Source organism: Clostridium arbusti SL206 (assembly GCF_000246895.1).
Classification (GTDB): domain Bacteria; phylum Bacillota; class Clostridia; order Clostridiales; family Clostridiaceae; genus Clostridium_I; species Clostridium_I arbusti.
In genome coordinates this window covers 1-115,343 of sequence record NZ_BAEV01000001.1, presented here as the reverse complement: position 1 = coordinate 115,343, position 115,343 = coordinate 1, and the positions used below count along the sequence as shown (strand labels likewise).

The 115,343-nt window shown below is 30.2% G+C and carries 109 protein-coding genes, 1 pseudogene, 1 riboswitch and 1 other annotated feature (1 of these 112 running past the window's edge); of the genes and pseudogenes, 80 read left to right on the top strand and 30 right to left on the bottom strand.

Annotated features, from left to right (window positions below; genetic code table 11):
• Positions 1–647: the 5' portion of an ATP-binding protein gene (locus RH99_RS00545; RefSeq protein ID WP_010232965.1), read on the bottom strand. It extends 337 nt beyond the left edge of the window; only the first 647 of its 984 coding nucleotides appear in the window; the start codon lies at positions 645–647; its stop codon lies beyond the left edge, outside the window.
• The gene (locus RH99_RS00540) at positions 640–1,620 is read right to left on the bottom strand and encodes a DnaD domain-containing protein (RefSeq protein ID WP_010232964.1); all 981 of its coding nucleotides are present in this window, start codon (positions 1,618–1,620) and stop codon (positions 640–642) included. Before RH99_RS00540 ends, RH99_RS00545 begins: the two co-directional genes overlap by 8 nt.
• Positions 1,621–1,917: 297 nt before the next feature.
• On the opposite strand from RH99_RS00540, the gene RH99_RS00535 reads away from it, so the two are divergent.
• A complete protein-coding gene (locus RH99_RS00535; protein ID WP_010232963.1) occupies positions 1,918–2,796 on the top strand; it encodes a M23 family metallopeptidase in 879 nt (292 codons plus the stop codon).
• Between the two features lie 332 nt (positions 2,797–3,128).
• A complete protein-coding gene (locus RH99_RS00530) occupies positions 3,129–4,376 on the top strand; it encodes a competence/damage-inducible protein A (RefSeq protein ID WP_010232962.1) in 1,248 nt (415 codons plus the stop codon).
• A 132-nt stretch (positions 4,377–4,508) separates the two neighbouring features.
• On the opposite strand, the gene metF is transcribed toward RH99_RS00530, so the two are convergent.
• Positions 4,509–5,393, bottom strand: coding sequence for a methylenetetrahydrofolate reductase [NAD(P)H] (gene metF, locus RH99_RS00525; RefSeq protein WP_010232961.1), 885 nt, complete (start codon positions 5,391–5,393; stop codon positions 4,509–4,511).
• 161 nt (positions 5,394–5,554) lie between these two features.
• Positions 5,555–5,662, bottom strand: a riboswitch (SAM riboswitch).
• Between the two features lie 309 nt (positions 5,663–5,971).
• Between metF and RH99_RS00520 the strand changes: the two genes are divergently transcribed.
• Both RH99_RS00520 and RH99_RS00515 read left to right on the top strand, forming a co-directional pair.
• Complete coding sequence (locus tag RH99_RS00520; protein WP_010232960.1) at positions 5,972–6,178, top strand: hypothetical protein; 207 nt, start codon at positions 5,972–5,974, stop codon at positions 6,176–6,178.
• Between the two features lie 104 nt (positions 6,179–6,282).
• Positions 6,283–6,573 carry a DUF4190 domain-containing protein gene (locus RH99_RS00515; protein WP_010232959.1) on the top strand — a complete coding sequence of 97 codons (291 nt, stop codon included), beginning with the start codon at positions 6,283–6,285 and terminating at the stop codon, positions 6,571–6,573.
• Positions 6,574–6,839: 266 nt separating this feature from the next.
• On the opposite strand, the gene RH99_RS00510 is transcribed toward RH99_RS00515, so the two are convergent.
• The 3 genes from RH99_RS00510 to RH99_RS00500 all read right to left on the bottom strand — a co-directional run bounded on the left by RH99_RS00510 (position 6,840) and on the right by RH99_RS00500 (position 10,257).
• Positions 6,840–8,033, bottom strand: coding sequence for an ABC transporter permease (locus tag RH99_RS00510; protein WP_010232958.1), 1,194 nt, complete (start codon positions 8,031–8,033; stop codon positions 6,840–6,842).
• Complete coding sequence (locus tag RH99_RS00505; RefSeq protein ID WP_010232956.1) at positions 8,030–8,713, bottom strand: ABC transporter ATP-binding protein; 684 nt, start codon at positions 8,711–8,713, stop codon at positions 8,030–8,032. The genes RH99_RS00510 and RH99_RS00505 overlap by 4 nt, the downstream gene beginning before the upstream one ends.
• A gap of 161 nt (positions 8,714–8,874) precedes the next feature.
• Positions 8,875–10,257, bottom strand: a complete 1,383-nt coding sequence (locus RH99_RS00500) for an efflux RND transporter periplasmic adaptor subunit (protein WP_010232955.1) — start codon at positions 10,255–10,257, stop codon at positions 8,875–8,877.
• 209 nt (positions 10,258–10,466) lie between these two features.
• Between RH99_RS00500 and RH99_RS00495 the strand changes: the two genes are divergently transcribed.
• From RH99_RS00495 to RH99_RS00410, 18 genes are all read left to right on the top strand, one after another.
• A complete protein-coding gene (locus RH99_RS00495; protein WP_010232953.1) occupies positions 10,467–10,937 on the top strand; it encodes a methylated-DNA--[protein]-cysteine S-methyltransferase in 471 nt (156 codons plus the stop codon).
• A gap of 116 nt (positions 10,938–11,053) precedes the next feature.
• The gene (locus RH99_RS00490; RefSeq protein WP_010232951.1) at positions 11,054–12,130 is read left to right on the top strand and encodes an NAD(P)H-dependent flavin oxidoreductase; all 1,077 of its coding nucleotides are present in this window, start codon (positions 11,054–11,056) and stop codon (positions 12,128–12,130) included.
• An 80-nt stretch (positions 12,131–12,210) separates the two neighbouring features.
• The gene (locus RH99_RS00485; RefSeq protein ID WP_010232949.1) at positions 12,211–12,678 is read left to right on the top strand and encodes a MarR family winged helix-turn-helix transcriptional regulator; all 468 of its coding nucleotides are present in this window, start codon (positions 12,211–12,213) and stop codon (positions 12,676–12,678) included.
• A 4-nt stretch (positions 12,679–12,682) separates the two neighbouring features.
• Entirely contained in the window at positions 12,683–13,669 is a 987-nt protein-coding gene (locus RH99_RS00480; protein WP_010232948.1) for a beta-ketoacyl-ACP synthase III, read from the top strand.
• Between the two features lie 138 nt (positions 13,670–13,807).
• Positions 13,808–14,746 (top strand): enoyl-[acyl-carrier-protein] reductase FabK, encoded by a 939-nt coding sequence (gene fabK, locus RH99_RS00475; protein ID WP_010232947.1) that lies wholly within the window; start codon positions 13,808–13,810, stop codon positions 14,744–14,746.
• 30 nt (positions 14,747–14,776) lie between these two features.
• Complete coding sequence (fabD, locus tag RH99_RS00470; protein ID WP_010232946.1) at positions 14,777–15,712, top strand: ACP S-malonyltransferase; 936 nt, start codon at positions 14,777–14,779, stop codon at positions 15,710–15,712.
• Between the two features lie 13 nt (positions 15,713–15,725).
• Positions 15,726–16,481: a 3-oxoacyl-[acyl-carrier-protein] reductase gene (gene fabG, locus RH99_RS00465; RefSeq protein ID WP_010232945.1), complete on the top strand. Its 756-nt coding sequence runs from the start codon at positions 15,726–15,728 to the stop codon at positions 16,479–16,481.
• A 46-nt stretch (positions 16,482–16,527) separates the two neighbouring features.
• Positions 16,528–17,769, top strand: a complete 1,242-nt coding sequence (fabF, locus tag RH99_RS00460; protein WP_010232944.1) for a beta-ketoacyl-ACP synthase II — start codon at positions 16,528–16,530, stop codon at positions 17,767–17,769.
• 5 nt (positions 17,770–17,774) lie between these two features.
• On the top strand, positions 17,775–18,269 hold the full coding sequence (gene accB / locus RH99_RS00455; protein ID WP_010232943.1) for an acetyl-CoA carboxylase biotin carboxyl carrier protein: 495 nt from the start codon (positions 17,775–17,777) through the stop codon (positions 18,267–18,269).
• A gap of 102 nt (positions 18,270–18,371) precedes the next feature.
• Complete coding sequence (gene fabZ, locus RH99_RS00450; RefSeq protein WP_010232942.1) at positions 18,372–18,797, top strand: 3-hydroxyacyl-ACP dehydratase FabZ; 426 nt, start codon at positions 18,372–18,374, stop codon at positions 18,795–18,797.
• Positions 18,798–18,926: 129 nt separating this feature from the next.
• On the top strand, positions 18,927–20,270 hold the full coding sequence (locus RH99_RS00445; RefSeq protein ID WP_010232941.1) for an acetyl-CoA carboxylase biotin carboxylase subunit: 1,344 nt from the start codon (positions 18,927–18,929) through the stop codon (positions 20,268–20,270).
• A 110-nt stretch (positions 20,271–20,380) separates the two neighbouring features.
• Complete coding sequence (gene accD / locus RH99_RS18820; RefSeq protein ID WP_010232940.1) at positions 20,381–21,241, top strand: acetyl-CoA carboxylase, carboxyltransferase subunit beta; 861 nt, start codon at positions 20,381–20,383, stop codon at positions 21,239–21,241.
• Positions 21,242–21,259: 18 nt separating this feature from the next.
• On the top strand, positions 21,260–22,078 hold the full coding sequence (locus tag RH99_RS18815; RefSeq protein WP_010232937.1) for an acetyl-CoA carboxylase carboxyltransferase subunit alpha: 819 nt from the start codon (positions 21,260–21,262) through the stop codon (positions 22,076–22,078).
• Between the two features lie 132 nt (positions 22,079–22,210).
• Positions 22,211–24,370 (top strand): type IA DNA topoisomerase, encoded by a 2,160-nt coding sequence (locus RH99_RS00430; protein ID WP_010232935.1) that lies wholly within the window; start codon positions 22,211–22,213, stop codon positions 24,368–24,370.
• Between the two features lie 379 nt (positions 24,371–24,749).
• Positions 24,750–25,595 (top strand): ModD protein, encoded by an 846-nt coding sequence (gene modD, locus RH99_RS00425; protein ID WP_010232933.1) that lies wholly within the window; start codon positions 24,750–24,752, stop codon positions 25,593–25,595.
• A gap of 151 nt (positions 25,596–25,746) precedes the next feature.
• Complete coding sequence (locus tag RH99_RS00420) at positions 25,747–26,754, top strand: ABC transporter substrate-binding protein (protein WP_010232931.1); 1,008 nt, start codon at positions 25,747–25,749, stop codon at positions 26,752–26,754.
• A 254-nt stretch (positions 26,755–27,008) separates the two neighbouring features.
• Entirely contained in the window at positions 27,009–27,692 is a 684-nt protein-coding gene (locus RH99_RS00415) for a GTP-binding protein (protein WP_010232929.1), read from the top strand.
• 12 nt (positions 27,693–27,704) lie between these two features.
• Positions 27,705–28,736: an ATP-binding cassette domain-containing protein gene (locus RH99_RS00410; protein WP_010232928.1), complete on the top strand. Its 1,032-nt coding sequence runs from the start codon at positions 27,705–27,707 to the stop codon at positions 28,734–28,736.
• Between the two features lie 273 nt (positions 28,737–29,009).
• Here RH99_RS00410 and RH99_RS00405 read toward each other — a convergent pair whose 3' ends face one another.
• Together RH99_RS00405 and RH99_RS00400 are read right to left on the bottom strand one after the other, a co-directional pair.
• On the bottom strand, positions 29,010–29,699 hold the full coding sequence (locus RH99_RS00405; RefSeq protein ID WP_010232927.1) for an SIMPL domain-containing protein: 690 nt from the start codon (positions 29,697–29,699) through the stop codon (positions 29,010–29,012).
• Between the two features lie 118 nt (positions 29,700–29,817).
• Positions 29,818–30,738, bottom strand: coding sequence for a metal ABC transporter substrate-binding protein (locus tag RH99_RS00400; RefSeq protein ID WP_010232926.1), 921 nt, complete (start codon positions 30,736–30,738; stop codon positions 29,818–29,820).
• 261 nt (positions 30,739–30,999) lie between these two features.
• Here RH99_RS00400 and RH99_RS00395 point away from each other — a divergent pair, with 261 nt between their 5' ends.
• The 6 genes from RH99_RS00395 (at position 31,000) to RH99_RS00370 (ending at position 37,693) form a co-directional block, all read left to right on the top strand.
• Entirely contained in the window at positions 31,000–32,748 is a 1,749-nt protein-coding gene (locus RH99_RS00395; protein WP_010232925.1) for a MutS-related protein, read from the top strand.
• Between the two features lie 350 nt (positions 32,749–33,098).
• Positions 33,099–33,824: an amino acid ABC transporter ATP-binding protein gene (locus tag RH99_RS00390; RefSeq protein WP_010232924.1), complete on the top strand. Its 726-nt coding sequence runs from the start codon at positions 33,099–33,101 to the stop codon at positions 33,822–33,824.
• A 36-nt stretch (positions 33,825–33,860) separates the two neighbouring features.
• Complete coding sequence (locus tag RH99_RS00385) at positions 33,861–34,670, top strand: transporter substrate-binding domain-containing protein (protein ID WP_010232922.1); 810 nt, start codon at positions 33,861–33,863, stop codon at positions 34,668–34,670.
• Positions 34,670–35,341, top strand: a complete 672-nt coding sequence (locus RH99_RS00380) for an amino acid ABC transporter permease (protein WP_010232921.1) — start codon at positions 34,670–34,672, stop codon at positions 35,339–35,341. Before RH99_RS00385 ends, RH99_RS00380 begins: the two co-directional genes overlap by 1 nt.
• Positions 35,338–35,982: an amino acid ABC transporter permease gene (locus tag RH99_RS00375; RefSeq protein WP_010232919.1), complete on the top strand. Its 645-nt coding sequence runs from the start codon at positions 35,338–35,340 to the stop codon at positions 35,980–35,982. Before RH99_RS00380 ends, RH99_RS00375 begins: the two co-directional genes overlap by 4 nt.
• 127 nt (positions 35,983–36,109) lie before the next feature.
• The gene (locus tag RH99_RS00370; protein WP_010232918.1) at positions 36,110–37,693 is read left to right on the top strand and encodes a 5'-nucleotidase C-terminal domain-containing protein; all 1,584 of its coding nucleotides are present in this window, start codon (positions 36,110–36,112) and stop codon (positions 37,691–37,693) included.
• Positions 37,694–38,000: 307 nt separating this feature from the next.
• Here the strand turns inward: RH99_RS00370 and RH99_RS00365 are convergent, their stop codons facing one another.
• The gene (locus tag RH99_RS00365) at positions 38,001–38,513 is read right to left on the bottom strand and encodes a ferritin (RefSeq protein WP_010232917.1); all 513 of its coding nucleotides are present in this window, start codon (positions 38,511–38,513) and stop codon (positions 38,001–38,003) included.
• 237 nt (positions 38,514–38,750) lie between these two features.
• Between RH99_RS00365 and RH99_RS00360 the strand changes: the two genes are divergently transcribed.
• The gene (locus RH99_RS00360; RefSeq protein WP_010232916.1) at positions 38,751–39,659 is read left to right on the top strand and encodes a ribonuclease Z; all 909 of its coding nucleotides are present in this window, start codon (positions 38,751–38,753) and stop codon (positions 39,657–39,659) included.
• A 239-nt stretch (positions 39,660–39,898) separates the two neighbouring features.
• Here RH99_RS00360 and RH99_RS00355 read toward each other — a convergent pair whose 3' ends face one another.
• The 6 genes from RH99_RS00355 to RH99_RS00330 form a co-directional block, all read right to left on the bottom strand.
• A complete protein-coding gene (locus tag RH99_RS00355; protein WP_010232915.1) occupies positions 39,899–41,098 on the bottom strand; it encodes a S8 family serine peptidase in 1,200 nt (399 codons plus the stop codon).
• 81 nt (positions 41,099–41,179) lie between these two features.
• The gene (locus RH99_RS00350; RefSeq protein ID WP_010232914.1) at positions 41,180–41,611 is read right to left on the bottom strand and encodes a DMT family transporter; all 432 of its coding nucleotides are present in this window, start codon (positions 41,609–41,611) and stop codon (positions 41,180–41,182) included.
• 346 nt (positions 41,612–41,957) lie between these two features.
• Complete coding sequence (locus RH99_RS00345) at positions 41,958–42,443, bottom strand: dUTP diphosphatase (RefSeq protein WP_010232913.1); 486 nt, start codon at positions 42,441–42,443, stop codon at positions 41,958–41,960.
• 239 nt (positions 42,444–42,682) lie between these two features.
• Positions 42,683–43,975, bottom strand: a complete 1,293-nt coding sequence (locus RH99_RS00340; protein WP_010232912.1) for a lactate racemase domain-containing protein — start codon at positions 43,973–43,975, stop codon at positions 42,683–42,685.
• A 39-nt stretch (positions 43,976–44,014) separates the two neighbouring features.
• The gene (locus RH99_RS00335; protein ID WP_010232911.1) at positions 44,015–44,929 is read right to left on the bottom strand and encodes a branched-chain amino acid transaminase; all 915 of its coding nucleotides are present in this window, start codon (positions 44,927–44,929) and stop codon (positions 44,015–44,017) included.
• Positions 44,930–44,991: 62 nt separating this feature from the next.
• Positions 44,992–45,185 (bottom strand) — a binding site (T-box leader).
• Positions 45,186–45,317: 132 nt separating this feature from the next.
• Complete coding sequence (locus RH99_RS00330; RefSeq protein WP_010232910.1) at positions 45,318–45,866, bottom strand: 2'-5' RNA ligase family protein; 549 nt, start codon at positions 45,864–45,866, stop codon at positions 45,318–45,320.
• 296 nt (positions 45,867–46,162) lie between these two features.
• Here RH99_RS00330 and murA point away from each other — a divergent pair, with 296 nt between their 5' ends.
• From murA to rlmH, 7 genes are all read left to right on the top strand, one after another.
• A complete protein-coding gene (murA, locus tag RH99_RS00325; protein WP_010232909.1) occupies positions 46,163–47,422 on the top strand; it encodes a UDP-N-acetylglucosamine 1-carboxyvinyltransferase in 1,260 nt (419 codons plus the stop codon).
• A gap of 33 nt (positions 47,423–47,455) precedes the next feature.
• Positions 47,456–48,241, top strand: a complete 786-nt coding sequence (locus RH99_RS00320) for an MBL fold metallo-hydrolase (RefSeq protein ID WP_010232908.1) — start codon at positions 47,456–47,458, stop codon at positions 48,239–48,241.
• 22 nt (positions 48,242–48,263) lie between these two features.
• Positions 48,264–48,830: a GerMN domain-containing protein gene (locus tag RH99_RS00315; RefSeq protein WP_010232906.1), complete on the top strand. Its 567-nt coding sequence runs from the start codon at positions 48,264–48,266 to the stop codon at positions 48,828–48,830.
• A complete protein-coding gene (locus RH99_RS18395) occupies positions 48,811–48,969 on the top strand; it encodes a CxxH/CxxC protein (protein WP_010232903.1) in 159 nt (52 codons plus the stop codon). Before RH99_RS00315 ends, RH99_RS18395 begins: the two co-directional genes overlap by 20 nt.
• A 14-nt stretch (positions 48,970–48,983) precedes the next feature.
• Positions 48,984–49,484, top strand: a complete 501-nt coding sequence (locus tag RH99_RS00310) for an SEC-C metal-binding domain-containing protein (protein ID WP_010232901.1) — start codon at positions 48,984–48,986, stop codon at positions 49,482–49,484.
• A gap of 334 nt (positions 49,485–49,818) precedes the next feature.
• Positions 49,819–50,991, top strand: coding sequence for a pyridoxal phosphate-dependent aminotransferase (locus RH99_RS00305; protein WP_010232900.1), 1,173 nt, complete (start codon positions 49,819–49,821; stop codon positions 50,989–50,991).
• Positions 50,992–51,193: 202 nt separating this feature from the next.
• On the top strand, positions 51,194–51,673 hold the full coding sequence (gene rlmH / locus RH99_RS00300; RefSeq protein WP_010232899.1) for a 23S rRNA (pseudouridine(1915)-N(3))-methyltransferase RlmH: 480 nt from the start codon (positions 51,194–51,196) through the stop codon (positions 51,671–51,673).
• Between the two features lie 398 nt (positions 51,674–52,071).
• On the opposite strand, the gene RH99_RS00295 is transcribed toward rlmH, so the two are convergent.
• The gene (locus tag RH99_RS00295) at positions 52,072–53,175 is read right to left on the bottom strand and encodes a UvrB/UvrC motif-containing protein (RefSeq protein WP_010232897.1); all 1,104 of its coding nucleotides are present in this window, start codon (positions 53,173–53,175) and stop codon (positions 52,072–52,074) included.
• Positions 53,176–53,529: 354 nt separating this feature from the next.
• Here RH99_RS00295 and RH99_RS00290 point away from each other — a divergent pair, with 354 nt between their 5' ends.
• A complete protein-coding gene (locus RH99_RS00290) occupies positions 53,530–54,720 on the top strand; it encodes an MFS transporter (protein ID WP_010232896.1) in 1,191 nt (396 codons plus the stop codon).
• A gap of 105 nt (positions 54,721–54,825) precedes the next feature.
• Here RH99_RS00290 and RH99_RS00285 read toward each other — a convergent pair whose 3' ends face one another.
• Complete coding sequence (locus tag RH99_RS00285; RefSeq protein WP_050993300.1) at positions 54,826–55,500, bottom strand: HNH endonuclease; 675 nt, start codon at positions 55,498–55,500, stop codon at positions 54,826–54,828.
• Between the two features lie 134 nt (positions 55,501–55,634).
• On the opposite strand from RH99_RS00285, the gene RH99_RS00280 reads away from it, so the two are divergent.
• The 8 genes from RH99_RS00280 to RH99_RS00245 all read left to right on the top strand — a co-directional run bounded on the left by RH99_RS00280 (position 55,635) and on the right by RH99_RS00245 (position 63,144).
• Positions 55,635–56,579: a hydroxyacid dehydrogenase gene (locus RH99_RS00280; RefSeq protein ID WP_010232894.1), complete on the top strand. Its 945-nt coding sequence runs from the start codon at positions 55,635–55,637 to the stop codon at positions 56,577–56,579.
• Positions 56,580–56,852: 273 nt separating this feature from the next.
• Positions 56,853–57,140: a putative quinol monooxygenase gene (locus RH99_RS00275; RefSeq protein WP_010232893.1), complete on the top strand. Its 288-nt coding sequence runs from the start codon at positions 56,853–56,855 to the stop codon at positions 57,138–57,140.
• A 588-nt stretch (positions 57,141–57,728) separates the two neighbouring features.
• The gene (tpx, locus tag RH99_RS00270) at positions 57,729–58,223 is read left to right on the top strand and encodes a thiol peroxidase (RefSeq protein WP_010232891.1); all 495 of its coding nucleotides are present in this window, start codon (positions 57,729–57,731) and stop codon (positions 58,221–58,223) included.
• Positions 58,224–58,357: 134 nt separating this feature from the next.
• On the top strand, positions 58,358–59,089 hold the full coding sequence (locus RH99_RS00265) for a glycerophosphodiester phosphodiesterase (protein ID WP_010232888.1): 732 nt from the start codon (positions 58,358–58,360) through the stop codon (positions 59,087–59,089).
• 32 nt (positions 59,090–59,121) lie between these two features.
• Complete coding sequence (locus tag RH99_RS00260) at positions 59,122–59,598, top strand: hypothetical protein (RefSeq protein WP_026038349.1); 477 nt, start codon at positions 59,122–59,124, stop codon at positions 59,596–59,598.
• 24 nt (positions 59,599–59,622) lie between these two features.
• The gene (locus RH99_RS00255) at positions 59,623–59,925 is read left to right on the top strand and encodes an MTH1187 family thiamine-binding protein (RefSeq protein WP_010232885.1); all 303 of its coding nucleotides are present in this window, start codon (positions 59,623–59,625) and stop codon (positions 59,923–59,925) included.
• Between the two features lie 437 nt (positions 59,926–60,362).
• Positions 60,363–61,844 (top strand): nitrogenase component 1, encoded by a 1,482-nt coding sequence (locus RH99_RS00250; RefSeq protein WP_010232884.1) that lies wholly within the window; start codon positions 60,363–60,365, stop codon positions 61,842–61,844.
• Positions 61,828–63,144: a nitrogenase component 1 gene (locus tag RH99_RS00245; protein WP_010232883.1), complete on the top strand. Its 1,317-nt coding sequence runs from the start codon at positions 61,828–61,830 to the stop codon at positions 63,142–63,144. The genes RH99_RS00250 and RH99_RS00245 overlap by 17 nt, the downstream gene beginning before the upstream one ends.
• A gap of 253 nt (positions 63,145–63,397) precedes the next feature.
• Here the strand turns inward: RH99_RS00245 and RH99_RS00240 are convergent, their stop codons facing one another.
• Positions 63,398–64,222 carry an ABC transporter permease gene (locus RH99_RS00240; protein WP_010232882.1) on the bottom strand — a complete coding sequence of 275 codons (825 nt, stop codon included), beginning with the start codon at positions 64,220–64,222 and terminating at the stop codon, positions 63,398–63,400.
• A 2-nt stretch (positions 64,223–64,224) separates the two neighbouring features.
• Positions 64,225–65,136 carry a daunorubicin resistance protein DrrA family ABC transporter ATP-binding protein gene (locus tag RH99_RS00235; protein WP_010232881.1) on the bottom strand — a complete coding sequence of 304 codons (912 nt, stop codon included), beginning with the start codon at positions 65,134–65,136 and terminating at the stop codon, positions 64,225–64,227.
• 305 nt (positions 65,137–65,441) lie between these two features.
• Here RH99_RS00235 and RH99_RS00230 point away from each other — a divergent pair, with 305 nt between their 5' ends.
• From RH99_RS00230 to RH99_RS00220, 3 genes are all read left to right on the top strand, one after another.
• Positions 65,442–66,638, top strand: coding sequence for a sensor histidine kinase (locus RH99_RS00230; protein WP_010232880.1), 1,197 nt, complete (start codon positions 65,442–65,444; stop codon positions 66,636–66,638).
• A 153-nt stretch (positions 66,639–66,791) separates the two neighbouring features.
• Entirely contained in the window at positions 66,792–67,478 is a 687-nt protein-coding gene (locus tag RH99_RS00225; RefSeq protein WP_010232879.1) for a response regulator transcription factor, read from the top strand.
• 143 nt (positions 67,479–67,621) lie between these two features.
• A complete protein-coding gene (locus tag RH99_RS00220) occupies positions 67,622–68,842 on the top strand; it encodes a multidrug effflux MFS transporter (RefSeq protein WP_010232878.1) in 1,221 nt (406 codons plus the stop codon).
• Positions 68,843–69,132: 290 nt separating this feature from the next.
• Here the strand turns inward: RH99_RS00220 and RH99_RS00215 are convergent, their stop codons facing one another.
• The gene (locus tag RH99_RS00215; RefSeq protein ID WP_010232877.1) at positions 69,133–69,339 is read right to left on the bottom strand and encodes a TOBE domain-containing protein; all 207 of its coding nucleotides are present in this window, start codon (positions 69,337–69,339) and stop codon (positions 69,133–69,135) included.
• Between the two features lie 629 nt (positions 69,340–69,968).
• Here RH99_RS00215 and RH99_RS00210 point away from each other — a divergent pair.
• On the top strand, positions 69,969–70,412 hold the full coding sequence (locus tag RH99_RS00210) for an Lrp/AsnC family transcriptional regulator (protein WP_010232876.1): 444 nt from the start codon (positions 69,969–69,971) through the stop codon (positions 70,410–70,412).
• A gap of 208 nt (positions 70,413–70,620) precedes the next feature.
• Positions 70,621–71,079, top strand: a complete 459-nt coding sequence (locus RH99_RS00205) for a DUF441 domain-containing protein (protein WP_010232874.1) — start codon at positions 70,621–70,623, stop codon at positions 71,077–71,079.
• Between the two features lie 110 nt (positions 71,080–71,189).
• On the opposite strand, the pseudogene RH99_RS00200 reads toward RH99_RS00205, so the two are convergent.
• Together RH99_RS00200 and infC are read right to left on the bottom strand one after the other, a co-directional pair.
• Positions 71,190–71,680, bottom strand: a pseudogene (locus RH99_RS00200) (hypothetical protein).
• A gap of 250 nt (positions 71,681–71,930) precedes the next feature.
• Positions 71,931–72,452, bottom strand: coding sequence for a translation initiation factor IF-3 (gene infC, locus RH99_RS00195; RefSeq protein WP_010232872.1), 522 nt, complete (start codon positions 72,450–72,452; stop codon positions 71,931–71,933).
• Positions 72,453–72,981: 529 nt separating this feature from the next.
• Here infC and sigI point away from each other — a divergent pair.
• The 24 genes from sigI to RH99_RS00075 all read left to right on the top strand — a co-directional run bounded on the left by sigI (position 72,982) and on the right by RH99_RS00075 (position 100,841).
• Positions 72,982–73,683 (top strand): RNA polymerase sigma-I factor, encoded by a 702-nt coding sequence (sigI, locus tag RH99_RS00190; RefSeq protein WP_010232871.1) that lies wholly within the window; start codon positions 72,982–72,984, stop codon positions 73,681–73,683.
• A 216-nt stretch (positions 73,684–73,899) separates the two neighbouring features.
• On the top strand, positions 73,900–74,874 hold the full coding sequence (locus RH99_RS00185; protein ID WP_010232870.1) for a 2-hydroxyacid dehydrogenase: 975 nt from the start codon (positions 73,900–73,902) through the stop codon (positions 74,872–74,874).
• A 402-nt stretch (positions 74,875–75,276) separates the two neighbouring features.
• Complete coding sequence (sufC, locus tag RH99_RS00180; RefSeq protein WP_010232869.1) at positions 75,277–76,032, top strand: Fe-S cluster assembly ATPase SufC; 756 nt, start codon at positions 75,277–75,279, stop codon at positions 76,030–76,032.
• Positions 76,033–76,060: 28 nt separating this feature from the next.
• Entirely contained in the window at positions 76,061–77,467 is a 1,407-nt protein-coding gene (sufB, locus tag RH99_RS00175) for a Fe-S cluster assembly protein SufB (protein WP_010232867.1), read from the top strand.
• A gap of 12 nt (positions 77,468–77,479) precedes the next feature.
• On the top strand, positions 77,480–78,586 hold the full coding sequence (gene sufD, locus RH99_RS00170) for a Fe-S cluster assembly protein SufD (RefSeq protein ID WP_010232866.1): 1,107 nt from the start codon (positions 77,480–77,482) through the stop codon (positions 78,584–78,586).
• Complete coding sequence (locus RH99_RS00165; RefSeq protein WP_010232865.1) at positions 78,579–79,805, top strand: cysteine desulfurase; 1,227 nt, start codon at positions 78,579–78,581, stop codon at positions 79,803–79,805. The genes sufD and RH99_RS00165 overlap by 8 nt, the downstream gene beginning before the upstream one ends.
• Positions 79,795–80,229 (top strand): Fe-S cluster assembly sulfur transfer protein SufU, encoded by a 435-nt coding sequence (sufU, locus tag RH99_RS00160; RefSeq protein WP_010232864.1) that lies wholly within the window; start codon positions 79,795–79,797, stop codon positions 80,227–80,229. Before RH99_RS00165 ends, sufU begins: the two co-directional genes overlap by 11 nt.
• 299 nt (positions 80,230–80,528) lie before the next feature.
• Complete coding sequence (locus RH99_RS00155) at positions 80,529–81,620, top strand: glycerol dehydrogenase (RefSeq protein ID WP_026038346.1); 1,092 nt, start codon at positions 80,529–80,531, stop codon at positions 81,618–81,620.
• A 740-nt stretch (positions 81,621–82,360) separates the two neighbouring features.
• Positions 82,361–83,392, top strand: coding sequence for a 3-deoxy-7-phosphoheptulonate synthase (gene aroF / locus RH99_RS00150; RefSeq protein ID WP_010232859.1), 1,032 nt, complete (start codon positions 82,361–82,363; stop codon positions 83,390–83,392).
• Positions 83,373–84,233 carry a prephenate dehydrogenase gene (locus RH99_RS00145; protein WP_010232857.1) on the top strand — a complete coding sequence of 287 codons (861 nt, stop codon included), beginning with the start codon at positions 83,373–83,375 and terminating at the stop codon, positions 84,231–84,233. Before aroF ends, RH99_RS00145 begins: the two co-directional genes overlap by 20 nt.
• Positions 84,226–85,287, top strand: coding sequence for a 3-dehydroquinate synthase (gene aroB, locus RH99_RS00140; protein ID WP_010232856.1), 1,062 nt, complete (start codon positions 84,226–84,228; stop codon positions 85,285–85,287). The genes RH99_RS00145 and aroB overlap by 8 nt, the downstream gene beginning before the upstream one ends.
• A gap of 17 nt (positions 85,288–85,304) precedes the next feature.
• Entirely contained in the window at positions 85,305–86,597 is a 1,293-nt protein-coding gene (gene aroA / locus RH99_RS00135; RefSeq protein ID WP_010232855.1) for a 3-phosphoshikimate 1-carboxyvinyltransferase, read from the top strand.
• Positions 86,578–87,660, top strand: a complete 1,083-nt coding sequence (aroC, locus tag RH99_RS00130; protein ID WP_010232854.1) for a chorismate synthase — start codon at positions 86,578–86,580, stop codon at positions 87,658–87,660. Before aroA ends, aroC begins: the two co-directional genes overlap by 20 nt.
• Before the next feature lie 100 nt (positions 87,661–87,760).
• Positions 87,761–88,960 carry a prephenate dehydratase gene (pheA, locus tag RH99_RS00125; protein WP_010232853.1) on the top strand — a complete coding sequence of 400 codons (1,200 nt, stop codon included), beginning with the start codon at positions 87,761–87,763 and terminating at the stop codon, positions 88,958–88,960.
• Position 88,961: 1 nt separating this feature from the next.
• Positions 88,962–89,777, top strand: a complete 816-nt coding sequence (aroE, locus tag RH99_RS00120; RefSeq protein ID WP_010232852.1) for a shikimate dehydrogenase — start codon at positions 88,962–88,964, stop codon at positions 89,775–89,777.
• Between the two features lie 29 nt (positions 89,778–89,806).
• The gene (locus RH99_RS00115; RefSeq protein ID WP_010232851.1) at positions 89,807–90,319 is read left to right on the top strand and encodes a shikimate kinase; all 513 of its coding nucleotides are present in this window, start codon (positions 89,807–89,809) and stop codon (positions 90,317–90,319) included.
• A 111-nt stretch (positions 90,320–90,430) separates the two neighbouring features.
• Entirely contained in the window at positions 90,431–90,865 is a 435-nt protein-coding gene (gene aroQ, locus RH99_RS00110) for a type II 3-dehydroquinate dehydratase (protein ID WP_010232850.1), read from the top strand.
• The gene (locus tag RH99_RS00105; RefSeq protein WP_010232849.1) at positions 90,866–91,492 is read left to right on the top strand and encodes a GntR family transcriptional regulator; all 627 of its coding nucleotides are present in this window, start codon (positions 90,866–90,868) and stop codon (positions 91,490–91,492) included.
• Positions 91,493–91,714: 222 nt separating this feature from the next.
• Positions 91,715–92,842 (top strand): betaine/proline/choline family ABC transporter ATP-binding protein, encoded by a 1,128-nt coding sequence (locus tag RH99_RS00100; protein WP_010232848.1) that lies wholly within the window; start codon positions 91,715–91,717, stop codon positions 92,840–92,842.
• On the top strand, positions 92,842–94,419 hold the full coding sequence (locus RH99_RS00095; RefSeq protein WP_010232846.1) for an ABC transporter permease/substrate-binding protein: 1,578 nt from the start codon (positions 92,842–92,844) through the stop codon (positions 94,417–94,419). The genes RH99_RS00100 and RH99_RS00095 overlap by 1 nt, the downstream gene beginning before the upstream one ends.
• Before the next feature lie 300 nt (positions 94,420–94,719).
• The gene (locus tag RH99_RS00090) at positions 94,720–96,477 is read left to right on the top strand and encodes a helicase-related protein (protein WP_010232844.1); all 1,758 of its coding nucleotides are present in this window, start codon (positions 94,720–94,722) and stop codon (positions 96,475–96,477) included.
• 164 nt (positions 96,478–96,641) lie between these two features.
• Positions 96,642–97,091, top strand: coding sequence for a MarR family winged helix-turn-helix transcriptional regulator (locus tag RH99_RS00085; protein WP_010232841.1), 450 nt, complete (start codon positions 96,642–96,644; stop codon positions 97,089–97,091).
• A gap of 34 nt (positions 97,092–97,125) precedes the next feature.
• Entirely contained in the window at positions 97,126–98,856 is a 1,731-nt protein-coding gene (locus RH99_RS00080) for an ABC transporter ATP-binding protein (protein ID WP_010232839.1), read from the top strand.
• Positions 98,853–100,841, top strand: coding sequence for an ABC transporter ATP-binding protein (locus RH99_RS00075; protein WP_010232837.1), 1,989 nt, complete (start codon positions 98,853–98,855; stop codon positions 100,839–100,841). Before RH99_RS00080 ends, RH99_RS00075 begins: the two co-directional genes overlap by 4 nt.
• Before the next feature lie 211 nt (positions 100,842–101,052).
• Here the strand turns inward: RH99_RS00075 and RH99_RS00070 are convergent, their stop codons facing one another.
• Genes RH99_RS00070 through RH99_RS00060 form a run of 3 tightly spaced genes read right to left on the bottom strand, consistent with a single transcriptional unit; the run spans position 101,053 to position 102,265 of the window.
• Positions 101,053–101,625: a manganese catalase family protein gene (locus RH99_RS00070; RefSeq protein ID WP_010232834.1), complete on the bottom strand. Its 573-nt coding sequence runs from the start codon at positions 101,623–101,625 to the stop codon at positions 101,053–101,055.
• Positions 101,626–101,649: 24 nt separating this feature from the next.
• A complete protein-coding gene (locus tag RH99_RS00065; protein ID WP_010232832.1) occupies positions 101,650–101,922 on the bottom strand; it encodes a spore coat protein CotJB in 273 nt (90 codons plus the stop codon).
• 16 nt (positions 101,923–101,938) lie between these two features.
• Positions 101,939–102,265 carry a spore coat associated protein CotJA gene (locus tag RH99_RS00060; protein ID WP_010232831.1) on the bottom strand — a complete coding sequence of 109 codons (327 nt, stop codon included), beginning with the start codon at positions 102,263–102,265 and terminating at the stop codon, positions 101,939–101,941.
• Between the two features lie 458 nt (positions 102,266–102,723).
• Between RH99_RS00060 and trxB the strand changes: the two genes are divergently transcribed.
• The 4 genes from trxB to rd all read left to right on the top strand — a co-directional run bounded on the left by trxB (position 102,724) and on the right by rd (position 104,830).
• The gene (gene trxB / locus RH99_RS00055) at positions 102,724–103,650 is read left to right on the top strand and encodes a thioredoxin-disulfide reductase (RefSeq protein ID WP_010232829.1); all 927 of its coding nucleotides are present in this window, start codon (positions 102,724–102,726) and stop codon (positions 103,648–103,650) included.
• A gap of 1 nt (position 103,651) precedes the next feature.
• A complete protein-coding gene (locus tag RH99_RS00050; protein ID WP_010232827.1) occupies positions 103,652–103,891 on the top strand; it encodes a glutaredoxin domain-containing protein in 240 nt (79 codons plus the stop codon).
• 45 nt (positions 103,892–103,936) lie between these two features.
• Entirely contained in the window at positions 103,937–104,473 is a 537-nt protein-coding gene (locus RH99_RS00045; protein ID WP_010232826.1) for a peroxiredoxin, read from the top strand.
• A 192-nt stretch (positions 104,474–104,665) separates the two neighbouring features.
• Positions 104,666–104,830: a rubredoxin gene (rd, locus tag RH99_RS00040; RefSeq protein WP_010232825.1), complete on the top strand. Its 165-nt coding sequence runs from the start codon at positions 104,666–104,668 to the stop codon at positions 104,828–104,830.
• Between the two features lie 40 nt (positions 104,831–104,870).
• Here the strand turns inward: rd and asnB are convergent, their stop codons facing one another.
• Positions 104,871–106,712, bottom strand: coding sequence for an asparagine synthase (glutamine-hydrolyzing) (gene asnB / locus RH99_RS00035; protein WP_010232824.1), 1,842 nt, complete (start codon positions 106,710–106,712; stop codon positions 104,871–104,873).
• Positions 106,713–107,422: 710 nt separating this feature from the next.
• Between asnB and asnS the strand changes: the two genes are divergently transcribed.
• Complete coding sequence (gene asnS / locus RH99_RS00030; RefSeq protein WP_010232823.1) at positions 107,423–108,814, top strand: asparagine--tRNA ligase; 1,392 nt, start codon at positions 107,423–107,425, stop codon at positions 108,812–108,814.
• A 168-nt stretch (positions 108,815–108,982) separates the two neighbouring features.
• On the opposite strand, the gene RH99_RS00025 is transcribed toward asnS, so the two are convergent.
• Together RH99_RS00025 and proB are read right to left on the bottom strand one after the other, a co-directional pair.
• Positions 108,983–110,239 carry a glutamate-5-semialdehyde dehydrogenase gene (locus tag RH99_RS00025; protein ID WP_010232822.1) on the bottom strand — a complete coding sequence of 419 codons (1,257 nt, stop codon included), beginning with the start codon at positions 110,237–110,239 and terminating at the stop codon, positions 108,983–108,985.
• 17 nt (positions 110,240–110,256) lie between these two features.
• Positions 110,257–111,066: a glutamate 5-kinase gene (gene proB / locus RH99_RS00020; RefSeq protein ID WP_010232821.1), complete on the bottom strand. Its 810-nt coding sequence runs from the start codon at positions 111,064–111,066 to the stop codon at positions 110,257–110,259.
• A 204-nt stretch (positions 111,067–111,270) separates the two neighbouring features.
• Between proB and proC the strand changes: the two genes are divergently transcribed.
• Positions 111,271–112,077 carry a pyrroline-5-carboxylate reductase gene (gene proC / locus RH99_RS00015; protein ID WP_010232819.1) on the top strand — a complete coding sequence of 269 codons (807 nt, stop codon included), beginning with the start codon at positions 111,271–111,273 and terminating at the stop codon, positions 112,075–112,077.
• A gap of 93 nt (positions 112,078–112,170) precedes the next feature.
• Here the strand turns inward: proC and RH99_RS00010 are convergent, their stop codons facing one another.
• Together RH99_RS00010 and RH99_RS00005 are read right to left on the bottom strand one after the other, a co-directional pair.
• Positions 112,171–113,049, bottom strand: coding sequence for an HD-GYP domain-containing protein (locus tag RH99_RS00010; RefSeq protein WP_010232817.1), 879 nt, complete (start codon positions 113,047–113,049; stop codon positions 112,171–112,173).
• A 144-nt stretch (positions 113,050–113,193) separates the two neighbouring features.
• Entirely contained in the window at positions 113,194–115,281 is a 2,088-nt protein-coding gene (locus tag RH99_RS00005; protein WP_010232814.1) for a glutamine synthetase III family protein, read from the bottom strand.
• Between the last annotated feature and the right edge of the window lie 62 nt (positions 115,282–115,343).

Here is a 115,343-nt window from a genome sequence, read left to right as displayed (position 1 = left end):
ATTACTAGAAATCCTTTATCCAATAAATCTTTAGCAATACAATTTGATAAAAATGTTTTCCCAGTACCAGAGTTACCATAGAATAATAGATTTGTATTTACAGATGAAAAGTTTTTTATATAATCCATAACATCTGGGATTATTTTCTCTTCTATATTCCTTCTAGGACTCTTTGGTTCTTCTCCAGTTCTGCTAGATGAATAGTAATTTATGTTAAAGTGCTCAAAATTATTATTCTTTAATATAATATCTAAATGAGAATTTTTATAGTATAACTTAACAAGTTTTTGTCTATAACAAGTACATTGTTTAGATCCTATATAGCCTGTATCTTTACATTTAGTACATTTATAATTACGAGAAACATAATCTATAGGATATCCATTACTTACAAGAAGTTCGGATTTTTTTACTCTAAGATCTGTAATTTTTTCTCTTAAATCTTTTAAATATTGTTCTCTATTATCTACATCTTTAAAGGATAGAACAGAAAGATCTATACAAAATTTAGCTATCTTTCTTTCTATATTTGAAACTTCTGGAATTTTTTCCGAAATCTCTAGTTTTCTTTTTTTTAGTGCTGAATCTTCATATTCTCTTATACGAGAATATATTTTAGATATTTCTTCCTTGTATCCCTTAATCATTTTTATCCCATCCTAATAATTTCTTTTCAAGTTCATCATAATCATATGATCTTTGTTCATAATTGTTAAAATTAGTTTTAGGGCCTGAGTTTGAAGATGATTTTTTAAATTTAGTCTTCTTGAAATCCTTAGTATCTATATCTTGAATAGTCTTTATACCACCTTTAAACCAATTAGTTAAAATGGCATCCATATATTTAAAATCTGCTTTATTTATTCTAGAAAAGGTAATATCACAAGCTCTATATATAATATCTAAAGGGAAATTATAGGAATTTATCCACTTTTCTAACATTTGTTGCTGAGGTTTCATAATATCAGCATCTTTAATACCTAAATAAGATAAAATTTTTCTTATTTTTATCCATTTATCCTCATGCTTTTTTATATAGGTTTGAGCATTCTCTATGCTATTAATTTTATCATCATGCCAAGATATAGCAATTCTCTCTATATATCTATAATCGGTTTTACCTTTGGATGTACAGTATTCAATTAACAACAGAATTAATTCAGGAGGAAAATTAAAGTCATTTATCCAACTAATATACATTTTCATTTCTTTAGTTGAAAGGGGTCTGCCAACAAGATTTTCAATGTCCTGAAGCATATCCTTAGTTGAGTTGTTATTTAGTTCTTTTAATAAATCTATATTTTCATTTTTATCTGAAGCAGGTTCATCTAAATCTAAGAAATCTATATTAAAATTCCCTAAATTATCTATAGGTATAAGTTTTATTGCACCTTCATCATTCCAGTAATTCCATGCATTCATTAAATCTGTTTCAAGAAGATGGAGAGTTGAAGCAAACATGGCAGAACTTACACCCGGTTCTCCAGATATACAATATTTTATTCCTAAAAGATATACTTTTACATACTCACCTCTTGCTCTAGGCATGTACTTATCTATAAACACATTGCTTATAGGCGTATAGTTATTTACTTTGTTTTTGAACATAAAAGTACTCACAATACCATCGCCTTTCAAAATTAATTATACAATATATAGTAACATTTATATTTATTATAACAAAATATTGAATTAAATTTAATATTTATAAGATAAAAATTATGTTAACAAACCAATCATATTATAATATTTGATTAAAAGCAATAATAAAGTTTTTAATAATTATAGCCATTATTGATTAAAAATCAGGAAATTATACAAGTATCCATTCTTTTAAACTTTAAAGAAAATATGTTTATTTATTATATTTTGTAGAGAATATGTCAATAATATCATAATGCGAGAGGAGCGATAAATTTGAATTTAATAAATAAGCATAGAACTACAAAGGGATTAATAATTATAATCTCAACTGTTAGCTTTTGTATATTTAGTTATTGTAGGGTTATGGCTATGGAAAATACTACCGATATTTTCGGAAATCAAGTAAGCAAAGTAACTAATATTTTGTATGGAAAAAATATTAGTATGAAGAAAATAAGGTATGAAAATAAAACTTCTAATAAAAAAGAAGAAGATTCTAAATCAATCAATAATAAATCAAAGGATAGTAGTAAAGCGGGAATGAGCACCAAAGTAACTAAAATTTCAGTTAAAAGCAAAAGTATGATACCAAGGGAAGCTAAGGAAAATACAGTATATAAGAATAATAATATAGATAATAACAAAAAGAATGAAGTATCATATGCTAAAGGAAATAATGTTAGTAAGGGTGAAGTAGCTGCCAATTCCAATAATACTGTTGCTACTAATAATGAACAAGCAGCACTTCTTACATTACCGGCTAATGGTAGAATAAGTTCTTTTTTCGGATACAGGAAGGTAACTCTTAATAATGGAACGATTGAGGCAGGAATGCATAAAGGATTAGATATAGCTGTTCCTATGGGGACTAAAATAGCAGCTGCTATGAGCGGTGAAGTGGAGTTTGTAGGAGTACAAGAAGGTTATGGAAATGTGATAATACTAAAGCATCCTAATGGTCTAGAAACACTATATGGTCACTGTAGCAAGATTGAAGTAAATAAGGGCGAAAAAGTTAATACTGGAAATGAAATAGGAAAGGTAGGAAGTACTGGTAGAAGCACAGGACCACATATACATTTTGAGGTTAGATTAAATGGAACTGCTGTAGACCCATTGAAATATTTAAATACTAAGATTGTACAGAAATAAATATAGGTTTACTAAGAGAAATCTAGATTATATAGAAGAGTAACTCAGTTGATTTATATATAATATATTAAACAAAGTCTTTAGGCATATTCAAATAAATAACTAGTCAGTATGCTAGTCTATTTTGAATCCTACTACGTCAGCAGAACCATCAGATAGCTCACTATCCTCAGAACCTGTTTCCGTGTAGACTTGAAAATATCCGTCGCATCTTTGACTTACTATTTATTTTCATATGCCTTATATAGAATATTGTATATACATTTATGATATAATTATATATAAACTTTTGAATATTAAAAGGTATAGCTTAAAAGATGGGGTGAAAGATAATGAAAGCTGAAATTCTATCAGTTGGAACTGAAATACTTTTAGGAGATATAGTTAATACAAATGCTCAATATATTTCTAGAGAGTTAGCTAATTTAGGCATCAATGTTTATTATGAAACAGTAGTTGGTGATAATCCAGAAAGATTAAAGGCGGCATATAATTTTGCTCTTAGTAGAGCAGATATTGTAATAACAACTGGAGGACTTGGACCAACAAAAGATGATTTAACAAAGGAAATAGCAGCAGAATACTTTAATAAAAAATTAATTTTAGATAATAAGTCTTTGGAAGAAATTATAAAATTCTTTAAGAAGATAAATAGAGAGCTAAGTGAGAATAATAAAAAACAGGCATACTTCCCAGAAGGATGCATTATTATGGAAAATCATAATGGTACTGCTCCAGGATGTATTATTGAAGAAAATAATAAAATAGCAGTACTATTACCAGGACCACCTAAAGAGATGATACCAATGCTGAATGAAGGTGTAATCCCATATTTAAAGAAATTCCAAGAGGGAACACTTATATCTAAAGTTTTAAGGATAACGGGCATAGGTGAAAGTAGTGTTGATAATATAATAGGTTATATAATAGATAGACAATTGAATCCTACAGTTGCACCTTATGCAAAGGATAACGAGGTTATATTGAGACTTACTGCCAAGGCTAATGATGAAGAGACAGCCTATAAATTAATTGAGCCAGTTGAAAAAGAAATAAGAGATAAATTAGGAGATATAAATGTATATGGAATAGAGAATCAAACTATAGAAGAAGTGGTTGCAAAATTACTTATAGATAATAAGCTTACCATATCTATGGCAGAATCTTGTACAGGGGGACTTTTATCAGGACAATTGATTAATTACCCAGGAATATCTTCTGTATTTATTGAAGGAGCCGTAACCTATAGTAATGCTGCAAAAATGGCAAGACTAAAAGTTAAAGAAGATACCTTGAATAAGTTTGGTGCTGTTAGTAGGCAGTGTGCAGCTGAAATGGCAGAGGGAATGGCAAAAGCTGCAGGTACTAATATAGGAGTTTCTACTACTGGAATAGCAGGTCCTGATGGAGGTACTGTTGAAAAACCAGTTGGACTTGTTTATGTTGGACTTTACATAAATGGAGTGATAAAGACTAAAAAATTAAATCTAGCAGGTAATAGACAGAAGGTTAGAGATAGAGCTGTTGCATCTACGTTAGATTGGCTTAGAAGAGAACTAATAGAGTATTTGAGTAGATAATAATATCTTACAGTAACTTCTCGTTCAAGAAGATTTCAAGCCTGTATAGAGTAGGGTACTGTAGGAAACTTTGGAAGCAAACTACTGGAACTCATAGAAGTTCCAGTAGTTTGCTTCCAGGAAATATATATTCTAAGATATTTTATTTGTATTTCTTATATAGGATATGTTTGATAGTATTTTTTGGGCTATTTCTGGTTTATTCATAGTATATAAATGGATTCCATCAGTGCCATAAGAAATAAGATCTATTATTTGCTCTGTTGCATAGGCAATACCGGCTTCTTTTAAAGCTTCTGGATTATTTTCATATTTATTTATCATCCTTTTAAACTTGTCGGGTAAAGTAGTGCCACATAGTGATGTTATTCTTAAGACCTGGTTTTTATTAATTACAGGCATTATGCCTATAGATACAGGAACGGTTATTTTAAGTTCCTGTAAATTTTCCTTAAACTTATAGAAGTATTCATTATCAAAGAATAATTGAGTAATTAAAAATTCAGCACCAACATTTACTTTATGTCTAAGATTTAGTAAATCTGTATGGAGACTTTTACAGTCTATGTGACCTTCGGGATAACATGCTGCACCAATAGAAAAATCTTGGTTGTTTTTAATATGAGCTATAAGATCACTGGCATATCCATATTCAAGTTTATTTGATTTAGAAAAGTTAGAAGGAAGGTCTCCTCTAAGAGCCAGAATATTATTTATATTATTTTTTTTAAAAGTATTTAAAGTGTTCTCTATATCATCTTTAGTTGAAGTAATACAAGTTAAGTGAGCAAGTGCTTCTATATTATATTTATTTTTAATAATTGAAGCAATTTTTGTAGTTTTACTGCTATCATTGGAGCCACCAGCTCCATAGGTTACACTTATAAAATCAGGATTTAATCCAGATAATACATCTATTGTATTATAAATGCTCTCTATATTAGTCTCTTTTTTAGGTGGAAAAATTTCAAAAGAAATTAAGGGCGTTTCTTTATTATACATATTTTTTATTTTCATAAAAAGCACTGCCTTTCTAAAACATATTATCTTATCAGTAGTTCTACAAAATTAATATATTACTAATATAATCTTATTAATTAAAATTTAATTTTCATAATAAAAGACTGCTTTTCTTTTAGAAAAACAGTCTTTTTAAACTTTAAAAGTTATATACTATTTTCCTATCTTTCAGAACAGAATGACTCTGCAGGAATTAACACCGCTACATCAAAAATGTCGGTTGTTGGGTTTCATAGGGCCAGTCCCTCCACCTCTCTTGATAAGAATACTCAATATTTGATTATGATAAGATAATATTAATATAAGTACTAATTTATGTCAATGGGCGTTAGTAAGCAGTAATTATAACAGACACTTTATAAATAAAAGAAATATATTTAAGGGATAATTTTTTATTTTAATACCTTAACTTAATCTATTAATAATGTTATAAACACAATTTAAAACATTAAAATAAAGCAAAGAGTAAGAAACAATAAAGAAAATCTAAAGATTTAGTTTTACAAATTCAGAATAAATATTGAGATTAAACTCATATAATTGTAGGGATAAGTTTTTGTTTGGGGGAATTACTTATGTCTTGTCCTAATTTGGAGGTGTGTCCATTTATTAATAATTCAGATGAGAGACTTAAGGATGATATTACTAAATATAAGAATAGATTTTGTAATGCAAATTATGAAAAATGTGCTAGATTTATTCTTGGTAATAGTATAGGAGAGGTACCTGATGATCTAGCACCAGATGAGATAAAGCGTGCGGAGAAACTAATGAAAAAATAAATAAAATACTTAAACATAATAAAAAAACCTTGTTTTAAGTGTGAAAGATATAATAGTAGAATATATGTCATTATAATAATATTTTTAGAGGAGTGAGAATCGCTTTGGTTAAAAATGATAATTTTTCTGTGGCAAGTATGATTCTAGGTATAATAAGTGTGGTTTTTGATTTTATTCCGGGAATTAATTTTTTGGGAATAATATTGGCGGTGTTAGCAATTGTTTTTGCCGTTATAGGTAAAAATAAAATTAAAAATTCTAATGGTGAGCTTAATGGTACCGGTATGGCTACTGCAGGGTTAGTGCTTGGAATTATATCGGTTGCTTTGTTCGTATTATTTTTAGCGGCTTGTGGAGCTTTAATTGGAGCAGCTGCATCTAGTACAAATTACTGATGAATATAATGTCTGATAATAAAAGCTTAGAATACTGCGACAAAGTATAATTTATTTGAAAGATTTACTAATAAGATTTACTAATTAAAAGTTAATGATCTGTCTCATAATGCATATCTATGTATTGTGAGACAGATCATTAACCATTTTACTACTAAAAATATGATTTATAGTAATTAAATGAAGCTATTCTTAAATTAAATGAGTATTCATTATTTTTGAGACCGCTCTTTATTCTTATTTGTATAGGATATACTTATTTTAATCTACTCATAACTTAGTGCATCTATTGGATTTAATTTTGATGCTTTGTTTGCAGGGTATAGACCAAATACAACACCTACAGTTACTGAAAATGCGAAAGCTGCTAATATAACGGATGCTGATAATTGTATTGCAGTATGGTTATAAGTTTGTAACAATTCACTACCGCCAATACCAATTAGTACTCCTATTATACCGCCTATACCACTTACAAATACTGCTTCAATAAGAAATTGTAAAAGTATTGCTTTCCTTTTAGCTCCAAGTGCTTTCCTTATACCAATCTCTCGTGTACGTTCCATAACTGATACAAGCATTATATTCATTATGCCAATACCACCAACGACTAGCGAAATAGCTGCTATACCAGAAAGCATATTAGTCATGCTTTGTTGCGTTGAAGTAGCAGTTTGAAGTAAGCTAGTTTCATTCATTACCCTAAAATACTTATTCGTATCTGAGGTAGTTGAACTTATTGGTAAATTATATTTTTTATCTAAGAAAATCTGTAGATAAGACATGGCAGTATCTACAGTACTAGAATTTGATGCTTGAACGTAGAAGGTTTTTACTTGTGTTGTCTTCAAAAGTCTTTGAGCTGTTGTAAGAGGAATCAATACTGTATCATCTGATGAGCCCATAGAGGTTGTTCCCATAGATGCTAAAACACCTACTATAGTAAAGTTTACACCATTTATACTTAGTGATTCACCTACAACATTTGTGCTGTTGAAGAGCTCAGTAGCAACATCTGTTCCAACTACAACAGAATAATATCTATTATCTAAATCCGATTGATTTATAAATCTTCCATCCTGAATCGACATATTTCGAATTTTTTCAAAATTACTTTCTACAGCCTGAGCAGAGGTGCTTGCAGTTTTGCCGTTACCTTCAATATTCACATTTTGGGTTAGTGTTGGAGAAATATCTGTTATACCAGGTTTAGTTTTCAGTTGTTCCAATTCTTTGGTTGTAATATTTTCATTTCTATTTCCTACAATGTTGACAGTTATAAGATTAGTACCCATACTTTGTATTGAGTCTTGGACTTGTTTAGTAGTTCCTTGACCCATAGCAACTAGAATAATAACAGAGGCTATACCAATAATTATTCCAAGCATTGTAAGAAGAGATCTTATCTTGTTACCGATGATGGATTTTATGGACATCTTAAACAGTTGATATATTTTCATTTAATATTCCCCCTATCATCAGAAATTATAATGCCATCTTTTATTTGTACTCTTCTTTCTGCCTTTTCAGCAATGGACAGGTCATGAGTTATTAGTACAATTGTTCTACCTGTTTTGTGAAGTTCCTGCAATAAGATAAGGACTTCTTTACCAGTTTTACTATCTAATGCTCCAGTAGGTTCATCTGCCATTATTACTGAGGGGTTAGTGGCTAGAGCTCGAGCTATAGATACCCTTTGCTGTTGTCCGCCGGAAAGTTCAGATGGCTTGTGATGAATACGATTGGATAGACCTACTTGATCTAATGCATCCAATATTCTTTTCTTTCTTTCAGCTCCATTTAATCCTAAGTAAATTAATGGTATTTCTACATTTTCATAAACATTTAATTTCGTTAGAAGATTATATTTTTGAAATATAAACCCTATTTTTTCATTTCTTATTTCAGCAAGTTGGTCATCATTTAAACTTTCAACTGGTTTTCCATCTAATATATAGCTTCCTTCAGAAGGTACATCAAGACATCCCAAAATATTCATTAAAGTAGATTTACCAGAGCCTGATGGACCCACAATAGCAGCAAATTCTCCATCATTTATATTTAAAGAAACATTATCTAATGCATAGACTTTCTCTTTACCCATTTTATAGATTTTACTAAGATTTTTTACTTCTATCATTTATAGTTTCCTCCATAATTAATTTTTATCTAATAACTAACCACTGTAATACTTCAGTAGAAAGAAGATAACAGTGAAAGGTCTATAGATAATGACTTCTAGGTTTCAGATGGAGTAAAGACTTTATCTGAATCGAAGAATTTTGTTTATGATGTAAGTTTTTAATTTCCACTACGGCCACCGCCACTAAAACCGCTAGCACCGCCAAATCCGCTGCCACCACCGTTACGGCCACTAGAGCCAGATCTGCCTTGTGAACCAGTAGAAGAAATATTTGGCAGTTGAACTAAAACTTTTTGTCCCTCTTGGAGTCCATTTGTAATTTCTACATAATTTTGATTTTCAAGACCTGTTTGAACTTCTACAAGTTTTCCTCCGGCTGCTGATGCTCTGCCGTTATTACTGTAGCCACTATTTTGTCCACTTCTAGAATTACTTTGTGAGTTGCTATCATTACCACCGTATTTATTTTTTCTGGTAGTATTGCTTGAACTATTTTCACCATTTGTAGAGCTTACAGATCCCTCCATCACATATTTTTTACCATTTCTACTTTGTATAGCTTCCGTAGGAAGCATTACCACATTATCTTTATTTTGAACATGTATATTTATATTGGCATTCATACCAAGTTTTATACCATCTGGATTATCTATAGTAACCACTACATTATAAGTAGTTACATTATTTGTTGTTTGTCCTGTGTAAGCAATATTAGCAACTGAGCCTGTGAAGTTCTTATCCTTTATATCATTAAAAGTAATATCAGCTTTCTGACCAACTTGTACTTTATTTATATCCAATTCATCTATAGGTACATTTAATTGTAGATGGCTAGTATCAACAATTGTAGCTATAGTTTTTCCACTTTGTACTGTGTCTCCATTTTGGTTATTAGCTGCTACTACAGTACCACTTATAGGAACTGATAAATTTAGAGCGTTTTTATTAGTAATGTCGTTATTTAAAGTATTTTGTAATTGTTGAATAGTCAAATTCTGATTATTTATATTTTGTGTTTTAGTAGTATTGTCATTATTTAGCGTATTCTGTAATTGTTGAATAGTTATATTTTCATTATCAATATCTGATTGCTTGCTCATTTGGGAAACTTGTGTTTGCGCTTGATTTAGTTTCATTTGATCAGTTTGTTGCTGATAATTTGCTTGATTAGTTATTTGAGTTAACTGCTGTTTTGCTTGCTGAAGCTTTAATTGATCTGATTGTATTTGATTACTTATGGTAGTGTCATTTATGTAACCTAAAGAATCTCCTTGTTTAACTACACTTCCAGCTTGTATTGGAAAGTTAGTTAGAACACCATTGCCAGTAGCTAATATATCTTTTGGTGATGAAGCAGCTACGGTACCTGTTCCTGGTACATCCACTGAAATGGAACCTTTTGTGGCAGTCATTGATATAAATCTGCTTTGACTGGTAGTTTTAGTTTTAGAATATTTACTATAAGCATAGTAAGAACCACCAGAAATTATAGCTACTATTACTATTGGTATAATTAATTTTTTTAATGAAGCTCTATTCATTTTAATCCCCCCAAATATATATTTTTATATAATCTTGTAAAATAAATTTAAATTAATTAAGATTTTAATTACATAATAAAGATTTATTGTTACAGGTTTATGGCAAGATTATTAATAGATTATTATTGTTAGCAATTGTTTTGGGTTATGATACAATATAATAGCTATAAAAGTATGTAACTTTATAATAAGTAGAGGTGGGATTTATCATGTGCTATGCATACTATTCATCACCTATAGGGTTGATTAAAATTAAAGGTTCAAAGAATGGAATAGAAATATTGGAATTCGTAGATAATGGAAAACAAGAAGAAATGTGTAAACAAGAAAAAATAGATGAGAACACTTCGCTAGCCTTAAAGGAGCTAGATGAGTATTTTAATAATAAGAGAACAACCTTTACAGTTAAAATCAATATTCAGGGAACTGAATTTCAAAAAAAGGTATGGAAGGAACTTATAAATATACCCTATGGTAAGACTTATTCTTATAAACAAATAGCAGAGGCTATAGGCAATCCAAAAGCAGCAAGGGCAGTGGGAAATGCCAATAATAAAAATAAAATAGCCATAATAATTCCATGTCATAGGGTAATAGGTAAAGATGGTAAGCTTGTAGGATATGCAGGGGGAATTAATAGAAAAAAGTACTTGCTTGAATTGGAAAATATATCATTATAAAAACAAATTTTAACAATTGTTCTTGACGAAATAGGACTTTTTATATATACTTTGATTATCAAAATATATAATTATGAATATAAGTATTTAACTATATAGAAAAGGAAGAGATAATTATGAAATTACCTCCTTTAGTGATAGGAGATTTAAAAGCGGATATTCCAATAGTTCAAGGAGGAATGGGCGTTGGTATATCACGTTCTAAATTAGCGGGTGCTGTTGCAAAGTGTGGTGCTGTTGGAGTAATTTCATCAGTACAAATTGGTTTTGATGAACCTGATTTTGAAACTAATACTTTGGAGGCAAATGCAAGAGCTTTAAGAAAACATATTAGAAGGGCAAAGGAAATTAGCCCAAAAGGAATAATAGCAATAAATCATATGGTTGCTGTAAACAATTATGATGTATTGGCAAAGGTAGCAGTAGAGGAAGGAATAGACCTTATAATATCAGGGGCAGGGATTCCGATGTCACTACCAGCAGTTGTGGAAGGTTCAAATACTAAGATTGCACCAATAGTTTCATCTGCAAAAGCGGCAAAGGTTATTTGTAAGATGTGGGATAAGAAACACGATAGAATACCTGATTTAGTTGTAGTAGAAGGACCGAATGCAGGTGGACATCTTGGTTTTTCAATAGAACAACTTACAGGTGAAAATAATATAGATTTAGGTGAAATAGTACAGTCCGTAATAGAAGCAGTAAAACCTTTTGAGGATAAATATAAAAGAAAGATACCTGTTATTTGTGCTGGCGGAATATACACAGGAGAAGATATTGCAAAGTATATAAAATTAGGAGCAGCAGGTGTGCAAATTGCTACTAGATTTATAGCTACAGAAGAGTGTGATGCACATATAAAATATAAACAAGCTTTTATTGATTGTAAGAAAGAGGATATAGAAATTGTAGTTAGCCCAGTAGGGATGCCAGGAAGAGCTATAAGGAATCCCTTTATCGAAAAAATAAAAAAAGAAAAAGAACCTATAACAAAATGTTATAACTGCTTGAAACCATGTAATCCTAAAAATACTCCATATTGTATATCAAATGCTCTTATAAATGCTGTAGAGGGTGATATTGATAATGGATTATTATTTACAGGTAGTAATGCGTACAAAATAGATAAAATTGTTACAGTGAAAGAACTTTTGGATGAACTTGTATCCGAATGCGAAGCACATCTAGAATAGTTGACAAGTCAAGCTTATTACATTATACTTTGACTGTCAAAATATTTGATATTCAAAATATTTAAAAAGTGGTGATATAGTTGGATAAGACGTTAACTGTAATGAATGAATTAATGGTAGACATATTTAACGGTATACTGACTATAGAACAAACGGCACTGAAAGAAGGTTCATTTAAAGATATATCAGTTACTGAAATGCACACCATTGAAGCTATAGGTATGTATGTTCCAAAAACTATGTCTAAGGTGGCTTTAGATCTTGGAATTACAGTAGGAACTCTTACCACGGCTATAAGTAACTTAGTAAAAAAAGGTTATGTTGAGAGGAAAAGATCTGAGGAAGATAGAAGAGTAGTTAAGATTGCTTTAACTAGAAAAGGTAAGCTTGCTTACAGAATACATGCAAAATTTCATAGAGATATGATTAGGGAGACTTTAAAAGGAATGAGTAGTAAGGAAGAAGAAGTTTTAATAAACGCTTTGGAGAAAATTAATTATTTTTTCAGGAATAAATATAAAATAGAGGTAAGGACTAACGAGGAGTGATTTTGTGAATAATGTTAAAATAATAGGGACTGGAAGTTATGCGCCTGATAGAATAGTAACAAATTCCGATCTCTCAGAAATAGTTGATACTAATGATGAATGGATTTCCAGCAGGACTGGAATAAAAGAAAGAAGAATAACTACAGGAGAAGACACATCGGTATTGTCTACAAAAGCGGCATTAGAGGCTATAAAGAATGCGAATATAGATCCTTTAGAAATAGATTTAGTAGTTGTAGGGACTGCTTCTCCAGATAAGTTTATACCTTCAACAGCTTGTATCGTTCAGGCAGAAATAGGTGCAGAAAATGCAACGTGCTTTGACATAGCAGCTGCCTGTTCTGGATTTGTTTATGCTCTAAACATAGGGACTCAATTTATAAAAACTGGTCAATGTAAAACTGTTCTAGTAATTGGGGCAGAAGTACTATCTAAGATTATAGATTGGTCAGATAGAAGTACTTGTGTTTTATTTGGTGATGGAGCAGGTGCTGCAATACTCCAAAGATCACAGGATGAAAATGGAATACTGTCAATATATACAGGTTCTGATGGAAGAAATGGAGCAGAATTTTTAGCTTGTTCAGCAGTGCCGGTTAGAAATCCGTTTATCACGGCAGTAGAAAAAAATGATAATATAGTTACCATGAGCGGAAAAGATATATTCAGATTTGGTACTAAAATTATCCCTAAATGTATAGATCAGGTTTTGGAAAATCAGGATTGCACTATAGAAGATATTAAATATATTGTGCCCCATCAAGCTAATATGAGGATAATAGATTCTGCAGCTAAGAGATTAGAAATTCATAGCGATAAATTCTATATGAATTTAGATAAATATGGAAATACATCAGCAGCTAGTATACCACTTGCTCTTGATGAGATGGCAAGAAAAGGACTTCTTCACAGAGGAGATAAAATTATTTTAGTTGGTTTTGGTGGTGGTCTAACCTTTGGAGCAGTACTTATAGAGTGGATGATTGATTAAAGGTAAGAACTTATTAAGGTCAGATAAGGAGATTATATATTTATTGAGAACAATCAATTTAAATTTAGATCTTTCTATCTGACCTATTAACATAACAGCTACAAAGATGAAAATATTAGATAATACAAGGAGGATATCATGATTAAATCCATATTTTGTGAAATGGCAGGAATAGAGTATCCCATTATACAAGGTGCTATGGCATGGATTGCAGATAGCTCATTAGCGGCAGCAGTATCAAATGCTGGTGGACTTGGAATTATTGCAGGGGCTAATGCACCAGTAGATTATATAAGAGATGAAATTAGAAAAACAAAACAACTTACAGATAAACCTTTTGGAGTTAATATAATGCTTTTAAGTGATAATGCTGAGGAAATTGCAAAAATGGTTTGTGAAGAAGGTGTAAAAGTTGTTACCACTGGAGCTGGAAATCCAGGTAAATACGTTGAAATGTGGAAATCTCATGGTATAAAAGTTATACCTGTAGTAGCATCTGTTGCACTTGCTAAAAGGATGGAAAGAAGTGGAGTAGATGCAGTTATAGCTGAGGGATGTGAATCAGGTGGTCATGTGGGGGAACTTACTACTATGACTTTGGTTCCACAGGTGGTAGATGCAGTTAGTATTCCTGTAATTGCTGCCGGTGGTGTTGGTGATGGAAGAGGGATTGCAGCTGCATTTATGCTTGGTGCTGTAGGCGTACAGGTCGGAACTAGATTTTTAGTGGCTGATGAATGTACTGTACATGAAAACTATAAAGAAAAAGTTATAAAAGCAAAGGATATAGATTCAGTGGTTACAGGAAGACCTACAGGTCATCCTGTAAGAGTTTTGCGTAATAAACTTACTAGACAATTTCAAATCCTTGAAAAAGAAGGAGCAGAGGTTGACAAATATGAGGAATTAGGAAGAGGGGCATTACCAAAGGCTGTAAAGGATGGAGACATAAATATGGGATCTATTATGGCTGGGCAGATAGCTGGACTTGTATGCAAAAAGCAAAACTGTAAAGATATGATAAAAGAAATGTTTACACAAGCGGACAAGACATTGGAAAAAGTTAATAGTTTATAATCGAATATCTTAGAGAAATGGAGAGGTATTATGGAAAAAATAGCATTTTTATTTTCAGGTCAAGGTGCACAATATGTAGGCATGGGCAAGGAACTTTATGATAGCTTTGAGGATAGTAAGAATATATTTGAGCAAGCAGATAAGTCATTGAATTTTAAAATAAGTGACATTTGTTTTCAAGGTAGTAAAGAAGAGCTAGATAAGACAGAAAATACTCAACCGGCAATTTTGACAACAAGTATAGCGGCTCTTAAAGCTTTAGAAAGTAAAGGAATTAAGGCGGATATGGCAGCTGGGTTAAGCCTAGGTGAATATTCTGCCCTTGTATATAGTGGAGCTTTTGACTTTCAGGAGGCTGTAAAGCTTGTTAAAAAGAGAGGCAAATATATGCAAGAAGCTGTACCGCAAGGTAAAGGGGCTATGGCGGCAGTTTTGGGACTTGATGGTGATACGGTAAGAAAAGTGTGCATAGCGGCAAGTGATAAGGGAATAGTAGAACCTACTAATTTTAATTGTCCTGGACAGATTGCAATTGCTGGAGAAGTAGCAGCAGTAGAAGTGGCAGCAGAACTCGCTAAAGAAGCAGGAGCAAGAAAAGTGGTTATGCTTCAAGTTAGTGGGCCATTTCATACATCTATGCTAAAACCAGCATCGGATAAATTAGCAATAGAGCTTGAAAATGTAACTGTAAATAAGATGAGATTACCTGTAATAACTAATGTTACAGGAGATTATATAAAAACAGAACAAGAAATTAAGGAATTGCTTAGAAAACAGGTTATGAGTTCTGTTCTTTGGGAAGATACTATAAATAGGATGATAGATGATGGTGTAGATACATTTATTGAAATTGGTCCAGGAAAAGTATTAAGTGGATTTGTAAGAAAAATAAATAGAAAGCTTAAAATGTTTAATGTAGAAGATATAGAAAGTTTAAATAAGTGTGTAGAAAATATTATGGGATAGGAGGAATATTTAAATGCAATGTTGTAGTCTAAAAGATAGAACCGCAATAGTAACTGGTGCCAGTAGAGGTATTGGAAGAGCTATAGCACTTAGGCTCGCAGATATGGGCGCTAACGTAGTTGTAAATTACAGAAGCAGTGCTAAGGATACAGAAGAACTTTTACAAGAAATAGAGGCTAAAGGTGTAAAAGCTATAGCTGTTCAGGCTGATATAAGTGATTTTGAAGAGGCAAAAAATCTTATAAAGTCTGCTGTTGATACTTTTGATAGTATTGATATATTAGTTAATAATGCAGGAATAACTAAAGATGGACTTCTACTTAGAATGAAAGAAGAAGACTTTGATAGCGTTATTAATGTAAATTTAAAGGGAGCATTTAACACTATAAAGCATGTAAGTGGTATAATGTTAAAGCAGAGGTCTGGAAAGATAATAAATATTTCTTCTGTAGTAGGAATTACAGGAAATGCTGGTCAGCTAAATTATTCAGCTGCGAAGGCTGGCATTTTGGGGATAACAAAATCAGCGGCTAGAGAACTTGGAAGTAGAGGAATTACAGTTAATGCAGTAGCTCCAGGTTTTATTGAGACAGATATGACAGAGGTACTTTCAGATAAAGTTAAGGAAAATATAAAGACTACTATTCCATTGAAAAGCCTAGGGAAACCAGAAGATGTAGCAAATTTAGTAGGCTTTTTAGCTTCTGATATGGCTTCATACATAACTGGTCAAGTTATAAATGTAGATGGTGGTATGGTAATGCAATAACCTTTTAGGGTTATAACTTAAAAAAATATAAAGGTAGGAGAAGCGTATGAGTAGAAGAGTAGTTATTACTGGTATGGGAGCAATTACTCCTGTAGGCAATGATGTAGAAACATTTTGGAATTCAATTAAAAACGGAAAATGTGGAATTGATAAAATAACATTATTTGATACTACTGACTTCAAAGCTAAACTAGCAGCTGAAGTTAAAGAGTTTAATCCAGAAGATTATGTTGATAAAAAAGAAGCAAGAAGAATGGATAGATTCTGCCATTTCGCTATGGCTGCTTCAAAGGAAGCTGTAGAGGACTCTGGCTTGAAATTCGATGAACTTAATGCGGAAAGAGTTGGAGTTATACTAGGAAGTGGAATTGGAGGAATAGGTACTATTGAAGAACAGGTAAAGAAACTTAATGAAAAAGGACCTAACAGAGTTTCACCTATGCTTATACCAATGATAATAAGCAATATGGCTTCAGGACATGTAGCAATTAAATATGGTGCTAAGGGTATATGCACTACCATTGTTACAGCTTGTGCATCATCTAATAATGCTATTGGAGAATCATTTCATAAAATAAGAAATAACGAAGTTGATATAATAATTTCAGGAGGATCAGAAGCTGCCATTACTCCTATTTCTATTGCGGGATTTGCATCAATGACAGCTCTTAGTAAGAGTACTGATCCAGAGAGAGCATCTATACCTTTTGATGCTGAAAGAAATGGATTTATAATGGGTGAAGGATCAGGAATACTTATATTGGAAGAACTTGAACATGCAAAAAAGAGAAATGCTAAAATATATGCAGAAGTTGTAGGTTATGGTTCAACCTGCGATGCTTATCATATTACTTCACCATCACCAGATGGGGCAGATGGAGCTAGAGCTATGAAGATGGCTATAGATGAAGCTAATATTGAACCTAAAGATGTATCTTATATAAATGTTCATGGAACAAGTACTCCAGTGGGTGATAAATCAGAGACAGAAGCTATAAAAAATGTATTTGAAGATTACGCATATAAAATACCTGTTAGTTCAACAAAATCAATGACAGGACATTTGCTTGGAGCTGCAGGAGCTGTTGAAGCGGTTATATCCATTAAAGCTTTACAGGATGGATGTGTGCCACCTACTGTAGGCTTAAAAGTTAAAGATCCTGAATGTGATTTAGATTATGTTACAGACTTAGGTAGAAAAGCAGATTTAAACTATGCATTATCTAACGGATTAGGTTTTGGTGGACACAATGCAACTATTCTATTTAAGAAATGGACCGGGAGGTAATTTAAGTGGATTATAAATCAATACAACAGCTTATTAAGACAGCTGGAGAAGAAGGACTTACATTTCTAGAGATTGAAACTGAAGGTATTCATATAACTATGAAAAAGGGATTAGAGGATGATACACCTGAAAATTCAATAAGTGTAACTAGTAGTTCAGAAATCTTAGAAGATGAAAAAGAAGAGAGATCACAAAGTGAAGAGAAAGTTATAGAAGAAGATAAGACTTTAGCTAGTAAACCAATTATAGATGAAAAGAACGTTAAGGCTGTAAATTCTCCTATAGTAGGTACTTTCTATTCATCAGGAGATCCAAAAGAACCTAATTTTGTAGAAGTTGGAAGCAAGGTTAAAAAAGGAGATACTCTTTGTATTATAGAAGCTATGAAGCTCATGAATGAGATACAATCAGAATTCGATGGTGAAGTGGTTGAAGTATTAGTAGAAAATGAGCAGATGGTTGAGTATGGTCAGAAATTGTTTAAGATAAAGGTTAAATAGATAAAATTCTATAGTAGAGTTATCCGGAAGATATGTAAATATAGTATATGTTCAGTTTATATATAAATTAAAGAGTTTTATGATCAAAGTGGAGGAAAAATTATGAGTTTAGATATAAAACAAATAATGGAGATAATACCACATAGATATCCTATGCTTTTAGTTGACAGGGTTGAGGAAATTGAACCAGGTAAGAAAGCTGTAGGTTATAAGAATGTTACAGCTAATGAACAATTTTTTCAAGGACACTTTCCAGGAAATCCTGTAATGCCAGGTGTTTTAATAATAGAAGCATTAGCACAGTTAGGTGCAGTAGCAATTCTAAGTATGGATGCTTACAAGGGAAAAACACCGTATTTTGGTGGTATAAAAATGGCTAAGTTTAGAAAGATGGTTGTTCCAGGAGACGTATTAAAGCTTGAAGTAGAGATAGTTAAAATAAAGGGACCCGCTGGAATTGGTAAAGCTATTGCTACTGTAGATGGCAAAAAGGCCGCAGAAGCTGAACTTACATTTATGATAGGTTAAGTATGAAGTTTGTTTGATAAATTTGTAACACATATATAACTATGTCTAAAATTCAGTAAGAGTAGAATTTACTCTGAGTTTTAAGATTTGATTTATAAGCACTAAACTTTAGAAATGGAGAGTATAGATATGCTTAAAAAGATATTAATTGCTAATCGAGGAGAAATTGCAGTTAGAATAATAAGAGCTTGCCAGGAAATGAATATAGCTACTGTTGCTGTTTATTCAGAAGTTGATAAGGATGCAATGCATACTCAAATAGCAGATGAAGCAGTTTGTATTGGACCTGCAAAGTCCAAGGATAGCTATTTAAATATGCAAAATATAATAAGTGCTACTGTTCTTACTGGAGCACAAGCTATTCATCCTGGTTTTGGATTTTTATCTGAAAATAGTAAATTTGCAAAGATGTGTGAAGAATGTAACATCACATTTATAGGACCAGATGCAGAAACTATTGATAATATGGGTAATAAATCAAAGGCAAGAGAAATTATGATTAAAGCTGGAGTACCTGTTATTCCAGGAACAGAAGGTGCCGTTGATGGTTTAGAAAATGCTCTTAAAGAAGCAAAGAGAATAGGCTTCCCGGTAATGATTAAAGCTTCTGCTGGGGGCGGTGGAAGAGGAATAAGAATAGTTAAGGAAGAGAATGAATTTAAAAAGGCATTTGAAACCGCAAGAGCAGAAGCAGAGGCATCTTTTGGAGACGATACTATGTATATAGAGAAGTTTGTAGAGGAACCTAGACATGTTGAGTTTCAAATACTAGGAGATAATTTTGAAAATGTAGTTTATCTTGGTGAAAGAGATTGTTCTATTCAAAGAAGAAATCAAAAGGTATTGGAAGAAGCTCCATCACCAGTTATGACAGAGGAATTAAGAAAAGAAATGGGAGAAGTAGCTGTTAAAGCTGCCAAAGCCGTTAATTATAAAAATGCAGGGACAATAGAATTCTTATTGGATAAGCATGGTGACTATTATTTTATGGAAATGAATACTCGTATTCAAGTGGAGCATCCTATTACTGAAATGGTTACTGGAGTTGATTTATTAAAAGAACAAATCAAAATCGCATCTGGAGAACCCTTATCCTTTAAACAAGAGGATATTAAAATTACAGGGCATGCTATAGAATGTCGTATAAATGCGGAAAATCCAGATAAGGGATTTATGCCTTCGCCAGGAGAAATAAAATATCTTTATACTCCAGGGGGAATAGGTGTTAGACTTGATAGCGCTGCTTATCAGGGTTACATAATTCCACCTACATATGACTCTATGATAGGTAAACTTATTGTATATGGCAGAGATAGAAGTGAAGCTATAAGTAGAATGAAGAGGGCACTTGGAGAATTTATTATAGAAGGTGTAGATACGAATATAGATTTTCAATATAGAATAATAAATAATGCAACATTTAGAGAAGGTAATTATAATACAAGTTTTATAAATAAAGAGTTTAATTTATAAACCAGGATTTGAATTTTGGAATTATACGATAACATTAATATAATAGTAGTCATTTTCCATATTATTTTTAAACACATGATAAAACATGTGGTAAAGGTTAGGTGAAATTTATGGGGTTATTCAGAAAAAGAAAATATATTACTGTTAGTAATACTGAGATAAAAAATGAAAACATAGATATATCAGAAGAAGAGTTGCCCATAATACCAGATGGTATGTGGGTTAAATGTCCAAAGTGTGGAAGAATACTGTATAAAAATGACCTAAATGAAAACTTAAAGGTATGTGTAAATTGTAATGCACACCTTAGGTTAAATGCAAGAGAGAGAGTAAAGACTATAATAGATGAAGATACTTTTATAGAATTTGATTTAAACATTAAACCATCAAATCCTTTGAATTTTCCAGATTACGATGAAAAAACTAGGGAGGCGGCTGAAAAAACTGGACTTAATGATGCCGTGGTTACAGGAATGGGAAATGTAAATGGTAAAAATACAGTAATAGCTGTTATGGATAGTAATTTTATGATGGCTAGTATGGGATCAGTTGTTGGAGAAAAGATAACAAGAGCAATTGAAACAGCTACAGATAAGAAGTTACCAATAATAATATTTACTGCATCTGGAGGAGCCAGAATGCAAGAGGGTATATTTTCATTAATGCAAATGGCAAAAACAAGTAGTGCTCTTGCAAGACACGATGAAGCAGGACTTTTATATATTACAGTGCTTACAGATCCAACTACAGGTGGAGTTACTGCAAGTTTTGCTATGCTTGGAGATATAATAATTTCAGAGCCTGGTGCACTTATAGGTTTTGCTGGAAGAAGAGTTATAGAACAAACTATAAAACAAAAATTGCCCAGTGAATTTCAAAGTGCAGAATTCTTACTTAAACATGGGTTTATCGATAAAATTGTTGAAAGAGTTAAACTTAAAGATACTCTTGGAAAACTTTTATCAATATAAGAATTGAGGTGATATTCATTGGATAATGAAAATATAAAAACTCTATCTGCTTGGGAAAGACTTACTATTGCAAGAAAGGTAGAGAGACCAACAGCACTTGATTATGTAGAGAAGTTATTTGACTCCTTTATAGAACTACACGGAGATAGATTATTTGGAGATGATTCTGCTATCGTTGGAGGGCTTGCTACCATCAATGGTATATCTGTAACTGTAATAGGTCAGCAAAAGGGAAGAGATACTAAAGAAAATATAGAGAGAAATTTTGGTATGCCCAATCCAGAAGGTTATAGAAAAGCTCTTAGGCTTATGAAACAAGCAGAAAAATTTCAAAGGCCAGTTCTTTGTTTTGTGGATACTCCAGGAGCTTATTGTGGTATAGGGGCAGAAGAAAGAGGTCAAGGTGAAGCAATAGCTAGAAATCTTATGGAAATGTCTTCTCTAAAAACTCCTATAATATCTATATTTATTGGAGAAGGTGGAAGTGGTGGTGCACTTGCTTTAGCAGTAGCGGATCAGGTGTGGATGCTAGAAAATTCAGTTTATTCAATACTTTCTCCAGAAGGTTTTGCATCTATTCTATGGAAGGATGCAAAGAGGGCTAAAGAGGCTGCTGAGGTTATGAAAATAACTGCACAGGATTTAAAGAAATACGAGATTATAGAAAAAGTTATAAGTGAACCAGATGGTGGCGCACATACAGATCTAAATTTTGTGTGTAATAATTTGAAAAAAGTATTAATTGAGGAACTTCCAAAGCTTATAGACAAGGAAATGGATGTTCTTTTAAAAGAAAGATATGATAGATTTAGAAAAATGGGTAAGGTTATAGAATAAAGTAGTTTGATATTTTTCCTATAGTGGTATCTATAACAAAACAGACTGCAATCTAGCAGTCTGTTTTTGATTCTTTTATTCAATGAATTCTAGCTAAAGAATATTTGTTAGAAAAAAAGGAGGGAGATGTGAATGAAAAAAGTTATAATTGCTGAAAAGCCCTCGGTTGCAAAAAATATTGCTGATGCTTTTGGAATTAAAAAAAGAAAAGATGGATACTTTGAGGGTGATGAATATCTAGTTACATGGGCATTTGGTCATCTATTACAACTATATGATGCTAAAGATTATGATGAAGTTATGAGGGCATGGAGAATGGAGAAGTTTCCATTCATTCCAGAGAAGTTTGAGTATAAAGTTAAATGTGACAATTTAAATAGAACATCTGTAGATAAGGGTGCTGAAAAACAACTTAATACAATAAAAGGTTTAATAGATAGAAACGATGTAGATGGAATTATATCAGCAACAGATTTTGATAGAGAGGGTCAGGTTATTGGAGATGAAATATTTTTATATTTAAATGAAAGAAAACCTGTATTTAGAATACTATTGAATGAATGGACAGCAGCAGAAGTAAAAAAAGGAATGGAAAATTTAAAGAATAATGAGGAAATGCAATCACTTCAAGATGCAGGCATTGGTAGGCAATGGGCAGATTGGATAATAGGAATAAATTTAACTTCGGTAGCTACCTTAAGATATAATCCTAATGACAAGAAGATATTAAATATAGGAAGAGTCTTGTTACCAACATTAAAAATTATTTATGATAGAGATAAAGAAATAGAAAATTTTAAGTCATCAACTTATTATAAATTGATAGCTACTTTTAAGACAAAAGGTAATGATGAATTTGAAGGTATTTATTATGAAAAAGATAATGAAAAATTTGATGATAAAGAGGTTCCAGAAAATATAATTAAACTTTTAAAAGATAAGAATGCAGAAATTGTAGAAAAGCAAGTTGAGAAGAAGAAAGATTATGCACCACTTTTATTCAATCTATCAAATTTGCAAGGTTATATTACAAGTAAATATAAAGGATGGACTTCAGATAAAGTATTAAAGGTTGCCCAATCTCTTTATGAAAAGAAATTTACAACATATCCAAGGACAGGAAGCGTTGCATTAGAGGAAAGCTTAAAAGAAAGAACTAAAAAAGTGTTAGACATAATTAAAAAAGGATTAAAATATGAAAGCCAAATTAAGTTTATTGATAATAAAAGAATATTTAACAATTCAAAAGTAGAAAGCCATAGTGCAATAGTTCCAACTTATATGAAACCCAGTGGATTAAATAAGGATGAAGAGATTGTATATAATACAATTAAAAATAGATTTATAATGCAATTTTTACCGATAGCACAGTATGAAGAAACTAGGCTTGTCTCAAAAGTTAACGACGATACAATTAAAGGTATATTTGTATCAAAAGGAAAGGTTCAGATAGTTGAAGGATGGCATGTTGTTGAAAAAATGGAAAGTAAGGATACAGTTTTACCAATGGTATCAGAAAAAGAAACTATAGATATAATTGATAGTAAGGTAAATGCTGTTACTAAAAAACCACCCAAACTTCACACTGAGAAAACACTTTTGAGAGTTATGGAGACCTGTGGAAAGAGCTTTAAAGATGAAGAAGATACAGAAGAAATGATGGCTTCAATATTAAGTGGATTTAGTATAGGAACTCCAGCTACTAGGGCTGAAACAATAAAGAAACTAAAGGATGCATCATATATTAAATCAAAGGGAAAAAGTCTTACATGCACAGAGCTCGGTAAAACTTTAGTGGAAATATTTCCAGCAAAGGAACTTATGGATTTAGAATATACGGGTAGAATTGAAAAGACATTATCAGACATAGAAAAAGGAAAATTTAAAAAAGATGATTTTATAAATATGATTAAAGAATTTACTATAAATGCAGTAGATGCTATAAAAAAAGATACATCAATGTTAAAGAACTTTAAAGCAGATATACCAGAAGGGGCAGAGGTTATAGGTATATGTCCTATTTGTCAGAATCCTATATTAGAAAATGATAAAGGATTTGGATGCAGTAATTGGAAAAATGGGTGCGATTTTACAATATGGAAAAATGATAGATTTATTGCGTCACTAGGGAAAAAGGTTAGTAGACAAATGGTTGAAATATTACTTAAAAACGGTAAGGTTGGCTTTAGAAATATAAAAAGCAAAAAGGGAACAATGTATTCAGCATATTTAAAATATATTAAAGATGAAAAAAGTGGATATTATAAATGGGAAATGGAATTTATAAATTAAGTAGATAAATACATATAAATCTAAAATTATGGCAATAAATAAGGCTCCAAGAAATTGATTTTTGAAACCTTATTTAATTAATATTTTAATAATTAAATATATGATAAAATAATAAGATGATATATTAAACTTGATTTTTATGATAAAATGGTTATAATTTATAGTAACATAACTAAGTAAAATACAACTAAAGATAAGTTTTAATTTATTTATGATACGACATAATTAGTTGTATATCTATTAACTCCTTTTTCTTATATAATTCTAATAAAAATAAAGATTATTTTCTAGAAACTTCGTTAAAATATTGACAAAAGTAAAAAATTTAATAAGTTACAATATAACGGTGTAAATATATTTTTAAAAATGAGGGATGAAAGTGGTATATATTTCAGATGAAACTATAGATAAATTTATTAAGGAAGATATTCCATATATAGATTTAACTACATTAATTTTAGGTATAGGAAAAGAAAAAGGTAGTATAAAGTTCGTTACTAGAGAAGATGCAGTAATCACTGGTACAGAAGAAGTTATTAAAATATTTGAAAAGCTTAATATTAAAATTAAAAATTATGTATCAAGTGGGACTTTGGTCATACCAGGACAGGTGATTTTAGAAGGAGAAGGATATGCAGAAGCAGCACACATGGCATGGAAACTTTCTTCAAATATACTTGAGTATTGTTCTGGAATATCTACAAGGACTAGAAAATTAGTTGATGCAGCTAAAGCTATCAATCCTAAAATTGAACTTTTTACTACAAGAAAGGTATTCCCGGGAACTAAAGAACTATCAATAAAGTCAGCTATTGCAGGAGGAGCTTATCCTCATAGGCTTGGTTTATCTGAAACTATACTAATATTTAAGCAGCATATGAATTTTCTAGATGGTGTAGATGGATTGATTTCAAAGTTTGATGAAATCAAAACAAAAGCTTCTGAAAAAAAGATAATTGTTGAAGTTGATTCCCTTGAAGATGCTGTTAAATTTGCAAGAGTAGGTGTAGATGGGTTACAATTTGATAAAATTCCTCCAAAGGAATTAAAGGATATGGTTAAACAAATAAGAAGTATTAATAGAAATATAACTCTTATAGGCACAGGTGGCATTAATTCTAATAATATAGAAGAATATGCAAAGACAGGGGTAGATGCTATTTCAACTACTTGGGTATATTTTGGGAAGCCTATTGATATAGGAACTACCATAACGAAATTTTAATAATAATTAAATACTACTAATGAAATTTAAATTTCATTAGTAGTATTTATTAAAAATATAAAAAATAATATGTATTTCAGACATGCTGTATTGCGTATAATGATGTGTATAAGTTAGGCAAAGGAAATTTTAAAATTTAGGAGGTATCATTATGGAATTAATAGAAGAAAGTGTTTTATTAGATGATGATTGTAATTTAAATGACTTAAATTTTTTAGGTATAATAGCATGTAGTGTGAGGCAGACATTTAAAGAAGAACTTGAAAAAGCAGTAATAGATCATAAGAAGAAAAAAGGAATAGATTTAAAGTGCTATGTTCCATCTGGGTGCAGTTGTAAAGCTGACCTTAGTAATGTATGGGAAGCAAAAGATATAAAGGATTTTCCAGATGTTGTGGCCGCTAATGGATTTAAAGATGAATTTAAACAAGGATTTATGAAAAATCTTGTAAATAAGGAAAACTTTAAAGCGGTTAGAGGTGAAAATATAAATAAAGAGTTTTTAGAGGCAGGTTGTGTTGATCCAAGGGGATTATATACTATGTATGCTGCAGCTCCTAGTGTAATACTTGTAGATAAAAAGAAATTAGGAGAGTTACCAATTCCTAAGAGTTGGGGAGATTTACTAAACCCTATTTATAAGGATAACATAATTGTAGGGGGAACACCAGAGGAGTTAAGTGACTCGTCAGTATTATATATATATAAAGAATATGGAGAAGATGGAGTAAAGAAATTAGTAAAAAATACTAAGAATCTTTGGCATCCATCTAAAATGTCAAAGGTTGCAGGTACATTAAATACAGAGGGAGCAGCAATATATATTATGTCTTGGTTTTTTGCAAAAACGTGCCCTAATACAGAAAAAACAGCTATAGTGTGGCCTGAAGATGGAGCACTTATTAATCCTATGTGTATGTTAGCAAAGGAATCAAAACTTCAAGAGATGGATACAGTTATAAATTTTGTTACAGGCGAAGAACTTGGAAGTAAACTTGCAGAGAGTTATTTCCCATCATTAAATTTAAAAGTAGATAATAAATTGCCAGATGGTGCAAAATTTAAATGGCTAGGATGGGAATATTTAAGAGAAAATGATATGGAGCAAATAAGAAATATAACAAACACCATGTTTATAAGTGAATGGAAAAGTAAATAAGAAGTGTAGTTAGATTAAATACTTATTCAGGTAAATGTTAATTTTAATAATAAGGCATATGAAAATAAATAACAAGTCAAAGATACGACGTATATTATGAATCATACAAGGAAACAGGTTCTGATGATAGTGGTGCTATCAGAGGGTTCTGTTAACGTAGTATGATTCATAATAGACTAGTATACTGACTAGTTATTTATTTGAACATGCCTTACCTGAAATACAAATAAAATAAATTAGAGAGTGTGATTGGTATGAAATTAATTACCGTATCAGGTCCTCCATCTTCTGGGAAAACTTCAGTGATTTTAAAAACTATTGAGCTTATGAAGGAATCAGGAACTAAAATAGGTGTTATTAAGTTTGATTGTCTGTCATCTTATGACAACGTGTTGTATGAAAAGATTAATGTTCCTGTAAAGGTTGGTTTATCAGGAAATTTATGTCCAGACCATTTTTTCGTAAGTAATATTGAAGAATGTGTGGATTGGGGAATAAAAGAAGGGCTAGATATACTTATAAGTGAAAGTGCAGGGCTTTGCAATAGATGCTCACCACATATAAGGGAGATACCTGCTGTGTGTGTTATTGATAATTTATCAGGTATAAATACTCCTAAAAAAATAGGACCTATGCTTAAATTTGCAGATATAGTTGTAGTTACTAAGGGAGATATAGTCTCTCAGGCAGAGAGAGAAGTATTTGCCTTCGAAATAAAAAAGGCTAATCCCAAAGCTAAAATAGTTTTTGTAAATGGAATAACGGGTCAAGGAGCTTATGAATTAAGTAAAAACTTAAAGGATGGTAGTGTTATAAGTGAGATTACTAACAAGAGATTAAGATTTCCGATGCCAGCCGCTGTTTGTTCATATTGTCTTGGTCAAACTAAAATAGGTAAAGAATATCAAAATGGAAATATTAAAAAAATGAATCTTTAGGGTGGGATGCTTATGGAAAATACTATAAATAATGAACTGCTATCTATACCAATAGTTGATGTAATTGATAGATATTCTTATGTAGAGAACTTTTTTGATTTTGTTGGGTTAAAAGAATTTGACAAGAAGCAAACTATGAAAGAGTTAGTAGCTAGTTTTTCCGATGAAAATTTAGATGATCTAGGTATTGGAAGAGAGCAGATAATAGATAATTTTATTGCCTTTATGGAAAAGATGAGTGAATCAATTGAAGAGGAAAGTAATAGTGTAAACTCAGTGACTATAATTGGTGGATACAATAAATTTAATGAAAAAGAAGATATAAGCATAACTCTAAAAAAAGGAGAAATAATTTCAATAGTAGGACCTACGGGTTCTGGAAAAAGTAGACTGTTAGAAGATATTGAATGCTTGGCGCAACGGGATACCCCTACAAAAAGACAAATACTTGTTAATGATAAAGTACCAGAGGAAGATAAACGTTTTTCTATAGAGAACAAGCTAATTGCTCAATTATCTCAAAATATGAACTTTATCATGGATGTAACTACTTCAGAATTTATTACTAGGCATGCAGAAAGTCGTAGAATTAAAAATATTGATGAAATAGTAGAAGCCATAATAAAGTGTGCAAATGATTTGGCTGGAGAAAAATTTTCTCCAGATGTTCCAGTTACGCAGCTTAGTGGTGGTCAATCAAGAGCACTTATGATAGCAGACACAGCGCTACTTAGTAAATCTCCTATTGTTCTTATAGATGAGATTGAAAATGCGGGAGTGGATAGGAAAAAGGCACTAGAACTTTTAGTGAAAAGAGAAAAAATAGTTTTGATGTCTACCCATGATCCACTTTTAGCACTCATGGGTAATAAGAGAATTGTAATAAAAAATGGTGGTATTAGTAAGGTGATAGAAACTAGTGAAGTTGAAAAAGACAATCTTGAAATTCTAAGTAAATTTGATTATAAAGTATTAAAATTAAGAAACTTGCTTAGAACAGGAAAAGAAATTGATTTTAATATAAAAGATTATTTAAATATTTAAAAAATTAAATTAAACAGTTTAGGCATGTGAAAATAAATAACAAGTAAAAGATGCGACGAATATTTTGAATTATACAAGGAAACAGGTTCTGATGATAGTGGTGCTATCAGAAGGTTCTGTTAACGTAGTATAATTCAAAATAGACTAGTATACTGACTTGTTATTTATTTGAAGATGCCTTATATAGGATATAAGGAATCATCATGTCAATAAATTTTGATATAATGATCCCTTATTTTTTTAGAGTAAAAATAAACTATAACTAGGTATTTTTTATTCATAATTGAAAGTTGCATTTATTCTGGCAGTTATATCAATTTGTCCTGGCATTATAGGAGTACTGGCTGTGGCAGTTAGAGTTTTTCTCTCAACGCTAGGAGTAATATTATAATTTTCTTCTATGACATTTATAGGTATTTCATCTAATATAACACCTAGGTTATTGCTTATGGTTCTAGCTTTCATTAGGGCATCTTCTAATGCTAGATTTAATGCTTTTCTATAATAGGGAGTTGTATCTGACAATGAGAAAGTTATACTATTTACTATGTTTGCTCCATTAGCAGTGGCAGTATCCACAATCTGGCCTACATTGTTAATAGCTTTTGTTATAATTCTTATACTGTTTATAACTTTATAGGATCTAAAAATTTGTTTTCCATCTACATAATCGTATTGTGGTTCAATTGAATAGCTATCTGTATTTATATTTTTTTCACTAATGCCTATAGATGTTAGAGCATTAATTACTTTTGTAGTAATAATGGCATTTTCATTTTGGGCAATTTTTAAATCAGTATTTTCAGTTTGGACACCGAGTATAACATTAGCCATATCGGGAGAGGCCTTTACACTATCGTTACCGACCACCTTTAAGCTTCTAGCATTAATACTTCTTTTTCTAGAAGAACTATGACGCATATAAGGATTTAAATAATAGGGATCAGAAAGCTTATAATACATAATACTCCATTCCTTCCTAATTTACACATTGATTCATTTTTATTATATGAATCTATGTGTAATTTTGTTAAAAAATAAAGGAGTTAGAAAAATTTAATCTAACTCCTTTAGCGCTCTCTTATTTTAAGCTATTATATATCTCTTGAAGGTTCTGCTTCATGCTTTGTATATAGTCTAGATTGTCTTCTTTACTTTCAACAGTATAAATTTTTTCTACTTTAGCGTTTACTTCTTTGGCTAGGGTGTTTGAAACTTTTGGACTAACCATATCCTCAACAAATATAGTTTTTATGTTATTTGTTTTACAATAACTTATAAGTTCTTCTAATCTTTTACTGCTTGGTTCGCCTTCAGCAAATACATCTTCTACACTATTTTGTTTTAAACCGAAGTCTCTGCAAAGATAGGCAAAGGCAGCATGACCAGTCACAAAATTTTTATTTGGTAAATTAGATAGTTTTGATTTGTAGTCATTATATATTCCGTCCAATTGACTCTTAAAGTCAGTATAATTTTTTTCATAAAAATCTTTGTTTTTAGGATCAGCCTTTACTAAGGCATCTTTTATATTATTTGATTCAAATTCAGCTCCTTTTAGACTAATCCAAAGATGTGGATCGTATTCACCATGCTCTTTGATTTCATCAGGGTCAGAATTTTTTATTGCATCAGCACCTTTAGAAGCGTCAACGGCTATTAAATCTTTGTTATCAACGGATTGCACAGCTTTATCTGCCCATTTTTCCATACCTAATCCGTTATAAACAAATACTTTTGCTGTAGAGAGGGTTTGTAAATCTTTAATTTTGGGGTCAAATTCATGGGGCTCTGTACCATTAGGGACTATGGTAGTTATATCCACCTTATCTTTACCTATAGCACTTACAAATTCCCTCATAGCATTAAAAGATACAGCTACTTTAATTTTAGAAGTTTTATTTTCATTAGAAGAATTAGTTTGAGAAGAATTGCCTTTACAGGAAGATAGAGTTAAGATCATAGATAACAATACAATAAATACAATAGTTTTTTTTAACAAATTCAATCACCTCTTTATATATGTAAATGCAATTTAATTGCATTTACATATATCTTACACTTTTTTATAAATTATGTCAATTGTCGTATGTTATACATTAAGGCACATTAAAATAAATAACTAGTCAGTAATAACATTACTAATTATGAATAAATATGCTTTATGTAGACATTTAAATTTTAATAAAGTAAACTAGTAATAGTAAAAGAATACGATTTTAATGTTTTATTCTTAATTGTATTTAAAGGGAGGAAGAGGCTTATGGATGAACAAGGAGCTAATTTTATATCTAACATATTTGTGCTTATAGCAATATTTATAGCAGCAGTATTAATAAATCAATCAATGCGTGTAAATCATTTATATCTTATTGGGCTAATACCTTTGTTGTTTCTAATATTCATTGTTTTTTATATGAGAAAGAAGATAGTACTAGACGGATTATATAGAACCTTTATTAAAGAATGGGGCGAAAAGGTAGATAGAAAGAGAAGTTTTAGAAGAATAAGAAATGTTTTTGATTACATAAGTTATGAAAATAAAGATGATTTTTGTTTAGATGATCAGACTTGGTCAGATCTGACTATGGATGAGATATATAGTCAAATAGACAGGACATTAACATCTCCTGGTGAAGAGATGCTATACAATATACTTAGAACTCCGTTATTTAAAGAAGATAAATTAAGGAAAAGGGATAAGATTACAAAACTATTTGAAAATGATAAAAAGTTTAGAGAAGAGTTAGGTATGTATCTTTTAAAGCTTAATAAGAAGAAAATAAACGACGTGCCTGACTTGTTATGGAATGATATTGATGCAGATACAAGATTAAGACCACTTTGTATATTAATGGCTATAATACCTATACTGTCATTAATATTCTTTTTAGTTACTAAAAACTTTGGTGGACTTTTTATTATAGTAATTTCCTTGGGAATAAATTATATATTACACAATAGAATTAAAGCTAAAATAACCAGCTATGTTTCCTGTATAGGATACTTAAATAGCATTATAGTTACTGCTAGTGATATTTCAAAACTTAACTCAGAAAAATTTAAGGAATATAGAGAGATACTTAACTCATTAAGCAAAAAGGTATATGGAATAGCTAAAAGATCTGCGGGGGTAGGAAGAATTGAAGGTATGGATCAAACAGGTATTGGAGAACTTTTATATGTGGTACTATTATTTGAAGAAAACCAATTCTTTTCATGTATAAATCTTATAAAGAAATATCAAGAAGATTTAAAAATGCTATATGTTACTATTGGAGAGATAGATGCACTGCTTTCTATAGCAGCTTATAGGAAAAGTCTAAAGAGCTATTCACATCCAAACTTTACAAATCAAAATGGTTACCTAGAGGCTAAGGATTTGGTACATCCACTTATAGACGGGGCGGTATCAAACTCAGTTACCATAAAGAATAAGGGAATAATATTAACAGGTTCTAATATGTCAGGAAAATCTACTTTTTTAAGAACTCTTGGTGTAAATGCAATTTTAGCACAAACTATATATATAACTACAGCTTCATATTATAAAGGAAGCTTTTTTAAAATAATGACATCTATAAGCCCAGAAGATAATATAATGGGTGGTAAAAGTTATTATTTTAGAGAAGCAGAGGCATTACTTAGAATAATTAGAGAAGGGGGAGAAGATTATCCACTTCTTTGTATAATAGATGAGATATTTAGAGGGACAAATCCTGTAGAAAGAATTAATGCATCTATAGAAATATTGAGTTATCTTGAAATGCATAATGCACTTGCAGTAGTTGCTACACATGATATAGAGCTTACGGATATGCTAAAAGATAAATATAATCTTTTCTACTTTACTGAGGATATAGATAAGGAGGGAATGGTTTTTGATTATAAATTAAAAAATGGAGTATGTAGGACGCGTAATGCCGTAAAACTGTTAAAGTTTTTAAACTATCCAAAAGATATAATTGAAAACACAAACAGACGTATTGAAGAAAGCGTTATGAAATTATAGTGGAAAATTTTAAATGGAATTTTAAAAATTTTTAATATACATAATTGCATAAAGTAGGAGCTAATACATAAACTAAATCAAGTTTTATGTATTAGCTCCTACTTTATATAGTTTAGTAAAAAATTATGAAATTAATCCGTCATCAAATTACTGCTATGGGAAAAAACTTTTCAAATAATAAATATAAGGAATAAATTTATTGACAATTTGATGTTTATATTGCATAATAGTTAATAAATTGGTAAATATTTAATACGTTATTAATAATATATTAAATTATTGTAAAGGTTAATTGATTTCAGAGATATTATAAATTGATTTTTGATAAATATTACAACGAGGTGGTAAAAGTGATTAAGCTAGAAGGTGTCCATAAAAGATATGGAGAGGCTCATGTATTAAAAGGAATAGATTTAACGGTTTCAAATGGCGAAAAATTAGTTATAATTGGCCCAAGTGGTTCTGGAAAGAGTACACTTATAAGAAGTATGAATTTATTAGAGAAACCTTCAGAGGGTAAAGTTATAATTGATGGAGTTGATATTACAGAATCTAAGGCACCTATTAATAAAATAAGACAATCGGTTGCTATGGTTTTTCAACAATTTAATTTATATCCTCACAAGACGGTTCTTGAAAACTTAACTTTAGCACCAATATTACTTAAGGGAGTTTCAAAGAAAGAAGCAGAGAAATCTGGGCTTATGTATTTAGAACGTGTTGGGTTGAAAGATAAAGCAAATGCATATCCATCTCAGCTTTCAGGAGGACAACAGCAGCGTGTAGCGATTGCAAGAGCTTTAAATATGAAACCAAAGACTATACTTTTCGATGAACCTACATCTGCATTGGATCCAGAAATGATTCAAGAAGTATTAGATGTTATTGCTAGTCTTGCAGAAGAAGGAATTACAATGGTAATTGTAACTCATGAAATGGGATTTGCTAGAAAGGTTGCAGATAGAGTTATATTTGTAGATGGTGGACAAATTTTAGAGGAAGGAAAACCAGAACATTTCTTTACTAAGCCAACTCATGATAGAACTAAGCAATTCTTAAGTCGTATAATGCATTAAAAATATATATTTATAATAAAATTGGAGGGATATATTATGAAAAAATTAAGAGGTATTATAGGTTTATTATTAGTAGCAACTATAATTACATTAACAGGATGTGGCTCATCTTCACAGAAGTCAGATTCAAGTTCAGCACAATCAGATATTAAAGCAATAAAAGACAGGGGAAAGTTAAAAGTTGGAGTTAAGGTTGATGTACCTAAGTTTGGATACAAAAATCCTAAGACTTCAAAGATAGAAGGATTTGAAATAGATCTTTCTAAAGCGATAGCTAAAAAGATTCTAGGGGATGAGAATAAAGTTGAGTTCGAAGCAGTAACCGCAAAGACAAGAGGTCCGCTTTTAGATAGTGGGGATGTAGATATGATTGCAGCTACATTTACAATAACTGATGAACGTAAGAAAAGTTATAACTTCTCTGATCCATATTTTACGGATAGTGTAGGCTTAATGGTTAAGAAAGCTTCTGGGATTAAAGATTTAAAAGGATTAAATGGTAAGACAATAGGTGTTGCTCAAAGTGCTACAAGTAAACAGGCAATACAAGATTCAGCTAAAAAAGTGGGAAGTACAGTTAAATTCTTAGAGTTTGGAAGTTATCCTGAAATTAAAGCAGCTTTAGACTCTGGACGTATTGATTGTTTCTCTGTAGATGGTTCTATTCTTTTTGGATATTTAGATAGTTCTACTGAAATTTTAAAGGAACGTTTTACTCCACAGGAATATGGTATAGCTTCTAAAAAGGGAAATGATGCACTAGCTAAAACTATAAATGAAACTATAAATGATATGAAAAAATCAGGAGAAATTGATAAGCTTATTAAGAAATGGGGGATAAAATAGTGTCTAATCCTTTTGCATTATTTAAATGGGAGGCTCTTTTTAAGGATTGGTCTATTTTTGGTCTTGGGTTTTTAAATACAATTGAGTTGTCTATATTGGCATTAGTTTTATCATTAGTACTTGGGGTGATTTTTGGGGTTTTTGGTGCATTGCACTATAAAATCCCTAAAAAGATAAATAAGATTTATGTAGCTGTAATACAAAATACTCCACTTGTAATACAAATTTTCTTCTTATATAATTTATTACCTCATTTAGGTATAAAATTATCAGTATTTGTAGTAGGAGTTTTAGGAATCGGAATATATCATGGTGCTTATATAGCAGAAGTAGTGAGAGGTGGAATTGAGGCAGTAGCTAAAGGTCAAACAGAGGCCGCTATTGCACAAGGTTTCACTTATATTCAAACTATGAGATATATAATTTTACCTCAGGCAACAAAACTTATATTTCCACCACTTACTAATCAAGTCGTAAGTCTTATTAAAAATACCTCTGTAATGGCTATGGTGGCTGGGGGAGATTTAATGTATACTGCGGACTCATGGTCAAGTAACAATCTTTACTATGGACCAGCGTATATAATGACGGCACTATTATATTTAATATTATGCCTACCTATCGCTAGGATTGCAACAAGATTAGAACAAAAGATGGGGGTGGCAATGTGATAACAGAACTTTTTAAGCCTGAAATATTTACATTTTTACTTAAAGGGCTAGGAACTACTTTATATATAGCTATTATGACTATTATATTTAGTAGTATCATAGGAATGATTTTAGGTATTGCACGTTTTTCTAAGCATAAAATCTTCGGCCTTTTATCCACAATATATATTGAATTTGTTCGTAATACCCCATTGTTATTGTTCATATTATCTATACGGTTTATGACTAAACTAAAGCCAATAAATTCAGGTATCTTGGCCATGACTATATTTACTAGTGCTATTATTGCAGAAATTATTCGTGCTGGATTGAACTCCATTAATAAGGGCCAATGGGAAGCTGCGCAATCCCAAGGTTTTGGTTACTCTAAAATATTGATCTATATTATTTTACCGCAGGCCTTAAGAAATATGATTCCACCATTAGTTTCCACTTTTATTACTGTAATAAAGGATACATCCTTTGTATGGGTAGTAGGAATTGAAGAGTTAACAGGTAAAGGAATGATTATAATGGGTCAATATAGTACCACAGCTCAAGTATTTGGTATCTTTGGTATGCTAGCATTGATATATTTTGTAATCAATTATATACTAGGATTTATAGCACATAGACAGCAGTTAAAAACAGCTTATCGATAATTTAAAATAAAACATATCATTTATAGATATAAGAGTGTATTCTAAAATAATATTTTAGAATACACTCTTTTGTTATGATATAATGAGTTATAAATTGATTTATGCTGTGGAATGGAGTTGTGCAATTATGGCTGTAGAAGAAATGAAATTAGTTATATTAGAAACCAGTGATATACATGGAAATATGATTCCTATAAATTATGCTAATAATGAGAAGACGAAAAATGGAATATCTAAAATTGCTAGTATAATTAAAGAAGAGAGAAGTTCAAATAAAAATATAATTTTAATAGATAATGGTGACATGCTTCAGGGAACCCCGCTTACGTATTATTATGCTAAAGTAGACAAAAGAGATAAAAATCCCATTATAGATGTATTGAACTTTTTAAAATATGATGCAGCTGTCATAGGAAATCATGAATTTAACTATGGAATGGACATTTTGAACAGTTCAATAAAACAATCAAACTTTCCTTGGATATCAGCAAACATTCTTAATGAGGATACTTCTAAACCTATTTTTGGCAAGCCTTATATAATAAAGAAATTTCAAAATGGATTAAGAGTAGGTGTATTGGGACTCACGACAAAGTATATACCAAACTGGGAGAATTCAGATATAATCAAAGGAATAAGTTTTGAGGATGTAGTGAAAACTGCAGAAAAGTGGATTGGTATTTTGAAAGAAAAAGAAAAAGTAGATTTGGTAGTAGTTTCTTATCATGGAGGATTTGAAAGGGACCTGGATACAGGAAAACCAACAGAAAGCCTTACAGGAGAAAATCAAGCCTATGAACTTTGTATAAAGGTAAAAGGTATAGATGTTTTATTGACGGGTCATCAACATAGGTTCATAGAAAATAAATACGTTAATGGAGTTCTAGTACTTCAACCAGGAAATGCAGCTAATGCCATAGGTAGAGTTGAAGTTAACTTAAAAATGCATAATAATGTATGGAAAGTAATAGATAAGAAATCTAAGTTAGTTTATTGTGAGAAAAGGGAATCTCAAGTGGAAATTGAAAATATAGTTAAAGATATTGAAAAGGATACTCAGAATTGGTTAGATAAGTGCATGGGAAATATAAATGGAGATATGACTGTTAAGGACTATATGAATATAAGAACTAAAGACAATGCTCTAATTGAATTTATCAATAAAGTGCAGATGGATAGTGCATCAGTAGATATTTCAAATACAGCTTTATTTGATAATAAATCTACAGGATTTCCAAGCAAAGTTACTATGAGAGATATTGTTTCAAACTATGTATATCCTAACACATTAAAGGTAATTAGAATCAAAGGCAATGATATTAAAGAAGCTTTAGAAAAATCAGCATCTTATTTTGCTAATTATGATGGGAAAAGTATTAAAGTAAATCCTAGATTTACAACTCCTAAACCACAACACTATAATTATGATATGTGGGAAGGTATTGATTATGAAATAAATATATCAAAGCCTGCTGGGAAGCGTATAACCAAGTTAGATTATAAAGGTAGTCCACTAGATATGAAAAAGGAATATGATGTGGTAATGAATAATTATCGTGCGGGTGGTGGTGGAAACTATAGTATGTTTAAGGGTAAACCTGTAATAAAGGATATTCCAATAGATATGTCTGAACTTATAGCTAATTATATATTATCAAGAGGTACCATAAATGCTGATGTAGATGGGAATTGGAAGGTTGTCCATGATTGATAGGAATATTTAAAAAAAGTTATTGTAGATTTCTACTATAAAGTTAATTTTTAAATAAATATTTTTTGGTTACTATTTGTATTTTATATATATTGTCTAAAATACAAATAGTAAACTTTAAATAGGGAATAGGCATATTTAAATAAATAACTAGTCAGTATGCTAGCCTATTTTGAATCCTACTGCGTCAGCAGAACCCTCAGATAGCCCACTATCCTCGGAACCTGCTTCCTTGCTCAATTCAAAATATTCGTCGCATCTTTGACTTACTATTTATTTTCACATGCCTTATTAAAATATAAAGCTATTAAGCAATTGTTGTTGGCGCTGTAAAGACTCTCTGACTTAATTCAGCATCTAGCATATATAATGCAGCCTTATCATCATCTATTCTTTCTAATCTCTTTAATATAGTAGAAACAGTTTTTTCTTCTTCTGTTTGTTCATCAATAAACCATTTTAAGAAACTTATAGTTGCATGTTCTTTTTCATTTGTAGCAATGTCCATAAGGTTATAAATTTTTTCAGTTACAATTTTTTCATGATGTAATGTTGCTTTAAAGGCATCAAGTATTGAACCAAACTCGTTGTTTGGGTTATCCATACCTTTAATTTCTACAGTGCCATCCATATCAACTATGTAATTAAAAAATTTATTGGCATGAAATCTTTCTTCCTCAATTTGTACTTTAAAAAAGTTTTCAAAACCAGGTAGGTCTTGAGAAGCACAGTATGATTGCATTGCTAAATAAATATGTGCTGAATAAAATTCATAATTTACCTGATCGTTTAAAGCAGAAAATAATTTTTCACTTATCATAATAATCATCCTTTCGAAATAGTATTAATAGCTATAATTATAATAATACTTACTAATAAATAGCCTTTATATATATTTTAAAGCAATAAACGGTAAAATACAAATTAACTTTAATAATATAAAAGCAAAATAAATTATGTATTAATATAAATTGATTACTAGGATATTAATTATAATTCTACTTATAATATTAATTAACTTACTAAATTTCAAATTGAAAGTAAAGAAGGGATAGTTTTGTTAGATATATGTTTACTTGGATGCGGTGGTAGCATGCCAGTGCCAAATAGGTCTCTTACTTCTATGCTAGTAAGTATTAATGGAAGTAAATTGTTAATTGATTGTGGAGAAGGAACACAAGTTTCCATGAAAATATTAGGCTGTGGATTTAAAACTATAGATACTATTTGCTTTACTCATTATCATGCAGATCATATAGCTGGATTACCAGGAATGCTTTTGACTATAGGAAACTCAGGGAGAACTGAACTACTTACTATAATTGGTCCTACAGGACTAAAAAATGTCATTAATGGCATTACAGTTATATCACCAATGTTGCCTTATGAATTGAGGCTAATAGAAGTAGAAGATAATTACTATTCAATTGAATTAAATAATATGATAATTCATACTATAAACTGTGAACATACAATGGAATGTTTAGGTTATAGTATAGAAGTAAAAAGAAGAAAGAAGTTTGATAAAGAAAAAGCTCAATTAAATGATGTTCCTATTAAACTCTGGAGTACCCTTCAAAGAGGTGAAAGTATTAATTTTAATGGAAAGTTCTTTTTACCAAATATGGTTTTAGGGGATGAAAGAAAGGGAATAAAGATTTGCTACATAACGGATACAAGACCTATAGAGGAACTTATAAATTTTATAAAAAAAGCCGAACTTTTTATATGTGAAGGTATGTATGGTGATGATAAAAGTTTAGAAAAAGCTATTAAGAATAAACATATGATTTTTAAAGAGGCAGCTACTTTAGCTAAATTAGGTAATGTAAAGGAACTTTGGCTAACTCATTTTAGCCCTGCACTCATGGTCCCAGAGGATTATTTAGAACAAACAAAGAATGTATTTTACAATACTATAATAGGTAAAGATAGGCTTTCTAAAAGTATAAATTTTGAGAAGTAGAATATAAAGTGTAATTTATAATACCTTTAAACAAGATTAGCTATAAGGCTAAATTTTATATTTAAGTAAATAGAAAATAAAAACCTCTGAGAATTTAAACTCAGAGGCTAATATTATTACAAACATACAAAGCATAAAAGGCTAAGAATGTTTGATAGCGAAATTATATTTAATTAATTTCGTTACAAGATAATTAAAAATTATTTTGTAATTATAGTTATGTGTAAAAAAATTGATTTTTATTCATTATTAAAAAGCTTTTTTATATCTATTAGTCCTTCTCCTTGTTGCCACTTAGGAAAGTTCAATAAATTACAAGAAGCTTTAATAAGGGATATAACATCCTTATAATTTAAAGTGCTATTACTTTCTAATAATAAAGCACAAATTCCACTTATATAGGCAGCAGCACAAGATGTTCCTGTAAAAGTAGTATAGTATTGCTTCATTTTGTGTGGATAAAGTTTCACACCATCTCTTTCTGAAACATAGTTAATATCAGATCTTAAAGAATATATATCCACACATGCAGCGGAAAGATCTGGTTTCATAAGTTTACCACAAGGTCCACTCGCGGAATAAAAATAGGGTTTAGTTATGGAAGTGGTATCTACGCCGCCAATAGTTAGGCAATTACTTAGTGCAGCAATACCACGTATGGAACTTTTTATATTTTCATTATTACCACTAGGAATTATTACGACAATGTCATTTTCTTTTGCTTTTTCAAAAATTTTATAAAATAAAGAAAGTATAAAATCATCTTCTGTAGATATTTCAAAAGGTAAACAGAGTATTCTTATGTTAAATTTCTTACAATCAAGAAGAAATTTATCTATAGCTAAAAGTATGTTTGAGATATAGCCTTTTCCTAAAGCATTAAAAGCCTTTATGCAATATATACTGCTATTTGGAGCGATACCTTTATACATTCCCTTCGAATTAATTCCGCTTCCAGATAGTATACCACTGATGAAGGTACCATGACCATTATCATCATAAGGATAATTAAGACCATTTATAAGATCAGTAAATTTTTTTATTTTTTTAAAAGGACTTAACAAATCTGGATGTGGATATACGCCACTATCTATTAAACCTATACATACATCTTTACCTGTAAATTTCAAACTTTTACCTAAATTTACGCTATTTGCAGCAGATACACTATTAGCACAGAGATAAGCAAAATCATCAAGCGTAATAAAATTTACTTCTGGGTATTCTATTAAACGGTGAATAGATAAAGCTGACATATTGGCACATACACAATTAATTGAAGGTATTATGCATATCAATTCACCTCTAAATGATTTTATTTTCGATTGAAATTTATCTAGTAATGCAGTACAGTGAATAATTATTCTATAATTTTTAAATCTATCTTTTTCTATGGCAATTCTTAAATTGTTATCAAGTTTTTTCTTTATTGAAAACATCAATTTTCCTCCGCAAGATGACTTCCATTATTATTATATTTTAAAACTTGATATTTGCTATTAATAATTAAGAAAATATTTTTAGCACTTCCATTTAAATAAAATTATACCTGATATCATAATAATCACACCTAATATTTCATGTATGCCAAAGGCTACTTTTTGTGTACCAAAAAGACCGAGGGCATCAATGAGAGCTGCGGCTAAAAGCTGGGCTACTAGTATTGTGGAAATTGCACAGGTAGTTCCAACTGAAGATATGCCCTTTACAACTGTATATATGATTATAACCCCTAATAAGCCTCCTAAAAGATATAATTTATTTACATCTTTAATATTTTTTAAATTACCCTTATGTGCAAAAATTAAAACTATTGCAGTAAATACTAAAGCAGTTCCCTGAACAATAACATTGGTCTCCCAAAGTCCTATTTTCTCACTTAATCTTGTATTGAAAACACCTTGAAGACTCATACATATTCCTGATAAAATTGATAGAAATATACCAAGCATAAAATCACCATCCTGAACTTTAGTGTAACCAGATTTGTAGATATATATGAATAAGGCATATTCAAATAAATAACTAGTCAGTATGCTAGTCTATTTTGAATCCTACTACGTCAACAGAACCTTCTGATAGCACCACTATCATCAGAACCTATTTCCTTGTATAATTCAAAATACACCTCGCATCTTTGACTTGTTATTTATTTTCACATGCCTAAATGGTATTTTCTATAATTATATTTTTTTATTCAACTACATATAAATTACTTTCTATAAAATAAAAAAAACACTGTAGCATTTCATTTATTTAATAAAATTCTACAGTGTACATATTTTATTTAAATTAATTCTAATAACCAGTATTTTGTCTTTCATGATTAATAAGATTTTTTTTTAAATAGGCTTCTTCTATTTGAGATTCTGTAAATCCTAAGTTTAAACCAAGACTTAAAAAATCTTCAAAAAGAGTTATATAATGATCAATTGAAGAGCATATTAAAAAATCGTTAATGTCAATAAAAAGGTCTAAAAATTGTTCGGTTATTTTATCTCCGTAATTAGCAGCTGTTAGTTCTATATGTGCAAAATTTTTATCTAGACCTATACTTAATATAAAGTGTAGACAATCTACAAATTCTTCTAGAATATTTTCATCTGGAGATGAACCTTTGTTACTCCAATATTTAAAACATCTAGTTTCATTGGCTAACTCTCCTACTTCTACTTGAAGTGCAAGGGCTTTTTGAGAAAACAATATTTCATTATCTAAATTGTGTTCTTTCAGTATTCTACTATCTAGCTCCTTTTGTAGATTGAATAATTTCTCCAAATTCATTAATAAAGCCGCCTTTCTATAACTTTCGTATAGTTTATATTTTATATTAAAGTCATAAATAATGAAAGGTTTCATAAACGATTACATAAAAAAATTGATTAAATTCATAATATTTTAATATTAAAGTAAGGCACAATTACAAATTAATTAAAAATCAACTACAATATAAACCTAATAATGTTTATATTGTAATTGATAAATTTTCTATTAATATAATATGGTAATTACAATTCCATAGACTATTCCTCTAAAATGGGTAGAGTATTAGCTCCTTTAGGCATTAATATAGTTTCTAAATTTTTTCCTCTTTTTTCATAAACTATATTAAGAGCTTCATCAATAGTACTTACTACTTTAATATGTGCATTTTTTACTAAAGCCTGATCTATATCGGATACCATTATAAAATCATACTTGTCTGCGATTTCGCAAGCATAGTATCCTATAAACTTTGATATACTATATCTTTCTCTAAGAGATTTTTCTCTATCCAATATATTATCATAATTTAATATTATATCTTTAATGTCATCGTCTCCACCTAGACCTTCTCTGCATTGAGAAAGAAGAATTAGGGTGGCACCATCCTTAGCAGCCTCATTCATGTTAATCATTGTTTTGCTGGATTGATATAAGTTTATATCTTTTGGGTATCCACCAGCACTGGCAATAACTAAATCAGCTTTTTTATGGATCTTAACACCATCTATTTTATTTACTAATTCTCTTCCAGCACTATGGGCTTCCACGTAATCACCTGAAACAGCAGCAGCAATATTACCGTCAGGCCCCATAATTACATTGAACATAAAACTTGGTTTCACAAAGCCAGTAGCTTCTAACATATCTTTGTGAACAGGGTTATTTGCAATGCTCCCAGATTTGACCAATGGATTGCTACCATCACCTATATTTTCACCAAGTGAAAGAGCATGATTGGCCATAATAGTCTCATAACTAGATATTCCAGGAAGAATAGATTTTTTACCACCTGCCCATCCTGCAAGAAGATGATAAACTATACCGCCAGTTATTACTATGTGATCACAGTCCATAGCCAATTTATTTATTCGTACAGGTGTTCCATAACTTGTTTTACCTAAGTAAACTAAATTATCATTATCAAGGCAATCGTGATCAATGATTTTAAATCTCTTATATAATTCAGATCCTAATAGAGATTTATGTTCTTCTTCTGTTTGTTTTCTATGAGTACCTGTAGCACTTATAAAAATAATATCTTTGTCTAATATACCACCATTATTAAGTTCTTCCACAATTCTATATAAAAACTTATAAGTTTTTTGCCAAGCTCTAGTAGCATCAGGGATTACAATACAGACAGTATTTCCTGGTTTAACTATATTTTTTAACCTTGGAGTACCTATAGGATTCGCAAGAGAATTTAAAATTATTTCATCTTCTGTCATACCTAGATTAAAAGGATTACTCTTAACTATTTGTAGAAGATTATTTTCATTAATGGAGAAATCAAGTGTAGTATCTCCATAGTGCATATTAAATGTTTGCATATAACATATGCCTCCAAACTTTAACTTTAGTATATTAAATTAGTACACAGGAGTACAATACTTGGAGTATTTAGGATTTTTGCTTGAAGTTATTTCGAAGAATAATTCTTTTACTTTTTTAGAAATTTCTCCGGACTTACCATTACCGATTACTCTATTATCAACTTCAATTACTGGAGTAACCTCCATAGCTGTTCCACTGAAGAATACTTCGTCAGAAGCATATAATTCAGTTCTTGTTATACTTCTTTCTACAACTTCAAGGTTTAATTCATTTTTTGCAAGTTCAATAACTGTATCTCTTGTTATTCCTTCAAGTATATTGTCACTTGGAGGAGGCGTTATAAGCTTTCCCTTTTTAAATATGAATAGATTTTCACCAGGACCCTCACATATGTTTCCATTGCTAGTTAAGAATATAGCTTCATCATATCCGTTTTGCTTTACTTCAAGGGAAGCAAGTGCAGAGTTAAGATATGCTGCTGTAGCTTTAGTTCTTGGTGGAAGCATATTGTCTTCAAGTCTTTTCCATGAGGTTATAGCTACTTTAAGTTCTTCCTTACCAGTATAACTACCTAAAGGCTGACAGTATATTACTAGTCTATCATCTTCATCCATTAGAGTAGGTCCAATATCTTCTCCACCTTTATATGCTATAGGTCTTATATAAGTTGTAGATTTAAAGTTGTTTTTCTTTAAGAGGTCTACAGTTAATGAGCATAATTCATCTACTGAATAAGGTAACTTAATATTAAGAGTTTTACAAGATTGTAAAAATCTTTGATAATGTTCTTTAAGTCTAAATGCATAGAGCTGCTTATCTTCTTCTATCCAATAAGCTCTTATTCCTTCAAAACAACCTAAACCATAATTAAATGCTTTGCATCTAATGCTGATATTGACCTCGCTTTCAGGAACTATGTTACCATTGTATACTACATAAGAATTGTTCACAAAAAAACCCCCTTATAAAAATTATTAATATTTTTATCAAAAAAAAGAGCACACAATGTCCCTGCTGGGGCGAAGTCTGCTCGCGGTACCACCCAAATACTTACTTGAAAATTATAACGGCATGCCGGCTTAGCCTACTAAAATTCAGCTTGCAACTCAAGGGTGATTTTCAGTAATGTTAGTTTGTAGGTTTTCACCTAATCCTACTCTCTTTAAAACATACATATTACTTACTCTTCCCTATCATAGTTTTTATATGTAGATAAAATTAAATTGTAATTCACTTTACGCTTAAATATACTATTCATAAAAAGCTATGTCAATACTTAATTGAGAAATATGCTTAATTCATAATTTTCGAACTAAAAAGGTATAAATAATTAACAATTTAATATTCTTTTAATAGAAAACTTTTAACAGTCATAGTCTTTTTATTATTAATTGGTTTCCAAAGCTCAAGTCGATCTATCCTTGCTACTTTTTGAGGATTACTGTCTCTAGTGTTTTCACAGGCTATTTTATATTCACTTGTAGACCATTTTCTAGAGGCGTAGTTTGTATTTGCTAAAGAAACATGCAAGTCCCAGTTATCTATGTTTTCCCTTGCTTTAAGATGATTAATTCTTAGCTTTTCATTTATTTGCCTTATTAATCTAGTAATGTATCCTTTATTTTCCACTTTTAAATTAACTGATTTGTATGGAGGGTCAAAACAAATAACCCCGTTTAGTTCAACTCTGAATCTCTTATAAGGTTTTAGTATATCTGATACTATTTTATCAAGCTTATCAACATCAGGATCATCAATGACCTCAAGAGTAATATGTAGTACAGGGAGTTTTCTATATAATTTATATTTTTTGCAGATATTTTTCTGTATATTTTCAACGAATAAATAGGAATCCTTATCAAATAATGCCACTAAATAATATTTCATTATATTCCTCCATATGCCATACATAAAATATTTTAATAAAATAATTATAACACATAAAGACTATGAAAGAAAATGATAACTGGTTTTTAGGTTTTAAAATCAGTATGAACTTAATCTAAATATTAGACTAAGTTAAATTTATTTTTTAATTTATATTAATGGAATAAAGTGGGGTGGTATTATTTTAAAATTCATTACAAAAAGAATATAATTATGCTATAATATAATTCGTAGTTATCTTAAAATAAGAATTTATGTAAAATTTATATATATGTATAGTGAGGATGGATACGGGAATGGACAAATTGATTATAAAAGGCGGTAAAGAGCTTTTTGGAAGTGTTGATATAGGCGGGGCTAAAAATGCAGCGGTAGCAATTCTTCCAGCAGCTATTATGGCTAGTAAAGATATATGTGTAATAGATAATATACCAGAAATAGAAGATATTCAATGTGAAGAAAGAATTATTGAAAGTCTTGGATGCAAAATTACTAGAGTCAAAAACTCAGTTACTATAGATAGTACTATATTAAAGAATGTAAATGCGAATACTGAAGATGTGAGAAAAATGAGAGCTTCTTACTATCTAATTGGAGCCTTACTTGGCAGATTCGGTAAGGCGGCGGTGGAACTACCTGGTGGATGTCCAATAGGTGTTAGACCTATTGATCAACATATAAAGGGGTTTGAAGCACTTGGTGCACATGTTAATATTGAACACGGTACAATAACAGTAGAAGCAGATAAACTTATAGGAACAAATATATATTTTGATGTTGTAAGTGTAGGTGCAACTATAAATGTTATGCTTGCAGCAACTTTAGCAGAAGGAACAACAGTACTTGAGAATGCGGCTAAAGAACCACATGTAGTTGATGTGGCTAATTTCTTAAATACTATGGGAGCTAATATAAAAGGTGCAGGTACAGATGTTATAAGAATAGTAGGTGTGGAGGAACTTGTAGGATGCAGCTATAGTGTTATACCAGACCAAATTGAAGCAGGTACATATATGGCAGCAGCAGCAGCATGCGGAGGATCCGTTACTATAAATAATGTTATACCAAAGCACTTAGAATCTATATCTGCAAAGCTAGTGGAAATGGGAGCAGAAGTTATTGAACTTGATGACTCTGTTACTGTTAAATCTAAAGGTGGATTAAAGGGAGTAAATATAAAGACTCTTCCTTATCCAGGGTTTCCTACAGATGTGCAGCAACCTATGAGTGCAATTTTATGCGTTGCTGATGGAAGAAGTATAATAAATGAAAGTATATTTGAATGTAGATTTAAACATATAGATGAACTTAAAAAAATGGGTGCTGTTATAAAGGTTGAAGGTAGAATAGCTATAATTGACGGGGTTAAAAAGCTTACAGGAGCTATAGTTAAAGCTAGTGACTTAAGAGCAGGTGCAGCTATGGTTATCGCTGGCTTAATTGCTGAAGGAACTACAGAAGTTACTTGTATTGAACATATTGATAGAGGATATCCTCATATTGAAAATAAATTTAAATCTTTAGGTGCTGACATAATAAGAGTATCTATGGATTAGTTGTCTATGGTTTGTAGGGTATAGGAGAAGATTATGAAATTTTGTTCGCTTTATAGTGGGAGTAGTGGAAATAGTATATTTGTAGCATCAGAAAATGCAAAAATATTAATAGATGTAGGTCTTCCGGGGAAACATATAGAAAAGGCTCTAACTGAAATAGGAGAGAATCCAAAGGAAATAGATGGTATATTTGTTACTCATGAGCACATAGATCATGTAAAAGGTGTAGGCGTACTATCTAGGAAATATGATATACCTGTTTATGCCAATGAACCTACATGGAATAGTATGCTTAAAAGTGTTGGTAAGATAAAAGAACATAACATTAAAATTATGGATAAAAACAGTATATGTATTAAGGATTTAGATGTAGTAAGTTATGATATACCACATGATGCAGTAAAACCAACGGGCTATTCTGTAATTTGTAAGAGTAAAAAAGTATGTGTTGCTACAGATTTGGGATATTTTTCTGAAGAAGTAAAGGGGCAACTGGTAGATGCGGATGTAATACTTTTAGAAAGCAATCATGATGTAGAAATGCTTAAGTTTGGACCATATCCTTATAACTTAAAAAGAAGAATATTAAGCAATATAGGACATTTATCAAATGAAGATTGTGGTAAGGCTATTATGGATATAATGAGTTATAAGAAAAAAAATATCATTCTAGGACATTTAAGTAAAACTAACAATTATCCAGAGCTGGCATTTAAAACAGTTGTAAATGTATTAAATGATGGTGGAATACAGATGGAAAAGGATATATCTGTAACTATGGCTAGAAGAGACAGTCCAAGTGGTTATATTGAATTTTAAAATATACAAGAGGAGAATTTTAATGAGAAAAATAATAAGCTCTAGTATTTGTGTAGCATTAGCATGTTCTAGCTTGATGTTGACTTCTTGCTCAGTAAAAGATAAGTCCAGTATAAATTCAAATAGTAAAGTGGAAAATATAAAGCTTTACAAGGAGAAAGGTCAGGCTGTTGATTTAAATTTATATTTTGATGCATCTCAAAATGAGAACAAGGCTGAAATTGGTCAGGAAGAAAGGTTAATCCAAAAAGAAGAGCTTATAGGTGAATTGATTGTTAATGAACTTATAAAAGGACCGGGACTTGAAAGTAAATTAAAACCTATTCTACCTAAGAACACCAAGTTATTAAGTTTTTCAATAAATAATGGAACTGCATATATAAGCTTAAGCAATGATGCTAAGGTACCTATGACCCCTGTTAAGGAAGAAGCAACACTGAAAAGTTTAACAACTTCTTTAGACCAACTACAGTCTATTAAAAATGTAAAATTACAAATTGATAACAAAGATACGGATACTCTTGGTGGCAACTATGATATATCAAAGCCTTTTGGAAAGGATGATATAGATGGAAGAAGAAAAAAATAAGTATTTTTGTGAAGAACACTTGGATTGGGCATTTGATGATTATCTTATAGAGAATGAAGAATTTCCTAATGTTTTTGAAGTGGAAGGTCACCAGTGTGACTATTGCGGAAAACAGGCTAAGTATAAATTAGAGAGATAAAAGGAGAAGTACATATGAGTTTATATAAGAATTGGACCGATATGGTAGTTGAGTATGTAAAAACTAGAGGGGAAGCAGCCTTTTGGAAAGAATATGGTGCTATAGAGACAAAGGTATACACAAAGGTATTAGCTAATCATAGTAAGCACATAGAAGGTAAAATTAAAGATTTAGCAAAAAAATTTGAGGTTGATGATATATTTTTCATGGGATTCTTAGATGGAGTAAATGACAGTTTAACTGAGCAACTGGATTTAGAAAAACTTAACGAAGAAGATGATGTAAACATCAATGTAGATTTTGAAAAATTATACTTTAATATGCTTGAAGCAAAAGCTGATTACCTCTATGAGCTTCCTCAATGGGAAGGAATTTTCTCAAGGGAAAAGAGAAAAGAAATACATAATAGTTGGAAAAATTCAAAGACTATAGTTAATAATAATAAAGTAGGAAGAAATGAACCATGTCCTTGTGGTAGTGGTAAAAAGTATAAACAGTGTTGCGGTAAGAATTAGCATTTTCCATGATGAGGTGGATATTAAAATAAGGTTCAAAGTTAGTATGATATATGGCTTTCAGTCATTTTTCGCTTAATGCAGAAAATCTAAACCTGCATTCTGTTTAGAGTCCTATGACTTTTAAACTCGGCAAAGCCTCAGATAGTAAAAGTTACTTAACGGGCTCTAAAATCGTGAAGGTAACATTTTTACATATTAGCTTAATATGTCTAAAATTCATATATCATATTTGATGAACTTATTTTAAAATTCTTTCATGTGAAAGTTTAAGAACTTTTATGAAAGATGATTAATATATTTAGCAATATGGTAATGAGAGGATGGGTAGGATATGCCAGAAATAAGTGAAAGATTAAATGGTTTTACAGAATCAGTTATTCGTAAAATGACAAGAATAGCAAATAAATATGATGCTATAAATTTATCACAGGGTTTTCCAGATTTTGATCCGCCAAAGGAAATTAAAGAAGCTCTCATAAAGGTAGCAGAGGAAGGTCCGCACCAGTATGAAATTACTTGGGGATCACAAAAGCTTAGAGAAGCATTATCAAAAAAACAGACAAAATTCATGGGTATTCCAATAGATCCGAATAAAGAAATCGTTGTTACTTGTGGAAGTACTGAAGCTATGATGGTTTCAATGATGACAGTCTGTAATCCAGGAGATAAAGTTGTAGTATTTTCCCCTTTTTATGAAAACTATGGAGCTGATGCTATACTTTGTGGAGCTGATCCTATATATGTGCCATTAAATCCACCACACTTTAATTTTGATAAAGAGGAATTGGAGAATGCTTTTAAACAAAATCCTAAGGCAATTATATTGTGCAATCCATCTAACCCAACTGGAAAGGTATTTACACTAGAAGAACTTCAATTCATTGCAGATTTGGCTAAAAAATACGATACCTTTGTAATTACGGATGAGGTTTATGAACATATAGTTATGAAGCCACATAAGCACCAATATATGGCCGCAATTCCTGGTATGTTTGAACGTACAATTTCATGTAGTTCTTTATCTAAAACATACGCAATAACTGGATGGAGAATTGGATATGTTATTGCCCCTGAACATATAATTGAGAATGCTAAAAAAGTTCATGATTTTTTAACAGTTGGAGCAGCAGCACCACTTCAGGCAGCAGTTTTGGCAGGACTTAATCTTCCTGATGAGTATTATGAATCCCTAAGAGAGCTGTATACGCAAAAAAGGGAGCTATTCCTTAACGGTCTTGATGAAGCAGGACTTAAGTATACAAAACCTGATGGAGCATATTATGTTATGGTGGATATATCAGAGTTTACGGAAGGCACTGATATGGAGTTCTGTGAATGGCTAGCTAAGGAAGTTGGAGTAGCAGCAGTACCAGGTTCTAGTTTTTTCAAAGAAGATGTGAACAACTTTATAAGATTTCATTTTGCTAAAAAGGACGATACTTTAATTGAAGCAGTTAGAAGATTAAAGACCCTTAAAGAAAAGGTAAGGAATAGAAAAGCTTAGACTATAAGGATAGGCTTGAAAATAAAGTTTAAAGTTAAGTATGACACATGAATTTAGGATATCTCTTAGTTCATAAGAAAAAGATAGCATTGGTTTTCTTTATGGTTGTTTTAAAAAGGTTTAGGGTGAATATTCATTTAAAATCTTTTTGATATAAAATTGACCTTTTTTGTTATGTAAATTTTTATTGGGAGACAAGAACATGAATATAACTCTAATCACTGTAGGAAAAGTAAAAGAAAAACATCTTAGAGATGCCATAGATGAATACAGAAAAAGACTTTCTAGATATTGCAAACTAGATATAGTAGAAGTACAAGATGAAAAGACTCCTGATAATGCTTCCTTAAAGGAAGAGTTAATTATAAAGAATAAAGAAGCAGAATCTATACTAAAGTATATTAAAGATAATATGTACGTAGTAGCTTTGGACTTAAAGGGAAAAATGTTATCTTCAGAAGAGCTATCAGATTTTGTTGGAAATCTTGGTGTAAACGGGGAAAGTAATATAGGATTTGTTATTGGAGGTTCCCTTGGATTATCCAAAGTAGTTTTAGATAGGGCTAACTATAAGCTTTGCTTTTCTAAGATGACATTTCCACATCAGCTTATGAGGGTTATATTACTTGAGCAGATTTATAGAGGGTTTAGGATTATGAAGGGTGAACCGTACCATAAATAATATAGTATTATTAGTAAGTGATGAATCTAACTGGATTACAGGTCAAACAATTATTGAAAATACAATTTATTATATTTTATAGGTTTTTTCTATATCTATTTTAAAAGATAAACCAATATCGAGTTATTGTAAATATGATATACAAAAAAGGTTGACGAATGTTTTGTATATGAATAAATTTAATTGAAGCAAGTTCTTAATTCAGGTGGGGATTCTTTTACCCCATCTGAATTTTAGAACTGCGAATGCATGGCTTACTTGGCGTTGGACTCCCACTTTAAGAAAAGTAGAGAGCCCAAATTTTAATTTGGTGCGAATCACTTTCGCAGAGTGCAAGCAGAGAACCAAAATCTTTTTTTGATTTTGTGTGAATCGCTTTCACAGAGTGCGTGGGAGACTTACACCAAGTTAGTCAGGTTAAAAAGTAATTTGTTAAGTGCATTGTCAATATCCATATTGTTCATATCACTAAGCCAGTTATCTAGAATTATTATATGTTTACAATAACTACTAATAGATTTATTCTTCAAGTAATTATAAATTATTTGAGATTCATCTAGTTTTTCTTTTCCAATTTCTATTGAATCTTTTAAAATTTCATCATTAAAGTAAAATAAAATCTTGGTTTTTAAAATAGATTTTAATTGTTTAGAGCTAAAATTTTTTATTGTGTACTTCTCACTAAAAAGTAATTCATTTCCTTTGATGAGAAAGAATTTAAAGTTATCATCATCTAAATACTCAAGTAAAGCAATATTTTTATTCTCTTTTATAAAATCCACAACTTTCATATTACTGAGTAGATATTTTACTGCACTTATATAATCTCTATATTTAGCAGCATTCTCAAAATCAAAGTTTTCTGATGCAGTATTCATAGTATACTCCATCTCCTCAAGAATACTTTTGTCAGTTCCATTAAGTAAGTTTAGTATTTTGTCAAATATGGAAGAATACTGCTGACTTGGAGTTTTATCTAAACACATACCAATACATAAGCCTAAAGAATAATTCAAACAACCATAAGCTTTTTGTGAAGTATTATTACATAGTATTTTACAACATTCTTTAATTCCTTGAAGTGCTCTTTCTACTGTGTTTTTATTTGTGTAGGGTCCCAAATAAATATTATCATCATCTTTGGAGGATTCACTAGCAAGTTCAATATCAGGATATTTTTCATTGATTTTTACTTTTATGTAAGAATAGGACTTAGGATTTTTCATCAGTTTGTTATATATAGGTTTAATTTCTTTTATCAATTTGCATTCTAACATAAGGGCTTCAAATTCTGTATCAGTAAGTATATATTCAAAGTCCTTTAGATTTTTGACTAATTTTACAATCTTTGAAGAATGTGATTTTGAGTTTTGAAAATAGGATTTAACCCTACTTTTTAGTTTTTTTGATTTACCAACATAAATAACACTATTAAGGGAATCCTTCATAAGATACACTCCTGGGGATGAAGGGAGTTTTTTAATTTTTTCTTTTAAGTTCATAATATTAGCTCCTCGAAAGAATATATAATAACTAGATTTTATCATAATATTAATTAAAGTTGCAACGATATGAAAGCTACTAAAAAGTAAATTGAGAATACTTTTCTTATCCCTGGAAAAATTCCAATGCCTGCTGAAAGTGTATATATTAATTTAAAAGATTATATGAAAATAATTTTGAGGATGTTGTATGAAAAATAAGAATAATATTTTTAAGAGCACATCATTAGAAGTACTCTTTTTATTGTTTGAAATCCTTTAATATATTGTTTAAGTTATAAAATAGTTAATATATAATAAATATTAGAATAATCATTCATTGTTAAATTAATATGAAAAGAGAGATGATGTTTAATGAAAAAGTATCCAGCAGCACTGTGGACATTAGTTATTGGTGCATTTTCAATTGGAATGACTGAATTTATTATTATGGGATTGTTACCTGATGTTGCAGCAGATGTACATTCATCTATATCAGCAGCAGGACAATTGATTACTGGTTATGCATTGGGAGTTGCCATTGGTGGTCCTATTCTCGTATTAATAACCTGTAAAATGGCAAAAAAGAACTTATTAATATTATTGATGTGCTTTTTCTGTATAGGTAATGTTTTTGCAGCTTTTGCTCAAAATTATGGATTATTGCTTATGGCTCGTTTAATAACTTCACTTGCACATGGAACATTTTTCGGAGTAGGTGCAATTATGGCAGCTAATCTAGTGGAACGATCAAGGCGTGCTAGTGCTATGGCACTAATGTTTACTGGATTAACTGTGTCCAATGTAGTAGGTGTTCCATTTGGAACATTTATTGGACAACAATGGGGATGGCGGAGCAGTTTTATAATTATTGCACTTATAGGGGTAATTTCGCTGCTTGGAATAACATGTCTTGTACCAAAAGATAATAAACAAGAAGATAAATCCTCCATTAAAAAAGAGTTAGCAGTTTTAAAACGTGGAGATATATGGCTAGCTTTATTGGTAGCTATGTTTAGCTTTGGTAGTGTTTTTGCATTATTCACATACATTACACCTATTTTAACTAAAGTTACAGGTTATAGTGAGCATTCTGTATCTTTTTTACTTGTAATTTTTGGCGTAGGGGTAACTATAGGTAATATATTGGGTGGAAAGCTAGCTGATTGGAACATTAATAGAGCACTATTATTGAGTCTAATTGTATTTCTATCATTTTTTGTTGTTCTCTATTTTGTTCAATTTTCAGAAATACTTATGGTACCCGGTGTATTAGTATTTGGAATTTTAGCATTTTCTTTAGTTCCAATGCTTCAATTCCGTATTCTAGATTTGAGTTCAGATGCGCCTACATTGGCCAGTACATTAAATCAATCTGCAATGAATCTTGGCAATGCTGGAGGGGCATTTATTGGAGGTATATCAATAGCATATCTTCCGATAAGTGATCTTGCATTGATAGCCCCAATAATTACTTTGATAGGATTAGCTCTATTCATTTTACAATTAAGGATATCAAAATATAAACTAGAATATGAAGATAGCCCGATTAAAGAATCATTGTAATTAGTATTATTTATAATTGTTAAGTAAATGACTTAAGTATAAAAAATAAAGGATTTCATACTGAAAGTAAAATTAATTTCAGTATGAAATCCTTTATTTTATGAGTTATAGCTTCTTCTCCAAATTAGATCGTCTATTATCTAATGGATTAAGATTAATATGATGAATAGTTTCAGTATCATCAGGATTCATAATTATTCTATCTAGGTAGATTCGCCCATTAGGAGTATTTGCTACAACGAAAATATCATTATGTCTCTTATACTTTACCCAACTATAGGCATCAGTAATTACAGTATTTAAATCTTCTTTAGATATTAATGCTTTAGAGCATTCATTACCATTTCTATCTCTTAATATTATGGCAATTGTGTTTTCATCTACAATTTCATAATCATTTTTAGTGTTTCTTTCAACTATTTCTAGATTGCATTTTCTATTATCTAAAGTATTACCGTTTAAATGCTTAATTGGAGTTTTGGGATTAGTATCTAATATTACACTCTGTAGACTTTGTTTCATTGGTTTAGACTTTTTATTAGTCTTAGTTGAACTTATGTTTTGAGCTAGATAGCTATTAAAGTCCTTATGCCACTCAGCGAACCAAGTTCCAATACCTTTAACTTTTTCCATATCATCTGCATCTATTTTAGCTATGATTTCTGAACCATCTTTTTTTAGCAAAGATATCAAAACAATGTTTTCCTTGATTTCATATTTATTCTCTGTATTTTTGTAATTTGTATTTATATAAAACACCTCTTTTATTGTTTTTACCATAAAGATAAGTATAACAGAGTGAAGGGCAAAATGATACTATAGTAATTTATTTTAAAGACTAGTAATGTAATAGTATAATATAATTACAAAAGCAATATTATAATCAAATTATTAATTTGAAAAGAGGGTGTTTTATGAGTTATAAAGTGCTAATTACTGAGGATATAGATAAAGAGGGAAAAGATTATCTTAAGAAGTTTGGATATGAAATAAAAATAGCAGAAAATATACGTGAAGAAACTCTTATAAAAGAAGTTAAAGATTGTGATGCCATACTTGTACGTATGGCTCTTATTACAGCAAAGATTATGGAGGCTGGTATAAAGCTTAAGGTTATATCAAAATTTGGTGTGGGTGTAGACAATATAGATGTTAAGGAAGCCACAAAACGTGGTATAAGAGTAACCAATTCCCCAGAGTCAAACAAAAATACAGTGGCAGAATACACAATGGGTCTTATTATTTCGCTGGCAAAGAAACTTTTCTTATATGATAGAGAACTTAGAAAAGGGAATTTTAACATAAGGGAAAATCTTAGTATGGATCTTGAGGGAAAGGTACTTGGAATTATTGGAGCAGGCAGTATAGGGAAACTTGTAGCAACTAAGGCATCAAAGGGATTTGGAATGAAGGTTATAGAATTTAAGAGAAATATTAATGAGTTAGAGGAATCAGAATATATAGAAATTACGGACGACCTAGAATATGTTTTTAAGCATTCGGATTTTATAAGTTTGCATGTACCTCTTACTGAATCTACAAAAAATCTTATAGGGGAAAGAGAGTTTTCACTTATGAAACCGGAAGCCTTTCTTATAAATACAGCTAGAGGTGAGGTTGTGAATAATAATGCGTTAGTGGAGGCACTTTTAAATAATAAGATTGCAGGAGCAGCTATTGATGTATACGAAGGAGAAGTACCTTCAGAAGATAACCCTATTTTTAAGTTGGAAAATGTAATTGTAACACCGCATACAGCGGCACATACGGAGGAAGCAATGAAAAGAATGTCACTACATCCTGCTATAGGTATACAGGAAATTTTAAGTGGAAAAGATGTTTCTTGGCCTGTAAATTAGGATAAAGGCAAAAGTTATCAACAATGTGATTAAATTTTTATGCTGATTGTGGATAATATCTTATATAGATGTGGCTAAGATAAATTTTTAGAGATAATTATAAACATTGTATGAGTCTTACTACTTGTACATTATATATTTTAGAAATATAATTATTAATAGAATTATAAATGAACAAAGCTTAGTACATATATTGTAAAATGATGTATATATTTTTGATCATTTATAGATAAATTTTAAATATAATAAATAAAGGGAAGGTAGAGGATTAAGATGATTAAAGTTATAGCAAAAGGTTACATTAAATCAGGAGAAGTAGATAAGTTTAAAGAGGTTGCCACTGAATTAGTGAAAGAAAGTAGAAAAGAAGAGGAAAATATATCTTATGGTTTATATCAAGATGCTAATAATGACAAGATATTAACTTTTATAGAAGAATGGCAGGATCAAGCTGCTTTAGATAAGCACATGAAGACACCTCATTTTGTAAATTCAATGTCAGTACTTGCAAAATTTCAAGAAAAAGATATGGATATAAATATTTATAATAGCTGTATTTAATGTTGTAAGATATAATTGATTTTAATAGCTCCACTCTATAGAGTGGAGCTATATTTATTTATTGTTTAATACTTCCTTTAAGTTGTTAGTGTCATTATCTAGATTATATATTCTTGTCCATGTTAAATTTAAGGAATCATCCTTTATTTTCATAGATAAAATTAAAAATATGAAGATGTTTTTTAATGATAAATGGTAACATGTGTGTAAATTTTAATAATGCAACAAGTGAATATGCATCAAGAATATATGTATCCCAAATAAAAAAGTATTTAGATATTGGAGATAATTAGTATGAATTATGTTAAAGAAGCATTAAAAAGGGGAACATTAGGTATACTAATATTTGAATTAAAAAATCGTAAATAAATAGAATACTTTTAATTATTTTTAGGATAAAAGGTAAAAATAAATTTAATTTACTAAAATTAGCATTTTAGGTTTACAAATCTAAAGCTCTGTAGTAAAATTACTAATAGAGAAAAGATATTAATTGATATTAAATATTATATAAAGTGAGGTGAAGAGGTTTATCTATTAGATTCTGTTGTTTATGAATTAGAATCTTTAATAAATAAACTGAATGATATGAAAGTTACTTTTCAAGGCAATGAAGTTACATTACAAGGAAACGAAGTAAAGGTGGGAGATGCATTTCCAGAGTTTACTGCAGCTAATAATTCACTTGAGGCTGTTTCATTAAAGGACACTAAGGGCGTTAGAATATTTTTAACTGTTCCTTCAGTAGATACACCGGTATGTGATCTTGAAGTAAGAACTTTTAATGAGAAAGCTGCTAATATAGATGGGGTTACCGTATATACTGTATCCATGGATTTACCTTTTGCTTTAGCAAGATGGTGCGGTGCAGCAGATATTGAAAGAGTAATTACACTTTCAGATTATAAGGATAGAACTTTTGGTAATAATACAGGAACATATGTTAAAGAACTTGGACTACTTACAAGAGCTGCTTTTGTTGTAGATAGTAATGGCAAGGTAACTTATGTAGATTATTTAAGTGAAATAACAAATTATCCAAATTATGAAGAAATATTAGAAGAAGCTAAAAAAGCTAAATAATCATAAATAAATTTTATCTATACAGATATTTACATTCTGTAATAAAAAAGAGCTCTAATGAGTTCTTTTTTACTTTAATCTTAAATTACTAACTTAATTGTGATATTATGGAAAATATAAGGAGTGATTTAGGTATGAAAAGAAGATTGAATATTGCACATAGAGGTTTTAGTGGAAAATATCCTGAAAATACTATGATTGCCTTTAAAAAAGCAGTTGGCGCAGGATGTGATGGTATTGAGAATGATTTACATGTTACAAAGGATGGAGTGGTAGTTATTTGTCATGATGAAACAATAGACAGAACTACTACGGGAAAAGGATACATTAAAGATTATACCTTTAATGAATTACAGAAATTTGATGCAGGAGTTAAATTCGGTAAGGAATTTCAAGGAGAGAGAATTCCAGATCTTGATGAGTTCTTAGAATATGTAAAAGATAAAAATATATTAATAAATCTTGAACTTAAGAACAATATAATAGATTATATAGGTTTAGAAGAGAAGGTAATAGATAAAATTTATGAATATAAACTTAGAAAAAATGTAATATTATCTTCCTTTAATCATTATTCAATGGTTAGAGTTAAAAGGTATGATGGACATATTAAAACTGGATTATTATGTTCAGAAATTTTATATAAACCATATAAATATGTAAAATTAGTAGGTGCTGATGCATTACATCCTAACTTTAGATCAATTATAAGTAAAAAAATAGTTAATAGTATGCATGAGAGAAAAATAATGATTAATGCTTATACAGTGAATAAAGATGAAGATATGAAGAGAATGATAGAATTAAACATAGATGGGATTATAACAGATTATCCAGATAAGCTAAATGAGATTTTACAAATTTAAATTAAAGAGTTATGTTAAATATGGTGATGTGAATGAATAAAGATATGAATTTATTCCATAATCTATGTAAATATCTTATAACAAATTACCAAGTAATAAATAGCAGCAAAATTATGTGTAGCCTTATTTATCAATGCTGTAAGGAGCTTGATATGGATGTACCTGCTATAGAGGGATTGATATTTGTAGAGATAAATGGATATAGAAGACAATATGCTCATTGCTTTAATGTATGTGGCACCAATATTATAGATGCTTCTATTTATGAGTTTGCACTTATAAATAAAATAATAGAAAATTTATTTCCGCTTTATATTGTTGGAAATATACCATCACATATAGAGTACTCTGTTATGAAAGAAATAAAGCTTCAAAATCAGATTAAATTTAAAAATGATATTATAAAGAAAGTTATTAGAGAATCAGAAAATTATACTAATATAGACATTAGTAGATTTTCAATAGTTGACGATAGTAAAAAAGATAATTTATTTTTCATAAAAGTTTAAAAATTATTATTTGGAGGGATTGATATGGCTATAGCTCAAGTAACAATAGTACCACTGGGAACAGGATCAACCAGTGTTAGCAAATATGTGGCTGGTTGTCATAAAATTTTAAAGGATGAAAAACGTATTAAATATGAACTTACCCCTATGGCAACAGTTTTTGAAGGAGAACTTAATGTGATTTTAGAAGTTATAAGAAAGATGCATGAAATACCTTTTGAGAATGGTGCTAAGAGAGTTCTTACTACTATTAATATAGATGATAGAAGAGATAAAGAGGCTTCTATGGATCAAAAATTAAATTCAGTGAGAGAAAAATTGGATTGAGGTAGTTGACAAACATAGTAAATTAATATATATTATTAATAACCAATTAAACATATAGGAATTATGCATTTGTTAATATATCTGACTGGAAAACCAGAGGGTATACTTCGTTGATAGAAGTATACCCTTTTTTTGTTTTATTAAAAAATTTATATTATAAACTAAGCTTATAAGTATTTATGATTCATGGAGTATGAATATACTTCAGTAGTATTATATTAGATATTTGCTTAAACCAATTCTAAAAAAGTTTTGTTTAGGCATATGAAAATAAATAACAAGCCAAAGATACGACGTATATTTTGAATCATATAAGGAAACAGGTTCTGATGATAGTGGTGCTATCAGAGGGTTCTGTTAACGTAGTATGATTCATAATAGACTAGTATACTGACTAGTTATTTATTTGAAAATGCCTTAAAGAGGAGGAATCATGAATGGGAAAAATAAATTTAAAAATTCCTGAGGTGGAGGTTCGTGAAAAGCGTCTTGGTTCTATTACTGGTTTTAACGGCACTGCCGATGAACTTGTTAAGTGCTCACAAGCTGGCAAACTTAAAGATTGTTCAAGAAGTTTTAGTCAATGTATGGGATGCAGCTCTGGTCAGGCCTTTTGTCAGCTTTCCATGATAAAGGATGCAGCAATGGTAAATCATGCGCCAGTAGGTTGTGCAGGGGATTTTTTTGGTTTTAACTTTGTATATAGAGTAGGACAGATGGAAAGAGATTTACCTTCAACAAATGGAAGGTATTTTAACACTAATATAGAAGAAAAGGATACGGTTTTTGGAGCAGGAGAAAAACTTAAAGTTACAGTAAGAGAAGCTTATAAAAGGGCAAAGCCTAAAGCTATATTTGTTACGACTTCCTGCGCTACTGGAATAATAGGGGAAGACGTTGAGACTGAGACTGAAGAATTATCTAAGGAACTTGGAATTCCAGTGGTTGCATGCTTTTGTGAAGGGTTTAGATCAAAAATATGGACTTCAGGTTTTGATTCAGCCTATCATGCAATAGCTAGAAAAATAGTAAAACCTCCAAGAAAGAAGACTAATAAAGTAAATATTATAAACTTTTGGGGTAGTCATATTTTCGATGATATTCTAAGTAGAATAGGTTATGAGGCTCAGTATGTTGTACCTTTTTCCACAGTTGCAGATTTAGAATATATATCAGAGGCAGCAGCAACTATTCAAGTATGTTCAACACTTGGAACCTATATGGGAGCAGCACTTGAACAGGTTTATGGTGTTCCAGAAATAAAATCACCACCTGCCTATGGGATAGCTGGTACAGATCAATGGTTAAGAGAATTAGGAAAGACTCTTAATAGAGAAAAAGAAATAGAGGAAATTATAAAAGAAGAGCATGAAAGAGTGATACCTAAACTCAATGAATATAGAGAGTTACTTAAAGGTAAGACTGCTTATCTTACAGCAGGGGCTGCCCACGGGCATGCTATAATTGCATTGCTTAGAGAACTGGGCCTAGAAGTGCAAGGAGCAGCCATCTTTCACCATGATCCAGTATATGATAATGGTGATAAAGCTTCGGATGCTTTAGCTCAAGATGTTAAGAATTATGGTGATATCAAAAATTATAATGTATGCAACAAGCAGTCTTATGAGCTAGTTAATATACTTAATAGAGTAAGACCGGATATTATGATCGCAAGGCATGGTGGTATGACTTTATGGGGAGCAAAACTAGGTATACCTACACTGCTTATTGGAGATGAACAATTTGGTTTTGGATACCAAGGAGTACTTAATTATGCAGGAAGAATTGCTGAGACCATAGATAATAGGGAATTTGTAACTAACCTTGCAAAGCATAGTAGTATGCCTTATACAAAATGGTGGTTAGAGCAGGACCCATTTACTTTCCTTGGAGGTGGAGCACGTGTCAAGAATTATTGAGCAACCTAGGTACTCCTGTGCACTAGGAGTACAGCAGACTATAGTAGCTATAAAAAGAGCTGTGCCAATAGTACATGCAGGACCAGGATGCAGTACAAAAATAAGTAGACTAATAGGCCAGGGCGAAGGCTATGCAGGAGGTAGTACAATACCTTGTACTAATTCCAGCGAATCAGAAATTGTTTTTGGTGGGGAAAAGAAATTGAAAACAGTAATTGATGGTGCCTTTAAGGTTATAGATGCAGATCTATATGTAGTACTTTCAGGATGTACTTCTGATATTGTAGGAGACAATATAGAGAGTGTTACTTCTGAATATCAAAAAAAGGATAAACCAATTGTCTTTGCTGAGACTGGAGGGTTTAAAAGCAATAATTATGTAAGTCATGATATTGTTGTTAATGCCATAATAGATCAATATGTGGATAAATTTGCAGAAGATAAAACTGTGGAAAAAGGACTTGTAAATGTATTTGTGACTATTCCGTACCAAGATCCTTATTGGAATGGTAATCTTGAGGAAATAAAAAGAGTTCTTCAAGGAATAGGCCTTAAAGTCAATATACTGTTTGGAAATGAGTCTAATGGAGTTGAGGAATGGAAGACCATACCTAAGGCAGAATTCAATATTGTTGTAAGTTCTTGGGTAGGACTTAATATAGCTAATCATCTTAAAGACAAATATAATACGCCATATTTTCATTTCCCATACCTTCCTATAGGAGGAGGAGAAACCACGAAATTTTTGAGGCAAGTAGCTGATTATGCAAAGTTAGATAAAACTAAAGTTGAGGCTTTCATAACTAAGGAAGAAGAAAAATTTTATTCTCATATTGAGAGGACAGCAGATTTCATGTTAGAGTTTAGATATGGTATCCCTAGAAGATTTTATACTATACTGGATGCTAGCTATGCAGTTGGATTCTCTAAGTTTCTTTTAAACGAGCTAGGAATAATACCAGCTAAACAATTTATAGTTGATGATACACCCGAAAAGTATAAACAGCAAATAAGAGATCAATTTAAAACAATATCTCCTTATAGGTCAGCAGAAGTCACTTTCTCTATTGATGGAGGAGAAGTTCAGGAGGAAATAAGAAAAGAACCTCAAAATAATAGAGCATTAATACTAGGTAGTGGATGGGAGAGAGATCTTGCAAAGGATATTGGAGCAGATCTTTTAATAGTAAGTGCACCAGTAAACTATAGATTGATTCTTAATTGTGGATATGCAGGATATAACGGTGGTTTAAGAGTTATTGAAGATATATACGACAGGGTTCTTGATACTTACAAGTAAGAATTTAAATAATTAAAGTTCGTGGTGAGAAATTATATGTCTGATAGTATAATTTAATATGAAGATAATCCTAATCTTAGAATTATTCAAAAATCAACAGGCAAACTGAGAAATGAAGAAAAGTTTACCATTAATCTAAAAATATTTAAGATTGAAAGGAATATGAAAATAAATAAGTACTATTAAATTAGCATGATTAAACTAACTTTAATAGTACTTTTTCATTTTGAGATAATTTTAATTAGGTTTTACTCTATTTATTCGGATCAAAAGCTTTTACATTTGAAAAATCAGCTTTGTTAAACTTCATAACACATAGAATAAAGAAAAGACTACCCATGCCAAGTATAATAAATAGACCAAGATAAGGCTTTATAATGAAACCATTAATATTAAAAGCTACTCCTGCTTTTACTAAAGCATCTGTACTAAGATTTCCCATTTTTAAAGTAATATATCTAAAAATTGAAGTTGTATAAGTTAGCGGATTAATGTAAATAAGGGGACGAATTATCTTTGGCATAAGAGTAGTTGGTATATAAGCACCAGATAAAAAGGTTAAAGGTAAAGTAAATACAGTTATCATTATCTGGAAGGTTGTAGAACTTTTTGCTAGAGACGCTAGGAATAAGCCAATAGAACTAAAAGTTAAACCCACTGCTGCCATAACTCCACACATTTCTAAAAATTGTAATATATCTATCTTTAGACCTAGGAATATACCTAATATAATAACAAGTAACCCTTGGAAAAAAGCTATAATTGTAGCTGAAAGAACTTGTCCTATTGATATCTGCCACCTTTTAATGGGTGATACAATAATTTCTTTCATGAAACCCATGGACATGTCCTCGATTATACTTGTAGAATTACTTAGAGCAGATTGAAACACTGTCATAATAATTATTCCTGAAATCAGGTAATTAAGAGGCTGAGCAATTCCAGCAGTGGAAGATTTCATGACAAAGGAAAAAACGAATAAGAAAAATACGGACATAATTATTGAAAATACCAATCTGAGTTTATCTCGTACAAAATTAGTTAAATTTCTTTTTATAATAGCAATCATTCCACGCATTATTATTTTATCTCCTTTCCAGTTACGGTTAAAAATACATCGTTAAGGGTTCCTTTAGTTGTTTCAAAGTCTGTAATAGATTCCTTAAATATGGATATCATTGATAATATATCTTTTAGATTTGTTGAATATATTTTAAATAAATCCTCAGTTAGTTTATAATTGATGGAATTAGCTTCAAGATATTGTGTGAACATTTCCTTATTTGAAACTTTAATTTTAGTCACATTTGAAGTATATTGTTTTTCAAGATTATAGGGTGTATCGTAAGCGACTATACTTCCGTGATTCATAATAGCCACTTTATTACATATTTCAGCTTCATCCATATAATGTGTAGTTAAAAAGATAGTAATATTTTTTTCTTTTTGAAGTTTATAAATATAACTCCATATATTTGCTCTAGTTTGAGGGTCAAGTCCTGTAGTCGGTTCATCCAAGAATAAAACCTTTGGATAATGAACAAGTCCTCGTGCCAGTTCAACTCTTCTTTTCATACCACCAGAAAGACTTCCAACAGGAGCTTTTCTCCAGTTTGTAAGATCAACCAAGTTTAATACGAAATTAATTCTTTCTTTAATTTCATTTTTGGGCACATTATAGAACTCGCAGTGAAATTTTAGATTTTCTTCAACTGTTAATTTACTATCCAAAGTAGATTCTTGAAATACTAATCCTATTTCATTTCTAACTTTATCTTTTTGTTTAGATATATCATATCCATTGATTTTTACATCACCTTCAGTCTTGTCTAATATGGTACAGAGCGCATTAATAGTTGTACTTTTACCAGCGCCATTGGAACCAAGAAAACCAAAAATAGAGCCTTCTTCCACATCAAAAGAAATATTATCTACGGCAACGAAATTACCAAATTTTTTAGTGAAATTTTTTACTTCAATTATATTTGACATAATATTGACCTCCTGTTTTTTTAGTGTCCATGTATGTTATATTAATCTCCTATTATAAATTTCACTTAAATTGTTTCTAAAGATTTTATAAAATTATTTAAAATTTTAACTGTTTTATTTAGAAGGGAATTTTAATAAATATTAGTATTCTTATATTAAGCTATCTATATGAAGCTAGTTATGAAATAATAATTATACATGGAGAGTAATAAATTTTATAAAATTTTTATAATTGATTTAAATGATTTTTAATATCTAGCTTTAAAATTATATATAATATACTTCTGAAGAGATTGGGTGATAAAATGAGAAAAAATATAAAATTTATAGAAGGCATTCATAAAAGGATTGATTTAATACATAAATACAGAAATAGAGCAAAAAAAAATCATGAAAAACTTCATAAAATACAAGATGAAATCAATAGGAAAATTAAAAATGAATATATGGAAAGCAATCAATTTGAGTGGTATTATAGGCATGTTAAATACACGCGTATATTTACTATAATATTTAATATAATTGTTTGGCTTTTAATATTCAGATATTTTGGAGTAAAAGTAGTTGCTGTTGGTTTTGCTATAATCATTGGGCTTGGTGGCATTCATCAATTCATATTTAATAGAAGTTTGGAAAAAAGGATACTTAAACCTATAAGTCAATTAAAAAAAGCTGTAGATGAAATTTCAAATGGTAATTATGATATAGTTGTTAAAAATGAGGTTAGTAGTGAAATACAAGATCTGGTAGATTCCTTTAATGATATGGCAAGAAAACTTAGTGAAGGTGAAAAATTAAAAAAAGCTTATGAAGAAAATAGAAGGATGCTTATAGCAAATATTTCACACGATCTTAAGACACCAATTACATCAATCCAAGGATACATTGAAACTATGTTAGAGAGATTAGAAATACCACAGGACAAGATAAATAAATATCATCATATAATATATAATAATGCTACTTATATGAATAAATTAATTGATGATCTTTTTTTATTTTCAAAGTTAGATATGGATAAATTAGAATTAAACCTAGAAGACATAAATATCTGTGCATTTATGGATGACATAATGGAGGAATTCAAATATGAGTTAGAAGATAAAGCTGTAAGCTTTTATTACGATAATAGAATAATTCAAGATTTTAAGATGAATATTGATAGAAAAAGAGTGAATCAAATATTTAGAAATATTATTGGCAATGCTGTTAAGTATGGAGTAGAAGATAAATTAGAAATAAAGGTTAGATTATATGAACAAGAAGATCAGGTATGTATCGATATACATAATAATGGACCAAGTATACCCAAGGATAAACTCAATCACGTTTTTGATAGGTTTTATAGGATAGATTACGCAAGAACAAAAGATTTAATGAGTACGGGATTGGGGCTTGCAATAGCCAAAGAATTGGTAGAGTCGCATAAGGGAAAAATAAAGGTTGTCAGTGAAGAAAAGATAGGTACTTGTTTTACTGTCATATTCCCTATAGAAAAGTAAATCTATGAAATCTATTTTGAGGATTCATAAAAGTATTATGTATTTAGACAGTTAACTTAAATTTAGAGTTGTACATTAATATATATTTATAGGGCTTTAATATATAATAAAATAGAGATAAAGGAAATGAAGTTATGGGATAGGAGAATATAAATGAAGAAAATTTTGATTATTGAAGATGATTTAAATATAGCAGAGATGGAACGAGATTATTTAGAGTTAAATGGATTAATGTCAGAGATTGTACAAGATGGTGTTGAAGGTATGAAATTGGCATTACAAGGATTATATGATGTAGTAATTGTAGATTTAATGCTTCCGGGAAAAAATGGATTCGAGATAATAAAAGAAATTAGAAAAAAATTTGAAATACCCATAATTGTTGTTTCTGCTAGAACAGAAGATATAGATAAAATAAGAGGTTTAAATTTTGGAGCGGATGATTATTTAACTAAACCCTTTAGTCCTGCTGAACTGATGGCTAGAATAAAATCTCATATAAGTAGATACGAAAGACTTAAGGGTAGCAATGTATCCTCAGAAATTATAAGTCATGGCGGTTTAGAAATAAATACAGCTTTCCATAAAGTTTCTGTTAATGGAAATGAGGTACAATTAACCGCTAAGGAATATGAAATATTACTATTTCTTGCTTCAAATCCTAATATTGTTTTTACTAAAGAACATATTTTTGATAGAATATGGGGAGATAAATTTAGTGGTGATATGGCAACGGTATCAGTTCATATTCAGAAAATAAGAAAAAAGATAGAAAAGGACCCGTCAAATCCAGAATTTATAGAAACATTGTGGGGAACTGGTTATAGGTTTAAGTCATAAATAGAATTCTTAGATTTTGTAAAATTGGAGAACGAAAGGCGGTGAACTCCCGTTATTAATTTACTAAAAATAAAATTATAAAGTTAAAATATAAACAAAGAATATTAGAAGTATATTTTAGTGAATTTGAAATAATGGTTTAAATGAATACAGAAGAAAAAGTAACTTATAATAATGTGAAAGTACAGAAGTATTTAGGTGATAAAGGGTTTATTGTATTTATTGCATTTCTTGGTGCGTTTGTACCACTGTCTACGGACTTATACCTTCCGGCCTTACCAAGTATGGTTGAAAGCTTTCATACTAATATTGCCTTGCTGAATTTAACGTTGATATTTTTCTTTATTTTTTATGCTGGAGGAATGCTGGTTTGGGGTCCTCTAAGTGACAAGTATGGTAGAAAACCAATACTATTATCTGGATTAATTATTTATACTTTAGCAAGTATATTATGTTCAAATGCGGGTACTGTTTATCAGCTCATTGTATTTCGTATCTTACAAGCTATTGGAAGTGGTGCCGCAGTTTCTGTATCGGTAGCGATGATAAAAGATTCTTATGATGGAAGAAAACGTGTATCAATTTTAGCTTTAGTTCAGTCGATGGCTATGCTGGCACCTGTAATTGCACCGGTTTTAGGCGCTTTAGTATTAAAGGTAGTATCTTGGCATGGAGTATTTTGGATACTGTCTATTGTTGGTATCATAGGAATGGCAGGTGGATTTTTTATGCAGGAAACAATAGTTAAGCGCAATAATGGAAACATATTCCAAACTATTGCCAGAATAGGAGTAGTAATTAAAAATCCAAGCTTTGCAGTTCTTCTTGTTACTTTTTCAATTCAGATGATTCCACTAATGGCATATATATCTATGTCCTCATATATTTATGTAGATGGCTTTGGATTAAGTGAGCAGGTTTATAGCTATTTTTATGCTTTTAATGCAATATTTTCAGTAATTGCACCACTATTTTATATGAAATTATCTAGGCATTATAAAAATAATTTAATTATTACTACTTGCTTTAGTGTGGTAATTATAAGTGGTATACTGATCATAACTATAGGGAGAATTTCGCCTTGGTTATTTGCATTATCAATATTACCAGCTACTTTGGCAGGAAATTTAATAAGACCACCAAGTACTAACTTGATATTAGAACAGCAACACGAAGATACAGGTACTGCTACATCACTTATGAGTTTCTCATATACTTTTATGGGGACTATAGGTATGATGCTTATTTCTCTAAATTTTGGAAATAGAATTTTTGTAATGGGTTCTATGTATGCAATTATTGCCGTAATAAGTTTAGTGATTTGGATTTTTATAAATAAAACATCATCTATTAATAATATTTAAGTTAGCTAAGAAAGAGATAATAAATTAAGATGATATATATAATTTTTATTAGAACATCACTCTAATAAGTAGATGCAGTAAAAAGTATTATTCTAAAATCCATACATTGGAGTGATTTTAATGAATAGAATTATTAATACTTATTAAAAATTAAATTAATAATAAAAAAGGAGAGTTCACATTATTTAGATGAACCTCCTTTTTATGAGCCAAATATTTTTCTGTATAATCTTTAAAATAAAGGTATATAAAGATAATTATTTTTATATAGACTAAGTATATTTATACTATTAAGCTAAAATCATAACATCAGTTGATTTAACAATAGCAGTTATTTCTGCGCCTTCTTTAATACCAAGATCTTCAACTGAATCAAGGGATATTATTGAAGTGATTTTATTTCCACCAGCAATTTCAACAATTACTTCAGCAGTTATAACACCTTTCTTTAAACCTACAACTTTTCCTTTTAATTGATTTCTTGCACTTATACTCATAATTAATTCCTCCTAATTTGTATTTTTTTCTATTTTTTATTTTCTTTATTTGTTTTTGATTGCTTTTATTCTCTATACTTATTATTATATATAAATATTTTATAAATGCAAGTGCTTGTTTTAGGTTGCTTTAGATTGTTTTAATTAGTTATTAATTGTTTTAGATTGCTGAATTGTATTAATAATAGTTATTAACCTTATACTTAAGCCTATTAGTATCATAGTGGTAGAAATGAGAGTGAATATAAGTAATTAAATAATGAAAACTTAGTCTTCTTGTATACAATACAACCTATTTCAGAATCTATTAAGGAAATTATAACAGAGAAAATAAGAGAGCTAATTAGTGAATTCACTTAAAATCATCTTCTTTTAGTATAATATCTAATAATGAGAATATCTTAAAATAATCCAATTTGTACTTGTAATTTCGTAAGTTAAAAGCATAGTAATTAAAAATTTCATATATTTATACTCTTATGATATAAAAATTATTAATACTAGTACATAAGTTAATGATATAATATTTATAAATTAATTTATATTAAATAATGAATGGATTATATTGGATATATATTTTTTTGAATAAATATACATATAAATCACTTCATTTTGAAAGAGGAAGCTATATGGATAAGACAGATACTGCTTTAATTGAAATTTTACAAGAAAATTCACGTATAACAATAAGTGAATTATCAAAAAAACTGGCACTTAGTAGGCCAAGTGTTACTGAAAGAATACTTAGACTAAAGGACAAGGGTATAATTGAAGAATTTAGTGCTAGAATATCTTTAAAGGGGATTGGCAGGAATACTGTATTATTTATTCAATTAAGTTCTTTAAAGGTATCTCCAGAGGTATTTGAGGCTATGATTAAAAAAGACCAAGATATTTTAGAATGCCATAGAGTAACTGGTCATATTAATTATTTTATTAAAGCTGCTGTAAATAATATGAATAGTATGAGTTTACTCATAGATAGATTATTACCTTATGGAGATGTAAATACATCTGTAGTACTTAAATCTCCGGTACCCTATCGTCATATAACACCTTATGTGGAGGACTAATAATATAACAAAATCTATGCAGTAGACTATTAGAGCCATAGTCTTAAATAAAGAAAGGTTAATAAAATTTCCATGACGGAAGCTTTAAAGTCTGATAGGGAATAATATGTAAGTTTAAGAAACTGTAGAAATTAATATTAATATGTATATAACAATACTATTCTGAATATTAATCTTAATATGAATTTTATTTTTGGGGATGATATATTTGGAATCAAATATTATATTAGTTATAATATTAGCTATTTCAGTAATAGGAAAAGCTAATTCTGTATCAGTAGCTACAGCTGTACTTCTAATTATTAAGCTTTTACATGTTGAAAAATATATTTTTCCTGCGCTAGATAATAGTGGAGTATTCTGGGCATTGGTATTACTTATAGCTACTATACTTATTCCTGTAGCAGATGGAAGTATAAATTTCTTTAAAATTAAAGGAAATCTCACTTCAATAGTAGGAATAGTGGCACTTTTATTATCTTTTTTTACTACTTACTTAAGTGGATTAGGATTAAAATATTTAACTGTTCAAGGACATGGAGATGTAATGCCATCATTAATTTTAGGATCCATAGCTGCAGCTGCTTTGTTAGGAGGGGTACCAGTAGGACCACTTATTACTTCTGGATTACTTGCGTTGCTTATGAAGGCCTTTCATAAAGGATAATTTTATAAAGGCCTCACATTTAATTAGTGGTATGAGGCCTTTATAAAATATTAGGATGATATTTGAATATATGCTATAGTGATATGAAAAGTACAAAAAAACATTTTTGTTTAATAGTCACTCATATGTTTTAATATATCAACATATCGTTGTGATACTTCAGGATATACAGTTAGCATAGTATCGATAAGATAGTCGATGTTAGTATCATCTACTATTCTTAAAGTGGTTTCTCCGAGAATTGTAGAATTAGTATTATTTAAAGAGGAGTAAACGGTATTTACAATTGGAGATTGCATGACGGTGGAACTTTCTACACATTTTTCTGCGAAATATAATATTCCTTCTATTACAACAAATTCTCCATAAGTATATTCTTTTTTTGATGTATTCGAGCTGTCATTTTTACATTTGCAGTCAAATTTAGTATGCTCTACATGTTTTAAGTCTAATCTGTTTTCATCTGTTTCCCTTGTAAGAACACATCTTAAATCAAGTTCTAATAGTCTTTGTTTTAAATGATCAGAAAAGTTTTCTCCAAATTCTAAAATAAATTGTTTCATTGATATTGTTTTTTTAATTTATAATTTTTTTTATACATTATAGCGCTCCTTTTTAGTGTAGCTAAAAAACCACCTTTAGAAGGTGGTAAAACATTTATATTTATATACTTCAAATTATGTCTATAGTTTTTTGGTTAATATTCCTTTTAAAGTAAAAACAAGTATTAATATATATAATTCATGTTATTAGTATTTACTATTACAAGTAAAAGTATACCACAATAACAAATTAATATCAAAAAAACATTTATAGTATGAATTTAAGTAGATAAATAACACTAAGTAAAGTTAAACTGTCTTCTTAGGAGCTAATATCATAAACATATTTCTTCCTTCTAATTGAGGAGTTTTTTCAACTACTCCAATTTCTCCTATTTTAGAGACAAATACAGCTAAAACTTTTTTACCCACTTGGGTATTATTATTTTGTCTACCTCTGAATCTTATTGAAACTTTAACCTTATCTCCATTTGATAAGAATTTTTTAGCATTATTAGCTTTAATATCTATATCGTGTTCCTCTATTGTAGGACTAAGTCGTACTTCTTTTAAGGATACAATTTTTTGATTTTTTTTAGCTAATTTCAATTTTTTGGATTGCTCATAAATATATTTGCTATAGTCCATTATTTTACATACGGGGGGCTTAGCATTAGGTGAAACCATAACTAAATCTAAATCACTTTCTCTTGCGAGGCTAAGTGCTTCTTCTGTTTTAATTATGCGGCTATCTTCTCCTGCTAATCTTACTTCCCTACTTTTAATACCTTCATTTAAAATTAAATTTTTATTGATATATAACACCTCCAAATTTAATGAGTATTAACCCATTATATAATATTATCACTTAAAATTATTTTTTACAACTATTGCAATGTTATTCTATAAAATTAATTTTTTTAATTCGGTATGGGCATTGGAAATATCTATAATTATGTTCAAAATTTTAGTTGTTGCAATAGCATTGCTAAGGCATTTTTATTATAATGTGTTCAGTTTTCATGAAATTAATTATTTGTTTACAGTTGTTTTATAAATAATTTAATATAATATATTTTATCTATATATTTAATTATCTTCATCTCAAGGGATGAAGTTTTTTATTGTATTTTGTAGTTGTTAGATTTCACTTTAGGGTGAGATTGTGTTACCACTTCTAGTTATTGGATAAACAAAATTTTAACATTAAGTAAAAATTTACACTAGTTAGATTTTGGAAATCGTTATTTGAATTAAGTTTAATGTAAATTTGAATTAAATTTAAAATTATATTAAAAACCCCAAAATATGCAAGTTTTATATCGAATATATATATAATGTTTTTAAGTGAGGTGAAAAGATGCTTTTTAAGGAATCTCTTGAAGAACGAGTTGAAAAAGCAAAAAGAGATCAAGAGGAATTAAATAACTTAATTGAAGTTTATAAACCCTTTATAGCAAGTACTTTATATAAAAAATTTGGAAGGTTTTTAGAGTATGGATATGATGATGAGCTCAGCGTCGGTATGATGGCTTTTCATGAAGCAATTGAAGCCTATGATAAAAGTAAAGGTAAATTCTTAACTTTCGCAAAACATGTCATTAACCTTAGAAGCATAGATCATTATAGAAAGAATGAGAAATTAAAGGATAGGACTTGTTTACCGATAATTGACAAGGGTGAAAATGAAACTGAGGATAATGTTATGGACAGTAAAGCTATGAAAGAATATGAATATGAAAAAGAAAATGAATTAAGAAGGTTAGAAATATTAGAATATAAAAAAGAATTAAAAAAATGGGGAATAGAATTTAAAGAATTGGTACAAGCATCCCCAAAGCAGGAAAAACTTAAAAAACATTATAAGGATATAGCTCAGTTTATTACAACAAAGCCAGAAATATTAAATAGATTAATAAGTACAAAGCGACTACCAATAAAAGAAATCGAGAGAAGTATAATTATACACAGGAAAAAGCTAGAGAGGGGAAGGGTGTATATTATTGCACTGATAATAGTATTGAATGGTGACTATGAATTGTTAAGAGAATATGTAAATTGAAGGTTTGTATATGAAGGTTTGTATATGAAGGTAATCGTAAGGATAAATTAATTTGAATAAATTATTGAAAGATAAAGAGTGTTGTAAAAAAATAAAAGTATTTACTACAATTAGATGTATAATATTAGGTATTAATAATAATTAATATGAACTAATAGTAACTGTAATGTTTCATTTTCATATTAAGTAAAAGGTTTATACAAGGGAGGTATAAATATGATAAGACCTAAAGTGTACATTGCAAAACATTTTCCTAAAGAAGTGATTCAATACATGCAGGAGCATTGTGATTGTGAAGAATGGGAGGGAGAAGGGGAAATCTCAAGGGAGACTCTCTTAAGTAATATATCTGATAAAGATGGGGTAATATTGACATCAATTAAAATTGATAAGGAGTTTTTAGAGTACGCACCTAATTTAAAAGTTGTTAGCAATATGTCTGTTGGATATGATAATTTTGATTTAGAAGCTATGAAGTCAAGAAATATAATTGGAACAAATACACCAGGTGTACTAGATAACAGTGTTGCAGATCTAATATTTGGATTAATACTTTCATCAGCACGTAGAATTGTTGAATGTGATAAATACGTAAGACAAGGAAAGTGGAAGTCTCAATATGATGAGAATTACTATGGAATCGATGTGTATGGTAAAACTATTGGAATAATAGGTATGGGAAGAATTGGTGAGGCCATTGCTAAGAGAGCCAAGTTTGGTTTTGATATGAATGTGTTTTATCATAATAGAAGTAGAAAAATAGAAGCTGAGAAAAATTTAGGTGTGAAATATTCAGATTTGGAATCATTATTAAAAAAATCGGATTTTGTAGTTTTAATGACACCTTTTACAAAAGAAACTTATAGGCTTATGAGTGTAAATGAATTTAATTTGATGAAGAAGACAGCTGTATTTATCAATGCCTCTAGAGGACAGACTGTAGATGAAAAAGCGTTGATAGAAGCTTTAAAGACTGGAGAAATATATGCTGCGGGGCTAGATGTTTATGAGAAAGAACCCATTGAAGCAAATAATGAGTTGCTTAAACTAAATAATGTAGTTGTTCTTCCTCATTTGGGATCAGCTACCTGGGAAACCAGAAATGACATGGCTAGGGTAAGCGCAGAAAATATGGTAAAGGCACTAGTGGGAGAAATTGCTCCAAATATAGTTTCAGAACTAAAAAAATAAGATAATATATTTACATATATAATAGAGCTGTATTTATTAGATCTTTATGTAGTTTAATCAGTGTTATAAATTTAATATAATTAACCTTAATATGATTTTCTGTATACACGTAAATTTCTGTATATTGAGGATCTATTTTTTTAATAATATAATGTACTGCAATATTGTTAAAAAAATAGTTTTTATATCAAATAAAGCAAAGTGTATCTCTAGGTAAAAAATGTTAAGAATATTAGCTGATTATTTCTAAAGTATAAAAATAATCGGCTAATAATAAGTAATCGTTAATGATTTATAATAAATCTTAGATAATAATCATTGACAAATAAAAATCATAGATATAAAATATTTATAAATCAGAGTGAAATGCTCGGGATTAAAAAATGTTTAGGAGAGAGTAATATGGGAGAGAAACTTTTAGATATAAAAGACATTCATGTTGAAGCTGAAGGAAATGAAATATTAAAAGGTCTTAACTTAAAGGTAAATAAAGGTGAGGTTCATGTAATAATGGGACCTAATGGGGCAGGAAAATCAACGTTGGTAAATGTAATTATGGGGCATCCTAAATATAAAATTACAAGTGGAGATATAATTTTTGAAGATGAAAGAATAAATGATTTAAAAACAGATGAAAGAGCTAGAAAAGGAATATTTTTATCTTTTCAGTCACCAGAGGAGGTCCCCGGTATAACTGTAGAGGGACTTCTAAGAGGAGCTAGAACGGCCATCACAGGAAAGCCCATTAAATTAATGGCCTTTAGGAAAGAGTTAAAGGAAAAATTGGAAGTTTTACAATTTGATGAAAGTTATGCTTCAAGATACTTAAATGTAGGTTTCTCTGGTGGAGAAAAAAAGAAAAATGAAATAATTCAAATGATGATGTTAAATCCAAAATTAGCTATATTAGATGAGACGGACTCCGGACTTGATGTGGATGCAGTGAAAATAGTGTCAAAAGGTGTAAATAAATTTAAAAGTAATGATAATGCTATAATTATAATAACTCATAATAGTAAAATATTGGAAGATTTAAGACCTGATTTTGTCCATATTGTATTAAATGGTAAAGTTGTTAAAACTGGAGATGCCTCCTTGGTAGATGAGATAAATAATAATGGATTTGGAGAATTTAAAGAAGCTGCCTTAAATTCATAATTAAGAAATTAAAAGGAGGGTTAGTCTCATGGAAAAGAAGAAGATAATTATAGAGGATTTAGATAGAGGATTTTATGATATAAAGAATAAAGACGTATATAGCTATAAATCTAAAAAAGGACTTACTAAAGAAATAATAATGAATATTTCCAAGGAAAAGAATGATCCAGAATGGATGACTGAATTTAGGCTCAAATCATTAGAAATTTACAATAGTATGGATATGCCAACTTGGGGACCTTCTTTAGATGAACTTGATATGGATAATATAGTTACTTATGTTAAGCCTAATACTGAAATGAAAGGTAATTGGAAAGACGTACCTGAAGATATAAAGGATACTTTTGAAAAATTAGGAATACCTAAAGCAGAAAGAGAATCCTTGGCTGGAGTAGGTGCTCAGTATGATTCAGAAGTAGTATATCACAGTATAAAGGAGGAATTGGTTAAACAGGGTATTGTTTATACTGATATGGAAACTGCATTAAGGGATTATGAAGATATAGTAAAAGAATATTTTATGAAATTAGTACCGCCAAATGATCACAAATTTGTAGCTCTTCATGGAGCTGTTTGGTCAGGTGGTTCATTTGTGTATGTACCTGAAGGTGTAGATGTAGAAATACCATTACAATCCTATTTTAGACTGAATTCACCAGGAGCAGGGCAGTTTGAACATACATTAATCATAGTAGAAAAAGGAGCTAAACTTCATTTTATTGAAGGGTGTTCAGCGCCAAAATATAATGTAACAAATTTACATGCTGGATGTGTAGAACTCTATGTTAAAGAAGGGGCAACTTTAAGATATTCGACTATAGAAAATTGGTCAAGAAATATGCTTAACTTAAATACGAAAAGAGCATCTATAGAGAAAAATGGAACTATTGAATGGGTATCTGGTTCATTTGGATCAAAGATTTCAATGCTTTATCCAATGAGTATACTAAAAGGTGAAGGTGCAAAGGCAGAGTTTACTGGAGTAACTTTTGCAGGTAAAGGTCAGCATTTAGACACTGGAGCTAAAATGGTTCATGCAGCACCGTATACATCTTCTACTATAAATTCAAAGTCTATATCTAAGGGCGATGGTACTGCTGTATATAGAGGGGCTGTTAAGGTTTCTCCTAATGCGCATCATTCAAAGGCATCAGTATCCTGCGAATCATTAATGTTAGATGATATTTCTCGCTCAGATACATTGCCTGTACTTGATATATTAAATGACGAAGTAGACATTGGACATGAAGCAAAGATAGGAAGAATAAGTGATGAAGCTATATTTTATCTTATGTCAAGGGGTATAAGTGAAGAAGAGGCAAAAGCAATGATTGTAAGAGGATTTGTGGAGCCTATAGCTAAAGAACTACCTTTGGAATATGCAGTTGAAATGAACAACCTTATAAATCTTGAATTAGATGGAAATATTGGTTAGGTGGTGAGTATAATGAGTGATAATACATTGAAAAATATAAATAAAATTCCTGTAAGAACTTGGAGATGGCTCGGGGTAAATGATCTATCTATAAATAGAGAACTTCCAAAAATAAAGTCCTATGATAAAAGTGTACTTAAAGGTTCCTATGAAGATGGAATAAAAGTTATTAATATTAATAAAGATACTAATACTTTAAGGATATTGGATACTTTAAATTATGAAGGTATAAGCGTAGAGGCAACAGAACAGGTAAAAAACCATTATAATGCAGGGGTATTTATACAGACTTCAAAGGATAAAAGTTCATCGAAACCAGTATTTATAGAATATTCCATGGATAAAGAGAATCCTATAGTAATAGATGATAATATAATAATTGCAGAAGAAAATAGTGAGGTTACAGTAGTTATTAAATATGATTCATATGATGGAGCAGATTATTTTCATAATGGATTTACAAGGATATATGGGAAAAAGGGTTCAACTATAAATCTCATAAAAATACAGACTATGTCTGATAAATCTGTTCATCTTGATGCTAACGTAACAAAGTTAGAAGATGAAGCAAAAATAAATTGTATAGTAGTAGAGCTTGGAGCTCTTCATAGTGTAACTAATTATAGAACAGAACTAAACGGATATAAGAGTGCCGAAAACTTATACTCTATTTATTTAGGTGATAAAGAGAGAAATATAGATATAAATTATTTAATAAATCACTATGGCAAAGAAACTAATAGCTCTATTAAGGCAAGAGGAGCTCTTTTAGATAAGAGTAATAAAATATTTAAAGGTACTTTGGATTTTAAAAGAGGAGCTTCTAAATCTAAAGGGCAAGAAGAAGAGTATACAATGATTTTAAGTCCTAATGTAAGAAATAGGTCTGTGCCAATACTTCTTTGTACTGAGGATGATGTGGAAGGACAACATGCTGCTAGTGCTGGAAAAATAGATGCCAATAAGTTATTTTATTTAATGAGCAGAGGAATTAGTGAAAAGGAAGCTAAAAAACTTATAATAGAAGCTGCTTTTCATCCTATAATAAATAAAATCCCCATAGAGAGTGTTAAAAATGAAATTTCTGAGAGTATTAGGAGGAAGCTTATAAATGAATAATAAATATATATTAGATTTCCCTACTATAAATCAAAAGGTTAATGAGCATAGATTGGCCTATTTAGATAGTGCTGCTACTACTCAAAAACCATCAGAAGTAATAAATGCAGTAAATGATTATTATAATAAATTTAATGCTAATCCTCATAGAGGAGCCTATTATCTTAGCATAAAAGCAACAGAGATATATGAGAATACAAGGGAAGTTGTAAAAAATTTTATAGGAGCAGAAAAAGCTAAGGAAATAGTGTTTGTAAAAAATGCAACAGAGGGTTTTAATTTATTAGCGTACTCTTATGGAATGAACTTTATAAATCCTGGGGATGAGATAGTTATATCCATAGCAGAACACCATTCAAATTTGGTTCCATGGCAACAAGTGGCAAAGGCAAAGGGTGCAGTGCTTAAGTATTTATATTTAAATGATGAGGGTATAATATCTACAGAAGAAGTTGAAAGTAAAATAACTGAAAAAACTAAAATTGTTTCAGTTACTCAAGTATCTAATGTTTTAGGAACTATTAACCCTATAAAAGACATTATTAGAAAGGCTCATAGTGTTGGAGCTATTGCTATAGTAGACGGTTCACAGAGTATACCACATATGTCGGTTAATGTTAGAGAATTAGATGCAGATTTTATAGTGTTTTCAGGCCATAAGATGTTATCGCCTATGGGAATTGGAGTGGTTTATGGTAAAGAAGAATTATTAGAAAAGATGCCTCCCTTTATCTTTGGAGGAGATATGATAGAATATGTATGGGAGCAGAAAGCTACCTTTGCAGAAGTACCATATAAATTTGAAGGTGGTACACAAAATGTAGGGGGAGCAGTGGGACTTACTGCAGCAATAAGATATCTACAAAATGTAGGTATGGATAATATCGTAAATATAGAGAAGGATCTTGTCAGCTATGCTCTAGAAAAGTTAAGCGAAATACCATACATTACTGTATATGGATCAAAGGACATAAATAAAAAGGCTGGGGTGATTTCTTTTAATGTACAGGATGTGCACCCTCATGATGTAGCATCTATACTAGATGCTTCTGGAGTTGCTATAAGAGCAGGACACCATTGTGCACATCCACTGATGAGATATATGGGGGTCAATGCTACTTGCAGAGCAAGTTTTTATCTTTATAATGTTAGAGAAGATATAGATGCGCTGACAGAAGGCTTAAAAAGTACAAGGAAGTGGTTAGGCTATGGATCTTAATAGTATATATTCAGAAATCATTATGGAGCATAATGCATCACATCACAATAAAAGACATATTGAAGGTGCTGATGTAGTTGAACAAGGTCATAATCCAAGTTGTGGAGATGAGATAGAACTTGAATTAAAGATAAATGATAATATAATTGAAGACGCGGCATTCACTGGAGTAGGATGTGCAATATCTCAAGCTTCTACATCTATAATGATAGATTTAATAAAAGGAAAAACTGTAGATGAAGCAAAACATATAATAGAGACTTTTCTAGGGATGATAAAAAGGAAAATAACTGATGAAAAACAACTTGAGATATTGGAAGATGCATTAGCTCTTAAAAATATATCCAACATGCCAGCACGTGTTAAGTGTGCAGTATTAGCTTGGCATACATTAGACCAGTCTTTAAATAAACATAATCCTTAGATAGCTAGATTATTATATTAGGATATTATTTGAATAATATATTTAAAAAATTGATAACATAATCCTTGATATGATTTGAAATATTGTATTAAGGATTTTTTTGTAAGAAGTTTTATTTGCTGTAAATACAAATGAAATCAGCAGTTGTCAGAATATTAAAACATTATAAAAATACTAAATTTTAAAGACATATAGTTATATTTTGATATATAATATACTTGTCTGTTGAATAACACATATTATTTGTTATTTAACAAACAATTGATTTAAATTATAATATTACGGAGGGGAAAGTTATGATAGTAAAATCAATTCAATCACCAAGCAAGTATATACAAGGTTCAGGAGTATTATTAAAGTTGGAAAGTTACATAGAAAGTTTAGGAAAATCTTTCCTTGTAGTAGCAGATCCTTTTGTTGTGGATCAAGCAAAGGAAAAGATAGGGAAAAGTTTTCAGAGTAGCGAAAAAGAAGTGTCATTCGAAAAATTTAATGGAGAATGTACAAAAAGTGAAATTGACAGATTAATAGAAATCGTAAAAGCAAAAAAAGCTGAAGCAGTAGTTGCTATAGGAGGAGGAAAAACTCTAGATACAGTAAAAGCAATTGGATATTATACTAGTTTACCAGTTGTTATAATACCAACTTTAGCATCATGTGATGCTCCATGTACTGCGCTTACTGTTATATATACAGAAAAGGGAGAATTCAGTGAATATTTATTTTTACCACACAATCCTGATATGGTTATAGTTGACACAGATATAATTGTAAAGGCACCAGTAAAATTTTTAGCAGCTGGTATGGGCGACGCTTTTGCAACTTATTATGAAGCAAGAGCTTGTTATAAAGCTAATGCAAAGAATTTAGTTGGTACTAAGATAACAAAAGCAGCTATGGCACTTGCAGAACTTTGTCATGAGACTCTTCTTGCAGATGGCGTAAAAGCAAAACTTTCAAATGAAAAAGGAGTTTTAACTAAAGCTCTTGAAAACATAATTGAAGCAAACATATATTTAAGTGGAGTTGGAGCTGAGAGTTCTGGATTGGCTGCTGCTCATGCTATCAGTAATGGACTTACTGTTCTTACAGAGTTACATCGTGTATCTCATGGAGAAAAAGTTGCATTTGGTACATTAGTACAATTAGTTCTTGAGGATGCACCTATAGAAGAAATAAAGCAAGCTATAGAATTTATGGTAAACATAGGACTACCAGTATCTTTAGAAGATATGGGTGTAAATGTTATAAATAAAGAAGCTATAATGAAAGTTGCAGAATCTTCATGTGCAGAAGGTGATACTATGCACAATATGCCATTTGACGTTGATGTAGAGTCTGTCTATGGTGCAATAATTGTTGCTAATGAAATTGGTAAACAATTTAAATAAGTTAAACATATAAAAAAGTTAATTATTAAATCAAAGAAATCCCTAATAGGATATAAAATGAACATTAGGGATTTCTTTAACTAATTTTCTAAAATCAATACAATTAATGTATTTAACATTTTTTACAGAGATATATTTAAATGTGTATATACCAATATTTGTTTGTGCTTATAGTTTAATATATCATTAAATTTTTCTTGAAAATCGTTGACAGAAAATTCTTATTTGCTATAATTAGTATAAAAGTTATTTACAAGATAATCTAAAAGAAAAGTTGGTGAATTTATATGAATAAACTTGTTAATAGAGGAAGTAAAAAAATATATGGTTTTTATTTTAGCTGGGGCTTTTATTTTAGCGCTGGTTATTACTTCTGCACAAAAAAATTTCATATATCTTTACACAATGAGTTTAATAGATTAATTGCTGTTTGATAAATAAATCAATTGTTAAATTATTGATTAACAGGAAGACTCATTAAGGGTCTTCCTTTTGTTTTATCAGAAAATAAGTATTTATTAACAATAATATAAAGAATAACTTTGATTAATAATAGAAAAATAGGTATAATATAAGTGCTTTAACACTATACAGTATAAAATAGCTAACTATTAGAAATTATAATTATAGTTTTAATATTAGATTGATTTTATAAAATAATTAATTACAAAGTATCTTCATATCTTCTTAAACTAAAACAGAAGATTAAAAATAAATAATTAATAGAGGAGGCAATTATTATGATAATTGTTATGAAAGTAGGAACACCAAAAAATGAAATAGAAGCTTTCAAGGGAAGATTAGAGCAAAAAGGATTAATCGTTCATGAGGATTTTGGGGATAAATACTGTATATTGGGACTAATCGGAGATACTACTTCACTAGATCCAGAGCAAATTCAAGCTTATGAATCTGTTGAAAAAGTTATGGTTGTTCAGGAACCATATAAGAAAGCAAATAGATTATTCCACCCTGAGGATTCTATAATTAATATAAATGGCAGAACTATAGGCGGAGATAAATTAGCTGTTATAGCAGGACCATGTTCTGTTGAAAGTGAAGACCAGATTGTAAGTATAGCAGAAGATGTTAAAGAATCAGGTGCAGGATTTTTAAGAGGTGGTGCTTTCAAACCTAGAACTTCACCTTACAGTTTTCAAGGTATGGAACTAGAAGGTTTAGAACTTTTAAAAATTGCTAGAGAAAAGACAGGGCTTCCAATAGTAACAGAATTAATGGGAACTAAGATGCTTGATAAATTTGTAGACGATGTTGATGTAATTCAGGTTGGAGCCAGAAATATGCAGAACTTCGAACTTCTAAAGGAACTTGGAAAAACTAATAAGCCTATTCTTTTAAAAAGAGGACTATGTGCTACTATTGAAGAATTACTTATGTCCGCAGAATATATAATGGCTGGTGGAAATGAAAATGTAATATTATGTGAAAGAGGAATAAGAACTTATGAGACTTACACTAGGAATACTCTAGATTTAAGTGCTATACCAGCTATAAAGAAACAAAGTCATCTTCCTGTTATAGTTGATCCAAGTCATGCAGCTGGACTATGGTGGATGGTAGAACCTCTTGCAAAGGCAGCTGTTGCTGTAGGTGCAGATGGATTAATAATTGAGGTGCATAATGATCCTGCTAATGCTAAATGTGATGGTCAACAATCAATAAAACCAAATAAATTCAAGTCTCTAATGGAATCTTTAAAGGAAATAGAAAAATTCAAATGGAGCTTTAATGTTGATAAGCTTGGAATTTAATATTACCGTTGTTGGACTTGGATTAATTGGTGGATCTTATGCTATGGCCCTTAAGGAGCTAAATCCTAATAATTTATGGGGAATTGATATTGATTTAAATGCACTTAAATCCGCAGAAGATTTAGGTATTATAGATAAAGGATATAGGGATGCTAAAATACCACTAAATAAATCAGATATAGTTATAATATCTTTGTATCCAGAAGCTGCAATAGAGTTTATAAGAAATAATAAGGACAATTTTAAAAGAGGTGCAGTTATTACTGACACCTCTGGTATTAAAGAAAGTGTAGTAAAGGAAGTATCTGAATTTATACCTGATTGGGTTGATTTTGTTGGAGGTCATCCAATGGCAGGAAGAGAATCAAGAGGTCTTGCTTTTGCCTCTAAGGATATTTTTAAAAATGCAAATTATATAATAACTCCTACAAATAAGAATAAAAAAGAAAATATTGAGTTGATAAAAAAAATTGCTACAGGTATAGGATGTAAGAATGTAGTTTTTATAGATGCTAATGTGCATGATAAAATCATAGCCTATACTAGTGGAATTCCACATATAATTGCTGTGGCCTTAATGAACTGCGACAATTTTGATAAAGAAAGAGGATTCTTTGTTGGTGGAAGCTTTAGGGATGCAACAAGAGTTGCTCTAATTAATCCTGACTTGTGGTCAGAATTATTTATTGCAAACAAAGAGAATATTATTGCTGAACTTGAAGAATTTGAACATAATTTAGCTGTTATGAAAGAGGCTATTAAAAATGAAGATGCTACCTCAATGAAAAAAATATTTGATATGGCAGGTTCAAAAAGGAGGAAACTTAACGGCAATGAGTAATATTATGATAAACCTTTCACATAAAACTTATCCAATCCATATAGAAAGAGGACTAATAGATTCCATTGGAAAAGAAATTAAGAAAATATACGGTGGAAATAAAATTGCTGTAGTAACAGATTCAAATGTTAACAGTATATATGGACAAAAGGTTGAAGACAATCTAAAAAGTGAGGACTATAATGTAAAGACCTTTGTTGTAGAAGCTGGAGAAAAAAGTAAGTCAGTTAATGTATTACTTAATCTTTACGATGAATTGTTAGATTTCGGTGTAACAAGAGGAGATCTTATAGTTGCTCTTGGTGGAGGAGTAGTAGGAGATTTAACTGGATTTGCGGCTTCAACTACATTAAGAGGGATACCTTTTGTTCAGATTCCTACATCGCTATTAGCTCAAATAGATAGTAGTATAGGTGGAAAAGTGGCAGTAGACCTCCCAAAAGGTAAAAATTTAATAGGTAATTTTTATCATCCAGAAGCAGTATTTATTGATCCTAATGTTTTAAAAACATTACATAAAAAATTTCTTCACGATGGTATGGGTGAAGTAATAAAGTATGGTGCTATTAAAGACAGAAAATTGTTTGATACACTGCTTAGTTTTAATGGTGATGAGGAACTTTTAGAAAATATAGATGAAATAATCTATACCTGTTGCAGCATAAAAAAAGAAGTAGTTGAGAAAGACGAAAAAGATAAGGGCGATAGGATGATGTTGAATTTTGGGCATACTATAGGCCATGCTATTGAAAAATACTTTGGGTATGAAAAATATACTCATGGTGAGGCTGTTGCCATGGGAATGTATAAGATTACTAAAAATAGTGAAGCTATGGGTATAACTGAAAAAGGGACTGCGGAGTTATTAAAGCAAATATTAATTAAATATAGCTTACCTTTTGAAGTTGAAGCTTTAGATAAATCTAAAGTATTAAATACTATAGCTATGGATAAAAAAAATGATAGAGATAGAATGAATATTATTTTATTGAATAAACTAGGTGAAGCATTTATTAAAAATATAGATAGCAAGCTTATGGAAAATTATATTTAGGAGAGGTGGATAAGGATATGAATTATGTTAAAATAACTCCATCAAAATTAAAAGGTGAAGTAACAATTCCGCCGTCTAAAAGTTTAAGTCATAGAGCTATAATTGCAGCAGGATTCTCTAAAGGCAAGAGTGTTGTAGAAAACGTTATGTTTTCTGAAGATATATTAACAACCTGTAATGCTATGGAAGCATTAGGTGTAACTATAGAAAAGAAAAAAGAGAAAAATAATACTTACACATTGATAATAGAAGGAAATGAAGAATTAAAATTACTGAATAGAGAAATTGATTGTTCAGAGTCAGGTTCATCTCTAAGGTTTTTTATACCAATTTGTTTAATTAAAGAGAATGATGTTGTATTCAAAGGAAGAGGAAAATTAGTTTCTCGCCCTCTAGATCAATATTATGAAATCTTTGATAAACAAGGTATAGAATATTCTAACACAAATGGAATGCTGCCTTTAAATGTGAAAGGTAAGCTGGAATCTGGAGAGTTTACTATAGATGGAGATGTTAGTTCACAGTTTATAACAGGTCTTATGTTTACACTACCATTACTGGATGGTGATTCTAAAATTATAATCAATAAAAAACTTGAATCAAAGGGCTATTTAGATTTAACTATGGACATTTTAGAAAAGTTCTCCATTGAAGTAATAAATAATGATTATAAAGAGTTTTTAATAAAAGGTAATCAAGAATATAAGAGCAGAGATTACAGAGTTGAAGGCGATTTCTCACAGGCAGCTTTTTGGCTTGTAGCAGGGACTATAGGTGGAGAAATAGATTGTCTTGATTTAAATTCGCACTCTCAGCAAGGTGACAAGGAAGTAATAGATATAATACAGAGAATGAATGGAACACTAGGAATTAATAGTGATAAAATATATGCAAGTACTACTGTAACCGAATCTACTATCATAGATGCATCTCAATGCCCTGATATAATACCAGTTCTTGCGGTATTAGCTGCTGTTAGTGAAGGTACTACAGAGGTTATTAATGCAGGAAGACTTAGAATAAAGGAGTCGGATAGATTAACTGCAATAACTACAGAATTGAATAAATTAGGTGCAGATTTAGAAGAGAAAAAGGATGGGCTTATAATAAGAGGTAAAAAAGAACTTACAGGCGGAGAAGTAGATAGTTGGAATGATCATAGAATTGCTATGGCCCTTGCAGTAGCTTCAATCAGATGCAAAGATGAAGTGGTTATAAAGGATAGCGGGTGTGTAAAAAAATCTTATCCTACCTTTTGGCAGGACTTTAAAAAACTAGGAGGGAATATCCATGAGTGGAGTATGGGGTAAAAACATTAAACTTTCAATTTTTGGAGAATCTCATGGAAATGCTATAGGTATTACTATAGATGGTCTTTTGCCAGGAATTGAATTGGATATTGATTACATAAAGAGCGAAATGGAAAGAAGGATGCCTGGTAAAAGCAAGCTCTCTACTGCTAGAAAAGAAGCTGATCAGTTTGAGATTCTTTCGGGTTATTTTAATAATAAAACTACTGGATCTCCATTATGTGCCATAATACGTAATTCTGATCAACATTCTAAGGATTATAGTAAATTGAAGAACCTTATGCGTCCAGGTCATGCAGATTATACAGGGAATATAAGATACAAGGGATTCAATGATTATAGAGGTGGCGGCCATTTTTCAGGTAGAATAACTGCACCTATTGTATTTGCTGGAGCCATAGCTAAGCAAATATTAGCTAAGAAGGGAATACTAATTGGTAGTCATATAAAGAGTATTTCTAATATAGAAGATGATTCTTTTGATAAAGTAAATATAGAAGATTCTCTATTAAAGACTCTATTAAAAGAAGAATTTCCTACAATTGATAAGGAAAAAGGCGTAGAAATGAGAAAACTAATAATAGATGCTAAAGGAGAATTGGACTCTGTAGGAGGAATAGTTGAAACTGCAGTTTTAAATCTACCAGCTGGAATAGGATCACCATTTTTTTATTCAGTAGAAGCACAGCTATCTCATATGATTTTTTCTATTCCAGCAGTAAAGGGGATAGAGTTTGGAGAAGGTTTTGATATATCTAAACTTAAGGGTTCAGAGGCCAATGATGAGTATTATATAGAGAATGATCAGGTTAAAACTCGTACTAATAATAATGGTGGAATACTAGGTGGCATAACAAATGGAATGCCCATGGTATTTAGAACGGTTTTTAAGCCTACTGCATCTATATCCAGACTTCAACATACTATTGATATAGAAAACAATGAAAATGCAGACCTTGAAATAAAAGGTCGTCATGATCCTTGTATTGTTCAAAGAGCAGTACCAGTAGTCGAGGCAGGTGCAGCAATTACTATATTGGACTTAATGTATGACATTAGATAATATACATCTTCGGGAGTAATGATTTATTTGTTATTCTCGAAGATGATTTAAGTTAAGGTATTTATTTTAAGATGTTTTATATAAATAAGGAGGCTTTTCTATGAAAGACTTAGAAGCACTTCGTCAGGAAATTGATAGTATCGATAAAGAAATGGTATCTCTTTTTGAAAAGAGGATGAAAGCTGTTTTAGATGTAGCAAGATACAAAACTAAAAATTCTATACCAATTTTAAATGCTAAAAGGGAAAAACAAGTAATAGAAAAAAATATAGGTAATTTGAATAATAAAGAATTCAGTGGTGCTACAGAGGATTTTTTTAAAGCTATAATGTCTATAAGTAGAAATCTTGAATCAAATAAAATGTTTGATATTAATGAGATAAAAAAGGAAAGTTCTTTAGAAAATTTGGATTATATTATAAAAGAAAGTATAAGAAGTGAAGTTAGAGATTCTAACATTAATGTAGGTTTTCAGGGTGTGGCAGGTTCCTTTAGTGAAGAGGCTCTACTAAACTATTTTGGAGATGAAGTTAAAACTCATAGTTTTAACCAATTTGAAGAAGTATTTAAGGCTTTAAAAGATGGGAAGATAAAATATGGAATCTTACCTGTGGAAAATTCATCAACAGGAAGTATTTCAGAAGTATATGATCTTTTGAGAAAGTATGGTTTATATATGGTAGCTGAGAAGTGTATAAAGATATCTCAGCATTTAGTTGGAATAAAGGGAACAAGAAGTGAAGACATAAAAGAAGTTTATTCTCACCCTCAGGCATTCCAACAAAGCAGTATTTTCTTTAAAGATTATCCGCAGTGGAAGCTTATTCCTTACTATAATACAGCGATAAGTGCAAAAATGGTAGCTGATACAAAGAGTAAGAGTATAGCTGCTGTAGCTAGCGAAAAGGCAGCAAAGCTATATGATTTAGATATAATTAAAAGGGACATAAATTATAATAATAGTAATTACACTAGATTCATAATAATAGGAAAAGAGTTAGAGATAGAGAGAGGTGCAGATAAAATAAGTATAGTTATTTCTGTGCCACATAAACCAGGCTCTCTTTATGGTATATTGAGGGGTTTTTCAGAGAACAACCTAAATATGCTTACTATTCAGTCCAGACCAATGGAAGGTAAGAATTGGGAATACTTTTTCTATATTGATTTTCAAGGTAATATAACAGAAGATTTTATAAAAGACGCTGTTAAGGGTATAGAGCAAAAAAGTAGCTATTTTAAGCTTTTAGGTAATTATAAAACTAATACTTGGATAGACAGTACAAGGAGGGGGGAATAATATGAGCTATACATTTGGTCTTATTGGAGAAAAGCTAGGTCATAGTGTTTCACCTATTATACATTCAAAATTATATAAAATATTAAAGATGGACGCAAGGTATGACTTGTTTGAAATAAAAAAGGAAAATCTGGAAATTGATTTTAAAGATTTAAAAGAAAAAGGCATAAAGGGTTTAAATGTTACTATACCCTATAAAGTAGATATTATGAAGTATTTAGATGATGTATCAATTCAGGCAAGTGAAATAGGGGCAGTTAATACTGTATGTTTTCAAGATAATAAAATTATTGGACATAATACGGATTATTATGGCTTTGCAAGAATGCTTGCAAAGAATGATATACCTGTAAAGAACAAAAGGATTGTAGTTTTAGGAGCTGGTGGTGCAGCTAAAGCCGTTATACAATTCTTTATAGATAGTAATGCTAGTGAAGTATTACTTGTAAGTAGGGATGTTAAAAAGGCAGCACAAAATTTCAAAAATGTTAAGATTATTAATTATGATGAATTAAGTCTTTTAAAGCAAGGAGATGTAATTGTAAATTGCACTCCTTGTGGTATGTATCCAAAAATAGAAAATTCTCCCATAGATGAAAGTTGTATAGGTAGATTTTCTTCTGCTGTGGACTTAATATACAATCCTAAAGAGACACTATTTTTAAAGTTTGCTAGAGAAAAGGGTATAAAATCAGTTAATGGTTTGTATATGCTAGTTGGGCAAGCTATAGTTGCAGAAGAACTCTGGAATGATATTACTATTGATGAAACTATAGTAGATAAAATATATAATGAACTTTTGAAAGAACAATTATAATTAAAACATTCAAAAGGTGTGATTTTATTATGAATTTACAAAAAAATATAGTATTCATAGGTATGCCTGGATCTGGAAAGACTACTATAGCTAAGAATATAGCAAAGATTCATGGATTGAAGTTATATGATACGGATGAATACATAGAAAAAAAAGAAGGAAAAACTATAACCGATATATTTAAACAAGGAGAATCATATTTTAGAAAGCTTGAAACCCAGGTAGTGAAAGAAATTAGTAGTGAAAAATCTGTTGTTATTTCTACTGGTGGTGGAGTTATAAAATCACTAGATAATATGAAATATCTAAAAGAAAATGGTATAGTACTATTTATAAATAGACCTATAGAAGATATAATTAAAGATGTAGATACAGTTAATCGTCCGCTTTTAAAGGGTACAAAAGAACATTTATATAAGCTTTATGATGAAAGATTTCACTTATATAAAGGATATTGTGACTATGAAATCATAAATGATAAAGATTTAAAATATGTCTTAGACAATATATTGAATATAATTAGGAAATTTTCAAATGAATAAATGATCAGTATACTAGTTTAGTTTGTATTTTGAGTTTGGCATTTTTTATTTTCATATGTCCAAAGGTAGCTTAATAGTTAAAAAATAAGTTTATAAAGGAAGCGTATACTTATGAAGGTATTAGTAATTAATGGACCTAACATTAATTTCCTAGGTATCAGAGAGAAAAATATTTATGGAACTAAAAATTATGAAAATTTATGTAGTTACATAAAAGATGAGTCTAAAAAATTGGAAGTGGATGTTGATATTTTACAGAGTAATATTGAAGGCGAAATAATTGGATATATACAAGATGCTTATGAAAAGTATGATGGGATTGTCATAAATCCTGGTGCATATACTCACTATAGCATTGCCATTTATGATGCTCTTAAATCTGTATCTATTAAAACTGTAGAAGTACATATAAGTAATATACATTCAAGAGAAGAGTTTAGAAGAAAATCTGTTACAGCACCAGCTTGTATAGGACAAATCTGTGGTTTCGGATTCTATGGCTATATAATGGCTATAATGGGACTAATAAAGGAAGATGAAGTTTAAATGTCAAGTGAATCAATTGTAAAACCTGTTTATCAAAAAATAGCAATAGATATTGCCAACAGAATAGTTGCAAGAGACTTTAATGTTGGTGATAAATTATATGGTAGATCATCACTTGCAAGTCAATATAATGTTTCACCTGAAACCATAAGAAGAGCTACTATTCTATTAAGCGATATGGGAATAGTTAAGGTAACAAAGGGTAGTGGAATTATTATAGAATCTGTAGATAATTGTTTAAAATTTATTGATAAATTTAAAGATATAGATTCAATGACATCTTTAAAAAAAGAAATAACAGGTCTAATGGCAAAGAGAAGGCAATTAGACAAAAGCATGGAAAATATTACAAATGAACTAATTGATTATTCTAATAGATTTAATAAAAGTAATCCGTTTACTCCATTTGAATTTGAAATATATGCTGGTCTTCATATAATAGGAAAAGCTATATCAGAAGTGAAATTTTGGCAAAATACAGGGGCTACTATAATTGCTATAAGACGAAATGGTAAATTAATTCTTTCTCCAGGTCCATATACAGTATTTATGGAAAATGATGTTTTTATTGCAATAGGGGATGAGAGTACTTATTATAGGACTAAAAAATTTCTGTATGACAAATAAGATTAAATCGTGAAGTTTTTTTACAAACTTTACGATTTATTTTTATGTACATAAAAATAAAAATTTTGAGTTATGAATAAAGTAATTTATTTTAACCCAAATAATAATAGTAATCTCGATGAAGTAAGATTACTTATAGATAAAAAAGATTGATTATTCTTTACAATGTAACAACTCTATGATAACATTGGGTTGTTACTTTTCGAGAATGGAGGAATGTTAGTGATAGAATTTAAAAATATTAATAAAGTAATAAATGGTAAAACTATACTTCATGATATAAATATAAAAATAGAGAAAGGAGAATTGGTGACTTTTATAGGACCTAGTGGTTGTGGTAAAACGACTACGCTAAAGATGATAAATAAACTTATAGAATTTACTTCGGGTGATATCTTAATTGATGGTAATAGAATACAGGAAGAAGATACTATTAAACTAAGAAGGAGTATGGGGTATGTAATACAGCAAACAGGACTTCTCCCTCATCTGACGGTAAAAGAAAATATAGAGTTAATACCATCTATAGAAAAGCTATCAAAGGAAAAGGTAGATGAAAAAACAAAGGAACTACTAGAATTGGTAGATATGAAGCCGGAAGATTATTTGGATAAGTATCCTAGCGAACTTAGTGGTGGGCAGCAGCAGAGAGTAGGAATAGCAAGAGCCTTTGCCATGGATCCTGAAATAATACTTATGGATGAGCCTTTTAGTGCATTAGATCCTGTAACTAGAAATCAGCTTCAGGATGAGGTGTTTAATATACAGCAAAATATAAAGAAAACTATAGTATTTGTAACTCATGATATGGATGAAGCATTAAAATTAGCAGATAAAATTTGTATTATGGAATCTGGACGAGTAGTTCAATTTGATACCCCTGAAAATATATTGAGAAATCCTGCTAATGACTTTGTAAAAAACTTTATTGGTGCTAACAGAATATGGAGTCAACCTGAACTCATAAAAGTTGAAGATATCATGATAGAAAATCCTATCAAATCCAGTGCAGAGAGAACTGTGATACAAGCTATAGAAATAATGAAGTATAATCATGTAGATAGCTTACTTGTTGTAAACAAAGATAATACGCTGAGTGGGATTATAACATTGAAAGAAATTAGATCTAGTATGGATAAAAATAAAAAATTAAAAGATATAATGGAAACTGAAGTAATAACAGTGAATTGTGAAGAATCTATATTAAATGTTTTGGAAACTATAGAAAAAGAAAGTATAGGCTATGTTCCAGCAGTAGATAATGATTCCAAATTGGTGGGGCTTGTTACTAAAAGTAGTTTGTTATCTGTACTAAGTGATCAACTTATGAATAAGGAGGTAGAAGCCTAGTGCAAGAAGTAAATACTTTTTTTAATTTTATAATAGATAAAAGATTGCAAATATATGATTTATTTATTCAACATATTCAATTAACCCTATTATCAGTTATAATATCTATCTTAGTTGGAATTCCACTAGGAATATTAATAGTTAAAGCAAAAAAGTTATCTACACCTATTATAACTGTGGCAAATATAGTTCAATCTATTCCTAGTTTGGCATTGCTAGGGTTTTTAATACCAGTGCTTGGAATAGGAAGTAAACCAGCTATAGCAATGGTAGTATTGTATTCATTATTACCTATTGTAAAAAATACTTACACAGGACTTACAAATATCAATCCATCAACTATTGAAGCTGCAAAGGGAATTGGGCTTACAAATAACCAAATATTATTAAAGGTTAGATTTCCATTAGCTATGCCGATTATAATGTCTGGAATCAGAATATCTGCAGTTACTGCAGTAGGTCTTATGACTATAGCAGCATTTATTGGTGCTGGTGGACTTGGATATTTAGTATTCTCAGGAGTGCAGACTGTAAATAATAATATGATTCTAGCTGGAGCTATTCCGGCATGTATTCTTGCCATTGTACTTGATTTTATTATTGCTAAAATTGAGAATATAGTAACTCCAGATGGAATAAAGAATTCTAGTGAAAGAAGAAAAAAGTCAGGTGTTATAATAGCTATCAAAAAATATAAAATAGCTATTTCTGTAGTATTACTTATATGTATAATTGGAGGAACTGTATTTGGATATTATAAAAATAAAAATACCATTGTGGTAGGTTCCAAAAACTTTAATGAACAATTAGTGCTTGGAAACATGCTTGCTTCACTTATAGAAGATAATACTGATTACAAGGTTGAGAGAAAATTAAATTTAGGGGGTACTAATGTATTATTTGATGCTATGAAAACGGGTAATGTAGATTTATGTGTTGAATATACAGGTACAGGACTTGTAAACATAATGAAACAAAATTCCATAAGTGATAAAGACAAAGTATATAACATCGTAAAAGGCTATTTCCATAAAAATTATCAAATGGAATGGATGAAGACATTAGGTTTTAATAATACTTACGTATTGGCTATGAATAAAGATGTAGCTAATAAATACAATTTAAATACAATATCGGATTTAGCAAAGGTTAGTAATCAGTTGAATTTAGGTTCAACTATGGAGTTTATAAACAGATCGGATGGATATCTTGGACTTCAAAAGCTATATGGTTTGAATTTTAAAAGTACTAAGGGTTTAGATGGTGGACTTAGATATTCTGCTTTAGAAAAGAATGAAACTCAAGTTGTAGATGCCTTTTCCACAGATGGATTATTAAAGAAATTTAATCTTAAAACATTAAAAGATGATAAAAATTTCTTTCCACCATATTATGCAGCTCCTTTAGTTAGAGAAGATACGCTAGAAAAGTATCCTAAGATAAGACCTTTATTAGAAAAACTGGAAGGAAAGATTACGGAGGAGGATATGCGTAGTCTTAACTACAGAGTTGATAATGGTGAAGATCCAAAGGTAGTAGCAGAAGATTTTCTAAGAAATAAAGGGCTAATCAAATAATATTTATCCCATCACTAGACATTGATATTTTCTAAAGAGTAAGATAAAGTAGCTGTTTTAAAAGTGTTTTTTAATAGAAAAACTTTTATGCAGTTACTTTATTTTTATGGATAAAAGTTATTTTAGTATAGATAACTATAAGATCAGCGTAGTATATTCAATATGAATATAAGAACTTTGTTTAAATAATTTCTGAATAAGGTGAATTAAAAATATAACATAGTTTTTATTGTATTATGATAGAATAATACATATGTAAATATTATAAGAACCACAGAGGCATATTGAGGAGGAAATTATATGAAGACAGGAGCAATAGAGAGAAACTTTAGAAAGATTAAGAATCAGTTTGCCCAAACAAAGAATGTAGTGAAACATACAAAGTCAAATGTGATGTGGGAACATGAAGCATCAGTGAGAAAAAAACTTAAATTACTGAGAGAATTTGAAAACGAAAATTTACGAGATTTTGATTTAGTATATGAAGAATATATAGGTCTTTTAGAATATATATCAAGAAAGCTTATTGAAAGCTATAACAATAAGAATCATACTAATTTCACTTTTGAAGATGTATTAGAAGAGGACTATGAAGGATATCTCAAGTCTGGAATCATAAGTGTATTAATAACTAAACATATTCCAGAAATTATATCCCATGAATTCAATAAAGTATTTCCATTAAATCCCAAGGATGAATACAGAGATGCAAGAAGGATAACTAGAAAATTTTATTTACATTTAGGAGAAACAAATACAGGTAAAACCTATAATGCAATGATGAGGCTTAAAGAATGTAATAAGGGAATATATTTATCTCCACTTAGAATTTTAGCCCTTGAAAACTATGAAAGATTAAATAAAGAAGGAGTAAAGTGCAATTTAATGACAGGGGAAGAGGAGATAATAGTTGAGGGTGCTGATCATATTTGCTGTACTATAGAAAAACTTGATATAAGTAAATACTATGAAGTAGCAGTTATAGATGAAGTTCAGATGATAGATGATGATCAAAGAGGGGCGGCATGGACCAGAGCAATTTTAGCATTAAATTGTAATGAAATTCATGTTTGCGGTGCATTAAATGCAAAGCAGCTACTTTTAGATATAATAGAGGATTGTAATGATGAATATAAATTTAAAGAATACAAAAGAGATATACCACTGCAAATGGACTATAAAACTTTTGCCTATAGACATGTAGAGGATGGTGATGCTTTAGTAGTATTTTCAAAGAAAATGGTACTAAACTTAGCCTATTACTTTTCTAGTTCAGGAATAAAGGCTAGTATTATTTATGGAGATTTACCAGCAGAAGTAAGAAAAAAACAATATAAACAATTTGCAAGTGGTGAAACAAAGATATTAATAACTACAGATGCAATAGGTATGGGAGTAAACCTGCCTATAAAGAGAATAGTATTTATGGATATTAAAAAATTTGATGGTAATGAGGTAAGATACTTAAACTCTCAGGAAGTAAAGCAGATAGCTGGTAGAGCCGGTAGAAAAGGCATATATGATGTTGGATATGTGGCCACTTATAATAATGTTCAAGATTATATAAGAGAAAATCTTGAGGTAGAAGATAAGATATTAGAGCAGGCAGTTGTAGGTCCAAGTGAAGAAATTTTAAAAATCAAAGGATTGTCTTTAAGAGAAAAGCTAGCACTGTGGAGTACTAAAGAAGAAAAACTATCCTATTACAGAAAAATGGACATAAATGAATATTTAATAGTCCTTGATAATATAAAAAGTTATAGATTAGAAGAAAAAATTCAATGGAGACTTCTAAAAATTCCTTTTGATGTATCAAATCAAGATATGTTTAATGCATTTTTAATATATATAGATGAATTGTTTGTAGCTAAAAAAGATAAGTTATCTAAGCCAAGTTGTTTTATAAAGGAATTATATGAACAAGAAATTTTTTATCAGAAGATAAATCTATACTATTCGTTTTCTAAAGCTTTTAATTTAGAGTTTGATCAGGATTGGGTATGTGAGGAAAGAATTAGAGTTAGTGATTCAATAAATGATATTCTTAGAAGGATATAATCAAAATGGATATTTTGATTTAAAAAGTTTCTTATAAGTCAAAATATCCAATTCTATTTAGGCAAAATCAATATCTATACTATTGACATTAATCAAACTTATAAATATAATTAGGTAGGCTAATAATTAATTAACTTATTTAAATGATATAGAGGAGTAAAAATATGGGAGATAATAAAGATTTAACTGTACAAAAAATTATGAAGTGTCTGGCTGAATTTAAAAGAGTGCACAAGCATAAAAGTCCAATTTGTAACCTAACTCATAGTGAGACTATGGTATTGTTTTCTATAAAGGGATATGTAGAAACACATGAGGAGGGAGTTAAAACATCAGAGTTAAGTAATATTTTGAATGTAGCATCACCTACAATTACTCAACAAATTAATAGTCTTGAAGCACGAGGTTTTGTAGAACGCAGCATAGATAAACAAGATAGACGTGCTGTTAGAATTAAGGTTACAGAAAAAGGGGAGGAGATTTTAAAAAAGGCATCTAAAGAATTTGAAGAGTCTATTAATGGATTAGTAGAATATTTAGGAGAAGAAAAAAGTGATCAGTTAGCTGATCTCTTATCAGAAACATTTAATTATTTTATCAATAAAAGAAAATAATTAATATATTTAAGAAGAATGGAGATGGCGATACATGCTGAAATTATTAAAATATTTAAAACCTTTTGCTATATCATTAATTGTTGTAATAGTATTATTTTTTGTTCAATCTTTAGCAGAGTTATATTTACCAACATTAATGTCAGATATTATAAATAATGGTGTAGTTAAAAATGATACAAATTACATAATGAACATAGGTAAGATTATGATTCTTGTGGCAGCAGGAGATGCTGTCTGTGTGATTGTGGCCAATCTTATAGGTTCAAAGATTGCTGTAGGATTAGGTAGAAATTTAAGAGATATACTATTTAAGAAAGCAGAAAAGTTTTCATTACATGAATTTGATAAAGTGGGAACAGCATCCATGATAACAAGAACTACAAATGATATTACCCAGGTTCAGCAAGTGCTTGTAATGATAATGCGTATGATGATTAGTGCACCACTTATGGGAATAGGCGGTATTATTATGGCAGTTCATAAGGATGCTAAGCTTTCAATTCTTTTTGCAATTGTAATTCCTTTTTTATTGGCTGTTATAGTAGTATTTTTACTTAAGGGATTGCCATATTTCAGAATTATGCAGCAAAAGCTTGATAAATTAAATCTTGTTACTCGTGAAGGATTGACTGGAATCAGAGTAATTCGTGCTTTTAATAGAATCAATAGTGAAAAGAAAAGGTTCAATGAAGCAAATATAGATATAAGAGATACAGGACTTACAGTTAATAGAATCATGGCAGGATTAATGCCAATTATGATGTTCACTCTTAGTGCTACACAAATAGCAGTTGTATGGTTTGGAGGTCTTAGGATTGATAGTGGACATATGCAGGTTGGAGATATGATGGCATTTATACAATATGCGATGCAGATTATGTTTTCATTCCTTATGATGGCGATTATGTTTGTTATGATTCCACGTGCAGAAGCTTCTGCTGTAAGAATAAATGAAGTACTTGAGATGGAACCAGAAATTGTGGATGAAAAAGAAACTAAAGATGCTGAAGTAAATAAAAGAGGATATGTGGAGTTTAAAGATGTAACATTTAGTTATCCAGGAGCTGAGCAGCCAGCTATAAGCAATATATCCTTTAGTGCAGAGCCGGGAGAGGTAACTGCCATTATAGGGGGAACTGGTTCTGGAAAATCTACGCTGCTTAATCTTATACCGCGTTTTTATGATGTAATTAATGGAAGCGTACTGGTAGATGGTATAGATGTACGTGAAATGTCACAGGAAAGGTTAAGAGCTAAGATTGGCTTTGTTCCACAAAAAGCAGTATTATTTACCGGTTCTATAAATGATAATATAAAATATGGTAAAAGTGATGCCAGCACTGAAGAAATTGAAAAGGCGGCAGAGGTTGCCCAGGCGTCTGATTTTATATCAAATATGAAGGAAGGCTTTGATTCTGTTATAGCACAAGGCGGTAATAATGTTTCCGGTGGTCAAAAACAGCGTCTTTCCATTGCACGTGCTTTAGTTAGAAGACCAGAAATATATGTTTTTGATGATAGCTTTTCAGCTTTAGATTTTAAAACAGATGCAAAGCTTAGGGCTGCTCTTAAAGGTGAAACTAAGGAGTCTACAGTTATTATTGTAGCTCAGAGAGTTAGTACAGTAATGGATGCAGATAGAATAATAGTTTTAGATGAAGGTAAGATTGAGGGAATTGGCAATCATAAAGAACTTTTAAATACCTGTGATGTATATCATGAAATTGTCTACTCACAGTTGTCAGAGGAGGAATTGGCATGAGTGAAAATAATAAAAGACAAAATGATGGAGCTCAAAAGGGCGGTCCTATGGGTGGATTTGGAGCACCAGTTCAGAAGGCAAAAGATGCTAAGGGAACATTGAAAAGGCTTTTGTTATATTTTAAACCCCATTCTGTTAAATTTATAATTGTGTTTATATTTGCTATATTAAGTACTATTTTTAATATAATAAGTCCTAAGATTTTGGGAAAAGCAACTACAAAGTTATTTGAAGGTATTTATGGAAAGCTTGCTTTAACTAAACTAATGACTGAGCAAACTGCACTTGAAAAATTGGCAGGAAATAAAGTTACTGCTACCCCTGATGTTCTAAAGGGACTTGCAGGAATTAAAGCAGGAATAGCTAAAGTTATAAGTGAAACCGGTGGTAAAGTAGACTTTACTTATATTGGACATGTAATATTGCTGCTAATAGGATTGTATATTATAAGTTCTTTGTTTTCATTTGTACAACAATATATTATGGCGGGTATAGGACAAAATGTCGTGTACAAAATGCGTGAAGATTTAAGTGATAAACTTAATAAATTACCAATTAAATTCTATGATTCACGTACTAATGGAGAAATATTAAGCCGTGTCACAAATGATATGGATAATATATCTACTACACTTCAACAAAGTTTAACTCAACTTGTTACATCAGTTGTTACTATTATAGGTGTTTTAATAATGATGCTTACTATCAGTCCTATATTGACACTTGTAGCAGTTGTAACATTGCCATTATGTGCAATTGCAACTAGTGGACTTGCAAAAAAGTCACAGCAGTACTTTGCAGGCCAGCAAAAGGACATTGGTGAATTAAATGGTCACGTTGAGGAAATGTATACTGGACATAAGATTGTCAAAGCTTTCGGTAGAGAAAAGGAATCTATAGAAAAGTTTGATGGAATAAATACTAGATTATATGATGTAGGCTGGAAAGCACAATTTATATCAGGTGTAGTAATGCCTATAATGAATTTTATCAACAATGTGGGTTATGTGGTAGTCTGTGTTGTGGGAGGCATTTATGTAGCTAAAAAGAAAATTGAAATTGGAGATATTCAAGCTTTTATTCAATATACAAGACAATTTACAATGCCAATAGTTCAAACTGCTAACATAGTAAATGTTGTTCAATCAACAATTGCTTCAGCTGAACGTGTATTCGAATTGTTGGATGAGATAGATGAAATCCCTGATTCACCAGAAGCTAAGGTTATAGAATTGCCTAAGGGTGAAGTTGAATTTAAAGATGTTAAATTTGGTTATAAACAGGGAGTTACACTTATTGAAGATATGAATGTAACAGCTAAACCGGGACAAACTGTTGCAATAGTTGGGCCAACAGGAGCTGGAAAGACTACTCTTGTAAATTTGCTTATGCGTTTCTATGAAATAAATGCTGGGAAAATTACTATTGATGGTGTTGATACTAGGGAGATGACTCGTGAAACCCTGCATGGATTATTTGGAATGGTACTTCAAGATACCTGGGTATTTAATGGAACCATAAGAGATAATATTGCCTATGGAAGAGAAGGATGTACGGAAGAGGAAATTGTTACAGCAGCAAAAGCTGCTCATGCAGACCATTTTATAAGAACACTTCCAGAAGGGTATGATACAATCCTCAATGAGGAAGCATCAAATATTTCTCAGGGACAGAAACAACTGTTAACTATTGCAAGGGCTATACTTGCCAATCCAAGGATACTTATTCTTGATGAGGCTACAAGCAGTGTTGATACAAGGACTGAGGTATTTATACAAAAAGCAATGGGAAACCTTATGCAGGGGAGAACAAGTTTTGTCATTGCACATAGACTATCTACAATACGTGATGCAGATTTGATACTTGTTATGAATAATGGAAGCATTATTGAGCAGGGAAATCATGATGAGTTAATTGCTAAAGATGGTTTTTATGCAGATTTGTATAATAGTCAGTTTAGTGATAATTCTGAAGAAGTTAGTTAAAAAGATAAAAACTGCCTAAATAAGGCAGTTTTTATCTTTAATATATTTTATCAGTAGTTTTTAAAGAATTATTTTTAAATATTTTAGGATATAATTATTAGATTTTTATTAGTATCTATTAAAACTGATTTCAAAAATCTTCATATTAATTTTTAAGATTTTTTAAGTATACTAATTTTTAAAACTTTTGTATAAATTATATATGTGAAAGCTAAAAATACTTTTTACTTTTACCTAAATCATATACACTTTCTAGAGCCTCACCAAAACGCTGATAATGTATAATTTCTCTAGCCCATAAGAACTTCAACACATCTTTTACATCATGGTCATCTGTTAGATCTATAAGATGTTCATAAGTTGCTTTAGCTTTTTGCTCAGCTGCCATATCTTCATGTAGATCTGTTACGGCTTTATCTGAATTAGCAAAATAGGTTACTGTGAAAGGAACGCCATTTGCATCTGTTGGGAATAAACCATTACCGTGTTGAGCATAATTTCCACCTAGACCGGCAGCCTCCATTTCTTTAGGTGTCGCATCTTTAGTAAGTTGGTAAACCATAGCACAAATCATTTCCACATGAGCTAGCTCTTCTGTACCTATATCTGTTAGAAGACCTTTAGTTTTACCTGTTGGCATAGTATAACGTTGATTTAAATATCTCAATGCTGCTCCTAATTCTCCATCAGGACCACCATACTGGGTTACTAAAAATTTAGCCATTCTTATATCTTTATTTTTTATTTTTACTTTGTGTTGTAAATTTTTTGAATAATTCCACATAATTTATTATCCTCCAATTCTATTCTATTCCCCACTCTCCCAAGGCCAAGGTTCTTCAGTCCATGCCCATGGATATTTGCTTTCGGCACCTCCAAAGTTGGTTAATGGGCCATATTTACTTTCATAGGTACTTATTACTACCTTTAGATCACTAGTTATATTATTATAATCAGTTAGTGCAGTTCTGCAATCAGGATGTGTATCTAAATATAAATTTAGATCTAAAGCAGCAAATTTAAGTTCATGAATACTATTAATTAACTCTTCACGAGATAAATCTTTTAATGATTTTGCCATTTTAATTCCTCCAATTCTATAACCTAGGATATTTAAGATTTATATTAGGGAATATACTACCTGTTTTTAAGCCTTCCTGTAGAGGTAATATACCAACATAAGGTTGGATGGGCATGTATGCTCTAGCAAGTTCTAAGCCTAAAGGATTTGAACCACAACCTGAGGAGTTGTCTATAGCGTTGTTTTTAATTTTATTAGTAACATTTTTATTATCATCATTGTTTACAGTAGTAATATTTTTATTATCATCATCATTTACATTATTATATATATCATTGTATGGAATTTGTTCTGTATATCTCATCATTTCAGGATTTATACAAGGAAAGAAATTTTCATACATTTTTTTCACCTCTTAATTTTAACTTACGATAATAATATATTCATATTAAAAAGATATGTGTAAAAAAGTAATAAGATAAATTTAATATAATAAATAATATTTGTTTAAGATATTGTTAATTATATTTATATGATTGTAAAATACTTGCATTTTGTTGTAAACTTAAAATATGGAATTTATATATAGGCGATAAATGTATTAATATTAATTATTGGCACTAAAAACATTAATAATTTTGTAAAAAAAGAATGTTATGGTATGTTGCATATTTGTTTATGTTATATTATAATAACCATATAAAGAAAATAAATACTAATAAGTAATAAATACTAAACGATAATTATTATTCAAAACTTGTGATTAATATATATTTTATATTAATATAAATTAAATAAATTGGCATATTATTATTATAGAAAAAATTCTTCTTATTATAAATATATGGTGGTGATTATTACATGAAAGAAGAAAAGCAATTAGATTTAGTTATAATCGGAGCAGGTCCAGCTGGACTTACAGCAGCAATATATGCAGTAAGAGCTAAACTTAACACTATAGTTTTAGAAAATGAGCTTGTGGGAGGTCAGATAAGAGAAACTTATACAGTAGAGAATTTTCCTGGATTTGATACTATAACCGGAGCAGATTTAGCAGATAAGATGCAAAATCATGCTTTAAAAGTTGGAACCAATATAAATGAATTTGGTAATATACAAAATATTAAATTAACCAATGATGAAAAAATAATAGAGACAGAAGATGTTATATATAAAACTAAATCAGTAATAATAGCCACAGGAGCTAAAAGCAGGAGATTACCTATACCTGAGGAAGAAAAGCTACATGGAAAAGTTATTCATTATTGTGAACTTTGTGATGGAGCGCTATATCAAGATAAAGATATTGTAGTTGTAGGTGGTGGTAATTCTGCCGTTGAAGCAGCTATATTTTTAACAAAATATGCAAAAAATATTACGATAGTACATCAATTTGATTATCTTCAAGCAGAAAAATATTCACAGGATGAATTATTTAAGCATAATAATATAAAAATAATATGGAATAGTGAAATAAGAAATATTGTTGGAGAAGACAAAATCGAAAAGATAGTAATTGAAGATATAAGTAATAAAGAAAAGAGTGATATAAAGGCAGATGGAGTATTTGTATATATTGGTTATGAGCCTAAAACAGATATGTTTAAGAATTTTATTGATATAAATAAATGGGGATATATAGAGACTGATGAAAATATGGAAACCAATATAAAAGGCATTTTTGCCGCAGGTGATGTAAGATCAAAAAATATAAGACAGCTTACTACAGCAGTTAGTGACGGTACTATTGCCGCGTTAATGGTTGAAAAATATATAGGAGGTAAATAAGATGATTAAAATATATTCAACACCAACATGTCCATGGTGCAAAAAAACAAAGGAATATTTAAAATCAAAAAAAATAGATTTTATTGATGTAAATGTGGCTGATGATATGAAAGAAAGGGAAGAAATGCGTAGTTTATCTAACCAATCTGGAGTACCAGTTATTAATATAGATGGAGAGATTATAATTGGATTTGATAAAGGTAAAATAGATAAACTAATATTAAATAAAACTACAGTATAGGTTTAATTTATATATCTATAGAATAAACAAAAGGAGGAGAGTTTTATGGAGAGACTAGTAGGAAAATCAGCACCAGAGTTTACAATGAATGCCGTTAAAGGTGACGCAAGTGGGTTTACTGAAATTAAATTAGGAGATTATAAGGGAAAATGGTTAGTGATGTTTTTTTACCCATTAGATTTCACATTTGTTTGTCCAACAGAAATAACAGGTTTTAGTAGGAGAGCTGAAGAATTTAGAGATCTAAAAGCAGAGTTACTAGCAGTAAGTTGTGATAGTCAGTATTCACATGAAGCTTGGATTAATCAAAAAGCTAATGAAGGTGGACTTGGTAAGATAGATTTTCCTATAGCCTCTGATAAGACTACTGAGGTAAGTGAAAAATATGGAGTACAAATAAAAGAAGAAGGTATTTCTTTAAGAGGATTATTTATAATTGATCCTGAAGGTACAGTTAAATATTCTGTTGTCCATGATCTTAATGTGGGAAGAAGTGTTGATGAGACACTTCGTGTATTAAAAGCACTTCAAAGTGGGGGCATGTGTGCATTAGACTGGCATGAAGGAGATGCTAACCTATAATTTATTAATACCTATACAGATTACTTACTGAATATGAGTTAAATTTAGCGAAAATAAGTTATTTTCACTAAATTTAAATATTTTTTAAATAAGTATATTTTTAACTGAAAGAAGGTAGAAATATATATTTAGTTATTGTAATATAAAATAAGGTACATTAAAAATTTTACTAAGATATTTGGAGGGATTTTTATGAAGAAGTATACTTGTACAGTGTGTGGTTATATTTACAATCCAGAAGATGGAGATCCAGATAATGGAGTAAATCCTGGAACAGCGTTTCAAGATATTCCTGAAGATTGGGTATGTCCTTTGTGTGGAGTTGGTAAAGATCAATTTGAAGAAGTTGAAGAATAGATGATTAAAAGCTGATAGCAATTTGCTACCAGCTTTTAATTTAAATTTGTATATCTACATTATATAATTTTAACCAAGTATCTACTTGAATAAGATAAGCTATGAGTTGAGGACCTGTCATAAGTTGACCATACCATGGTTTAGTATAAGAATTACCTCCGGTGGCAGCAATTTCTCTTACTACAGATACATCAATTAATTGAAGTATAGGTGAATTAGGGTCATCTAAAATATTATTGAGCCATTTTTGTACTATTTTAGTATACTTAGGATTATGAGTTTTAGGATAAGGGCTCTTTTTTCTATAAATAATATCATTAGGAAGAATTCCTTCCATGGCCTTTCTTAGTATACCTTTTTCTCTATTTCCATAAAAACGTATTTCTGAGGGAATATTAAAAGCATATTGTACTAATCTATAATCTGCAAAAGGTATTCTTACCTCTAAATTATTTGCCATACTCATACGATCATTTCTTGTCAGTAAGGTAATCATAAACCACTTCATATTTAGATAAAATAGCTCTCTCATTCTATGCTCATACTTATTTTCTCCATCAAGCGTAGGAACTTGCTTTAAAGTATTTTCATAATGACCTTTTACAAAACTATCAAGATCAATATTTTTTAGGTCTCCACTTAATATTTTAGTTCTTTCACCTACGGATTTTGACCATGGAAAGGTATTAGCATTTATATCTTCTGGTCGTCTGTACCAAGGATATCCACCAAATATTTCGTCAGCACATTCTCCAGATAAAGTAACAGTCTTCTCCCTTCTTACAGCTTTACAGAAAAGATATAAGGAAGAATCTATATCTGCCATTCCAGGTAAATCATTAGCTTTTACTGCATTTACTAGGGATTCAGCTAAATCTTCATTGCTATTCACTATGCTATGGTGATTACTACCTAAAAATTTATGCATCTTTATTGCCCATTCACTATCAGAGTTAGGTTGAAATTCATTTGCTTTGAAGTATTTTGAGTTGTCTTCATAGTCTATTGAATAAGTATCTAAGATTTTACCTTGTTTTTTAAATTCTTCAGCTGTAAAAGCAGAAATTGCACTTGAGTCCAAACCACCAGATAAAAAAGTACCTACGGGTACATCTGAAACAAGCTGTCTTTTTACTGCATCTGATAATAAACTTTTTAAATGTTCAGCTGTTTCTTCTGCATTCTCTTTATGGGGTTCACTCTTTAATTTCCAATATTCTTCAAGTTTTAATCCATAAGGGGTAAATATTGCGCAATATGCTGGTGGTAACTCATGTATGTCTTTAAAGACACCACTATTTGTAGCACGGCCTGGTCCAAGACCAAATATTTCGGTTAGACCGTCTTTGTCTAATATAGGTTTTACATCTGGATGAGCAAGTAATGTTTTTATCTCTGAACCGAATATAAGTGAATTGTTCTTTATAGTATAAAATAAGGGTTTAACGCCAAGTGGATCTCTTGCTAAGAATAGGCTTCTGTTTCGTTCATCCCAAATTCCAAAAGCATAGATTCCATTAATGTACTCTACACATTTATATCCCCAATGAATATAAGCAGTTAATAGTACTTCTGTATCAGAGTAGGAATCAAATACATAACCTTCTTTTATAAGAGTTTTTCTTACATCTTCCGTATTATATAGTTCTCCATTATATACTAATACAAATTTATTGTTGTTTATAGTTTTAATCATAGGTTGTTTTCCACCCGCTGGATCAACAACTACTAATCTCCTATGACCTAAAAGAGTATGTTTCGAAAAATAGTAGCCTAATTCATCAGGTCCCCTTTGTTTTAAAGTATCTGTCATGTTTTCAATAATATATTTATTATATAAAATATTTTCTTTGAAATTAACAAAGCCAGCAATTCCACACATTATATCAATCTCCATTATCATTAATAATACACAGTATAGTGTATGATACACATTGAATATAAGTTACGATGAATAAAATGATATTTTAAAATATAAGCTAAAATTGAAAGGATACTAATTTATTTAATTAAGGACTGAAATTGTAGTTTAGGCATATTCAAATAAATAACTAGTCAGTATGCTAGTCTATTTTGAATCCTACTACGTCAACAGAACCCTCAGATAGCTCACTATCCTCAGAACCCGTTTCCTTGTAGACTTCAAAATATCCGTCGCATCTTTGACTTACTATTTATTTTCATATGCCTTAGGAATAATTTAATCATATTGTAATAAATTGCAAAGTATGCCAATTAAAATAGAGTGAAATTAGTATTTCAATTTGTGTTATAAATACATGGTAATATAGGTAAATAGTTGACATATACTAAATCAAATATTATAATTTTCGTGTAAATAAGCTTATTAAATTAGAAATATGTTAATAATAGCTATAGATAAGTTACATTAATTATTATTATGAAAATAAGTATAATTATGATTAATATCTGGAAAGTAGTATATTAATAAGTAAAATACTTATGTATTTTAATATATAGTTATTATTTTTGTTATAATTAATATAATAATGTAAATTAGCCTTTCGCTCCTTGATATTGTTAGGGGAAGGTCTTTTATTTATAAATAAAAGTTTTATAGGAGGAAGAAAGATGGAAAATGTGCTTGTAAAAAAGCTTTTTAGGCAAACGGAAGATTATAAGGGAAAAGAAATAAAATTATCTGGATGGGTAAGGACCGTAAGAGCATCAAATGCTTTTGGTTTTATAGAGCTAAATGATGGAAGCTTTTTTAAAAATGTTCAAGTTGTATTTGAAAATGATTTGAAGAATTTCAAAGAAATATGTAAAATTGCTATAAGTTCTTCATTAAGTATAGTTGGGGTTGTAACGTTAACTCCAGAAGCAAAACAGCCTTTTGAAATACACGCAAAACATATTGTTATAGAGGGAAACTCTAGCGTTGATTATCCTCTCCAAAAGAAAAGACATACATTAGAATATTTAAGAACAATTGCACATTTAAGACCAAGAAGTAATACATTTTCAGCAGTATTTAGAGTACGTTCATTAGCTGCTTTTGCAATACACAAATTTTTTCAAGACAGAGGATTTGTGTATGCTAATACACCTATAATTACAGGGAGTGATTGTGAGGGGGCAGGGGAAATGTTTAGGTTGACTACTTTAGATTTAAAAAATATACCTAAAGACGAATATGGAGAAGTAGACTATACTAAAGATTTCTTTGGAAAAGAAACCAATCTTACTGTAAGTGGTCAACTTTCAGCTGAAACTTTTGCTCTAGCTTTTAGAAATGTATATACTTTTGGACCTACTTTTAGAGCAGAAAATTCATATACTGCTAGACATGTAGCTGAATTTTGGATGATTGAGCCTGAAATAGCATTTGCAGATCTTCATGATGATATGGTACTTGCAGAGGAAATGGTGAAGTATGTTATAAATTATGTTATGAAAAATGCGCCAGAAGAAATGGAATTTTTTAATAAGTTTGTGGATAAAACTCTTTTTGATAGGCTACAAAATGTAGTAAATTCAGACTTTGGAAGAATAACTTATACTGAAGCAATAGATATACTAAAAAAATCCAAAGAAAAGTTTGATTACGATGTTGAATGGGGAATTGATCTTCAAACTGAACATGAGAGATATTTAACTGAGAAAGTATTTAAAAAACCTCTATTTGTAACAGATTATCCAAAAGACATAAAGGCTTTTTATATGAGAATGAATGATGACAATAAAACTGTAGCAGCAGCAGACCTTCTTGTTCCAGGAGTTGGAGAAATTATAGGGGGAAGTCAAAGAGAAGAGAGATTAGAAGTTATTGAAAAGAGAATGAAAGAGTTAGGACTTAATAAAGAGGATTACTGGTGGTATTTAGAACTTAGAAAATATGGAGAAACAAAGCATGCTGGTTTTGGATTAGGATTTGAAAGAATTATAATGTATATAACTGGTATGGCTAATATAAGAGATGTAATACCTTTCCCAAGAACTACAGGTTCAGCAGAATTTTAGATTATATTTATGAAAGATGTTGATAGTTAGATAGTATTGTTTAACACTAAATACTTTTAGAGAATACAGCAATAATAAATAATTATATAATAAAAAGAACTTAAAAAATGTACATAGGGTTAATTTGGGCAAAATCTATGTACATTCTTTAAATTAGTTATTCATCGATTATTTTCTTATTTGTCCATTACCATATATTATATATTTTATAGTTGTTAATTCGTTTAAGCCCATAGGACCTCTTGCGTGAAGTTTCTGAGTACTTATACCAATCTCTGCTCCAAATCCAAATTCTCCTCCATCTGTGAACCTTGTAGAGGCATTTACATAAACTGCAGCTGAATCCACTTCTTTTAAGAAACGCTGAGAGACTTCATAGTTGTTTGTTATTATGGATTCAGAATGCTTTGTACTGTACTTATAGATATGATCTAAAGCTTCATCTAAAGAATCTACTACCTTTATCGCTAGAACTAAATCTAAGAATTCTATTTTATAGTCTTCTTCAGAAGCAGGATTTGCGTAAGAAAGTATCCTTTGAGTTTCTTTACATCCTCTTAATTCAACACCTAAAGTTTTTAGTGTATTGCCGAGTTTAGGTAGAAATTCTTCTGCTACAGATTTATTTACAAGTAATGTTTCCATAGCATTACAAACAGAAGGCCTTTGAGTTTTAGCATTTACTATTATATCCTCAGCCATTTTTAAATCAGCATCACTGTGCACATAGACATGGCAGTTACCAACTCCAGTTTGAATAACAGGTACGGTTGAGTTGTTTACAACATTGTTAATTAAACCAGCACCACCTCTTGGAATAATTACATCCACATACTTGTTAAGTTTCATGAGTACAGTTACCGCTTCTCTTTCAGTTATGTCTATAAATTCAATGGAGCCTTTTGGAAGACCTGCTTTAATTGCAGCATCATTAATTATTCTGTATATCTCTAAATTAGAATTAATAGCCTCGCTGCCACCTCTTAATATAACAGAATTGCCACTTTTAAGACATAGAGCTGCAGCATCAACTGTTACATTTGGTCTTGATTCATAAATTATACCTATTGTACCAAGTGGTACGCGGACGCTACCTATACGAAGATCATTTGGCCTTTTCCACATATGTGTAACTTCACCTATTGGATCAGGTAGAGCAGCTACATTTCTTAAACCATCGGCCATAGAAATTATTCTCTTTTCATTTAAAGATAATCTGTCTATAAGAGTTGTAGCCATTCCTAATTTTTTAGCATTTTTTACATCAATGTTATTTGCTTTTAAAATACTATCTGTATTATTTTCAAGAGCTTTAGCCATATCAATTAAGGCATTATTTTTTATGTTAGTATCTTCACTACTAAGTTTATGTGCGGCCAAACTAGCACTTTGAGCTTTTTCAGTTACATAATCGTTAATATTCATCTAATAGCCTCCATATTTTATATAGTTTGTTTTTCTGCGGAGAAAAGAGTGCCTACTTCCTTGTTAGAAATTATGTCCTTTATTATATTGTCATCAGCACCATTTGCAATTATCATTGATACTCCATTAGATACTGCAATTTTTGCAGCTTTTATTTTAGTATACATACCTCCGGTTCCTAGTTTTGAACCAGAACCACCGCAAAAACTTTCAATTTTCTTTGTAATTTCATCTACATGAGATATAAGTTTAGCATCTTTATTTGAGCGAGGATCTGAGTCATATAAACCGTTAATATCTGAAAGTAATATAAGAAGATCAGCATCAATTATACTTGAAACTAAAGCTGATAATGTATCGTTATCTCCAAATTTTATTTCATGGATAGCAATTGCATCATTCTCATTTACTATAGGTATAACCCCTTGATTTAAAAGCTCATCAAAGGTATTTTTAGCATTATTATATCTTGTCTTATTATTTATATCGTCTTTTGTAAGTAAGATTTGGGCCACTATTTGACCATATTCTGAAAAGAATTTTTCATATATATGGAGTAAAATCCCTTGGCCAATTGCAGCAGCTGCTTGCTTTTCAGGTATAGTTTCAGGTCGGGATTTTATGCCGAGTTTTGCAGCACCAACACCAATAGCACCAGAAGTTACTAATACAACATCTTTACCTTGATTATGAAGGTCTGAGAGTTGTCTAGCCAGTTTATCTATTCTATCAAAATTTAGTAATCCATTCGCGTGAGTAAGTGTAGAAGTACCAACTTTTACTACTATTTTCTTAGCGTTATCTATATGTTCTTCTCTAGTTTTCATTTCAATACCTTTATAAAAGCAAATAAAGCTTCATCCTTTCGATTAGCGTATATTAATATTAATAGTTAAATTGTATAAAATCAATAGTAAATCTCATATTATAATTTAAATTCTTAAGCAAAATTTGTAAAAAAATATGATATAATTAAGTTAATTATATCACAGCAATAGGTGATTTTTCAATTGATAGGAGGAAGCATTAGAATGACTAAAAATATAGGATTCATAGGTTGTGGAAATATGGCTAAGGCTATGATTGGAGGTATCGTAACCTCAAAGCTTTATTCACCACAAAAAATAATGGTAAGTAATCCATCAAATTCATCACTGCAAGAAGTTAAAGAAAAATTTAATATTATAACTAGTAATGATAATATAAAGGTAGCTGAATTCGCTGATATATTAATTCTTTCAGTAAAGCCAAATAAGTATGTACATGTAATTGATAAGATTAAAAATTTAGTTAAGAGTAGTACAGTTATCGTATCTATAGCTGCTGGAATAGGCATAAAAGATATAGAAAAGTATTTTGGAAAAGAAGTAAAAGTTATAAGAACAATGCCAAATACTCCTGCACTTGTAGGGGAAGGGATGGCATCCTTGTGTAGAAATAAAAATGTTAAAGATGAAGAAATGGATTTGGTAGCTAATATATTTAAATCTTTTGGTAAAGCCGAGATTGTGGAAGAAAGATTGATGGATGTAGTAACTAGTGTAAGTGGATCTTCGCCAGCTCTTGTATACATGTTTATAGAAGCCCTAGGAGATGGAGCAGTACTTGAAGGACTACCTAGAGAAAAAGCATATAAGATGGCTGCACAGGCAGTACTTGGATCAGCTAAGATGGTATTGGAAACAGGCAAACATCCTGGACAACTTAAAGATGAAGTATGTTCACCTGGTGGGACAACAATTGAGGCTGTGTATTCATTAGAAAAAAATAAGTTTAGAGGCTCTTTAATTGAAGCAATCAAGGTATGTACTGAAAAGTCTAAGAATATGTCTAAATAGTATAAGGCACATTCAAAATATACGTCGCATCTTTGACTTACTATTTATTTTCATATGCCTAATTACAAAAATATAAGGTAGATAGAATAAAAACTACCTTATATTTTTATGATTTGATAAGGTGATTTTTATGTTAATTATTTCATCTATATTTTTAATAAGAATATCAGTTAAGAAAGGATCAAAGTGAGTCCCCTTTTTTTCTCTGAAATAATCTAATATACTATCAATATTCCATGCATCTTTATAGCTTCTTTTACTGCATAAGGCGTCAAATACATCAGCTATGGCGATAATTCTTCCAGCAATATGAATCTCATCACCTTTTATACCATAAGGATATCCAGTACCATCGTATCTTTCATGATGTTCAAGAGATATGATAGCACCTAGTCTTAATAATATGTTATTAGAATTTTTAAAAATGTTATATCCAATTTCAGAGTGGGTTTTTATAATTTCAAATTCTTCTTTAGTTAATTTGAATGGTTTATTTAATATGTAATTTGGTACAGCGAGTTTTCCAATATCGTGCATAACAGAAGAAATTTTAATTATATCTGAACTTCTATTAGACATACCGTATTTTAGAGACAATAGTTTAGCATATTTAGCTACACGTTTTACATGATTATCTGTTTCTTCAGAATGAGCTTTATATAGATTACTTAGAGTAGAAATTACTTTATTTTCAGCATGTCCTATTTCTTTGCTTAAGCATATATCATTAAATATGATTCTCATATTCTTTTCTAAACTCTTTTTAATATTATATATAGGAATCAATTTGGTAAAGTTAAAATATCTAAAGGAGCTATTGATATTATATATAGACTCTAAATCACATTCTTCAATAAGTAATTGGTGTTTACAATTATTTAAATGAATATTATTATATAAGCTACTTTCACAGCTTTTTTTATATTCTATATAGGATTCATATGTAGAGCTGGTATTATTAATTAGGGACATATTAATTCTCCTCTCTGTATCAGATCCTCAAACAATTAAATTTTCCATTGTTTATTAGAATATATTCATGTAGAGATAAAAGAAGTACATAAAATAAAAAAAGGGCTCCTCATATTTATTTATGAGGAGCCCTTTTTTATTTAATTATACACCGAATAATAATTCACCATAAGATGGTAATGGCCAGAATTCTCTATCTACTAAAGTTTCAAGCTTATCAGCAACTTCTCTTAATTCACCCATTTTTTCAAATACGTCGAATTTATAGAAGTGAGCAGTATCATAAGAATCTCCAGATAAACTTTGAGCTTTCTCTAATGAAGTTTCTAATGAAGCAATATTTTTCTTTAATGAAGTAGCTAACCCTGCTACTTCAGAAAGCAATTCTGTCTGTACTTCAGCACCTATACCAGCAGCTTTTACAGCAGCTACTGATCCAGCCAAGCTAGTTTCAAATTTAATAACAGAAGGTAAAATCTGACGTTTTGCTATTAAAAGTGCTGTTTCAGCTTCTATATTTATAGTTGTTGAATAATTTTCAAGAGTAACTTCATAACGTGCATGCATTTCAGTTGTATCTAATACATTATATTTCTCCATTAAAGCTATGTTTTTATCAGCAATTAAAGCTTTTGCGGCTTCAACAGTAGTTTTTACATTTGGAAGACCTCTTTTTTCAGCTTCAGTAATCCATTCATCTGAATAACCATTTCCGTTGAATATAACCTTTTTGTGTTCTTTAACAGTTTCAGTGAGAATAGCTTTAATCTCAGCATTTTTATCAGATGCCTTTTCTAATCTATCTGCTACTTCAGAAAGAGCCTCAGCAGTAGCTGTGTTTAATACAACATTAGCATCAGAAATATTTCCTGAAGATGGTACCATTCTGAATTCAAATTTATTTCCTGTAAATGCAAATGGTGATGTTCTGTTTCTATCAGTTGCATCTTTTAAAAGTACTGGAAGTGTTAGAGCACCAAGGGCTAAATTTCCACTTGTTTTTGAAGTAGTAGCAGTACCTTTTTCAAGTTGTTCAATTATATCTTCTAATTGGTCACCTAAGAATATAGATATAATTGCTGGAGGAGCTTCATTAGCACCTAAACGATGATCATTACCAGGATTTGCAGCTGATAATCTTAATAAATCTGAATACTTATCAACAGCTTTTATAATTGAAGTTAAGAATATTAAAAATTGCGTATTTTCGTGTGGTGTTGTACCTGGCTCAAGAAGATTTTGACCATCATCAGTACTAATTGACCAGTTGTTATGTTTACCTGATCCATTTATACCTGCAAATGGTTTTTCATGAAGTAGGCAAACTAAATCATGTCTTAATGCAATTTTTTTCATAAGATCCATAGTAACTTGATTGTTATCAGTTGCAATATTTGTTGTTCCAAATATTGGAGCTAATTCATGTTGTGCAGGAGCAACTTCATTATGCTTAGTTTTAGCTGGAATTCCAAGTTTCCAAAGTTCTTCGTCAAGTTCTTTCATGTAAGAAGAAACTCTTTCCTTTATTGTTCCAAAATAATGATCATCAAGTTCTTGACCTTTTGGAGATTTTGCACCAAACAATGTTCTACCAGTATATACAAGATCTTGACGTTTGTTATATAATGCTCTATCAACTAAGAAATATTCTTGTTCAGGACCTACAGTTGTTATAACTTTTTTAGTAGTAGTATTTCCAAGTGCAGTTAAAACACGAAGAGCTTGTTTAGATATAACTTCCATTGAACGAAGAAGAGGTGTCTTTTTATCAAGTGCTTCGCCTGTATATGAAACAAAAGCAGTTGGTATATATAAAGAACCATCTTTTACAAAGGCAGGAGATGTTATATCCCATGCAGTGTAACCTCTTGCCTCAAATGTAGCTCTTATTCCACCTGATGGGAAAGATGAAGCATCTGGTTCGCCCTTAATTAATTCTTTACCAGAAAACTCTAATATAACTTTTCCATCTGCAGTTGGAGATATGAAAGCGTCATGTTTTTCTGCTGTAATACCAGTTAATGGCTCAAACCAGTGAGTGAAGTGAGTAGCACCTTTTTCAACAGCCCAATCTTTCATTGCAGAAGCTATTACATCTGCAGAAGCTAAATCAAGAGCAAGCCCTTTCTCTATTGCTTTTTTATAAGCTTTATATGTAGTTTTAGGAAGACGTTCCTTCATGACTGAGTCATTGAATACATTTGAACCAAAAATTTCTGATAAGTTGCTCATTATAAAATCCCCTCTCATTTTGAAAAATATAAAAACTATAAAAATATTATTATTTTAATTTA

Excerpts from the sequence above, each read along its gene's own strand:
- RH99_RS00260 (WP_026038349.1), top strand. The coding sequence starts at position 59,122 with ATGAATAAAGATATGAATTTATTCCATAATCTATGTAAATATCTTATA.
- RH99_RS00365 (WP_010232917.1), bottom strand. The coding sequence starts at position 38,513 with ATGATAAGTGAAAAATTATTTTCTGCTTTAAACGATCAGGTAAATTAT.
- RH99_RS00090 (WP_010232844.1), top strand. The coding sequence starts at position 94,720 with ATGAAGACAGGAGCAATAGAGAGAAACTTTAGAAAGATTAAGAATCAG.
- fabG (WP_010232945.1), top strand. The coding sequence starts at position 15,726 with ATGCAATGTTGTAGTCTAAAAGATAGAACCGCAATAGTAACTGGTGCC.
- proB (WP_010232821.1), bottom strand. The coding sequence starts at position 111,066 with ATGAAAACTAGAGAAGAACATATAGATAACGCTAAGAAAATAGTAGTA.
- RH99_RS00310 (WP_010232901.1), top strand. The coding sequence starts at position 48,984 with ATGAGTTTATATAAGAATTGGACCGATATGGTAGTTGAGTATGTAAAA.
- RH99_RS00285 (WP_050993300.1), bottom strand. The coding sequence starts at position 55,500 with ATGGTAAAAACAATAAAAGAGGTGTTTTATATAAATACAAATTACAAA.
- RH99_RS00395 (WP_010232925.1), top strand. The coding sequence starts at position 31,000 with ATGGATGAACAAGGAGCTAATTTTATATCTAACATATTTGTGCTTATA.
- RH99_RS00350 (WP_010232914.1), bottom strand. The coding sequence starts at position 41,611 with ATGCTTGGTATATTTCTATCAATTTTATCAGGAATATGTATGAGTCTT.
- metF (WP_010232961.1), bottom strand. The coding sequence starts at position 5,393 with ATGAAAATAAAAAATATGTATAATAAAGAAACGCCCTTAATTTCTTTT.
- RH99_RS00370 (WP_010232918.1), top strand. The coding sequence starts at position 36,110 with ATGGCTGTAGAAGAAATGAAATTAGTTATATTAGAAACCAGTGATATA.
- RH99_RS18395 (WP_010232903.1), top strand. The coding sequence starts at position 48,811 with ATGGAAGAAGAAAAAAATAAGTATTTTTGTGAAGAACACTTGGATTGG.
- RH99_RS00320 (WP_010232908.1), top strand. The coding sequence starts at position 47,456 with ATGAAATTTTGTTCGCTTTATAGTGGGAGTAGTGGAAATAGTATATTT.
- RH99_RS00185 (WP_010232870.1), top strand. The coding sequence starts at position 73,900 with ATGATAAGACCTAAAGTGTACATTGCAAAACATTTTCCTAAAGAAGTG.
- sigI (WP_010232871.1), top strand. The coding sequence starts at position 72,982 with ATGCTTTTTAAGGAATCTCTTGAAGAACGAGTTGAAAAAGCAAAAAGA.
- RH99_RS00235 (WP_010232881.1), bottom strand. The coding sequence starts at position 65,136 with ATGTCAAATATAATTGAAGTAAAAAATTTCACTAAAAAATTTGGTAAT.
- RH99_RS00115 (WP_010232851.1), top strand. The coding sequence starts at position 89,807 with ATGAATTTACAAAAAAATATAGTATTCATAGGTATGCCTGGATCTGGA.
- asnS (WP_010232823.1), top strand. The coding sequence starts at position 107,423 with ATGGAAAATGTGCTTGTAAAAAAGCTTTTTAGGCAAACGGAAGATTAT.
- RH99_RS00295 (WP_010232897.1), bottom strand. The coding sequence starts at position 53,175 with ATGAACTTAAAAGAAAAAATTAAAAAACTCCCTTCATCCCCAGGAGTG.
- RH99_RS00315 (WP_010232906.1), top strand. The coding sequence starts at position 48,264 with ATGAGAAAAATAATAAGCTCTAGTATTTGTGTAGCATTAGCATGTTCT.
- RH99_RS00530 (WP_010232962.1), top strand. The coding sequence starts at position 3,129 with ATGAAAGCTGAAATTCTATCAGTTGGAACTGAAATACTTTTAGGAGAT.
- RH99_RS00275 (WP_010232893.1), top strand. The coding sequence starts at position 56,853 with ATGATTAAAGTTATAGCAAAAGGTTACATTAAATCAGGAGAAGTAGAT.
- aroB (WP_010232856.1), top strand. The coding sequence starts at position 84,226 with ATGAGTAATATTATGATAAACCTTTCACATAAAACTTATCCAATCCAT.
- RH99_RS00210 (WP_010232876.1), top strand. The coding sequence starts at position 69,969 with ATGGATAAGACAGATACTGCTTTAATTGAAATTTTACAAGAAAATTCA.
- RH99_RS00445 (WP_010232941.1), top strand. The coding sequence starts at position 18,927 with ATGCTTAAAAAGATATTAATTGCTAATCGAGGAGAAATTGCAGTTAGA.
- RH99_RS00240 (WP_010232882.1), bottom strand. The coding sequence starts at position 64,222 with ATGCGTGGAATGATTGCTATTATAAAAAGAAATTTAACTAATTTTGTA.
- RH99_RS00065 (WP_010232832.1), bottom strand. The coding sequence starts at position 101,922 with ATGGCAAAATCATTAAAAGATTTATCTCGTGAAGAGTTAATTAATAGT.
- RH99_RS00330 (WP_010232910.1), bottom strand. The coding sequence starts at position 45,866 with ATGAAATATTATTTAGTGGCATTATTTGATAAGGATTCCTATTTATTC.
- aroQ (WP_010232850.1), top strand. The coding sequence starts at position 90,431 with ATGAAGGTATTAGTAATTAATGGACCTAACATTAATTTCCTAGGTATC.
- RH99_RS00080 (WP_010232839.1), top strand. The coding sequence starts at position 97,126 with ATGCTGAAATTATTAAAATATTTAAAACCTTTTGCTATATCATTAATT.
- RH99_RS00010 (WP_010232817.1), bottom strand. The coding sequence starts at position 113,049 with ATGTCCCTAATTAATAATACCAGCTCTACATATGAATCCTATATAGAA.
- fabD (WP_010232946.1), top strand. The coding sequence starts at position 14,777 with ATGGAAAAAATAGCATTTTTATTTTCAGGTCAAGGTGCACAATATGTA.
- sufU (WP_010232864.1), top strand. The coding sequence starts at position 79,795 with ATGGATCTTAATAGTATATATTCAGAAATCATTATGGAGCATAATGCA.
- aroA (WP_010232855.1), top strand. The coding sequence starts at position 85,305 with ATGAATTATGTTAAAATAACTCCATCAAAATTAAAAGGTGAAGTAACA.
- RH99_RS00385 (WP_010232922.1), top strand. The coding sequence starts at position 33,861 with ATGAAAAAATTAAGAGGTATTATAGGTTTATTATTAGTAGCAACTATA.
- RH99_RS00230 (WP_010232880.1), top strand. The coding sequence starts at position 65,442 with ATGAGAAAAAATATAAAATTTATAGAAGGCATTCATAAAAGGATTGAT.
- aroC (WP_010232854.1), top strand. The coding sequence starts at position 86,578 with ATGAGTGGAGTATGGGGTAAAAACATTAAACTTTCAATTTTTGGAGAA.
- RH99_RS00305 (WP_010232900.1), top strand. The coding sequence starts at position 49,819 with ATGCCAGAAATAAGTGAAAGATTAAATGGTTTTACAGAATCAGTTATT.
- fabF (WP_010232944.1), top strand. The coding sequence starts at position 16,528 with ATGAGTAGAAGAGTAGTTATTACTGGTATGGGAGCAATTACTCCTGTA.
- aroE (WP_010232852.1), top strand. The coding sequence starts at position 88,962 with ATGAGCTATACATTTGGTCTTATTGGAGAAAAGCTAGGTCATAGTGTT.
- RH99_RS00025 (WP_010232822.1), bottom strand. The coding sequence starts at position 110,239 with ATGAATATTAACGATTATGTAACTGAAAAAGCTCAAAGTGCTAGTTTG.
- rd (WP_010232825.1), top strand. The coding sequence starts at position 104,666 with ATGAAGAAGTATACTTGTACAGTGTGTGGTTATATTTACAATCCAGAA.
- RH99_RS00345 (WP_010232913.1), bottom strand. The coding sequence starts at position 42,443 with ATGAATTTGGAGAAATTATTCAATCTACAAAAGGAGCTAGATAGTAGA.
- rlmH (WP_010232899.1), top strand. The coding sequence starts at position 51,194 with ATGAATATAACTCTAATCACTGTAGGAAAAGTAAAAGAAAAACATCTT.
- fabK (WP_010232947.1), top strand. The coding sequence starts at position 13,808 with ATGATTAAATCCATATTTTGTGAAATGGCAGGAATAGAGTATCCCATT.
- RH99_RS00050 (WP_010232827.1), top strand. The coding sequence starts at position 103,652 with ATGATTAAAATATATTCAACACCAACATGTCCATGGTGCAAAAAAACA.
- RH99_RS00490 (WP_010232951.1), top strand. The coding sequence starts at position 11,054 with ATGAAATTACCTCCTTTAGTGATAGGAGATTTAAAAGCGGATATTCCA.
- accD (WP_010232940.1), top strand. The coding sequence starts at position 20,381 with ATGGGGTTATTCAGAAAAAGAAAATATATTACTGTTAGTAATACTGAG.
- sufD (WP_010232866.1), top strand. The coding sequence starts at position 77,480 with ATGAGTGATAATACATTGAAAAATATAAATAAAATTCCTGTAAGAACT.
- proC (WP_010232819.1), top strand. The coding sequence starts at position 111,271 with ATGACTAAAAATATAGGATTCATAGGTTGTGGAAATATGGCTAAGGCT.
- RH99_RS00265 (WP_010232888.1), top strand. The coding sequence starts at position 58,358 with ATGAAAAGAAGATTGAATATTGCACATAGAGGTTTTAGTGGAAAATAT.
- sufB (WP_010232867.1), top strand. The coding sequence starts at position 76,061 with ATGGAAAAGAAGAAGATAATTATAGAGGATTTAGATAGAGGATTTTAT.
- RH99_RS00060 (WP_010232831.1), bottom strand. The coding sequence starts at position 102,265 with ATGTATGAAAATTTCTTTCCTTGTATAAATCCTGAAATGATGAGATAT.
- sufC (WP_010232869.1), top strand. The coding sequence starts at position 75,277 with ATGGGAGAGAAACTTTTAGATATAAAAGACATTCATGTTGAAGCTGAA.
- RH99_RS00500 (WP_010232955.1), bottom strand. The coding sequence starts at position 10,257 with ATGAATAGAGCTTCATTAAAAAAATTAATTATACCAATAGTAATAGTA.
- RH99_RS00505 (WP_010232956.1), bottom strand. The coding sequence starts at position 8,713 with ATGATAGAAGTAAAAAATCTTAGTAAAATCTATAAAATGGGTAAAGAG.
- RH99_RS00405 (WP_010232927.1), bottom strand. The coding sequence starts at position 29,699 with ATGTATTATAAGCTTTCTGATCCCTATTATTTAAATCCTTATATGCGT.
- RH99_RS00355 (WP_010232915.1), bottom strand. The coding sequence starts at position 41,098 with ATGTTTTCAATAAAGAAAAAACTTGATAACAATTTAAGAATTGCCATA.
- RH99_RS00410 (WP_010232928.1), top strand. The coding sequence starts at position 27,705 with ATGGAAAATACTATAAATAATGAACTGCTATCTATACCAATAGTTGAT.
- RH99_RS00510 (WP_010232958.1), bottom strand. The coding sequence starts at position 8,033 with ATGAAAATATATCAACTGTTTAAGATGTCCATAAAATCCATCATCGGT.
- RH99_RS00075 (WP_010232837.1), top strand. The coding sequence starts at position 98,853 with ATGAGTGAAAATAATAAAAGACAAAATGATGGAGCTCAAAAGGGCGGT.
- RH99_RS00430 (WP_010232935.1), top strand. The coding sequence starts at position 22,211 with ATGAAAAAAGTTATAATTGCTGAAAAGCCCTCGGTTGCAAAAAATATT.
- RH99_RS00290 (WP_010232896.1), top strand. The coding sequence starts at position 53,530 with ATGAAAAAGTATCCAGCAGCACTGTGGACATTAGTTATTGGTGCATTT.
- murA (WP_010232909.1), top strand. The coding sequence starts at position 46,163 with ATGGACAAATTGATTATAAAAGGCGGTAAAGAGCTTTTTGGAAGTGTT.
- trxB (WP_010232829.1), top strand. The coding sequence starts at position 102,724 with ATGAAAGAAGAAAAGCAATTAGATTTAGTTATAATCGGAGCAGGTCCA.
- RH99_RS00520 (WP_010232960.1), top strand. The coding sequence starts at position 5,972 with ATGTCTTGTCCTAATTTGGAGGTGTGTCCATTTATTAATAATTCAGAT.
- pheA (WP_010232853.1), top strand. The coding sequence starts at position 87,761 with ATGAAAGACTTAGAAGCACTTCGTCAGGAAATTGATAGTATCGATAAA.
- RH99_RS00165 (WP_010232865.1), top strand. The coding sequence starts at position 78,579 with ATGAATAATAAATATATATTAGATTTCCCTACTATAAATCAAAAGGTT.
- RH99_RS00215 (WP_010232877.1), bottom strand. The coding sequence starts at position 69,339 with ATGAGTATAAGTGCAAGAAATCAATTAAAAGGAAAAGTTGTAGGTTTA.
- RH99_RS00070 (WP_010232834.1), bottom strand. The coding sequence starts at position 101,625 with ATGTGGAATTATTCAAAAAATTTACAACACAAAGTAAAAATAAAAAAT.
- RH99_RS00005 (WP_010232814.1), bottom strand. The coding sequence starts at position 115,281 with ATGAGCAACTTATCAGAAATTTTTGGTTCAAATGTATTCAATGACTCA.
- RH99_RS00420 (WP_010232931.1), top strand. The coding sequence starts at position 25,747 with ATGGAATTAATAGAAGAAAGTGTTTTATTAGATGATGATTGTAATTTA.
- asnB (WP_010232824.1), bottom strand. The coding sequence starts at position 106,712 with ATGTGTGGAATTGCTGGCTTTGTTAATTTCAAAGAAAATATTTTATAT.
- RH99_RS00255 (WP_010232885.1), top strand. The coding sequence starts at position 59,623 with ATGGCTATAGCTCAAGTAACAATAGTACCACTGGGAACAGGATCAACC.
- RH99_RS00250 (WP_010232884.1), top strand. The coding sequence starts at position 60,363 with ATGGGAAAAATAAATTTAAAAATTCCTGAGGTGGAGGTTCGTGAAAAG.
- RH99_RS00495 (WP_010232953.1), top strand. The coding sequence starts at position 10,467 with ATGTGCTATGCATACTATTCATCACCTATAGGGTTGATTAAAATTAAA.
- RH99_RS00340 (WP_010232912.1), bottom strand. The coding sequence starts at position 43,975 with ATGCAAACATTTAATATGCACTATGGAGATACTACACTTGATTTCTCC.
- RH99_RS00045 (WP_010232826.1), top strand. The coding sequence starts at position 103,937 with ATGGAGAGACTAGTAGGAAAATCAGCACCAGAGTTTACAATGAATGCC.
- fabZ (WP_010232942.1), top strand. The coding sequence starts at position 18,372 with ATGAGTTTAGATATAAAACAAATAATGGAGATAATACCACATAGATAT.
- aroF (WP_010232859.1), top strand. The coding sequence starts at position 82,361 with ATGATAATTGTTATGAAAGTAGGAACACCAAAAAATGAAATAGAAGCT.
- tpx (WP_010232891.1), top strand. The coding sequence starts at position 57,729 with ATGAAAGTTACTTTTCAAGGCAATGAAGTTACATTACAAGGAAACGAA.
- RH99_RS00280 (WP_010232894.1), top strand. The coding sequence starts at position 55,635 with ATGAGTTATAAAGTGCTAATTACTGAGGATATAGATAAAGAGGGAAAA.
- RH99_RS00105 (WP_010232849.1), top strand. The coding sequence starts at position 90,866 with ATGTCAAGTGAATCAATTGTAAAACCTGTTTATCAAAAAATAGCAATA.
- RH99_RS00220 (WP_010232878.1), top strand. The coding sequence starts at position 67,622 with ATGAATACAGAAGAAAAAGTAACTTATAATAATGTGAAAGTACAGAAG.
- RH99_RS00225 (WP_010232879.1), top strand. The coding sequence starts at position 66,792 with ATGAAGAAAATTTTGATTATTGAAGATGATTTAAATATAGCAGAGATG.
- RH99_RS00085 (WP_010232841.1), top strand. The coding sequence starts at position 96,642 with ATGGGAGATAATAAAGATTTAACTGTACAAAAAATTATGAAGTGTCTG.
- RH99_RS00415 (WP_010232929.1), top strand. The coding sequence starts at position 27,009 with ATGAAATTAATTACCGTATCAGGTCCTCCATCTTCTGGGAAAACTTCA.